Below are 114,896 nucleotides of genomic sequence, written 5' to 3'. Positions count from 1 at the left end.
TATAAAGGATGCCCGCGAACCAGCAGGCGATCAGGGCGGCGTAGGCTCCACCTTTGCCGACGGCAAAGTTCCAGCCCATATATTCACCCACCAGAACGATGCCGACGCCCAGGGCCCAGACGTGGGCTGGCCCCAGCACGCGCAAGAGCCCGACGTTGGTGCCGTGTGGCCCCATGCCGTCGATCTGTTTCGAGGTGATGTCAAACTCAGCCATGATGCCCTCCCTGCGCTTCGGTCATGGCCTCAAGTTCGCCCTCGCGGGACGAGGTCAGGACCTCTTCGGAATAGGTCGAGTCGGTCTTCAGCCAGTCGATCACCATGTAAAGCCCGAAGACCGCCGACAGCGCCCAGGCCGCATATTCCGCATAATTCCAGATGTTCATCGCGCCCTCACCCGTCGAACTTTTCCGCGATGACTTCGCGGTATTCGGTTTCAGAGAATTTCAGCATCAGGGCGTAGTAGGCGATGATGATGACGACCATGGTCATCAGGGCGACGATGGAAAAGCTGTAATCATACCGGGCGTTGATCACGTCCGAGATGCTGGCGGGGTCGGTGAAGCCAAGGGCGTTGTACTGCGCGATCTCGGTCGCGTTCTGGCCCATGCCGTCCCATGTTGTCTGGGCACCGGCCGGGACCGACTTGGAACCGCCGGCGAGGCCCATGAACAGGGGGATGTAAAGCGCGCCGAAGGTCAGGGCCATCAGCACGACAACGTCAAACAACTGGCTGAGTTTGCCTTGCTTGGGGGGAACGTAACGGGACATCCTCACCTCCGCGCGGCGCGGGCGGCATCAAGAAACTTGATGTCCAGCCCATACATGAAGTCACGATCCTCGCGGTAATGGCGCAGCATGGCCATGATGGCGGCGGTGTTGAACACCAGAATAACCGCCCCCGCGATCAGCAACAGAATGCGCGCCGTACTATTCGGCGCAAGGTTCCAGGTGGCAATGGCCACAAAGATGATGGCGAACCACAAGCCAAGCACAAACGCCCAGGCAACACGGGTGTCGCTGCGGTGCATGGCCTGAATTCTTTGATCCAGGTCTGACATTATCCCTCCCAAATGGCCTTGCGCCGGACGGGCTGGCCTGCTTGCCCGTTTCTCCTCCCGGCAATTTTGTTTTCTTTCAGGAAACGCCCGCCGTGACATTCTGTCAAGAAATCTATTCGGTGCCGCGAAAATAGGCGTTTTCGCTGGGGGCGATTGCACTCAGGTCAAAAAAGTTTCCTGACAGTTGAACAGTGCCCGCTTCAGTGCTAGCGTCAGGAAAACTTGGAAGGAGACTCACCATGTGTGGCATCGTTGGGCTGTTCCTGAAGGACCCCAGCCTGGAGCAGCACCTAGGCTCTATGCTGACCGATATGCTGATCACCATGACGGACCGCGGTCCAGACTCGGCCGGCATTGCGATCTACTCCGGCGCGGGCGAGGGCAGGGCGAAGATCACCGTGCAATCGTCCAACCCGGGCCGCGAATTTGCCAATCTGGACGCGGATTTGAAGGACGCCATCGGCACCCCGGTGCTGATGCTGGTCAAGGACACCCATGCGGTGCTGGAAGTGCCGTTGGATCAGCTTGACGCGGCCCGCTCGGCCCTGTCGCACCTTCGCCCGAATGTGAAGGTCATGAGCGCGGGCGAAAGCATCGAGATTTTCAAGGAAGTCGGTCTGCCGAAAGACGTGGCCGCCCGCTTTGGCGTATCGAAGATGCATGGCACGCATGGCATTGGCCACACCCGTATGGCCACCGAATCAGCCGTGACGACGATGGGTGCGCACCCGTTCTCGACCGGGTCGGACCAGTGCTTGGTCCACAACGGCAGCCTCTCCAACCACAATGGCGTGCGGCGCGAGCTGAAGCGTCTGGGCATGACGTTCGAGACCGAGAATGACACCGAAGTCGGCGCCGCCTTCATCAGCCACAAGCTGCAGAGCGGCGACACGCTGGGCCATGCGCTGGAAGCGACCCTGACCGACCTTGACGGCTTCTTCACCTTCGTCGTCGGCACCAAGAACGGCTTCGGCGTTGTGCGTGACCCGATTGCCTGCAAACCCGCCGTCATGGCGGAAACGGATCAATACGTCGCCTTCGGTTCGGAATACCGCGCCTTGGTCAACCTGCCCGGTATCGAGGATGCCCGCATCTGGGAACCCGAACCCGCCACTGTCTACTTCTGGGAGCGTTAAGGAATGCAGACCTTCGATCTGAGCAAGGAGGGCCTGCGTGCCTTGAACTCCTCCCTTCACGCGCTGAAGGGTCAGACCAACATGACCGCCTGGGACATCATCAATCCCAAGGGTGCCCATGCGATTGCCGCCGGCGTCGATGCACCGGTGGAGATCACCGTGCGCGGCTCGACCGGCTACTACTGCGCGGGCATGAACAAGCAGGCCAGCATCTACATCAAGGGCTCTGCCGGGCCGGGCGTGGCGGAAAACATGATGTCGGGCAAGGTCGTCATCGACGGTGACGCCAGCCAATACGCAGGGGCGACCGGGCGCGGCGGCTTGCTGGTCATCAAGGGCAACGCCTCGTCGCGCTGCGGGATTTCGATGAAAGGGATCGAGATCGTCGTGCATGGCAACATCGGTCACATGTCCTGCTTCATGGCGCAATCAGGCTCCATCGTGGTTCTGGGCGACGCCGGGGACGCCTTGGGCGACTCGCTCTACGAGGCCAAGCTCTTCGTGCGCGGCAAGGTGAAGTCCCTCGGTGCCGATTGCATCGAAAAGGAAATGCGCCCCGAGCACTTTGAGCATCTGGAAGACCTGCTGCGTCGGGGCGAAGCGGACCACAAGGCCAAGCCGGAACAGTTCCGCCGCTATGGTTCGGCCCGCAAGCTTTACAACTTCAATATCGATAACGCCGCGGCGTACTGAGGCAACATGAGCGATTTCCCCCACACCCCGCCGAAAATGTCGTGGACCTTTTCCAACGACGTGAACGCCGAAATCCGCCGCGCTGCCGCCACCGGGATCTATGACATCCGCGGCGGTGGGTCCAAGCGCCGCCTGCCGCACTTTGACGACTTGTTGTTCCTTGGGGCCTCCATCAGCCGCTATCCGCTGGAAGGCTACCGCGAGAAGTGCGCCACCGATGTCTGGCTGGGCACCCGTTTTGCCAAGAAGCCGATCCATCTGGACATTCCTGTCACCATCGCCGGCATGTCCTTCGGCGCCCTGTCCGGCCCCGCCAAGGAGGCCCTCGGCCGTGGCGCGTCGGCTGCTGGCACTTCGACCACCACGGGCGACGGTGGGATGACCGAAGAAGAGCGCGGCCATTCCAAGACCTTGGTCTATCAATACCTTCCCTCGCGCTACGGCATGAACCCCGATGACCTGCGCCGTGCGGATGCCATCGAGGTCGTCGTCGGCCAAGGCGCCAAGCCCGGTGGCGGTGGCATGCTGCTGGGTCAGAAGATTTCCGACCGCGTCGCAGCCATGCGGAACCTGCCCAAGGGCATCGACCAGCGCTCCGCTTGCCGGCACCCCGATTGGACCGGGCCGGACGATCTGGAAATCAAGATCCTTGAAATCCGCGAGATCACGGACTGGGAAAAGCCGATCTACGTGAAGGTCGGCGGCGCACGTCCCTACTATGACACCGCACTGGCCGTGAAAGCCGGGGCTGACGTTGTGGTTCTGGACGGCATGCAGGGCGGCACCGCTGCCACGCAGGACGTCTTCATCGAAAACGTCGGCATGCCGATCCTCGCCTGCATCCCGCAAGCGGTGAAGGCGCTGCAAGACCTTGGCATGCACCGCAAGGTCCAGCTGATCGTCTCGGGCGGTATCCGTACTGGCGCGGACGTGGCCAAGGCCATGGCCTTGGGCGCGGACGCAGTCGCCATCGGCACGGCGGCGCTGATCGCACTTGGCGACAACGACCCGGCGCTGGAGGCGGAATACAACAAGCTTGGCACAACCGCCGGCGCCTATGACGACTGGCACGAAGGCCGCGACCCGGCAGGCATCACCACGCAGAACCCGGATCTCGCCGCCCGCTTCGACCCGGTTCTGGGGGGGCGTCGCCTGAAGAACTACCTGAAAGTGATGACGCTGGAAGCGCAGACCATCGCCCGCGCCTGCGGCAAGAACAACCTGCACAACCTCGAACCCGAGGATCTGTGCGCACTGACGATCGAGGGCGCTGCCATGGCGGGCGTTCCCCTTGCAGGCACCAACTGGATTCCGGGCCGTAACGGCGGATTCTGACAAAAAGCGAACAGGGAGACTATAATGTCAAACGATCCGACCAAGGATCTGGCCGCCTGGGCCAAAGAACGCGGCGTCAAGTACTTCATGATCTCCTACACCGACCTGTTCGGTGGCCAGCGCGCCAAGCTGGTGCCGACACAGGCGATCAACGACATGGTGGTGGAGGGCGCGGGTTTTGCAGGCTTCGCCACCTGGCTTGACCTGACGCCCGCCCACCCCGACCTGATGGCCGTGCCCGATCCGTCCTCGGCCATCCAGCTGCCGTGGAAAAAGGATGTGGCCTGGGTCGCCGCCCGCGCCACGATGGAGGGCAAGCTGGTCGACCAAGCCCCCCGCAACGTGCTGGAGCGTCTGATCGGCGAAGCCGCCAAAGAGGGCCTGCGCGTCAAGACCGGGGTGGAGCCGGAGTTCTTCATCCTGAACGCCGAAGGCACCCAGATTTCCGACCCCTACGATACGGCGGAAAAGCCCTGCTACGACCAGCAAGCTGTCATGCGCCGCTATGACGTGATCGCGGAAGCCTGCGATTACATGCTGGAACTGGGCTGGGAAGCCTACCAGAACGACCACGAAGACGCGATCGGCCAGTTCGAGATGAACTGGAAGTACGACGACGCCCTGCAGACCGCCGACAAGCACAGCTTCTTCAAGTTCATGATGAAGTCGGTCGCCGAAAAGCATGGCTTCCGGGCGACGTTCATGCCCAAGCCCTTCAAAGGCCTGACCGGTTCGGGCTGCCACGCCCATATCTCGGTCTGGAGCCTTGACGGCAAGACCAACGCCTTCTCCGACCCGACCAAGGAACTGAGCCTGTCCGACCGCGGCCGCACCTTCCTCGGCGGCATCATGAAGCACGCCTCGGCTCTGGCCGCGATCTGCAACCCCACGGTCAACAGCTACAAGCGCATCAACGCGCCGCGCACCTCGTCGGGCGCCACCTGGGCTCCGAACACGGTGACTTGGACCGGCAACAACCGCACCCACATGGTGCGCGTCCCCGGCCCGGGCCGCTTCGAACTGCGCTTGCCCGATGGCGCGGCCAACCCCTATCTGCTGCAGGCCGTGATCATCGCCGCAGGTCTTGACGGTGTCCGCACCAACGCCGACCCCGGCAAGCGCTACGACATCGACATGTACCAGCAAGGCCACCTTGTGAAGGGTGCGCCGAAACTGCCGTTGAACCTGCTTGACGCCCTGCGCGAATACGACAAGGACAAGACCCTGAAAGCCATGATGGGCGAGGAATTCTCCACCGCCTTCATCAAGCTCAAGACCAAAGAGTGGAACAGCTACGCCTCCCACTTCTCGTCTTGGGAACACGAAAACACACTGGATATCTGACACTTGCGAGTTAAACTTAAGCCCCCGGATGAATTCCGGGGGCTTTTGCATTTGCTCCTTTGGAAATACTCCACGGAAGGGTCCGGGAGGGTGTGAAACCCTCCCGGCGCAGGGGGGCGGGGGGCGGCGGCGCCCCCCGCTTCCGGGTCCGCAGAGCGCTTTCACATGACAGCGCCCATCGCCCACGGCACGAATTCCGCGCCGCCGAAGCCCAGTTCCTCGGACTTGGTCTTTTCGCCAGAGGCCACGCGCAGGAACAACTCGAAGATCTCCTGCGCCTTCGCCTCCAAGCTCACGCCTTTCGTGATGATGTCGCCGCAGTTGATGTCCATATCCTCGGACATCCGGTCGTACATTTCCTGATTGGTCGCCAGCTTGATGCAGGGCGTCGGCTTGTAGCCCGAGACAGAGCCCCGCCCGGTGGTGAAGGCGATCAGGTTCGCGCCCGAAGCAATCTGTCCGGTCACCGAGGCCGGGTCATAGCCTGGGCTATCCATGTAGACAAAGCCGCGTTCGGTGATCGGTTCGGCGAATTTGTAGACCTGCGTCAGGGGCGCCGTGCCACCCTTGGCCACGGCCCCCAACGACTTTTCAAGGATGGTCGTCAGGCCGCCCTTCTTGTTGCCGGGCGAGGGGTTGTTGTCCATCTCTCCGCCGAGGCGTGCGGTATAATCTTCCCACCACTTGATCCGCTCGACGATCTTCTCGCCGACCTCCTGCGACACGGCCCGCCGCGTCAGCAGATGCTCCGCCCCGTAGATTTCGGGTGTCTCGGACAGGATCGTGGTGCCACCATGCGCCACCAGAAGGTCTGAGGCCGCGCCGAGTGCCGGGTTTGCCGTGATCCCCGAATAGCCATCCGAACCGCCGCACTGCATGCCGACCATCAGATGTTCCAGCCCGGCTGGTTCGCGGCGGTGTTCGTTGGCCTTGGCGGCCATCGCTTTCAAGGCCGCCACGCCCCGCTCGACCGAGCGCCTTGTGCCGCCCACATCCTGGATCGTCATGTGCCGCAGGTTGCCGTCGCTGCGCAGCCGCTCGGCGCCGACAAGGTTTGCCACCTGAAGCACTTCGCAGCCCAGACCCACCACCAGAATGGCGCCGAAGTTGGGGTTCTTGGCATAGCCTTGCAGGGTGCGCAACAGGGTGGCGTAGCCTTCATCCTTGCCCGACATGCCGCAGCCGGTGCCATGGGTGATCGCCACCACGCCGTCGATGTTGGGGTAATTCTTCAGCCAGCCTTCACGCTCGCAGGCCTCGACGATGAACTTGGCGACCGAGCCCGAGCAATTGACCGAGGTCAGGATGCCCAGATAGTTGCGCGTGCCATATTTGCCGTCAGCGCGGGGATAGCCCATGAACGTGCGCTTTTCCGTGACCACGGGCTGCGGATGCCGTTCTGATGCATAGGCATAGTCGGTCGAATGCGCCCCCATGCCAAGGTTGTGGCTGTGGATATGCTCTCCGGCGGCAATCGGCTGTGTGGCGTTGCCGATGATCTGGCCATAGCGGATCACCTGTGCGCCGGTCGCAATGGCCTGAGTTGCGATCTTGTGGCCGCGCGGAACGGCACGCACCAAGGGGGCCGCAAGGTCTTCCAGCACTGTTCCGGCACTCAGGTCTTTCAACGCGATGATCACGTTGTCGGCCGGGTGCAGGCGGATCACGGCAGTTGCAGTCGGGTTCGTCATGGACTTGCGGCCTTCTACCAAAGGGAACACGGGCATTTGCGCCAAGGCAGGTGAGGCGACAGTTGACAGCAACTTTGCCCCAGCTAACATGTTAGTATGCTACAAGGTGAGAGCCAACCCCCACAAGAGGCCGCGATCGAGGTGCAAATGCCCTCGCGTCGTCCTTTGCGTCCCCTGGACGGCTTCCAGGGCTCGCTCGCGCAGCGGGTGTACGCCAGCTTGCGCGAAGCGATCCTGTCGATGTCTTTCCGCCCTGGCGACATAATCCGCAAGCCCGAAATCTGCGAGGCGCTTGGCGTCTCGCGCAGTCCGGTGTCCGAGGCGGTGGCCCGGCTGGCGGTGGAACATCTGGTGCGGGTTGTCCCGCAGGCCGGCACTTATGTCGCCCGCTTTTCGCTGGATGAAATCCGCGAAGGTGCCTTTCTGCGAGAAGCGCTGGAATTGGCGGCGGTGGAGCGGGTCGCGCGCGAGATCACCGATGACCAGTTGGTGCATCTGCGCCGCAATCTGCGTCTGCAACAGGCCCTGATCGAGGATATGGATATCGGCGGTTTTTACCAGACCGATGCGGCCATGCATGAACTGATCCTGTCCTTCACCGGCTTCAAACGGGTTGCGGCGCTGGCTGACACGTCATGGGTGCATGTCAACCGGGCACGCCAACTGATCTTGCCCGCCCCGGGCCGGGTACAGGCCACCCTGACCGAACATCAGGCCATCCTCGCCGCCATCGAGGCCCGCGACCCGCAAGCGGCACGGGATGCCACGCGTCTGCACCTTGGCAAATTGATTGGCTTTCTGGAGCCCTTGGCGCTATCGCGTCCCGACCTGTTTGAACCCGACTAGGATACCATGATCCCGACCAAGCCCCGCCCCAATTCGCCCAGGTATGCCGCACGCCTGAATGCCTTCAAGCTGGGTCTGACCAAGCCCACTGTGGCCGATCTGATCGCAAGAATTGCCGAGGTGCCCGGGATCGACGCCGCCGATCTGAACTTTCCCGATCATGTCGACGGCTACACCCCGGCAGAGCTGTCGCGGATCATGTCCGACCACGGCATTGCGCTGAACGGGGTTGCGATGCGCTACTACACCGATCCGGGGTTCCGGCTGGGGGCCTTTTCGAACCCGGATGCCAAAGTTCGGCAGGCGGCGGTGGATATCACCAAGCGTGGTCTGGATGCGATGGCGGACATGGGCGGCAAGGTGATGACGCTGTGGATGGGGCAGGACGGCGTCGATTACGCCTTTCAGGGCAATTATGCGCGGATGTGGGAGGACAGTCTGGAGTGTCTTGCCCAGGTCTGCGACCACAACCCCGCCGTCGATATCTCTCTGGAATACAAACCGAACGAGCCGCGTGCCTTTTCCCTGATGCCCGACATCGCCACCAACCTTTTGGCGATCAAAGAGGTTGGCCGGGCCAACACGGGCATCACGCTGGACTTCTGCCACGTCTTGTTTGCCGGCGAAATTCCGGCGCAGTCCGCGCAGCTTGCGGGCCGCCACTCGCGCATCCTTGGGGTGCATCTGAACGATGGATACGGCAAGCGGGACGATGGCTTGATGGTGGGCTCGGTCCACCCGATGCAGACGCTGGAGCTGTTCGTGGAACTGGACCGGCAGGGCTATGACGGGGTGATCTACTTTGACACCTTCCCCGATCATTCCGGGCTGAACCCGGTGGCGGAAGCGGCGGCCAATGTCGAGATGACCGACCGTCTGCGTGCCACCGCCAAACGCCTGGCCGCCGATCCGACCCTGACCGCGGCCACCGAAGCGCAGGACGCGGCGGCGGCGTTCCGGGCGGTTTCGGCGCACCTGTACCGCTGACCCGCCCGATCTTTCCGCCCCGATCTTTCTGTGAAAAATTGAAGTGCCGTGTCGTCTTCGAAGAAACAACGACGTTTCGCCGAAACGTCGTTGTTTCAGGTTTTCGCCAAAAAGTCGCCCGGTTAAAGCTCGTAGAACTCTTCCGCCGTTCCGCCATAGATGCGCTTCTGATCAGCCAGTGACAGATGCGCGGTCAGGTGCCGTGCGGCGGACAGCCAGTCTTCATAGTCTGCCCGCAACCGGCAGACCGGCCAGTCCGAGCCCCACATGATCCGCTCAGGTCCGAAGACCTTCAGGATATGCTCGACATAAGGACGAAGGCGGTCGACCGACCACTCTGGCCTATCCTCGGTGATCAGGGCCGAGAATTTTACCAGCGCCCCGGTCTCTCCGGCCAGACGGGCCATGCCTTCGGCCCAGAAGGTGAAATTGGCCTCGGAATGATCGCGGATCTGCGGCTTCATGCAATGGTCGATCACCGTGCGCAGCTTGGGATAGCGTTTCAGGATGGTCAGGAAATTCGCCAGATGGCGGGGAAACCCCAAGGCGTCAAAGGTCAGATCCAGATCGGCCAGGGCGGCATAGCACCATTGCACGTCGCGGCGCAGCATCCAGTCGTCATCCGGGATGTCTTGGATCATCGGTCGCACACCCTTGAACTTCGGATGGCCCTTCAGCCGCTCCAGCACCTTTACATCCGAGGGGGTTTCGAAATCCACCCAGCCGACGACGCCCTTGATGAAGTCCGAGGCATCGGCAAGGCCCAGCATGTATTCGGTTTCCACGACCGTCGCCGCCGCCTGCACCAGAACCGTGCCGTCAATCTTGTGCCGCACGAGGGTGCCAACCAGATCGCCGGGGCGATACACCCGGTCCAGCACCGCATTGCCCTTGGGCATCCAGTCATAATCGCCCCGCGCCGGATTCCAGAAATGCTGATGGCTGTCGATTCTCACGCAAAATCTCCTGTCGGGGCATCCGCGCGCATCAGGCCGGCGGCTTTCAGGTCGACCCAAAGGGCCGGGGGAATGACTGCGGCTGCAGCGCGGCCATTCGCTTCGACCTCGGCCACGCCCTGTCCGCCGGGAATGACCGACAGGATGGCAGGGTGCAACAAGGGGAACTGGAACGCGGCATCGACCAGCCGCACCGCGTGCTGGGTGCAGATCGCCTCGATCTTCGCCACCTTCTCCAGCACCCAAAGCGGGGCCGGGTTGTAATTGTAAAACGCCCCCGGGCGTGCGCCCGTGGCCAGCACGCCCGAATTGTAGGGGCCGCCGATCACCACGCCCACGCCACGCTGCACGCAAAGCGGCAGGAAAGACGTCAGCGCCTCCTGCTCCAGCAGGGTGTAGCGGCCCGCCAGCAGGAAGATGTCGAAATCACCGCGTTCCAGCAGCCACTGCGCCGGTTCATTTTCGTTGATTCCAGCCCCAAAGCCGCGGATCACCCCCTGATCGCGCAGTGCCCGCAGCGCGTGGTAGCCGCCGCTCATGAACTCTTCCAGCCGCGCCTGCATGGCCTCGGCCGAGCCGTGGGTGAAGATGTCCAGATCATGGGCATAAAGAATGTCGATCCGGTCCAGCCCGGTCCGTTCCAGACTGAACTCGACCGAGCGCATGACGCCGTCGTAGGAATAGTCAAAAATCTCCTTCCGGTTCGGCACCTCAAACCATTTGCCGATGCCGTCGCGGGTTTCGCCCGTGCGGGTGGGGCGCAAAAGCCGCCCGACCTTCGACGAGACCACAAAGCCCGTCCGGCCAGCCAAGGCCCGGTTCAGCCGGGTTTCCGACTGGCCAAGGCCATAAAGCGGTGCGGTGTCGAAATAGCGCACGCCAAGGTCCCAGGCGCGGGTCATGGTGGCATGGGCCTCATCGCCCGACACGGGCTTGTAAAGCCCGCCGATCGGGGCGGTGCCGAAGCCCAGTTCGGTAAACTTCAGGGCACCCTTGCCCAAACGATCCCAGAGCCTTGTCTTCAATTGCATGTCCTCCCCGCAGATGGCTAACATGCTAGTATGAATCGTTTGGGATGTGCAGCCTTTTGCTGCAAGGGGGGAGAGAATGCGCAACTTCAAAAAGGTGTTTGCGGACGTCAAGCCAGTGATCGGCATGGTCCATCTGGGTGCCTTGCCGGGCAGCCCCCTCTATGACGCCAATGCCGGCATTGCCGGCCTTTTGCAGGCGGCCCGCAAGGACCTGCTTGCGCTGCAGGCGGCCGGGTTCGATGCGATCATGTTCGGCAATGAAAACGACAGGCCTTACGAATTTCAGGTCGATACCGCCTCTACCGCGACCATGGCCGCCGTGATCGGTGCGTTGAAGGCAGAGATTACGGTGCCTTTCGGCGTCAATGTCCTGTGGGACCCGATGGCGACCGTGGCTTTGGCGGCCGCGACGGGCGCGCAATTCGTGCGCGAGATTTTCACCGGCACCTATGCCAGCGACATGGGCCCCTGGACCCCGAACGCCGGGGCCGCGATGCGCTATCGCAATCGTCTGGGCCGTGCCGATCTGGCGATGCTGTATAACGTCAGCGCCGAATTTGCCGACAGCCTTGACCGCCGTCCTCTGGCCGACCGGGCGCGCTCGGCGGTGTTTTCGTCGATCCCCGATGCCGTGCTGGTCTCGGGCGCCATCACCGGCGAGGCGGCGGCGATGAGCGACCTTGAAGCGGTCAAGCGCGTGCTGCCCGATACGCCGGTTCTGGCCAATACCGGGGTGAAACATGCCACGATTGCCGATGTGCTGAAGGCGGCGGACGGCTGCGTGGTGGGCTCGGCACTGAAATACGATGGCCACACCTGGAACGCCATCGACCCTGACCGGGCGCAGGATTTCATGGCCAAGGCCCGCGCGGCGCGAGGCGGCAAATGAAGGCGCGGCTGCGCGAGGACCTTGGGGCCCTGATGCTGATCCCCGGCCTTTCGGGGCATGAGGCGCGGGTGGCAGCCTGGCTGCGCGCACGGCTTGCTGCATTGGGATTGGCGCACCGCACCGACCGTCTGGGCAACCTGATCGCCACGATCCCCGGCGATCCGGCCAAGCCCTCGGTCATGATCTTCACCCACATGGACCAGCTGGGCTTCTTCGTCCGCAAGATCGAGGCCGATGGCCTGATCCGCGTCGAACGCATGGGGGGCGTGTCCGAACGTGCGATGGCCGCACAAGAGGTGACGCTGTGCGGGGCCAAGGGCGATGTGGCCGGCATCATCATGAACAAGGCCCATCACGCCACGACGCCCGAAGAGAAATACAAGGTACTGACCACGCCTGAACTTCGCATCGACACCGGCCATGGCTCCAAAGCGGCGGTGGAGGCTGCGGGCATCCGCATCGGCACCCCGGTGGTCTATGCCGGTCGGGTTATTGAACTGGCAGGGGATCGCATTGCCGGCACTTCGGTGGATGACCGGGCGGGCTGTGCGGCCCTGCTGGAACTTGCCCGCAAACGGGCAGGCAAGCCGGGTCCGACGCTGCATCTTGTCTGGTCGGTGCAGGAAGAATTCAACCTGCGCGGCGCCGTGGTGGCTGCCCAGAACCTGCACCCCGACATCGCCATCCAGATCGACCTGATGCTGGCCACCGACACGCCCGACATGGCCGACCGGGGTGAGATGGTGATGGGCGGCGGGCCGGGCATCAGCCTGTACTCCTTCCACGGGCGCGGTACCCTGAACGGCGTCATCCCGCATCCCGCGCTGGTCTCACTGATGGAGGACACGGCCGAGGCCCATGGCATTGCGCTGCAGCGCTCCGCCCAGGTTGGAGTCCTGACCGATCTGTCTTACGTTCAGCTTCTGGGCGATGGCGTCGCCCCCATCGACGTGGGCTTCCCGATGCGCCATTCGCATTCGTCGGTGGAGTGCTGTGACCTTGGCGATCTGGTGGGCTTGGTCCACCTGCTGGACGGCGCGCTGGACCGCCTTCCGGCCCAGATGAAACTGGAGCGTGACTGATGGCCCTGACCCTTGGCATCGACATTGGCACCTTCGAATCCAAAGGCGTGCTGGTGGACGAAAGCGGCCGCATCGTGGCACAAGCCGCCCGCCCGCATGAAATGATCGTACCCCGCGCCGGCTGGGCCGAGCACCGCGCCGAGGAAGACTGGTGGGGTGATTTCGTCTTCATCACCAAGCGCTTGCTGGCCCAATCTCAGGTTGACCCTCAAGAGATCAAGGCCGTGGCCACCTCTGCGATCGGCCCCTGCATGCTGCCTCTGGATGCTGCCGGAACCCCCCTGATGAACGGTGTCCTCTACGGCGTCGACACCCGCGCGGTGGAGGAGATTGACCTTCTGAACCGCCAGATTGGCCCGGACACCATCTTGACCCGCTGCGGCAACGCACTGACCTCGCAATCGGTCGGGCCCAAGATCCTGTGGCTGCGCCGGCACTGTCCGCATATTTGGAAAAACACTGCCAAAATAGTCACTTCCACCACGTATCTCACGTGGAAGCTGACCGGGCGGCACGTGATCGACCACTACACCGCCGCCAACTTCTCGCCGCTCTATGACATCGCCCTGCAGGACTGGTGCTTCGACCTTGCCGACATTTGCCCGCCTGACATGCTGCCCGCTCTCATGTGGTCTGGCGAGATCGCAGGTCATGTCACGCCCGAAGCTGCCGCCCAAACCGGCCTTGCCGCCGGCACGCCCGTCACCTGTGGCACCATCGACGCCGCCGCCGAGGCGGTTTCGGTGGGCGTGGCTGATCCCGGCGACATGATGATGATGTACGGCTCTACCATCTTCATCATCGAAATCGCCAGCCAGCGCCTGACCGACCCGCGTCTTTGGCATGCGCCTTGGCTGCTGCCGGGACAGCACGCCGCGATGGCGGGTCTTGCCACATCCGGCACGCTGACCCACTGGTTCCGCGACCACTTCGCCCGTGATCTGCCGAAAGAGACCGCCTTCGCCACCCTGACGACCGAGGCAGAAGCCTCGCCTCCGGGGGCCAAAGGTCTGATATGTCTGCCCTATTTCTCGGGTGAGCGCACGCCCATCCATGACGCAAATGCCAAGGGGGCCTTCTTCGGCCTGAACCTGACCCATGACCGTGGCGATCTTTACCGCGCGGTGCTGGAAGGCATCGCCTCGGCCACCCGCCACATCACCGACACCTATGCGCAAGCCGGCAGCCCGCCCAAACGCGTTCTGGCGGTCGGCGGTGGCACAAAGAACGCGCCGTGGATGCAGGCCACCTCTGACCTTACCGGCCTTGATCAAATCGTTTGCCAGATCACCACCGGGGCCAGCTACGGCGACGCATATCTCGCGGCGCTGGCGGTTGGGTTGGCCAAGCCCGGCGACATCGCCCACTGGAACCCGGTCGAGCGCAGGGTGCCCGCCCGGGATCACCCGGCCTATGCCAAACATTACCGGATCTTCCGCGCGCTTTACGACCAAACCAAGGACCTGATGGAGGCGCTATGAGATACGAACTCCTCACCCCGCATGACCTGCGGCAGGCCATTGTGCGCAACACCCCCCTCGTCATGGCCATCGGCGTGCAGGAATACCACGGCGAACACCTGCCCCTGGGCGTCGACCTGCTGGCGGTGACGCGCTGCCTTGACCGGCTGGAGGCTGAAGCGCCCGAACGCCTGATCCTTCTGCCCCCCTTCGCCTACGGTGCCGCCAGCCATGCGGTGGCAGGACCCGCGGCCTTCAACCTGCATCTGGACCCGCACAGTTTTCTGCCCATGGCGCAGGCGCTGTTTGCAGCGCTGCTGAAGTCCGGCTTTCGCAACATCCACGGCATCATTCACCACCAGACCGAGAACTTCGCGCAAGGCATGCCCACCGACCTCGCCTTCCGCCTCGCAGCCCGCCAGGCGGTCTTCGCCCATTTGGAGGCAACCCGCGGCGAGGGGTGGTGGGGCGCCCCCGCGATGGACAGCTATTACGAAGGCCATGCAACGGGCGACAATCCCTTCAACTGGATATCCATCCACCCCCTGATGCCCGCTGACGTCAAACAGCATCTTCCCTTCGACCATGCGGGTGAGGGCGAAACCGCCCTGATGCTGGCCCTCGCGCCCGAAACCGTGCAGGCGGCACGGATGGCGGAAAACACGACCTGGTACACCAAGACCGCCCCCAAAGCGACCAGGGCCCAAGGTGAAGCTGCGGTAGAGGTCATCCTCAAGCACCTCAAAGGTCTTTTGACCCTTTGACCCTTGCTCCTTGCCAAATAATCCACGGGAGGTCCGGAGGGTGTGAAACCCTCCGGGGCCGGGCATCGATCAGATCGGGGGCAAGTCGATCACACCCTTCTTCAGGATGAAGCAGCCATAAGGACCGCTGTCGCTGGTACGGATGATGGCGAAGGCCTGCTTTGCCGTGGCGTAGAAGTCGAACCGTTCCAAGGGGTTCAGCGCGATCTCGCGCCCGTCGCAGCGCGAACAGGTGGCTTGCATGGCGTCAAAGAGGGGCAGCACGCGGTCCGGATCGTCCACAACCTGCATCCGCGCGACAGGGGCAGGGACGAAGGTGTCCAAGGGCATCAGGCTCAGGATTGCCTCGGCGGCGGTCAACAGGTTGCAGCCCGACATATCCACCAGTTTGCCGTAGGTGGTCGCCTTGGCAATGCTCACCGCCGGGTGGTTCACGTCGCAGATCACCAGATCGTCCCCATGCCCCATCAGCATCAGGACATGCACGATTTCCGCGCTCAACCGCTGGTCGATCCCTTTCAGCAAGGCCGCACCCGGTGAATTTTCTCCGAAAATTCATGTAGCTCGCGCATTTTCGCCGAAAATGCGTTGCGGTGATTTTTCGTAGAAAAATCGTGCCTCACTTCACCGCTCCCGCCGCCATGCCCTTGATGATGAACCGCTCCAGCCCGACGCCGATGATGATCAGCGGCAGGATGGCGGCGAAGGACAGCGCAGCCATCGACCACCATGAAATCCCCTGCGACCCGGTCTGGCTTGCCACCATGACGGGCAGGGTGTTGGCATAGGTCGAGGTCAGCAGGGCGGCGAAGAAATACTCGTTCCAGGTCAGCACAAGGCTCAGGATCAGCGCGGCCACCATGCCGGGCAGGGCGATGGGCAGGATGATGGTGATATAAGCGCCCCAGATCGTCTGGCCGTCGACCATGGCGGCCTCTTCCAGTTCGGTCGGGATGCCGGCGAACTGGTCGCGCATGATCCAGATGACGATGGGCAGGACGGACAGGGTGTAAAGCACGATCAGGCCGATCTGCGTGTCCAGAAGCGCCAATTCCTTGTAAAGGACAAGGAAGGGCAGGGCGAGGACCACGGGAGGCAGGATCAGCTGGCTGAGGAAGAAGAAACTGATGTCGGCGTTCTTCATCCACAGGAACTTATAGCTGAAGCGGGACAGGCCATAGGCGGCCAGACTGCCCAAAGCGACGGCCAGAACCGATGAACTGACCGAGATGATCGCCGAATTGTAGAACCGACGCAGGAATTCGCCCCGCACCGTTGAAGGCTCGCCGATGGTGTCGGGCGAAAGCCCAAGGCTTTTCCAGCCCAGCCATTTCGGCTGGAAATCCCACCACGGCACCAGGCTGCCTTTCATCACATCCGGCGCCATCTTGAACGAGGTCGACATCGTCCAATAGATCGGGAACAGCGCCACGATGGCCCAGAAGATCAACAGGCCATAGATCACCACCCGACCGGTCCACCATTTGGCGCGGAAGGTGTTGTCTGCGGCAGAGTCGCGGAAGATTTGCGTGGTCATATCAGTAGCTCGACTTCATGAAACGGTCCGCGGCTTTCATCAGAAGGGTCATCACCACGATGATGATCACCAGATAGAACATCGCCAGCATCGTGCCGTAGCCCACGTTCGAGCGGTCACGGTACTCGCGGAAGATGAAGCTGGTGACCGTATCCGTCGCCCCCCCCGGCCCGCCGGAGGTGACGTTGATCACGATATCGGCCAGCTTCAGCTTGAAGATCAGCCGGATCAGGACCGAGGTGATCGAAACGGGCAGCATCAGCGGGAAGGTCACCTCCCAGAAGGCGCGCCAGCCGGTGGCACCATCAACGCGCGCGGCCTCTTGCAGCTCTTTCGGGATGGCCTGCAGACCGGCGAGGATCATGATCATCATGAAGGGAATGAAGGTCCAGGCGTCCATCAGCATGATCGTCGACTTGGCCACCCAAGGGGAGGAGAAGAACGAGGGGTTCTCCCATCCCAGGTGCTTGGCCAGCGTGGCCAGCGGGCCAAAACGCGTCTCCATCATCGATTTGCCGATCATCCAAGACACGGCGACCGGCGACAGCATCAGCGGCATCAGGAAGGCCACGCGAAAGAATTTGCGGCCGCGGATGTCGGCGTTCAGCATCAGCGCCAGTCCGAACGCCACCACATACTCGGGCAGGATCGCCACCACGTACCAGATCATGTTGGTCAGGGCGTTCCAGTAGAACGGGTCGTTCCACATCTGCACCAGATTGTCCACGCCGTTGAACTGGCGGCCATCCGGGCTGGACAGGTTCCAGTTCGAAAAGGCGATCATCAGCCCGAAAAGCAGCGGAAATACCGTCAACGATACGACAAAAAGCGCTGCGGGCAGCACGAAAAGGATGCGTTTGCCCTGCTCTCCCTTGACCAGAACCTGACCCCAACACAGGCAAACGGCGTAAAACACATAGGCGTACAGGGTCGGGCGCCAGTTGGTGAACCCGAAATCAGAACCGCCCCAGGTTTGCAGGGCCTGCGCCACGGCCACCACGGCCAGCACCACCGGAGATCCCCAGATCATCGCCAGCCCGATGCCGCGCCGGGCCGGGCCTATATTGTCGGTCGCCACGACGTGAAGAAGATCGCCTTCGCTCATCCAAAATCCACCCAGCCCAGACCTGCCAAACATGTCATACTAGCATGTTAGCGAAACGATCCCTGTGAGGAAAGGGGGAACTGCGGCGGGGCAGGCTGTGGGCGGCCGGTGCCGGGGCTGCGCCAGCCTTGGCCTTGCGATGCGGTGCCACGGCAAAAGATGGCGGCGTCGGGGCGCTGGCCCGACTGGCGCGGACATCGTGCAAAGCGTCCCGGTGCAACCGCCAGTTCCCGCGGTGCGATGGATTTTACGACGGGGTGCCGCGCGGAATCAGCCGGACCCATGTCCAATCCGGGCCCCTGTGACAAATAGGGTCTTTTGCGGCATTTTGATGGGCAATTCCCCAGTATTGCAGCGCCACCCTTGGAGCTCTTGGCTTTGTAACTATATGAAAGAAATAACAATATGTTCTAATATGTAAAATCTCCGCAGTTTCAAGGGGTATTAGTGTAAATCAAAACTTACAGTTGCCAGTGTACATTTTTGGTGACAGACTGACATCGGGCAAAGCGAGACCGGGGAAATTATTCCAGAGGCCGCCGTGCCGGGCGGAAGGAAGGTCGTCATTCCGCCCCACACCACAATGACGACGAGGGCACGGAGGAACTTCAATGTCCAACGATCCTAACAAGGTCTGGCCGACCGGCCTGACCTTGAGCGAAGCTGAAGAAGTGCACAGCTACCTCATCGACGGCACCCGCGTGTTCGGGGTTATCGCCCTGATCGCGCATATTCTGGTTGCCGTTTCCACCCCTTGGCTCGGCTAGGAGGCAAATCATGAACAACGCGAAGATTTGGCTCGTGGTCAGCCCGACCGTCGGCATCCCGCTGTTTCTTTCGGCAGTGGCTGTCGGCTCTTTTGCCGTCCATGTGGCGGTGTTGAGCAAAACCCATTGGTATGAAGACTATCTGGTCGGCAAACCGCTGGGCACCACCGCAACCGCGCTTCTGGCGTCGCCGAGCACGGAGCCTGCGAATGCAAGCTACCTCGCTCAGGGTTCGCAAGACGTGCTGATCGTGATGCCGGATGGCACCACGGCGCATGCGGTCCTGCAGGCCCCCCGCAAGGCGGGGATTCTGAACTAGCCGTGTCGCCCCTTTGCAAAGGGGGGCGCGGTTTCAGGCGTGGGGCCCCGTGACTTCAGGCATGCGGGCCCCACCCATATATCCTTGCCTGCGGCGCTGGCCGCAGCCTTAGCAGGACTGGTCCCGACCGATGTTTGACATCAAGGGTTTTTCCGTTCGCAAGATCACCGCCTTCGGCTCTTATCTGCCTTTCGCGGATGCGGCGAGCGAGGCGGTGCCGCTGTCGCGCCTGCTGCGATTGTCGCTGTTTCAGGTGACGGTCGGCATGGCCCTGGTGTTGATGGTGGGTACACTGAACCGGGTGATGATTGTCGAGCTGGGGGTGCCGGCCACGCTGGTGGGGGCCATGCTGGCCTTGCCCCTCGTCTTTGCGCCATTTCGGGCGCTGATCGGCTTCAAGTCGGACAATTTCAAATCGGTGCTGGGCCTGCGTCGATTGCCCTTCATCTTCAAGGGCACGATCCTGCAATTCGGCGGCTTCGCCATCATGCCCTTCGCGCTTCTGGTGCTTTCGGGCTTTGGCAAGGCGGCGCAGGCGCCGCACTGGATCGGTCAGGTGGCGGCGGCCTTGGCCTTCCTGCTGGTGGGGGCGGGCATCCATATCGTCCAGACGGTCGGGCTGGCACTGGCGACAGACTTGGTTGAAGAGAAGGATCAGCCCAAGGTCGTAGGTCTGATGTATGTCAGCTTGCTTGCAGGCATGATCGTCAGCGCCTTGGCTTACGGGGCGCTTTTGGAACATTACACGCCCTTGCGGCTGATCCAGGTCATTCAGGGGTCTGCGGTCACGACGGTGCTGTTGAACTTTTACGCCATGTGGAAGCAAGAGGCGCGCGACCGCCAGCGTGGCAATGCGGTGCGCGGACCTGACCCCAAATTCGGCCAAGCCTGGGCCAAACTGTCCGAGCGGCCGGGGCTGATCCGGTTGCTGGCGGTGATTGCGCTTGGCACAGCCGGTTTCGGCATGGCGGATGTGTTGATGGAGCCGTTTGGCGGGCAGGTTCTCTCGATGACCGTGGCCCAGACCACACGGCTGACCATCTATCTGGCCTTTGGCAATCTGCTGGGCTTTGCGCTGGCCTCGCGCGTGCTCAGCCGGGGGGCGGTGCCTTTGAACGTGGCGATCTATGGCGCGCTGATCGGCGTGCCGGCCCTGGCTTTCTTCGTGGTCTCGGCTGAGATGACCTCAGTTCTGGTGCTGACCGGGGCCACGCTGGTGGCCGGGTTCGGGTCGGGTCTCTTTGGTCACGGCACGCTGACAGCCACCATGCGCTCTGCCCCACGAGAGCAGATCGGGCTGTCGCTTGGGGCTTGGGGCGCGGTGCAGGCGACGGCGGCGGGGGTCTCGTTTGCGCTTGGCGGGGTGATGCGGGACGTGGTTCTGGCGCGGACCTCGGTGGCCGGATCGTCGGCGCAGGCCTATATTCCGGTCTTCATGCTGGAGGTCGGGCTTTTGGTGCTGGCACTGATGCTGGCCTTCCCCCTGTTCGGACGGCGCAACCTTGGCCCGGGGCCGGAGACGGCCGAGAAGAGATTTGCCGAAAGCAATGCCAGTTGACGGACGACGCAGACCATTCATTATGAAAGAGCCTCTGGGCCAAAAGGAAACAGGTGCCACATGACGACGATCATCACGCGACTTTATGCAGACGATGCGACGGCGCAATCCGTCGTCGCGGCCCTTGTGCGCGGGGGCATTGATGCCGACAGCATCACGGTCTTCCACTCTGCCGATGCAGCCACGCTGAAGGCCGCCCGGGTTGATGCAACAGCCGCCGCTGCCTATGCCGCCGCCTTGATCGGTGGCCGGGCGCTGGTGCTGGCCGAGGTCGGGTTCAACCCGATCGGGGCTGCCCGCAAGGCGATCAAGATTGTCGGCCGCACGCCCTCGGTCGATCTGGGTCTGGCCGAAGAGGACACTTATGTCGAAGAGAGCATTGATGCGTCTTATGCCAATTCGACCCTTCCGGGCAATCCGCTGGTCTTGACCAACAGCTATGTGCGCTTGCCGCATGGCCATATTTTCGGCAGTAACCCAATCATCCGCAGCGGCCCGCGTACGTCGGCGATCCGGGGTGGGGCCTATATGGTGCCGATGACGCGGATCACCACGCCAAAGACCAAGACCTCGGCGATCCGGGGTGGCATGCTGATCTCTTCGTTGTTCGGACTTGGTACCCTGTACCATCGCTGAACGCCTCAGGGCAAAGTTCCACGATCGGCGCGCCGCACAGCCTGCGCGCCGTTTTCGTTTGCGGCAGGGCGGTTTGAGCGAGAGGGGTGGGCAGATTGCCGATCCTGCCTCTGGCCAAGCCCTGAATTCTGGCCCGGCGCTGTTTTCCGAAGATGAAGCTTTTTGCCAGGTCGCGGCATGGCTTGTGGGGCCCGGCGTCACAACTCTGTTGGCGCCCTTGGTCACCAATTCGCACGTGTTATGGCCGGAGACCGCAAGCCGCTTCTGGGCCAGACCCAGGACTGAAACGAGGACCCGGGCCCGTGCCGTTGCATCAACGCGGACACAAAGGGCCCAAAGCCCGCGGGGCAAGAATCGGTGGTGCGCCACTGCCTTGCATGATCATTGGGGCTACTGTTCAAAAAAGGCGCGCCGGTGGACCGGCGCGCCTCGTCTGAATGGGGGTGGATGGGCACTCTGCCCATCCTGTCGGGTCACATCCCCAGCGAAGCCTTGTAAAGCTTGATCTGGTTGTCGCGGCCGATCTGGTCGGTGATCTTCTCCCAAGCGGCGGCAATCGCGTCAGCCGTTTCCTGCGCCGACTTGTATTTGCCGGCGTAGCCCTTGGCCAGTTCGTCCTCGGCGACCGAATAGTACTGGAAGATGCCGGGGATACGCGGTTCGATGGCGGCGTTCGGGTGGTTGTAGCTGTCGCCCTGGCTGCCCAGATAGTCCGCGATATAGGCCTTGTCGTAACCCGCAGCGGCCCACTCGTCGTAGTTGAAGTGGCTGTTGCGGTAGGGCTGGAAGCCCGACGGATAGGCGGTGGTCCACAAGGACAGGTCCTTGCCGCCCAGGTGCGCCGCAGCCGACCATGCCGCCTTGCGCTTCACATCGTCTTTCGAGACGCGGTTGGTGACGTAGATGCCCCAGCCCAGATAGGCCATGTTCGGCGCGAAGTTCTCTTTTTCTTCCCAAGCGGCGGTGGTCGGGTTGTAGACCTTGTCCGCACCGGGGTTGATCGAGAAGCCCACGACGTCGCCCACAACGGACGAGTCCGAGGTCTTGGCGTTGGAGCCCACGTCGCCCCACCAGCAGATCGACGAGCCCGTGCCCGCAAGGAACTGCTGGAACGCGGTCGTGCCGGGGTCGGCGTTGATCTGGTCGGCGGGCAGGTTCGGGATGTTGTCCATCACGTCCTGGATCGCTTGCACCCAGCCGGGGTTGTTGACCATCGGCTTCATGGTTTCCGGCTCGAAGAGCCAGGCCGGGTTGCCGGGGTACTTGACGTAAGCCGTGGCGCGGTCTTCCAGGAAGTAGAAGCCGAAACCGCCCCAGCCCTTCAGCGGGTCCAGGAAGCCCACGGCGTCCTGGCCGGTCAGCGGGTCCTTCTTGCCCTTCACGGCCTTGGAATATTCCGCGATCTGCGCCCACTTGGTCGGCGCGTCCTTCAGGCCCGAAATGGAACCATCCCCGAAGTAGTCCTTGCGGTAGGCGAAGGTGTGGCTGTCGCCGTCGATGGTGATCCGGTAGGTCTTGCCAGCCCAGGTGCCGACCGGCGCCTTGAGGTAGTTCACATAGTCGTCCATCTCGATCTGGGTCTTGACCCAGTCGGGCATCTCGTCCAGCAGGCCTTTGCCGGCAGTGTCGCCTTCGAAGGGGGCGCCCATTTCGATGATGTCGAAGTCAACGGTGCCGGTGGCAATCGCTTGCTGCAGGCGCGGGTTGTAGTCGGCCTGCGCCAGGTCGATCCAGTTGATCTTGGCGCCGGTATAGGTTTCCCACGACTTCAGGAAGCCGCGGAACAGAAGGTTGTGCAGGTTCTGGTTGTTCAGACCCATGAAGGTCAGCTCAACGCCCTTGAACTCGCCTTCCTTGACATTGGCCTTGGTCGGCCCGAGGCAAAGCTCGCCAACCTTCTGCCAGTCGGCGTCGGTGGGCGATCCTTTGCCCACACCCGGGATCGCAAGGATCTGCTGGCGCAGGGCGTCGTCGGCCAAAGCCGGCGCAACAAAACCCGTAATGCTGCCCATCATGGACAGCGCCCCGACCGAGGCCGCGCCCTTGAGCACGCCACGACGGGACAGCCCGTGCTTCACGAGGTAGTCGTAGTGTCCTACTTTCATTCATTCCTCCGAATTGGTTCTGCCATCCGTGGCAGGTTCTTGTTTCGGAAAGCCTGCGCCGTCACGGGCGTTCTTGGTCTTTGTGCTTTCCGCGATACAGGCCCGGAGTCGTCCGGACTTGCGCTACCTTTCCGCGACATCGGCCTCAAGTCAAGCATCTAACATGTTAGTATGTCTAGATGATGGACAGCGCCCTTGGGCTGGGGTACGAATTTGCAAGCTCGGGGCTGAGACCTCGCAGAAAACCTGCTGTTCGGGAGGAAAAATGGCCGAGGTCAGGATCCGCGATCTGACGAAATCCTATGGCGCGCTGCAAGTCGTGCATGGGGTCAATGTCGATATTCAGGACGGGCAGTTCGTTGTGCTGGTCGGGCCTTCGGGCTGTGGCAAATCCACTTTGCTGCGCATGATTGCGGGCTTGGAGGGGATTTCCGGCGGCACGATCTCGATCGGTGACCGCGTGGTGAACAACCTGCCGCCAGCCGAGCGGGACATCGCCATGGTGTTCCAGAACTACGCTTTGTACCCGCACAAGACGGTAGGGGCCAACATGGGTTTCCCGCTGAAAATGGCCAAGATGGACAAGGCCGAGATTGACCGCCGGGTGAACCGCGCCGCCGAGATCCTGGGCCTGACACCCTATCTGGGCCGCTACCCCCGTGCCATGTCCGGCGGCCAGCGCCAGCGGGTCGCGATGGGCCGCGCCATCGTGCGCGATCCGCAGGTCTTTCTCTTTGATGAGCCCCTCTCGAACCTTGACGCCAAGCTGCGCGTCCAGATGCGCTCGGAAATCCGCGAGCTGCACCAGCGGCTGGGCACGACCACTGTCTACGTCACCCACGACCAGATCGAGGCGATGACCATGGCCGACCGCATCGTGGTGATGCGCGACGGCCGGATCAGCCAGGTCGGCGCACCCTTGGACCTGTATGATCGCCCGGCCAATACTTTCGTTGCAGGTTTCATCGGCTCGCCCTCGATGAACCTGATCGACGGCGTGGTGAAAGGCGGGCGCTTCACCGCCCCCGGTTTCGATCTGCCGCTGCCGCCTGCGTCGGGTGTCGTGGAAGGCCGCAAGATCACCTACGGCATCCGCCCGGAACACCTGACCCTGTCAGACAGCGGCTTGCCGGTGACGGTGGTGGTGGTCGAACCCACCGGCGCCGAAATCCACCTGGTTCTGCGCGCGGCAGAGATGGAACTGACCGTTGTCGTGCGCGAACGTCAGGCCTTCCAACCCGGTCAGACCCTGCATCTTGCGCCAATGCCGGAGATGATCCACCTCTTCGACGACAGCGGAGAGCGCATCGGATGACCCGGACCATCCTTTGCTTTGGTGATAGCAACACGCATGGCACCAAACCCATGCCTGACCTTGATGGCGCAGGTCGGTTTGGCCACGAGGCGCGCTGGCCCTCGGTCATGGCCAAGGCGCTTGGCGCTGAATACGAGGTAATTGCCGAGGGGCATCCGGGCCGCACCACGGTGCATGATGACCCGATGGAAGGCGACTACCGCAACGGCATCCGCGTGTTGCCGGCCTTGTTGGAAAGCCACAAGCCGCTGGATCTGGTGATCCTGAAGCTGGGCACGAATGATCTGAAGAACTGCTTCCACGTCAGCGCCGCCGACATCGCCTTTTGTCTGGACCGTCTGATCCGCCTGATCCGCTCTGCGGGTGCCGGCCCAGACGGGCGCGCACCCGAGATTCTGGTGATCGCCCCGCCGCCGATCCTTGAAGTGGGCTGTCTGGCCGAGATGTTTGCCGGTGGTGCCACCAAGTCCCACGGGCTGGCAGCCGCCATCGAAGCGATGGCCAGCCGCCTTGACGTCTGGTTTCTTGATGCCGGTCAGGTCATTGCGGTCAGTCCGGTCGATGGCATCCACTATGAGGCCGATGCCCAAGTGACTTTGGGTGTTGCTTTGGCCGCCGCCTTGACCGACATTTTCGCCTGAAGGAGACGCCTCATGCTCAAGAACCTCGACAACCGGCTCAATGCCGAAGTGCTCTACGCCCTGCGCGCCATGGGCCATGGCGACACGCTGGTGATTGCCGACACCAACTTCCCCTCGGATGCCATCGCCCGCCAGACCGTGCTGGGCGAATTGTTGCGGATGGACAACCTGACCTGCGCCGAGGCGGTGGAGGCCGTTCTGTCGGTCCTGCCGCTGGACACTTTCGTCGACGATTTTGCAGGCCGCATGGAAGTTGTCGGCGCGCCCGACAAGATCGAACCGGTGCAGGCCGAGGTGCAGGCCAAGATCAACGCCGCCGAGGGCCGCGTGCGCGAGATGATCTCGATCGAACGGTTTGACTTCTACGACCGCGCCCGCGAGGCCTACGCCGTGATCCAGACCGGCGAGCGGCGCTTCTACGGCTGCTTCATCTTCCGCAAGGGTGTGATCCCGCCGGATGCCGTGGGCTCGGTGCACTAAGGTGGGGCGCGCTGAAAAGCAGGGGGTCGTCATCCTCGGCGTCTTTGTCGCCGATACCGCCTATCGCGCGCCGCGCCAGCCGAAGATGGGCGAGACGATCCTTGGCAAAAGCTTCGTCCTCGGACCCGGTGGCAAAGGCTCCAATCAGGCCGTGGCGGCTGCGATGGCCGGGGCCGAGACGCATTTCGTCAGCCGTCTGGGCCGCGATCCCTTCGCCGATATGGCGCTGGCGACCTGGGCCAAGGCCGGGGTGCGGCCTGCCATCACCCAAGACCCCGAAAGCTACACGGGGGCGGCCTATATCTTCATTGAAGACAGCACCGGCAACAACGCCATCATCATCTCGCCCGGCGCGGCGGCAGATATCTCGACCGCCGACATCGATGCCAATGCCGATCTGATCCGGGGCGCCCGCGTCTTCATCACCCAGTTGGAACAGCCGATCCCGGTGGCGGTTCATGCGCTGACCCTGGCCCGCGTTGCAGGTGTGACCACGATCCTCAACCCGGCGCCGGCAGCTGCCTTGCCCGATGGCATGCTGTCCCTGTGCGATTACGTCACCCCCAACGAATCAGAGGCCGAGGCGCTGACCGGCCTGCCCGTCACCTCGGTCGCCGAGGCGGAGGCCGCCGCCCGCGCCTTGCGCGCCCTGGGGGCAGGGGCCGCGATCATCACCCTGGGTGACAAGGGGGCCTTGTTCCACGATGGCACCCGCACCGTCCATGTGCCGCCCTTCAAGGCGGGGCCAGTGGTGGAAACCACCGGCGCGGGTGATGCCTTCAACGGCGGCTTTGCCGCGGCCCTTGCCGAAGGGCAGGACCCGGTTCAGGCCGTCCGCTTCGGCTCTGCCACTGCGGGCATTTCCGTCACCCGCCCCGGCACAGCGCCCTCGATGCCGTCACGCGCGGAAATCGACGCCCTTCTGAAGGCCTGACCCCCGATAAATTGCAAAGGGCGCCGCGGTTTGCCCCGGCGCCCTTTTTCCATTTCGCCTTCTCCAAATATCCCACGGGGGGTCTGGGGGGTGTGAAACCCCCCAGCCGGGTCCGCCGAGCGCCTTACCGGGAGGACCCGGGGGCGCCACCCACGCCGATCAGCTCCACAGGAAGTCCAGCGCGCTCAGTTGCGACGCGTTGGTGAGCCCAGTCATGTTGATGGTGATATCCGCAGTGCCATCGCCATTCACGTCAATCAGGACCTGTCCGCCCACCACCCGCGCTTCTGAATTGTCCGAACCGCCGGTGAACAGCCCGCTGCCCAGATACGAGAAGGTGCCCACCAGCATGCCATGCAACTCCAGCCGGTCGCCCTGTCCAGCGCCGCCGACCAGGGCGTTGAAGTCGGTGATCGTGTCGGTGCCGTTGCCGGTCATCGTGTTGTAGATGAAGTGATCCGCCCCCGCACCGCCGGTCAGGATATCGGCGCCGGCGTTGCCGGTCAGCGAGTCATCGCCGGCCAGGCCGTACAGATGGTTGGCGCCACTGTTGCCGATCAGCACGTTGTTCAACTCGTTCCCGGTGGCGTTGTTGGCCAGCGTACCAGACAGGATCAGGTTCTCGATATTGGCCCCCAAGCTCAGCGACACGGCACTCGTTACCGTGTCGATGCCTTCGTTGGCGTTTTCAAACACCAGGTCGGTTGCGACGTTGACGACATAACTGTCATCGCCCGCCCCGCCCGCCATGCTGTCGTTGCCGACGCCGCCATCCAGCGTGTCATTGCCCAGACCGCCATAGATCGTGTCGTTGCCGCTGCCGCCGCTGAGTGTATTGGCGGCGAGGTTGCCGGTCAGGATGTTGTTGGACCCGTTCCCGGTGCCGTCGATTGCCAGAACCCCGGTCAGGGTCAGGTTTTCAACGTTGGCCGTCAGGACATAGGTGACCGAGGCCAGAACCGTGTCTGTGCCTTCGCCGATCGCTTCGGTGGCCTTGTCGGTCGTCGAGTCGACAATATAGGTATCGTCGCCCAATCCGCCCGACATCGCATCCACCCCCGCGCCGCCGTCCAGCAGGTCATTTCCGGCCCCGCCTGACAAAACATCCGCCCCGGCCCCGCCATACAGCGTGTCGTTGCCATCGTTGCCATTCAGCGTGTCGATGCCGCCAAGGCCAGACAGGATGTTGTCGCCGGCGTTGCCGTTCATCAGATTGGCCACACTGTTGCCGATGCCGGTCAGATTGGTCAGCCCGTCCAGTGTCAGGTTTTCGAAATTGGTCGCCAGCGTCCAGTTGACCGAAGTGATCACCAGATCGGTGCCGCTGCCCGTCGCCGCATCTTCGACCAGCACGTCGTTCAGGCTGTCGACATAATAGGTGTCGTTGCCAAGGCCGCCGATCATGCTGTCATCGCCGGTGCCGCCATTCAGCGTGTCGGTGCCGGCCCCGCCGTCCAGCGTGTCATTGCCGCCCATGCCGGACAGGTTGTTGGCGCTGGCGTTGCCGGTGATTGTGTTGGCAAAGTCAGAGCCGGTGCCATTCAGCGCGCCGGCGCCCAGGATCAGCGCCTCAAGATTGGCGGTCAGGGTGTAGTCGATGCCCGCGACGATCACCGTGTCATGGCCCTCGCCTGAGTTTTCGACGACCGTGTCGTTGGCGCTGTCGACATAATAGGTATCGTCTCCCACACCGCCGACCAGGCTGTCGTCGCCGTTGCCGCCGTCCAGACTGTCGTTGCCAGCCGCCCCGATCAGGGTGTCGTTCCCGATCCCGCCGAACAGGGTATTGTCCAGCGCGTTGCCGGTGATCGTGTTGTCGTCCAGGCTGCCGGTACCGCTGATGGCGGTTCCCGTCAGGATCAGGTTTTCGACATAGTTGCTGGTCGCCAGCGAGAAGCTGACGCTGGCGTAGACAGTGTCGATGCCGCCGCCCGACAGTTCGGTGACCCGGTCGGTGCCGCTGTCGACATAGTAGGTGTCATTGTCTGCGCCGCCCTCCATCGTGTCGGCCCCCGCACCGCCATCCAGCGTGTCGTTGCCCGCGCCACCCACCAGACTGTCATCGCCCAAGCCGCCATAGAGCGCGTTGTTGCCGATGTTGCCCGTCAGAACGTTGGCAACATCGGTGCCATTGCCCACCAGATCGGCCGAGCCGGTCATCAGCAGGTTTTCCACGTTGGCAAACAGCGAGATGTTGGAGGAGGTGACCATGGTGTCGGTCCCGCCGCCTGACAGTTCGACCACGACGTCGCCGGGCGAGTCGATGATGAAGGTGTCGTTGCCCGCTCCGCCGATCATGCTGTCGTTGCCTGCGCCGCCATCCAGCGTGTCATTGCCAAAGCCGCCGTTCAACGTGTCATCGCCCGCCATGCCGTAAAGCGCGTTGTTGCCAGAGTTGCCGGTGATCGCGTTGTTCAACTCGTTGCCGGTGCCGTTGTTGGATGTGGCCCCGGTCAGCAGCAGGTTCTCTATGTTGGCGCCCAGCGTCCAGGTGATGCCGGCGTTGACCTGATCGATACCGCCATTCACGGCCTCGATGGTCTGGTCGCCCAGGACGTTGACCACGAAAATGTCGTTCCCGTCCCCACCCGTCATCGAATCGATGCCGTTGCCGCCGTCCAGCGAGTCCGCGCCGGCGCCGCCGTACAGGCTGTCAGCCCCATCGCCCCCGGTCAGAACGTTGGCCGCCGCGTTGCCGGTGATCACGTTGTCGCCGGCGTTGCCGGTGCCGTTGATCGCGGTGGATCCGGTCAGGGTCAGGTTCTCGACGTTGATCCCAAGCGTCTGGGTGATCGAGGCGATCACGGTGTCGGTGCCAGCATCGACGCCTTCGGTGATCTTGTCGGTGGTGGAGTCGACATAATAGGTGTCGTCGCCCAAGCCCCCGATCATCGCGTCGCCGCCATTGCCGCCGTCAATCGTGTCATTGCCGCCGTTGCCGTAGATGGTGTCCGCCCCATCCATGCCCAGCAGTACGTTGGCCGCGTCGTTGCCGGACAGGCCGTTGGCCAGGGCGTTGCCGGTGCCATTGATCGTGTCTGTGCCGGTCAGGGTCAGGTTCTCGACGTTGACCAGCGTGGCCAGCGTGTAGGTCAGGTTGGTCTGGATCGTGTCGGTGCCCTCGTTGAGGTTTTCGACCACAACATCCGTCAGGCTGTCGACGACATAGGTGTCGTTGCCAATACCGCCGACCATGCTGTCATTGCCGGTGCCGCCGTCCAGCGTGTCATCGCCGGCCAGCCCGATCAGCGTGTCATTGCCGCCCAGACCTTGCAGAAGGTTGGCGCCTGCCGTTGGCAGAAAGGACCCCGCGCCGGTGTTGCCGGTGATGACGTTGGCCAGTTCGTTGCCGGTGCCGCCGACACCCAGAACCCCGGTGAGGGTCAGGTTTTCGAAATTGGCGCCCAGCGTCCAGTCCACGCTGCTTTGCACCAGATCGGTGCCTTGGCCGGCGCTTTCGAAGACAACGTCATTGGCCGCATCGACCACGAAAGTGTCATTGCCCAGACCACCGTAAAGCGTGTCGCCGCCGCCCAGCCCGCCGGTCAGCGAGTCATTGCCCGCGCCGCCATAGATCAGGTTGGCACTGTCATCACCCACCAGCGTGTCGCCATAGGACGAACCCGTCAGGTTCTCGATCCCGGTGACGTTGTCGCCCGCCGCATCGCCGCCGTAGCCGAAGCCGTTGACCTTGAGGTCCATGATGACCCCGGCCGACGAGTTGGCATAGGACAACATGTCGTTGCCGCCACCGCCGTCGATCGAGTCCGCCCCGGCGCCGCCGATGAAGATGTTGTCATTGGCATCGCCGACCAGACTGTCCCCAAAGGCAGAGCCTGTGATATTTTCGATCCCGGTGAAGACATCGCCCGTCGCGTCGCCGCCCGAGGCCGCCCCGGTGGCCAGATTGATCGTCACCCCTGCGCTGGAGGTGGTGTAATCCAGTGTATCGCTGCCACCGCCGCCATAGATCGTGTCGGCCCCGCCGCCAGCGCGGAAGATGTTGTCCCCGCTGGAGCCGGTCAGAAGATCGTTGTAGGCGCCGGTCGCGATATTCTCGACCGAGGTCACCGTATCCGTCCCTTCGGACGAGGAGGAGAAGGTCCCGGTCGCAAGGTTCGCCGTGATGGCAGAGGTTGCGGCACTCAGGTCATAGGTGTCATTGCCCGCGCCGCCGTCGATGACGTCGTTGCCGGTGCCGCCGGTCAGCCAGTCGTTGCCGGCACCGCCGTAAAGGCTGTCGGCCCCGGCACCGCCGACGAGTGTGTTGTCGTTGGCGTCGCCTGTGATGCTGTCGGCCCCGGTGGTGCCGATGATGTTCTCGACTTGGGTCAGCGTGTCGCCTGCCGCGTCGCCACCGGTGTTGACGCCGGTGGTCAGGTTCACCGTGATGGCCGACACCGACCCGGAATAATCCGCCGTGTCGCTGCCATCGCCGCCGTTGAGCACGTCATTGCCGGCGCCGCCGATCAGCGTGTCGTTTTCGGTGCCGCCATAGATGGTATCGTTGCCAAGACCGCCCGACAACAGGTCCGCCCCGCCATTGCCGCCCAGGATGTTGTTGGACGCGTCGCCGGTGATGGTGTCGTTGTAGGCGGTGCCGTAGACGCCCTCGATATTGGTCAGAACATCGCCCACGGCGTCGCCGCCGCTGCCAGAGCCGGTGCCGACCGTGATGCTGATCGCCGAGGTCGAGCCGGAATAGTCGACTGTGTCAGTGCCCGCGCCGCCGTCGATTGTATCGGCCCCCGCGCCGCCGTTCAGGTTGTCGTCGCCCGCGCCGCCATAAAGGACGTTGGCATTGGCATCGCCCGTCAGGTTGTCGTTGAAGGCCGAACCCGTGATGCCCTCGATATTGGTCAGAACATCGCCCACAGCGTCGCCGCCGGTGCCCGGACCGCCCCCGATGGTGACGCTGACGCCGGCCGACGACGTGGAATAGTCCACCGTATCGACACCTGCGCCGCCGTCGATCGTATCGGCCCCAGCGCCGCCGGCAAGGCTGTCATTGCCAGCGCCGCCGTAGATCGCGTTGTTGCCGGCATCGCCGAACAGGGTGTCGTTGAAGGCCGAACCGATCAGGATCTCGGCATTGCTGACAAGGTCACCGGCCGCATCGCCACCCGTGCCGGCCCCGCCGCCGATGGTGATGCTGACGCCCGCCGCCGAGGCCGAGTAGTCAACCGTGTCGATCCCCGCGCCGCCATCCAGCACGTCATTGCCCGCGCCGCCGATCAGCGTGTCATCGCCGGCCCCGCCGTACAGGCTGTCATTGCCGGCGCCGCCGTTCAGCAGGTCGTTGCCCGCCGCCCCATAAAGCTGGTTGTTGGACGCATCGCCGCCCAGCGTATCGGCAAAACCCGTGCCGATCACGACCTCGACGTTGCTGACCACATCGCCCGCCGCATCGCCGCCAAGGCCCGAGCCGGTCCCGACCGAGATATTCACCCCCGCCGTCGAAGCCGAATAATCCAGCGTGTCATTGCCCGCGCCACCGTCGATCGTGTCCGCCCCGGCCCCGCCACTCAGGCTGTCATCGCCCGACCCGCCGGACAGGGTGTTGGCCGTGGCATCGCCGATCAGTGTGTCGTTGAAGGCCGAACCCGTCACCCCCTCGACGTTGGTCACGGAATCGCCCGCCGCATCGCCGCCCAGATAGGCCCCGCCGATGGTGACGCTGACCGCCGAAGCCGAACCCGCGTAGTTCACCATATCCGTGCCGGTGCCGCCGTCGATCGTGTCCGCGCCCGCACCGCCGGTGAGGATATCGTTGCCGCTGCCGCCCAACAGAACGTTGGCCCCGCCGTCCCCGGCCAAGGTGTCGTTGAAGGCCGAACCCGTCAGGTTCTCGACCGTGGTCAAGATATCGCCTTGGGCGTCGCCGCCGGTGTTGGACGCCCCATTGACCGTGACGTTCACCCCGGCCGAGGACAGGGTGTAATCCACCGTATCCGTGCCAGTGCCGCCGTCGATCACGTCATTGCCCGCGCCGCCCTGCAGCGTGTCGTTTTCCGAGCCGCCATACAGGCTGTCGTTGCCGGTCCCGCCGCTGATCGTGTCGTTGAAGGCGCCGCCATAGAGCGCGTTGTTGCCTGTGTCGCCGGTCAGCGTGTCGTTATAGGCCGACCCCACCAGATTCTCGATGGTGGTCAGAACGTCGCCCGCCGCATCACCACCCGTGTTGGAGGCCCCGTTGACCGTGACGTTCACCGCCGCCGAGGAGGCGGAGTAATCCACCGTGTCATTGCCCGCGCCACCGTCGATCGTATCAGCCCCGGCCAGACCCTTCAGCGTGTCATCGCCCGCGCCGCCGGACAGGACGTTGTTGCCTGTGTCACCGGTCAGCGTGTCGTTGAAGGCCGACCCCACCAGATTCTCGATGGTGGTCAGAACGTCGCCCGCCGCATCGCCGCCGGTGTTGGAGGCCCCGTTGACCGTGACGTTCACCGCCGCCGAGGAGGCGGAATAATCCACCGTGTCAGTGCCCGAACCGCCGTCGATGACGTCGTTGCCGGTGCCGCCGATCAGGGTATCGTTGCCCGAACCGCCGCTGAGGCTGTCATTGCCCGCGCCACCCGACAGGACGTTGTTGCCTGAGTCCCCGGTCAGGGTGTCGTTGAAGGCCGACCCTGTCAGGTTCTCGACCGTGGTCAAGACGTCACCCTGCGCATCGCCACCGGTGTTGGACGACCCGTTCACGGTGACGTTCACCGCCGCCGACGAGGTGGCGTAGTCCACGGTGTCATTGCCCGCGCCGCCGTCGATAACATCATTGCCAGTGCCGCCTGTCAGCGTGTCGTCGCCTGCAGCCCCCGAAAGACTGTCATTGCCCGCAGCCCCTTTCAGCCAGTTCGCATTCGCATCGCCGGCCAGCGTGTCGTTCAGGGCTGTGCCGATCACACCCTCGACCGACAGGGCCACGATCACGTCGCCTGCCGCATCGCCGCCCGTGTTCGTGCCTGCCAGGTTGACCGATACCGCCGAGGCAGAGGCGGTATAATCCACCCAGTCAAAGCCGGTGCCGCCGTCGATGCTGTCATTGCCCGCGCCGCCGACCAGCGTGTCATTGCCTGCCCCACCGGTCAGGGCGTTGTCGAACCCATCGCCGGTCAGCGAGTCGTTGCCGGCCGAACCCAGGATCGCCTCGACCGTGCCCAGCGTGATGACATCGCCCTGCGCATCGCCGCCGGTGCCTGTGCCCGTCGCAAGGCTGACCGTGACCGCCGAGGCCGAGGCCGAGTAATCGACCCAGTCGAACCCCACGCCGCCGTCCATCGAGTCCGCGCCGGCGCCCCCTTGCAGCGTGTCGTCACCCGCCCCGCCGTACAGCGTGTCATTGCCTGCCAGACCCTGCAGAAGGTCGTTCGTCGCGGCCCCGGTCAGGGTGTCGTTGCCAGTGGTACCGGTATAAGTTGTCATGGCGGTTCTCCAATCTCACAGGTCCCGGCAGGCCCCGGGCACACAAACTCGGGGTCAGGATTACCCGTCGGGTGGGGCGGAAATTGGACGGCAGTCCCGGCGAAAGGGATCAAACTGCGACGACATTGTGGCGCTTTGCCGCAATTGCGCGCAGTTCCCCGACATTGCCGCTGTTTGACAGAGGCAAGGGGGAGGGCGGGGGCTGCACGCGCCCGGGGGCCGGACGACCTTGGCGAAGCTGCCCGACCGAAGAAATTTGCCACGATGTGACGTGCAGCGCGTTGATTCTCCGACGGCTTCCGTCTAGGTCTTGAACATGATTACGCAAAAGATGAAATACGCGCTCAAGGCCTTGCTGACCTTGGCAGACGAGGCGGCCAGGCCCGCGCCCGAGGCTTTGACGATTGAAGAAATCGCCAAACGCTCGGGTGCGCCAAAGCGTTTTCTGGAACATATTCTGCTGGAAATCCGCAACGCGGGCATCATCGCCTCGACCCGTGGCCGGTCCGGCGGCTACCAGCTGATCAAACCGGCCGAGACGGTGTCGATTTCTGAATTGCTGCGCATGATCGACGGGCCGATTGCCCCCCTGCCGTGTTTGTCGCGCCGTGCCTACCAGCGCTGCGAAGATTGCACCGACGAGGAAAGCTGCCGCATCCGCAAGGTTTTTGCCGAGGTGTTCTGGTCTTACCTTCTGCTGATCGAAAGCCTGACGCTGCGCGATGTGCAAAGGTCGGCCGAAGTGCAAACCTCGGTTCTTGGCGCCTGAGGCGCAAATTCCAGCCAACCCCGGTTGACGCCCAAAACGGACATGTCAGTGTCGCGCCGAAATCTGCCTTTGGGGAATCGCCATGAAACAAGCCCGCTTGAACCGCCTTTTCGCGCCCTCGGGCAATTGCTTTGATGTGGCGATCGACCACGGCATGTTCAACGAGACCTCGTTCCTGGGCGGGATCGAGAACATGACCAAGTCGATCCACACCGTTGCCGCGGCCGCCCCGGATGCGATCCAGCTGCCGCCCGGCACCGCGAAGATCCTGCAGGCCATTCCCGGCAAGGCCCGCCCCGCGCTGGTGCTGCGTACCGACATCGCCAATGTCTACGGCACGCCGCTGCCGTCTTCGCTTTTCTCGGAAGTCATCGACCGCCCAGTGGAACAAGGTCTGGTGCTGGATGCCGCTTGCGTCGTGGTCAACCTGCTGCTGCTGCCCGGCCAGCCCGAGGTGTACCGTGCCTGCATCCGCAACGTGAACGCGCTGAAGCGCGAATGCGAAATCTACGGCATGCCGCTGATGGTGGAACCCTTGGTCATGCAAGACAATTCCAAGGGCGGTTACATGGTCGATGGCAACATTGACCTGATCCTGCCGCTCGTCCGTCAGGCCGCCGAACTTGGGGCCGACATCATCAAGGCCGATCCTTGCACGAACGTGCAGGACTATCACCGCGTGATCGAGATTGCCCAAGGCCTGCCGGTTCTGGTGCGTGGTGGTGGCCGGGTATCGGACGCCGAAATCCTGTCGCGGACGGTGGAGTTGATGAAGCAAGGCGCACGCGGCATCGTCTATGGCCGCAACGTCGTGCAGCACGCCCGTCCGGCGGCGATCACCAAGGCGCTGATGGCCATCGTGCATGACGGTGCCGATGCGGATACCGCCATCGCCCTGATGGGGGCCTGACATGCAGGAGATCCGCTTCGCCATCATCGGCTGCGGCCTGATGGGCCGCGAATTCGCCTCTGCCGCCGCGCGCTGGATGCATCTGACCGGCATGAAGGCCCGCCCGAAGATCGTTGCAGTCTGTGACACCAATCCGGCCCTGATGGAGTGGTTCACCACCGCGCTCGGGCCTTTGCATTGCAGCACCGACTACCGCGAGACTTTGGCGCTGGCCGAGGTTGATGCCGTCTATTGCGCCGTTCCCCATGTGCTTCATGCCGAGATGTACCCGGCCATTCTGGCGTCCGGAAAGCATCTGTTCGGTGAAAAACCCTTCGGGATGGACCTTGCGCAGAACCGGGTGATCATGGACGCCATCGCCGCCAATCCCGGTGTCTTTGTCCGCTGCTCGTCTGAAATGCCCTTTTATCCCGGTGCGCAGAAGGTGATTGACTTCGTGCGGTCCGGTGCCGTGGGGCCGATCCTGGAGGTGGAGGGCCATTTTCTGCACTCCTCCGACATCAACCCCGACAAGCCGCTGAACTGGAAGCGGATGTCCAAGGTCAACGGCGAGTATGGCTGCCTTGGCGACCTTGGCATGCATGTCTGTCACGTGCCACTGCGGCTGGGCTGGAAGCCCTCGCGCGTGTCGGCCGATCTGGTCAAGCGTGTCAGCCAGCGCCCGGATGGCAAAGGCAACATGGTGGCCTGTGACACCTGGGACAATGCGACGATCCATGCCCATGTGCCGCACGCCTTGGGGGATTTCCCGATGACGCTGAAAACCTGGCGCATTGCCCCGGGTGAGGCGAACTCGTGGTCGATCAAGGTGCTGGGGATGCATGGCTCTGCCTCTTTCTCCACCAAGACCCCGCGCCAGTGGAGCTTCATGCGCTACTCCCCCGGCGGCGCGCAGGCGTGGAGCACGGAAGACCTTGGTTATACGCCCCTGTTCCCGGCCATCACCGGCGGCATCTTCGAATTCGGCTTCACCGATGCAATCCAGCAAATGTGGGCAGCATACGTTGATGAGTTGACCGGTGGCGACGCCAGGGGTTTTGCCTGTGCGACCCCGGCCGAGGCGGCCGATCACCATGCCATTCTGACCGCGGCATTGCAGGCCGGCATTGAAGGCCGCACGGTGGCGGTGGACTACGCATGAAGGGCGGCATCGTCTGCGCCGGCAACTGGATCGTGGACATTGTCCATGTCATCGACCGCTGGCCGGGCCAATCCGAACTGGTCACCATCCAGCGCGAGGTCGAGGGCATCGGCGGCGGGGCGGCCAATGTCCTGCTGGCGCTGGATGCCTTTGGCGTCGACGTGCCGCTTTACGCCATGGGTCTGGTCGGGCAGGACCTGCACGCCCAGACTTGCCGCGCGGCCCTTGCCGGATCCAAGGCCGATCTGCGCTGGCTGGCCTCCACCGACCGGGCGATGACGGCGCATACCCATGTGATGACAGTGCCCGGAGAAAGCCGGACCTTCTTCTATCACCCGGGCTGCAACGACCTGCTGTCCGAGGCTGACCTGCCGGTGGAAGACGCCGCAGGGCAGGGGGCGGGGCTGTTCTATCTGGGCTATCTGAACCTTCTGGGCGCTTTGGATGCCCTGCAGGGTGATACGACCGGAGCGTCCAAAGTGTTGGCCCGGGCCAAGGCGGCGGGGATGGTGACCTGCGTCGATCTCGTCTCGAAGGCCGGACCGGAGTTTGCCCGGGTGGTGGCGGCTTCCCTGCCGCAGATCGATTACCTGTTCCTCAACGAGGTGGAGGCGGCTCTGGCCACCGGCTTGCCGATTGCAGGGGCAGACGACCGCGACGGGATCACCGCCGCCGCCTTGGCGCTGCTTTCGGGCGGCGTGGCGCACGCGGTGATTATTCACACGCCGGCGATTGGGCTTTGGGCCGCGCGTCGCGCCGTGGTGGACCTGGTCCCGGCCCCGGTGACCAATGTCGTCAACCCCCTCGGGGCAGGGGATGCCTTCTGTGCCGGGGTGATCTGGGGCATCCATCAGGGCTGGACCCCGGAGAAGTCGCTCGATCTGGGGCATCGGGCAGCGGCGGAATGTCTGAAGGGCGAGACGGCGACGGGCACGATCCCGCCGCTGGACGTTCTTCTGACCTGACGCCCCGACTTTTCTGCGAAGACGCCGGGACTTTTCGCAGAAAAATTTTGCGCCTCAGTGCCGACCTGTCAGCCAGTTGCCGAACTTGGCGAATTTCGAGGGTCCGATCCCCAACCGGTCCTCTCGCCCATCGGCCACGCGCAAAAGGTTGTACATCAGGTGGATGCCCAGCCAGCGAAACGGTTCCGGCTCCCATTTGCGGACCTTGCGGTTGACCCAAGGCAGTTTGGTGATCGCCGTTTGCCGCCCCAGGGCAAGGTCGGCCAGCGTGCGCCCGGCGAGGTTGGCTGTCGACACGCCCACGCCCACATACCCCCCCGCCCATCCAAGACCAGTGTCCTTGTCCAACCCCACCGTGGCGCACCAATCGCGCGGCACACCGATCACACCGCACCAGGCGTGCTCCACGCCATAGGGGGCGGCTTGCGGGAAGTGGCGGTGCAGGGTTTCGGTCAGCCTGCGGATGGTTTCGGCGTCGGGTTCGCCGTTCTTGTCCATCTTGGAGCCGAACTTGTAGGGTACCCCGCGCGCGCCCACCGTGATGCGCCCCTCGCGGGTGCGCTGACAATAGCAATAGGCGTTGGCGGCGTCCTCGATCAACTCGCCATTCTCCCAACCGATCTTGGCCCAGAACTCTGGCGGCAAGACCGGCGTGGCAATCTGGGCAGAGTTCAGCGGAATCCAATCGCGCTCGTAGCCCGGAAAGCCCGGGGTGAAGCCTTCGGTGCAGCGCAGGATGATCGGCGCCGTGACACGGCCCTTTGCGGTGACGACCTCGCCCTTTGCATAAGACAGCACGGCCGTGTCCTCGTGGATCACCGCGCCCGCACGTTCAACCGCCTCGGCCAACCCGCGCACCAGCTTGGCAGGCTGGATGCGCGCCACGCCCGAAATCGCCATGCCGGCCAGCGCCCCCGGCAGGCTGATGCGCTGTGCGACCTGCTCTGGCGTCAGGCTGCGGTAGCGGTGCGCCTGTCCCCAGTCAGCCTGATGCGCCACTTCGGCATGCAACCGCTCCAGTTGGGCGTTGTTCTGGGCGAACATCAGCACTTCGGTGCGCAGGATATCGGCGTCGATGCCCTGCGCCGCGCAGACGCGCAGGATCTCATCCACGGTGCCTTCCAGATGCCTGGCCATCTCGATCACCGCAGGCCGCCCATGGGTCTTGGCATAGCGGTCATGGTCCCAGGCCAGCGTCCCCATGCACCAGCCGCCATTGCGACCCGATGCGCCGAAGCCGGCGAATTCCTTCTCCAGCACCAGTACGCGCAGCGCTGGATTGGCTTGCATCAGATACCACGCCGCCCAAAGCCCGGTGAAGCCAGCGCCTATGATCGCCACATCGGCTGTCGTATCGCCCGCCAACGCAGGACGCCGTATCGTGGGAAGGCCGATGTCGGCATACCAGAAGGACACATCCCCAATCTTCATCATCTCATCCGTTCTGTTTCAGGCAAAGGTCAAGGGCTGCCACGGCGGCCCGGGCGGTCAGCAAGGCGCCCTCGAACCAGCCCTGTTCGGCGCTGTAAAGGTCTGATCCCGCAAAGGCGAAGCGGCCAAGAGGGCCCCAATGCTCGGCCGCATAGTCGGGCCAGGTGGCAAGGCGGGGCGACACCCAGGTGCCGCGCGCAAATGGATCGGCCTTCCAGTCATGCCAGTCAAAATCCACGAGTTCCGCGGTTGGAAAGGCGGCGGCCAGAACGGCGGCGACGGTGGCGTGATCAGGCTCGCCCACCTCGGCCTGCAGGGCGAAAGCGACCAGAAGCGTGTTGCCATCCGGCAGGATATGGTCGGCATAGATCCAGCGAAATCCCAAAGTTTCCCCGGTGGCCAGATGCCCCGGCTTCGGCCCCTTGGCACGGATCAGCAGCTTCAGCGCTGCCCCATCGTGCCCTATGGCCCGCAGCCTGTGTTGGGCAGGTCGCAACGGTGGCGCAAAACGGATCTGACCCAAGGCAGCGAGCGGCAAGGCCACCAGCGCCGTCTGCGCCTCCACCGCGCGGCCCGAGCCGAGGGTGGCGCGGACGTGGTCGCCGCAATCCTCCAGCCGCTCTACCGCATCGCCAAGACAAACCTGTGCCCTGCTGGCGGTGGCTGCGGCCAGGGCAACACAGGACACCCCGCCTGTCACCGTGAACGCCAGCTCTTCAAGCTTGACGCCAAAGCCTTTTGCCAGCTTGGGCGTCAAAAGTTCGGTGACCCCGATCCGGTCCGGCGCCCCCGATCCGGTGATCGTCCATAGGGCCAGAACCGCACGCCGAACCGATGGCGGCAGGGCGCGGTGGTCCAGATATTGCTGCAACGTCATGCCCTGAATAAGCCGTGCCATGGCGCTGTCAGAGCCTGTTTCTGCCGCGTCGGTCAGAACCTGCGAAAGGCCAGCCGCATACTCGGCCATGTCCTCGGCCGGGTCCGCCTGCCAAACCCCGTCGCGGAAATGGCTGTGCCCGATGACCTTTGCCCTTGGTGTCAAGCCAATGCCCAGCCTATGGCAAAGCCCCTGCATCTCGACATGGTCGCTGCGCACCCAGCCGCCGCCGTATTCCACCGGACCGCCCGAATTGCCCCAGTCGCGCGAATGCGCCCGGCCGCCCAAGCGCGACCGCGCCTCGAGGATCGTAGAGGTGTGGCCCCGATCCGCCAGCCACAAGGCTGCCGCAGACCCCGCAAGGCCGCCGCCGATGATAAGCGTATCAATCATTCCGTGATAGTGCTGTGGCCTATGACGTTTGTCCATGCCCCCCAAGGCCTTCGCGCGCGCCCGATCCCGGCTGTGCCCCCAGCCAGTCGATGAACGAGGCCAACGGTGCCCTGCGGCTGCGCTCTTTCGCCCAGACCAAATAATAGCTGCCCAGAGCGCGGATCGGCGGACCATAGAGCGGCACCAGACGCCCCTCTGCCAGATCCCGTTCGATCAGGAATACCGGCAACAATGCCGCCCCCATGCCGTGCACGGCAGCCTGTTGCATGGTGGCGAATTGGTCAAACAGCATGGCTGGCGGCCGCAACCCCGGCGCGCCGTGATGCGCCAGCCAGCGGCCCCAATCGCCGCTGCGACTTTCCAGTTGCAAAAGCGGCAGGGTCAGCACGGCCTTCGCCTCGTCCAGCGGCGCAAGGGCCGAAGAGGCGACCGCCAGAATGTCTTCGTCCATCAGCTTCAGATAGGCCACACCCGGCCAGTCCTGCCGCCCGTAGTGGATGGCTGCGTCAAAGCTGCTGTCGGTGAAATCAAAGGGCTTCAGGCGGGTCGACAGGTTTACCGTCACCTCGGGATGCAGGCCCGCGAACTGCGCCAGACGCGGGGCCAGCCAGTGCATGCCGAAAGCGGGCAGGATCGCCAGGTTCAGCGTCCCGCCCATCGGATTGGCCCTCAGGGTCAATGAGGCGGCTGCCAGTCGGTGCAACGTGCGCCGCACCTCGGTCACGAAATCGCTGGCGGCCGGGGTCAAGCGCAGGCGCTGCTTGTCGCGGATCAGCAGGGCCACGCCCAACTGCCCCTCCAGCACCTGCAACTGGCGGCTGACGGCGCCTTGCGTCAGGTTCAACTCCTCGGCAGCGGCCGAGGCCGAGCCGAGGCGATCCACCGCTTCCAGGGCAAGAAGGGAGGGGATCGAAGGCAGATAGCGGCGCGCCAGCATATGAGCTTTCCTCATGGTTTGGTGAGGTCGTTTCGATGGCATTCTGACCGGCTTTGTGGCAGAAGTCAGGGAAAGAATGATGGAGAGCGCAATGACCGATCGCCCGAAACTGAAAGCCAAGGACGCCCCGGATCTGGGCCGCTTCGATTGGCAGGACCCCTTCCGGCTGGCCGACCAGCTGACCGAGGAAGAGCGGATGCTGGCGGACGCCGCCCGCACCTATGCCCAAGAAAAGCTGCAACCCCGCGTGATCGCCGCCTATCGCGACGAAAGCACGGATCCGGCGATCTTCCGCGAGATGGGCGAGATGGGCCTTCTTGGGGCTACGATCCCGGAAGAATACGGTGGTCTCGGCTCGTCCTACGTCGCCTACGGCCTGATCGCGCGCGAAGTGGAGCGGGTGGATTCCGGCTACCGCTCGATGATGTCGGTGCAATCCTCGCTGGTCATGTACCCGATCTACGCCTACGGGACGGAAGAGCAGCGCCGGAAGTATCTGCCGAAACTGGCGTCGGGTGAATGGATCGGCTGCTTTGGCCTGACCGAGCCGGATGCCGGCTCCGATCCGGCGGGCATGAAGACGAACGCCAAGAAGACCGCGAATGGCTATGTGCTGAACGGCTCGAAGATGTGGATCTCAAACGCGCCCATCGCGGATGTCTTCGTCGTCTGGGCCAAGTCCGAGTCGCACGGTGGCAAGATCCGCGGCTTCGTGCTGGACAAGGGGACCAAGGGCCTGACGGCGCCGAAGATCGGCGGCAAACTGTCCTTGCGCGCCTCGATCACCGGTGAGATCGTTCTGAAGGATGTGGAAGTGGGCGAGGACGCCCTGCTGCCCTTCGTCGAGGGTCTGAAGGGCCCCTTCGGTTGTCTGAACCGCGCCCGCTATGGCATTGCCTGGGGTGTGATGGGAGCGGCGGAGTTCTGCATGGGGGCGGCGCGGCAGTATGGCCTGGACCGCAAGCAGTTCGGCAAACCGCTGGCGCAGACGCAGCTGTTCCAGCTGAAACTCGCCAACATGATGACCGAGGTTTCGCTCGGTCTGCAGGCCTGCCTGCGCGTCGGGCGGCTTCTGGACGAGGCCAATGCCGCGCCCGAAATGATCTCGATCATCAAGCGCAACAACTGCGGCAAGGCGCTGGAAGCGGCCCGCTGGGCGCGGGACATGCACGGCGGCAACGGGATTTCCGAGGATTTCCAGATCATGCGCCACATGGTCAACCTTGAGACGGTGAACACCTATGAAGGCACCCATGACGTCCACGCCTTGATCCTGGGTCGGGCGATCACCGGACTGCAGGCCTTCTTCTGAAGCCATGAAAGGCGCGGGATTGCACGCGTGCAATCCCGCTTAACGCGTTGAAATACCATAACTCTGCGCTTTTTGTTAAGCTCTTGTTAAATCGCGCGCGTGCCGCGCATTGCCTTTATCTCGCCTCTGGCGCAAGCGCCAACCGGCTCGGGCGCAGAGCCTCCGGCGGGAGTATTTGGGCAAAGAGCAAATGCAGCAGACCGGTCTTGGGCTTGCTCCTTTGGAAATACTCTCGGGGGGTGAGCGCGGCAGCGCGAGGGGGGCAGACAGCCCCCCTTCCGCCGCGATTTATCGCGGCTTGCGCCGGCCGGAACAGGGCGCGTCAGCGACCTTAGACGGCAGGCCTTCTGCGCTCAGAGTTGCGAGAGACGGACGAGGTCGTCGTAGACTTCGGGCAGGCCGGCGATGATCGGGTTGCCTTTGGTCAGGCCGTCGTTGGCGAGGAAGTCGTTGACCTTCAGGCCCGCCGCTTCGATCACCGCAATCGCGCCGAGGCAGTCCCAGGAATTGATGTGGGGCTCATAATAGCCCAAGAGGCGACCCGCCGCGACGTAGCTAAGGTTCAGGGCGCCCGAACCGTCGCGGAAGAACATGCCACCTTCACGCAGCAGGGCTTCGAAGGGGCGCAGGAAGGCTTCAGGCTTGATGCGGGTGGAATAGCCCATGCCGGTGATGCCTTCGCGCAGGCTCTTGCCGGGGTGGCGTTTGACGGGTTGGCCGTTCAGGGTGGCGGGATAGCCCTTGCCGCCGGCGAAAAGCTCGTTCCGGACCGGGGCATAGACCATGCCGAATTGCAGCACGCCTTCACAGACGAAGGCGATGGAGATGCACCAGTTGCCCATGCCGGAAATGAAGGGTTGCGTGCCGTCGATCGGATCGACCACCCAGATGCCCTGGCCCGGCGCAAAGGCGGTGACGCCGGTTTCCTCGCCAAGGAAGGCATCGCCCGGAAAGGCCTCGAAGATGCGCTTCTTGATCAGCAGTTCGGTGTTCAGGTCCGCCTCGGACATCATGTCCTGCAGGCCTTTGGACTTGATCGTCAAAGCGGACAGGTTGTTGAAGTAGCCTTGTGCCAGCGCCCCCGCCTCTTGAATGAGGGCGTGGCAGAGGTCGTAGCGGGATGTCAGGTCCATCAGTCTTTCCATAGCCAGGCCGCGCCGCGCACGCCGCTGGCATCGCCATGGACATTGCGCAGGATCGGCGTGTGAAACACGGTCGAGAAGGTGCATTTGGCGAGTTCGCGGGGCAGGTCTTCGTAAAGTTCATCGATGTTGGACATGCCGCCACCCATCACGAAGACGTCGGGGTCCAGCGCATTCACCACGGTGGCAAGCCCGCGGGCGACGCGGTGGATGTAGCGGTCCCAGAGCATGCCCGCCAGCCGGTCGCCCGAGCGTTTCAGGTCCATGATCTGCCAGGCCTTCAGCTCTCGCCCGGTGTGCAGGGCATATTGGCCTTCGAAGGCGCGGCCCGAGACCCAGGTTTCCATGCAGCCGTGGCGGCCGCAGTAGCAGGGCGCGCCGGGGATTTCTGTGGTGTCGGGGAAGGGCAGCGGGTTGTGGCCCCATTCGCCGCCCGAGTTGTTGGGCCCATGGTGGGCGCGGCCGCCGACCGCGATACCTGCGCCTGCGCCAGAGCCGAGGATCACCGCAAAGACCACGTTGTAGCCTTTGCCAGCGCCATCTGTGGCCTCCGACGCGGCCAGGCAATCGGCATCGTTTTCGACGCGGATGGGCCGCTGGATGACCGCTTGCAAGTCGGCCTCGACCGGTTGGCCCAGAAGCCAGGTGGACGATGCGCCCTTGCCCCGTCGGCTGACCGGCTCCAACGAGCCCGGGATGCCGATGCCGATCGAGCCGGTCTGGCCGGTTTCAGCTTCCAGCCGGTCAATCATGGCTTTCACCGCCTTGAGGCAGCCGGGGTAGTCGTGGCGCGGGGTGTCCTGGCGCAGGCGCAGAAGTTCGTGCCCGTCGTGCTCCATGGCAACACCTTCGATCTTGGTGCCACCCCAGTCTATTCCAATCAGCATCAGCCGTTCCCGCCCGAGAAGTCGAACATCAGCGCCAGAATGTTGGCGAGGATATAAAGGCCGCCCAGCGTCCACATGGCGATCATGTCCATCTTGAGGCTGGCGTCCTCGCGCCCCTTGTAGCGCAGGCGGAGCGAGAAGATCGACAGGAACACCGCGATGAAGATCACCCCCACGGCGATCAGGTTGATCTGCTCGGCCAGGGTGACGGCGGTTGTGGGGGGCAGTTCGCCGGTAATCACGAAGGCGTTGGCGGAGGCCGCGAAGATTGAGCCGACCCCCATGCCGAAGCGGGCGTCGAGGTCATCGGATTTGATCAGGAAGGCCAGCAGGCCCAGCAGAACCGCCAAGGCCGAGATCCAGAAGCTTTTGAACAGCGGGCCATAGCTGGTGCGGTCCAGCGAGATCGCCAGCGTCAGGCGAGAGTAGTTGGAGGCATCGGCCCCGGCACTGCGCAATCCATAGTTGGTGGCGTAGATGTGGGGTGCCACCGTCGTGGGTTGCAGCGCCACCTTCCAGCCGGACACCCGCACCGCAGGGTCCAGGGCCATGCCCTCGTCCACGGTATAGGTCAATTGGGCGTTGTCGAGGTTTGCGTCTTCCAGTTCGATCGTGATGACATGGTTGTCGAGCGGGAAGCGGCGCACGTCGAAATCGTGGAAGATCGTGGCCTGCACGCGCACGGTGGAATAGTTGACGCCGCCGTCATCGACCACCGTTCCCTCGGTCTTGGAGGAGATCACGCCGTTGACGAGTTCGAACGATTGGTCGGGCCGCACATCAGAGCCTTTCCAGCGAAACCACATCCACATGTCGACGTCGAAGGACCCGTTCTGCGGGGAGACATTGGAAAGCCGCAGGATATAGGCGCCCACCGCCACATCGGTGTGACTGGTGATCTGTGCCGCAGCCCCCGCCACGATGCCCGTGGTGTCCGCGGTGGTGGCCGCGGGTGCCGGGGTTGCAGGCGTCGTCTGGGCAAACGCCGTCCAGCCGAGGAGCGAGAAGGTTGCGGCGAAAAGGGCCGAGACAAGGAAAAGCAATCGCGCGCGCATGACAAGGCTTTCTGAAGAGGTTCGGGGTAAGGTTCGCTGTGGCGAAGTCTTGCGAGTGAAGCGGACCGATTTCAATGTTTATTCACCGTCGCCTCACGATTTGCTGATCGTCTGCCGCGCCGCCGGGCAGGGCCGGGGTCAGCCCTTCAGGCCGGCGGCGGTGTTGATGGCGGCAATCGTGCCGGGGCCGAATTTTCCATCGGTCTTGCCATCAAAAAACTGGTGATCTTTCAACAGCTTCTGCAACTCGATCCGGGTCTTCTTGGTAAAGCTGTCCGAGTTGGTGGTGACCTGGTCGATCACCGGCTGGGCGCCGATCCGGATGGATTGGTAGATATAGCGGGCCGCGTCCGCGGGGCCTTTGTCGGGGATCTGGCCAAGGTCGATCATGCGGGCGTAGTTGAACATGGCTTCGGGGTGGCGCAGGTCGGCGGCTTGGCGGAAGTAGTCGATGCCCTTGGCCGCGTCCTTGGGCAACCCAAGCTCACCCTGGAAATACAGGAACCCCATGTCGTTCAGCGCATCGGGGAAGCCCTGCTTGGCCGATTCTTCGTACCAATGCAGGGCCTGCACCGGGTCGGCGGCAACGCCCACGCCCTTTTCATAGGACTTGGCCAATTCGAACTGGCCTTCGGCCGACCCAGCCTCGGCGGCGCGTTTGAAATAGGTGAAGGCCAGAACCGGATCGAAGCGCTTGTCGGCGGCGTCTTGATGCAGATAGGCCACGCCCATCATGGATCGCGTGTCGCCCTGATCGGCGGCGGTGCGCAGGGCGGCCTCGGCATCGGGCTTGGCGAAGGCGGCGGACCATTGTGCGACACGGTCGCTGGGATTCGCCTGTGCCGTCGTGGTGTCTGCGCCGCCCGCGAGGAAGAAGGGTTCGCCCGACAAGGAACCGTAGGTGTAGGGTTCCTGCAGGTTCTGGGTGGCCTTCAGCACCTCGTCCCGCACCTTGCGGAACATCAGGCTGATTTCCAGATCGGGCTTGTCCAGCACATCCATCAGGGCGGTGGCATAGGGGCTGTCGCCGCCAACCCCGTCCAGCGCCACTTCCCCTTCTTTGGCGGCGAAGGCCACCATGGTGCCCTGATCGGGGTTGACCGGCGCAAGACCCGCCACGCCGGTCGAACGGCTGCTGTCCGAGGCGCCGGTGGTGGTGGTGTCGGTCTTGACCGTGGTGTCGATCAGGTCACCGAAGGGGTTGTTGCGGCAGGCGTCCAGAATGACCACCCGCATCTTGCGCGCCGACTCCACGGCTTTCAGCATCTGTGCAAGCGAGACGCCGACCCGCTGCACGTCTTTGTTGGACTTCACCAGGGCGTCGATCGGGATCAGGTAATTCTCGCCGCTCGCCTCGACCCCATGGCCGGCGTAGTAGATCAGCGCGATGTCGGCGGTCTCGGCATCGAAGGAGAAGGTCTGCATCGTGTCCAGAAGCTGGTTCTGGGTGGCGTCGATGGCGTAGGTGACCTTGAAGCCGACCTTCTCCAGCGTGGCGCCGACGTTGCGGGCGTCGTTGACCGTGTTTTTCAGCTGGATCACGTGCTGGTAGGCGCCCATGCCGATGACCAGCGCCACCTTCTCGGCCAGGGCCGGGAAGGGGGCGAGGATCAGCAGCAGCAGGGCAAGAACGGCATTCCGAACCATGGCATCCTCAAAGACAAGCGAAGGCTATTGCAGAACCTTGAATTCGATCCGGCGGTTGCGGGCGCGGTCCGCCTCGGTGTCATTGGGCACCAGCGGCACCGCCTTGCCATAGCCCTTGGGCACCAGACGGGCGGCATCCACCCCCTTGGCCACCAGATAGGCCGCAACCGAGGCCGCGCGGCGTTCGGACAGCGTCTGGTTGGCGTCATCGGGGCCTATGTCATCGGTATGGCCGCCAATCTCGACCCGCAGCGCCGGGCAGCGGTTGACCACGTCGAAAAGCGTGTCGAGCACCGCAGAGCCCGCAACATCCAGCCGGGCCGAGCCCGAGCCGAAGGTGATGTTGCCGGCATGACTGAGGGTATCGAAGCGGTCCTTGCACATGGCGGGGTCAAAATCGCCCTGCGTCTCCTTGGCGGTTGCGGCACCGATGGCCGGGGCGGCCGGCACCGCTTCGGTCGTCGATCCGGTCCGCACGAAGACCCAGTCGAACGAGACCGATCCGACCGGCACGAGTTTGACATTGGCGGCATCCTGCAGCTTGCCGATGCCATCCGACAGCCCGAAATCCGCCGCCGCCACCGGGATCACACCGACGCTGGACACCGTGACCATGTCGTTGGACACCAGTGTTACCGCGACATCCGCCGTCATCTGCTTGGTGACGCCATGCAGGGCGAGGGTGAAGGGGATGTTCACGATGATCCGGCGCTTGGTGGGCAGGTCGGCCAGCAGGGCGGGGTCGATATGGGCGGTCACCACCACCTCGGGGAACTTGAAGGTTTCAAAGAACAGAAACCGCATCCGCACGTTGCGCAGGTCGATATGGGTGTCGATGGAATCCAGCGCCACATGCACCTCGGCATCGCCCGTTTCGGAAATGGTGCCCGAGAAGGTGGCGATCGAATTCATCTCGACCTTGGTGTCGTTCTTGACCGACTGAAAGCCCAGCACCGAGCCCTCTGGTTGCAGCACCCAGCCTTTGGCAAAGACGTTGTCCTGCGCAAGGGCAGGACAGGCCAAAGCCAGCAGCAGGGCCATCATGGCAACCTTCAGGGCCTGGAACAGACGCATAAAGACTTCTCCCAAATCAATGCGCCCCAACAAGCATCAAGGGGCCGGGGCGATAATGCGCTTTCGCAGGAAGAAAGCAACTGAGTCAGGCAATTGTGATCGGGTCCGGGCTTGCCGCAACAGCGCCATTGTAAGGCCGCACGGAATGGGTAAGGGTCGGGCTTCGCATTCCTGACGGAGGGATTTTCCTTGATGCGTCTTTGGCTTTGGCTGCTGTGCGTCTGTGGTATCGGTCTGATGGCCAGTCTGGCTGAAGCGGAGCCGCGCATCGCTTTGGTGATCGGCAATGGCGGCTATCGGTCGGTGAATGCGCTGCCCAACCCGCCGCATGACGCTGCCCTGATGGCCGAGGCGCTGAAGACGGCCGGTTTCACCGTGACGCTGGTGCAGGATGGCGATCTTGCGACGATGGGCGCGGCGGTGACCAAGTTCGGCAAGGACCTGCGCGACGCCGGGGCCGAGGCGACGGGGCTGTTCTATTATGCGGGCCACGGCGTGCAAAGCTTCGGGCAGAATTTTCTGGTGCCAGTCGATGCCAAGCTGACCAACGCGGCCGACATCTCGCTGGTGGCGCTGGATGCGCAATCGGTGCTGCGCCAGATGGCCTCGGCGCACAACCGCACCAACATCGTCATTCTGGACGCTTGCCGGAACAACCCCTTCAGCAAGGTGCGCGATCTGACCGACAATGGACTGGCCGAAATGTCGGCCCCGACCGGCACTTTTCTGGGCTATGCGACCGCGCCGGGATCGGTGGCGCTGGATGGTGCGGATGGCAACAGCCCTTTCACCAAGGCGCTGGCCGCCCGGATCGTCACGCCGGGTCTGGCCATCGAACAGGCCTTCAAGGATGTCCGGGTCGAGGTGCTGGACAAGACCGGCGGCAAGCAGACGCCGTGGGACACCTCTAGCCTGACCGGGGATTTCATCTTCACCGCCGACGCGGCGGGCAGTGATGAAGAGAACCTTTGGGCCAATGTCTCGAAATCCTCGGACCCCGTGCAGATCATGCTGTTCCTGCGCGCCTATCCACAATCGGCGCATGAGAAAGAGGCGCGCAGCCTTCTGGCTTCGGTCATGCAGGCCGAGGTTACGGGGCAGGGCAAGGCCACCCCCGCGCCCGTCACGGGCACCCCGGCCGCAGGTGTGGACCCGGCGGAGGTGGCCGCCTTTGAGGCCGCCCAGAAGGACGGCAGCCATGATGCGCTGGCAGCCTTCCTGACCCAATACCCGAAGTCCAGCTTCGCCGCCGCCGTTCAGGCCGAGGTGTCCGCACTGGAACAGCCCATTGCCGCCTCCGCCGTCCCGACCGCCCCCGTCGCCGGTGAAATCCCCGCCGATCAGGCTGCCGCCATCGCCGCCGAGGCTGTCACCTTCGCGGGCCCGCTCAGCCTTGGGGACGCCGCCATCAAGGGCCAGTCCATCGCGCATCTGATAGCCACGCAGCCGCTGTTCGCCCCGATTGACGGTCTGCCGAAAGAGGCCTGGTCGGGTCAGCCCTGCGCCACCTGCCACAAATGGACCAAACCGGCGCTGTGCGATCAGGCCAAGTTCTATGTGAAAGAGGCCGCCCCTTCGGCCAAGATCACCCAGCACCCCTTGGGTGGCGCCTTCAAGCTGACCCTGAAGGCCTGGGCCGCGCAGGGGTGCCAATAGGCTTGGTGCGCTGACACATTCCTTCGGGATCACGTCTCCCATAGGGTGAGGGGCGGGCGGAAATCCGTTTGTTGCGGATTTCCACGAAGGACACCCAGACTTGGGCCGGGGCGGAGGGCGGGCTTGTGCGGCCGCAGGCCTACTGCGCCTTGGTCGAGACCATGAAATAAACCCATTCGCCCTTGAACGCCGGATCCTTGGCCCGGGCCGCAGCCACCTTGGTCTTCAGCCAGTCCAGATAGGGTCCCGCCGGCTCTGACATCGGTCGCAGCCCGTCATAAAGCGGGGCAGAGGCGGCGAACGCGGCGGCGATTTCCTGACCATAGGGCGGGCCGATCGTGATGGACAGTGCGGGCTGGTTGCCCTGTTTCTTGCCGACAAAGAAGGTGGACTTGGCAGGCCGCGATATCAGCGGCACCTGATCGTTGGGGATCAGGTGGATCACATTGCCATCGGCATCGAAGAAATCGACATAGACGAAGGCGTCATAATCCGGCGCGGCCAGTTGCAGCTCCATCCGCTGGCCCTTGACGTAAGCGAAGGTGCGGGCCTGCGCGTCGGGGCCGATCAGCCGGGGATTGGTCAACTGGTCCTGACTTTGCGGCAGGCCGACATCGGCAATCCCGGTCAAAGCGCCGCATTGCGGGCGGGGCAGGATCATCAGGGCATCATCCACCGTGATGCCGCTGCCCAGTTGAGCCTGCAGCGCGGCGAGGATCGGGGCCTTCATGGCCGGATCGGGCACATGGCCGCGCAGCTTCAGACTGCCGGTCGCGGGGTCGAACTCGGCCTGCAGACGCGAGCAGGGGGCGGCGTTCAGGATGGCCGAAAGGCCGTCATGCACCGCATCGGCCTGGGCCGCGGTGTCACCGGGCCGCATGAACGAGGCGATGGCTTTCAAGGATACCGGGTCCAGCGCGCCGCCGGCCCCACTCCACGCCAGCGTGGCGGTCATGTGCTGGCCGGTGGCCGGGGCGGCGGCGACGGTTTGCGCCTTGGGGGCCACAGCCGCGGCGCTTTCGCCGGCGTTTTGGGCTGCGGCGAGGGGGGTGGCGGAGGGTGTCGCGGGCGCGGTGGGCGCGAGTGTCGGGGTGAAGGCGGCTATGGGCGTGGCGGTTGCCGTCAGGGCCTGAACGGGCGGAGGTGGGGCCAGGGCGGCCAAGGCTGTTGCGGGCGGCGCGGCAGCCGTGATCGGCTGCGGGGCGGGCGCGCTGGCGGCGACGGTTTGTCCGGGCGGCGCTTCGGCTTTGACCGGTGCAGGGGCAGCGCCCTGGACCGCAGCAGGGGCCTGTGGCGCGGCTGGCTTGATCGGGGCCGGAGGGGCGGCTTGGGGTGCGGCAGGGGCAGCGGCCGTGTCCGCCTTGGCCACGGCAAGCGGCAGGGCGGCGGGCTGGGCCTTGCTTTCTTTGACCGTGCCTTGGGCTGCGGCAGCGCCCGAAGCCGAGGCGGCAGCGGCCCTTTCGCCCTTGGCGGCCTGCGGCTTGACTTCCGATTGCTGGACGGCTTGGGTTTCGATGTGAATTTCGGATCTTGGCTGTGGCTGATCCTGCACCGGCCCGGGCTGCAGCAGTGTCACGATCAGAACTGCCACGCCAAGATGCGCCGCCACCGACAGCACTAGGCCCGCGCCGTAGCCTGACCAAGCGGTACCGGGCGCTTCGCTGAGGCTCATTTCACCCCCGGTGAGACGATGATGGCGACATCCTTGGCCCCGGCATCTTCCAGCCGGTTCACAAGGCCGAGGATGATCCGCAAGGGGGTACTGCGATCGGAATTGATGCGGATCAGGGCGTTGGGGGTGATGGCCAGGCGCTGCCGGATCGTGGCGGGCAAGGCTTCGGGCGTCAGGGGCGCGCCGTCGAGGGCCAGGGCACCGTCGGGGCTGACCGACAGGGTCAATCCGCCGCCGGGCAGGTCCTTGCCGGTTTCGCCATGCGGCGGCAGGACCGCGAAGGGGGCGGTGGCGTCAAGGCGGCCGACCATCATGAAGAAGATCAGCAGAAAGAAGGTGACGTCGATCAGCGCCACCACGGACTCGCGTTCGGTCTTGGGCGGCGGGCGGCGCAGTTTCATGGTTGGTGCCCGATCATGGCTGGGCCTCGATCCGGATCACCTTGACGCGGGTGGCGCCGGCGGCGGTGACGCAGTCCATCAGGGTGATCAGGCTTTGCAGATCGGCAGCCCCCGAAGGGAAGAGGACGACCGGGGTCAGCGGATCGGCGGTGATGCGGGTGTGGATCAGGCTGGACAGGTCCGCCAGGGTCAGGACCTTGCCCGCGATCTGCACCTGACCTTGGGCATTGATGCGGATCATCAGGGTGGTGGAGGCGCCCGTGCCGGTCGCCGCCGCCGGGGCGTTCTGCGACTTTTGCAGGGCGGGGACCATGTCAAGGTTGAGGTAGCTGGAGGTGATCATGAAGAAGAACAGCAGGATCATCATCACGTCGATCATCGAGACGACCGACATCGCACTGCGTCGCGGTGGGGGGCGGCGAAGCGTCAGCGCCATGTCATGACCTGTGGCTGAGCGCGAGCAGCCGGCCCACTGCACTTTCGATCCGCAGGGCGGCGGTCTCCACCCGGCCCGCCAGCAGATTGGCTGCGACGGCGGCGGGGATGGCCACGATCAGGCCGCCGGCGGTGGTGATCAGCGCCTCCCAGATGCCGCCCGCCAGAACCGAGGCGTTGGCTGAGCCTTGCGCGGCCGACAGGTCCTGAAAGCTTTTGATCATCCCCAGAACCGTGCCCAGCAGGCCCAGCAAGGGCGAGATCATCGAAATCAGGTCCAGCAGGCGCAGCCAAGAGGACATGGTGGCGACCTCCTCATTGCCGCGGCGGGTGGTTTCGGCTTCGACCGCGGGCAGCGGCAGGCCGGCGGCAAGGCCCTGCATGGCGATCACCAGCACGCGGTCGGCAGGGGCGCGGCCGGTGGCGGCGGCGCTGATGGCGGCATCGCGGTTGCCGGCAAGGAAGCTGTCAATGGCAGCATCGCGCGCAGTGCTGCCGCCGGTGGCAGGCAAAAGCTGCAGGACCTTGGCCACGATCAGCATCAGGCTGCCCACCGACAGGCACAGCAGGATCATGATCACCGGCCAGCTGGCGGCGGGGATCTGCGCCAGAACGCCGCCCATCATTCCACCAAGGGGGCGGAGGTGCGGCTTTTCAACTCGATCAGCGGGAAACAGTCGGTCTGCGCGCCATTCTGCGGCTTGCAGACCGGGATGTCATGCAGCAGCACCTGACTGATATCGGTGCAGGCGATCTGCGGAATCTCGAACAGCTTCAGGGTGGTGCGGGCGACGGGCAGGGGGGCCGCGTCGATCGACAGCAGGCGGTCGATCACGCTGTCCTTGTTGAAGATCGCCAGAGACATCTGGAAGCCTTCAAAACTGGTTCCGGTATCATTCTTGAACAGGAAATACGCCCTGCAACCGCCGCCGGAGATGTCTTCGAATTTGTTCAACTCTACCGCCAGCTTGCCGCCCGTCACCGGCGTTTCCGCAGCGACCGGCAGCGTCACCGTCAGGGCAAGACCCGCCGCCACGATGCCACGGACCATGGCGGACGCCGCCCGCGCGAAACGCCTTGAACGCATCCCCTCACCCTCCCAGGTTGTGGTGCCCTTGCGTCACCATGCCGCGAAGTGAACGCCTGCGTCCTGATTCCGTCAACTAAAGATTGGCTCTGAACCCTTCGGTGTGGGCGCGCGCGCACCCGCACGGCCGCGGGCGGCAAAAGCAACGGATATTTGACGGAACTTTCACGGCGCATTGACGCAAACCCCGGCTAAACCTGCGTCTTGCAAGGAAAATGGTGAGATTTCTACGAGACGATTGACAGAAGGGGACGTCCTGTCGTCATAGTGTCGAAAGTGTTCTCTCCTCTGCTTTGGGGGAGGTTGAAGCGATTTCGTGCCAGTCAACCGGCGATGGACCCAGCGCCAGACCCCGGGCGTCTTTTGCGGCGCTGGACAATGAATTGAGAGCGCGGCGCGAACCGGCTCGGGAGGCCTGAATGGATTTGGACGCGCTTCTGGCCGCCCGCGACAGCGACGGCGCAAGCGGGGAAGATCTGGAATACGATTTCGACTTCATGGAGCTGCAGCGTGTTGCAGCCCCGGGGGAAGAGCGTCAGGCCGGCAATGAAATCATCGCGGGCGAAGAGCCGGATTTTCGCGATGTCGAAAGCCGTGCGCTGGCCGTGCTGGAGCGCAGCCACGACATCCGGGCGGCGGTCATTCTGGCCGATGCGCGGTTGAACACCCGGGGCTTGACCGGCTTTGCCGAGGCCGTGACCTACATCCGCCGCTGTCTGGAAGAGTGGTGGGCGACCTGCCATCCGATCCTGGACGCCGATGACGACGATGACCCCACGATGCGGGTCAATGCAGTACGCGGGCTGGCGGGTGCGCGCACGACGTTGCGCTATCTGCGCCGCACGCCTTTGACCCAAAGCCGCACCTTTGGCCGTCTGAACCTGCTCAATATCCAGCAAGGCTATGGCGAAGTGCCCTTGGCCGAGGGGCAATCGGCGGAATACGACCGTTCGGCCGTCAACGCGGCCTTTGCCGACACCGCGCCAGAGGTTCTGGCGGCCACGCTGGCGGCGGCGCGCCAGGTGTTGTCCGATCTGAAGACGATTGACAGGATCATCGGGGCCAAAGCCTCGGGCGTCGACTTCTCGATTGATGAGACGATCAAGCTGGCGCAGGTGATGGTGCGCCACGTCGGGGACCATGTGGCCGGCGAACCGCCTGCTGCAGAGGCCCCGGCAGAGGCTGGGCCTGATACAGAGGGTGGCGCCGGCAGCCCTGCCGTGGCGGCGCCGCGTCGCGCCGGTGGCGGTGGCGCCGTGTCCGGCGCGGTCGAGACGGCCAATGATGCCCGCGCGGCCCTGGACCGCGTCATCGAGTATTTCAAGCGCTTCGAACCCTCCAGTCCGGTGCCGATCATTCTGGAACGGGCCAAGCGGCTGGTCGGCGCCGACTTCATGGCGATCATGAAGGACATGGCACCACAGGGCCTCGACAATGTCAGAATGATCGGTGGGTTGCCGGACGACGATTAAGCTACCCGCCTTTGATCGACCAAGACTCCGCCACGTTACCGTCTTTACCCCGATAAACTCAGAACCCAGAACCCCACATCAAGGAGCGTTTCATGAGCACCAGTTCGCAGAAATTCATCGCGCGGAACCGGGCGCCCCGGGTCCAGATCGAATATGATGTCGAGCTTTACGGCGCCGAAAAGAAGGTGCAACTGCCCTTCGTGATGGGCGTCATGTCCGACCTGTCCGGCAAGTCCGAAGAGCCGCTGCCGGCCGTGGCCGACCGCAAGTTCCTTGAAATCGACGTCGACAACTTTGACGACCGGATGAAGTCGATGAAGCCGCGCGCCGCCTTCTCGGTGCCCAACACCTTGACGGGCAAGGGCAATCTGGCCGTCGACATCACCTTTGAATCGATGGACGATTTCAGCCCCGCTGCCATCGCCAAAAAGGTGGAACCACTGCGCAAGCTGCTGGAGGCGCGGACCCAGTTGTCGAACCTGATGACCTACATGGATGGCAAGACTGGCGCCGAGGAGCTGATCAGTCAGGTGATGAAGGACCCAAGCTTGCTGAAATCGCTGGCAGCCGCCCCCAAAGGCGAAGCGGAGGAGTGACCCATGGCTGAAGCTTCCCAAACCGGCGCACAGGCCGGGGTACAGACGACCGAACTGTCGGACTTCTCCTCGCTTTTGAACAAGGAGTTCCGGCCGAAGTCGGATGCGGCGAAATCGGCCGTGGAAAGCGCCGTCAAGACGCTGGCCGAACAGGCCCTGGCGAACACTGCGCTGATTTCCGATGACGCTTTGAAGTCGATCCAGGGCATGATCGCCGAGATCGACAAGAAGCTGACCGAGCAGATCAATCAGGTCCTGCACCACCCGGATTTTCAGGCGCTGGAAAGTGCCTGGCGCGGGTTGCACTATCTGGTGAACAACACCGAAACGGACGAGAACCTGAAGATCCGGGTCATGAACATCTCCAAGAAGGACATGTCCAAGACGCTGCGCAAGTTCAAGGGAACGGCGTGGGACCAGTCGCCGATCTTCAAGAAGCTCTATGAAGAAGAATTCGGCCAACTGGGCGGCCAGCCTTACGGCACGCTCGTGGCGGATTACTACTTTGACCATTCGCCGCCGGATGTGGAACTGCTGGGCGAAATGGCCAAGATTGCCGCCGCAGCCCATGCGCCGCTGATCACCGGGGCACAGCCGACGCTGTTCCAGATGGACAGCTGGACGGAACTGGCCAACCCGCGCGACCTGACCAAGATCTTCCAGACGCCGGAATATGCGGCCTGGACGTCTTTGCGCGAAAGCGAGGATTCCAAGTATATCGGTCTGGCGATGCCGCGCTTCCTGGGCCGCCTGCCCTATGGCTCCAAGACCGACCCTGTCGAGGCTTTTGCCTTCGAGGAAGAGGTCGACGGCACCGATCACAACGCCTATGGCTGGGTGAATGCGGCTTACGGGATGGCGGTGAACATCAACCGCAGCTTCAAGGAGTACGGTTGGTGCAGCCGGATCCGGGGCGTGGAATCCGGTGGTGCGGTGCAGAACCTGCCCTCGCACACCTTCCCGTCCGACGATGGTGGCATCGACCAGAAATGCCCGACCGAAATCGCGATTTCCGACCGTCGCGAGGCTGAACTGGCCAAGAACGGCATGATGCCGCTGATCCACCGCAAGAACACCGACGTGGCGGCCTTCATCGGCGCGCAATCGTTGCACAAACCGGCCGAATACGACGACCCGGATGCAACGGCCAACGCCAACCTTGCCGCCCGTCTGCCCTATCTTTTCGCCACCTGCCGCTTCGCCCACTATCTGAAGTGCATGGTCCGCGACAAGGTTGGCTCGTTCAAGAGCCGCACTGCCATGCAGTCCTGGCTGCAGGATTGGATCAACAACTACGTTGATTTCAATGCCGAAATCTCCAGTGAAGGCGAAAAGGCCCGCAAGCCTTTGGCCGCTGCCGAAGTTGTCGTCGAAGAGGTTGAAGGCAACCCCGGCTACTATTCGTCCAAATTCTTCCTGCGCCCGCACTACCAGCTGGAAGGCCTGTCGATATCGCTTCGCCTTGTCTCCAAGCTGCCGTCCGAGAAGGGCGGCTGATCCCCCGCGTCTCAAGCGTGCGAGAAATTAACCCTGCCTCTAGGCAACAAACTAGGAAGGACCTGAAAAATGCCCGCAACATTATTCGTCAAGATCGACCCGCTCAAGGAATTCACCGGCGACGCAGTTGAAAAGAACCACATTGACTGGATCGTGGTGGATTCGGTCGAATTCGGTCTGGAACGCCATCAATCCGACGCGGAAGGCGGCACCGTGACGCGCGGTTTCGGCAAGGCCGTGTTCAACGACGTGACCTTCTCTTCGGAACTGGGGCGTCATTCGATCAAGCTGATGTTCCAGGTCGCCGGCGGCAAGCGTCTGAAAGAAATCACGATTCACCAGTGCAAGGCCAACGAGGACGACAATACCGCGCTGGAGCCCTATGTGATCTGGACCCTCAAGGACAGCCAAGTCGGCACCTACAACATCACCTCCGGTTCGGAAGAAATTCCCAAGGAAAGCTGGAGCGTCCGGGCCTCGGAAATCCAGATCGACTACCTTTATCCGGAAGGTGGCAAGGGCAAGCTGAAGAAATACGCCGAGTTCAAGTGGAACATCGGCGTCGGGTCCATGTCCTGATCCTGAAGATCTTCGTTTCGGCGCCGGGGCCTGTCCCGGTGCCGAAACGGCCCATTTTTGCTGGAGCGCTTGCATGATGACGCCCGAAGACCATTTGAAAGCCGGCAATCCGGCGGGTGCCCTGGAAGCGCTGTCGGCTTTGGTCAAGGCCAAGCCCGGCGATGCCAAGTTGCGGATCTTCCTGTTTCAGCTTCTGTGTGTGCTGGGCCAATGGGATCGCGCGATCCGCCAGTTGAAGGTCTGTGGCGAGGTGTCGCCTGCCGCCCTGCAGATGGCGCAGGCCTACCGCGAGGCAATCATCTGCGAGGTGTACCGGGAAAAAGTCTTCGCGGGCACCAAGGCCCCTTTGGTGTTTGGCGAGCCGCAGGAATGGCTGGCCCTGCTGATGGAGGCGCAGAAGCTTCTGGCCAGCGGCCAGCCGGAAGCCGCCGCAGAACTGCGCGCCAAGGCGTTTGACGCAGCCCCTGCGACCTCGGGCGAGCTGGATGGCCAGCGCTTTGCCTGGATCGCCGATGCCGACATGCGTCTTGGCCCGGTGCTGGAGGCGATTGTGAACGGCCGGTATTTCTGGCTGCCGTTCAACCAGATCCGCCAGATCACCTTCGATCCGCCGACCGACCTGCGCGACGCGGTCTGGACGGCGGCGAACCTGACCTTGGCGAACGAGGGGCAGGTCGTGGCCTTCATTCCGACGCGTTATCCCTATTCGGGCCAGACGGGCGATCCGGCGGAAAAGCTGTCCCGCGCTACCCGCTGGACCGACGCCGGGGCCGAGACTTTCACCGGACTTGGCCAAAGGCTTTTGTCGACCGATCAGGGGGATGTGGCGCTGCTGGATGCGCGGCTGATCCGGTTCGACACTCTCCCGTCCGGCGCGGCGGCATAGGTGCGTCATGGCGGACAAGATGATGTCCGAGCGGCTGCAACCCTCGCTTCTGGATCGGCTGACCGATGATGATCCTACCATTGGCACCGAAAGCCGCGATGCGCGGGTGATCGACATCCGCCGCCTGCGCGACATTGTGCAGCGCGATCTGTCGTGGCTTTTGAACACCAACAACGGCGAGACCTGGCTGGATGCCGCCCGCTATCCGCTGGCCGCGAAATCGGTGATCAACTACGGCGTGCGCGAGGTGGCGGGGGACTTTTCCTCGAAAGAGCGGGTGCAGCTGATCCGCAAATCCATCGCCGCGGCGATTGAAAACTACGAGTCGCGCATCCGCAAGGGCTCGGCCCATGTCGAGATCCGCACAGACAATGTCTCCCGTCAGACGGTGATCAACTTCGACATCCGGGCCGACATGTGGGCCGAGCCTATTCCGATCCAGTTGTACCTGCGCACTTCGGTCGATGTGACGACCGGTGAAGTTTCGCTGGAAAGGACCGCCTGATGGATACCCGGCTTCTGGCGCATTACGAAAGCGAACTGGCCTTCCTGCGCGACATGGGGGCGGAATTCGCCTCGGCCTATCCCAAGATTGCGGCGCGGTTGGGGATGGAAGGCATGGAGGTGCTGGACCCCTATGTCGAGCGCCTGCTGGAGGGCACGGCCTTCCTGTCGGCCCGCGTGCAACTGGCGCTGGAGATGCAGTTTCCCGCCTTCACCTCGAACCTGCTGGAAATCGTCTATCCCCATTTTCTGGCCCCGACGCCCTCGATGATGATCGTCGGGCTGGAGCCGGATCTGGGCAATGCCGGGGTCAAGGAAGGCTACCTTCTGAAACGCGGCGCAAGGTTGCGCTCACGTCAGATTGACGGCGAACAGACGGCCTGCATCTTCCGCACCGCCGCCGATGTGACCCTGTGGCCGGTGGAGGTGGCGGAGGTTGAGTATATCGACAGCCGTGGCGGTCTGGTCGCCGCCGGTGTCAGCCGCGACACGCCAGCCCGCGCCGGCATTCGACTGCGATTGCGCAGGAAGGACGGCGGCAAGATCAGCGCCTTGCCGATGAACGCGCTGACCCTGCATCTGACCGGACAAGCCGCCGAGCCCTGGACCCTGCACGAGGCGCTTTGCACCCGTGTCACCGGCATGGTGGGACGGTCCACCGACCGCCGGGCCGATTGGACGCAAGCCTTGCCGGGGGCCAAAAGCCTGCCCAAAGGGTTTGCGCGAGAGGAGGCCCTGTTGCCGACCCCGCGTCGGTCCTTTGACGGCTACCGCCTGCTGCAGGAATATTTCGCCATGCCGGAACGGTTCCACTTTGTGGAACTGTCTGGCATGCGCCCGGCCTTGGCCCGGGCCGAGGGGGCGGATGTCGACCTGTACCTTCTGTTGGCCGAGGCTTTGCCGGACAACGGCGCCTGTGTGCGCAAGGAAGCCTTCGTGATCAACGCCGTGCCCGCCATCAACCTGTTCGAGCGCGCCTTTGACCGCATCCACCTGACCACCTCTGACACCGAGCAATATGTGACGCCGAACCGCACCGCGCCCCTCGATTACGAGATCTTCTCGATCTCACGCGTGACCGGCAATTCGTCGAAGACCAATGAAGAGACCGAGTTCCGGCCGTTCTATTCGGCCTCTGACATCACCTCGGCGGGGGAAAGCCATCCGGCCTATTACACGATCCACCGCCGGATGCGGCAGCGCAACGAAAAGGAACGGCTGCGCGGGGTGCGGACCTCTTACCTTGGGTCAGAGGTTTATCTGAGCCTGGTGGACAGCAAACAGGCCCCCTATGCTGCGGATCTGACACAGCTTTCGGTCACGGGCCTGTGCACCAACCGCGATCTGCCGCTGCTGCTGTCCACCGCAGGCCGCGACGCGTTTCACCTGCCGGATGGCGGCCCGGTCCTGTCGGTGACCTGCATCGTCTCACCCACCCGCCCGCGCCCGACCATTGCGCAGGGCGAAACCGCGTGGCGGCTGATCAGCCATTTGTCGCTGAATTACCTGTCGATCACCGACCGTGAGGGCAGCCAAAGCGGCGCCGAGGCCTTGCGCGAATTGGTCGGGCTTTACGCCCCCTCGGGGGACCGGGTGATTGCCAAGCAGATGGAGGGCATGCGTGGCGTGGCAACACGGCCCATCGTGCGGCGCATGACGGATGAGGTTTTGTCTACCGCCGTCAGAGGGTTGGAGATCAAGATCGACTTTGACGAAAGCTTTTTCGACGGCTCTGGCGTCTATGTGCTGGCTTCCGTGCTGGAGCGGTTCTTCCGCAAATATGTGACGATCAACTCGTTTACCGAGACGGTGCTTACAACCCAACAACGCGGAGAGATCACAAGGTGGCGACCGGAAGCGGGCTTGGGCCGGATGATCTGACGCATTACGCGCAGCTTCAGGCCGATCCGACGAAATACCATCTGTTTCAAGCGCTTCGGGTGATCGAGGCGCAGCATGGTGACATGCCGCGTCTGGGCACCTCGCGCCGGGCGTCGCAGGACCCGGTGCGCTTGGGGCAGGAAGCGGAACTGGCCTTTCCCACCTCGACCATCGCCGATTTCAAGGTGGAGGGCGGGCGCGGCGTGCTGACCAATCGCGCCTTTGGCCTGTTCGGTCCGATGGGTCCCTTGCCCCTGCACCTGACCGAATACGCCCGCGAACGGCGGCGCAATTTCCGGGATACCACCTTCATCGCCTTCGCCAATACCTTCACCCACCGTCTGATGAGCCTGTTTTACCGGGCCTGGGCGGCGGGCCAGCCCGCGCCCAGCTTCGATCGCCCCGAACAGGACCCGTTTGAACGCAAGGTGGCGGCGATCTCGGGCTATTACGGCAAGGGTTTGGCCCGGCGCGACCTGATGCCCGACATGGCCAAGCGTTATTTCGCGGGCCATCTGGCATCGGGCACCAAGACGGCCGAGGGGTTGGTGTCGCTGTTGCAAAGCTTCTTTGATGCCGAGGTGCATCTGCAGCAATTTGTGGGAAGCTGGCTTGACCTTGAACCTGATGACCGTTGGCAGTTGGGCAAGCCCGCGGGTCTGGGGCAAGGCACTTCGATCGGCACCCGCGTCTGGTCGCGGGCGGCGAAGTTCCGCATTCTGGTGGGTCCGTTGAGCCTTGCCGAATACCGCCGCTTCCTGCCCGGACAAGGCGCTTTGGAGCGGCTGGAGGCCATTGTGCGCAACTTTGTCGGCGATGCGCTGGACTGGGATGTGAACGTGATCCTGCGTGCCGCCGAAGTGCCCCGGATGGCGCTTGGCGGGGCCAATGCCGCCCTTGGCCAGACGACCTGGGTCGGCATCCGCCGCGCCTCGGGGCGCGATGCCAATGATCTGTATCTGTCGCCGCCCCACGCGCTGCGCCGTCAGCGCCCCCTTGCCCCCCTCAAGACTGGAGCCCACAAATGAGCGAAATCAGCCGCGTCGCCCTGTTCGGCAAGTTGAACCGTCTGGCCTATCAGGCCGTGGAAGGGGCCACCGTCTTCTGCAAGCTGCGGGGCAACCCTTATGTCGAACTGGTGCATTGGCTGCATCAAATCCTGCAGAACCCAAACAGCGACCTGCACCGCCTGGCCGAATACTACAAGCTGGACCCGGCCAAGTTGGTGGCCGATATGCAGCGCGCGTTGGACGCCTTGCCGCGTGGTGCCTCGTCCATTCAGGACCTGTCGGAACATCTGGAGGATGCCACGGAACGTGGCTGGGTCTGGGGGTCTTTGCTGTTTTCGGCGAGCCAGGTGCGAACGGGGTATCTGATCCTTGGCATCGTCAAGACGCCTGCCCTGCGCAATATCCTGTTCGCGATCTCGCCCGAGTTCAAGAAGATCAAGCCGGATGATCTGGCCGAGAATTTCGCCGCCGCCGTGAACGGCAGCCCGGAAGAGGGGCAGGGCGCGACGGATGGGTCGCATGTGGGCTCGGGTGCGCCCGGCGAGGACTCCGGGGCGATGGCGCCTGCCGCGATGGGCAAAGAGGAGGCGCTGAAGAAATTCACCACCGACCTGACGCAGCAGGCGCGGGATGGGAAGATGGACCCGATCGTCGGGCGGGATGAGGAAATTCGCCAGGTTGTCGATATTCTGATGCGGCGTCGGCAGAACAACCCGATCCTGACGGGCGAGGCTGGCGTCGGTAAAACGGCGGTCGTGGAAGGCTTTGCGCTGCGGATTGCACGGGGCGACGTGCCCCCGGCGTTGAAGGATGCGCGGATTCTGGCGCTGGATGTGGGGCTGTTGCAAGCCGGCGCCTCGATGAAGGGGGAATTCGAGAACCGCCTGAAGTCGGTGATTGAGGAGGTTCAGGCTTCGACCACGCCGATCATCATGTTCATTGACGAGACGCATACCTTGGTCGGGGCAGGGGGCGCGGCTGGCACGGGCGATGCGGCGAACCTGCTGAAACCGGCTTTGGCGCGTGGCACCTTGCGGACCATTGGGGCCACGACCTGGGCCGAGTACAAGAAGCATATCGAGAAAGACCCGGCCCTGACCCGGCGTTTCCAGACGGTCGTGGTGGAAGAACCATCGCCCACCAAAGCCATCCTGATGATGCGCGGGATCGCCTCGATGCTGGAAAAACACCACCGCGTGCAGGTGCTGGACGAGGCGATTGCGGCGGCGGTGAACCTGTCAGCCCGCTATATCCCGGCCCGCCAGTTGCCGGATAAATCCGTGTCCGTGCTGGACACCGCCTGTGCCCGCGTGGCCGTGTCGCAACACGCGGTGCCGGCGGAAGTGGACGACAGCCGCCGCCGGATCGAGGCCTTGGACACCGAACTTGGCATCATCTCACGCGATGAAACCGCAGGCTATGATGTCACCGAACGCCGCGCAGCCATCACGGGCATCAAGGCCGAAGAAGAAAAGCGGTTGGAGGGGCTGACCGCCCGCTGGGACGCGGAAAAGGTGATCGTGGAGGCGATCCTTGACCTGCGCGCCAAGCTGCGTGAGGGCGGGGCACCGGTCGACACTAAACCAGCGGCTGCGACCGGGTCGGAGGCTGCGGCGCCGGAGGGGAACTCACCGCTGACGGACGAGCAGCGGGCGGAGTTGACCACGCAACTGCGGGCGAAGAATGCGGAACTGACAGCGCTGCAAGGCGAACACCCGCTGATCCTGCCGATTGTCGATGCCTTGGCCGTGGGCACTGTGGTCGGCGACTGGACGGGCATTCCGGTGGGACGGATGCTGAAGGATGAACTGCAAACCGTGATCGACCTGGCCGAGCACCTTGGAAAGCGGGTCATCGGGCAGGATCATGCGATGAAGATGATCGCCAAGCGCATCCAGACCTCTCGTGCGGGGTTGGATAACCCATCAAAGCCGATTGGCGTGTTCATGCTGGCGGGCACCTCGGGTGTCGGGAAGACGGAAACGGCCTTGGCGCTGGCCGAGGTGATGTATGGCGGCGAGCAGAACGTCATCACCATCAACATGAGCGAATATCAAGAGGCGCATACCGTAAGCTCGCTGAAAGGCGCCCCTCCGGGCTATGTGGGCTACGGGGAGGGCGGCGTCTTGACCGAGGCGGTGCGGCGCAAGCCTTACTCGGTCGTCTTGCTGGACGAGGTTGAAAAAGCCCACCCCGACGTGCATGAAATCTTCTTCCAGGTCTTCGACAAGGGCGTGATGGAGGATGGCGAGGGCCGCTCGATCGACTTTCGCAACTGCATGATCCTGCTGACCACCAACGCGGGCACCGAAAAGATCATGGACCTCTGCGCCGATCCGGACCTGATGCCGGAACCCGAAGCCATCGCCAAGGAACTGCGCGAGCCGTTGCTGAAGATCTTCCCGCCCGCGCTGCTGGGCCGTCTGGTGGTGATCCCCTATTATCCGCTGTCACCCGAGATGATCGGCAAGATCACCCGCCTGCAGTTGAACCGCATCAAGAAGCGCGTCATGGCAGCACACGGCGTGCCCTTCGACTACACCGATGCGGTGGTGGACCAGATCGTCAGCCGCTGTGCTGAAGTGGAGTCCGGCGGCCGGATGATCGACGCCATCGTGACCAACACCATGCTGCCCGACATCTCGGGCGAGTTCCTGCGCCGGATGATTGCGGGCGGAGCGGTGAATCGCGTGGCGATTGACGTGAAGGACGGCGCCTTCACCTACAGTTTTGATTGAGACGGGACAGACAACGGGGACAATTTTCAACATGGCGAAGAAGAAGACAACGACACGCAAATTCTACATCGTCGATCTGGTGCGCTACAAACCGAAGACGAAATACCTGACCATTGATCCGACCCGCGTCGATATCGAAATCGACGTCACAACGACGGGGATCTTCACGGCCGACGAGGTGCCTTCGGCGGCGATGGACCGGCTGGAAAAAGCGGCCCGTGATGCGCTGGACGTCTATGAGACCACCATCGCCTCGGAGGTGGAGCGGCTTGAGAAGAAGATCTCTGATCTGGTCGACAGCGGTGATCCTACCTTGGTGAAGGATGCCGAGGCCTTGGCCCAAGGCGTCAACGTCTCGATCAAGAATGCCCTGGCCTCGGCCGAGGGTGCGGCCAAGAAGGCAGTGGAAGACCGTCTTGCCAAGGAAAAGCAGGGCGACAAGAACCTGAAAGAGGCGCAGTTCAAGCTGGGCTTCAAGATCGGTGTCGGCGTGGTGCGCATTGTGGGCAACATCGGCACGCTGGTCGCATCCTCGGGCGGTGACCTGCATGCCTATTATGCCATCGCCAAGTCCTGCTACACGATCGGCAAGGAAATCTACGAATACAACAAGGGCGAGGTGAAGCTGCGCAAAGAGTTGGAAAGTGCCATTCAGGCCTTCCTGGACCTGCGTGGCACAGTGATCCAGCAGGCGGCGCAGCGCCAGAAACTCGACACGTCGGGCCTGTCCTTGTCAAAGCCTGTTGATGCGATGAAAGAGATTCTGACCCGCGTGCAGACGGCGGGAGAAGAGGTGCTGAATGGCCGCAACGCCAAGCAGGTTTTCCTTGAGGTGATGGATTTCACCGTCAAGGGCATCAAATCGCAGTTGAACGACGTGGACACCGCCCGCAAAGCCTATCGTGAGCATGTGACCAAGACGCGCAAGAAGGTGGACGATCTGTCCGTTGCAGCTGACAAGCTGGTCAAGGGCATGAAGGCCGCGGCGAGCCTGAAGGATGGCGTCAAGATCGGGGCCAAGGCCATGGCGGCCAAGCGCGGCGTGTCGGAAATGGCCAAGAAGCTGGACGAGCGCGAAAAGCACCTTGACGATGTGAACGAGCTTTTGAAGGGCAACGGTCTGACGATTGATGACCGCACCGCCCTGCAAAAGATCAGGGCGCTCGATATCTCGACCATTCTGTCGGAGGGCAAGGAGCTCTCCGACGCGCTGAGCGAGGTCAAGGACATGCTCGAAGTCTTCATCTGAAGGTTGCATCGGGTGGGCGGGCGACCGCTCACCCTCGACACGGCAAGGAGTGAACATGGCTGGCACATCTTTTTCTCTGAACTTCGGCGCAATGGGCGCATCCCCCTTGGATGCCGCCAAACCGGCGCGTTTTCGCATGGCCATCATGGGTGACTTTTCCGGCCGGGCGGCGCGCGGCGAGGTGGAGATTGGCGCGGATCTGGCAGCGCGTCGGCCGATCAAGCTGGATGTCGACACGTTGGACAAAGTGATCAAGGGCTTTGCCACCGAACTGGTCCTGCCGATCGGCAAGGATGGCGCGGGGATCGAGGTGTCGCTGGCGTCGGTCGACGATCTGCACCCGGATGAGCTGTTCGGCAATGTCGAGATGTTTGCTGAACTGGTGGCGCTGAAACGGCGGCTGGCCACCGGTGCCACTGCCAAAGGTGCGGCGAACGATCTGAAGGCCTGGGGGGAAGAGTTTGGCCGCAAGGTTGCCCCTCCGGCACGGAAATCGGCGGGCAATGCGGTGCCGTCCGATCGCAAGCTGACCGATTTCGCCAAGCTGGTCGGGGGCACGGCGGCGCGCAAGGCCGAGGCGTCCTCGGCCGATGATCTGTTGCAGCGCATCGTGGGGCCCTATGTGCAGGCGTTGCCCGATCCCAACGCGGCGGCCTTGAAAGAGGCGGCCGAACAGGGTTTGGCGGGTGCCATGCGGCTGGTGTTGCACCATCCGGAGTTCCAGTCGGTTGAAGCGCAGTGGCGCATGCTGGACTTGATCACCCGCAATGTGGAAACCGATCAGAAGCTTGATCTGGTGGTTTACGATATCTCAGCTGAAGAACTGGCGGCGGATCTTGCGGCGCAGGAAGATCTGGCGGAGTCGGGCTTTTGTCAGCTGTTGACCGAAGGCACGCCGGACGGGCGCGGGCCGTTTTCGGCTGTCTGCGGGCTGTATACGTTCGAGGAAACCCCGACCCATGCCGAACTGGTGGGCCGCATCGCGCAGGTGGCGGCCCATGTCCGCACCGCCTTCTTCGCCGCCATCACGCCCAGTTTTCTGGACACCGACCTCAAGGATCGCCATCTCTTGGTGGCCGAAGCTTGGGACGCGCTGCGGGCGATGCCCGAGGCGGGGTATGTCGGCCTTGTTTCGCCGCGTTTCCTGCTGCGCAGTCCCTACGGCGCGAAATCTGACCCGATCTATGAATTTGATTTCGAGGAGTTCACCGAAAGCGAAGGTCTTTCAGGCATGCTGTGGGCCAATCCGGTCGCCCTTGTTGCCATCCTGCTGGCGCGCAGTTTCCGCAAGAACGGACCCTCGATGGGGTTGGGGTCGGTCATGTCGCTGGGCGGCATGCCCTACCATTTCGTCAAGGACCGCCACGGCGATCAGGTGGCCTTGCCCTGCACCGAGCGCAACCTGAGCCAAGCCAAGACGCAAGCCACCCTTGCGCGCGGCTATATGCCGGTGATCTCGGTCAAGGGGCGCGACGAGGTGCGGCTGGGCTCGTTTCAGGCGCTGAGCGGTGAGACGATCCTGGGCTTCTGGTCCGACGTGCCGCCGCCCAAACCCAAGGCCGTGGCTGAACGAGGACCCTTGGCCGCGGCCTCTGAGGAGACCGAACCCCCCGCGGCCGACAGCACCGATGCCGATCTTGACGCCCTGTTGGCCAGCTTTGGCGACGATTTCGGCTCCAGCGAAACGCCGGACGAAGCAGCCCCGGCCGAGGCCGCCGATGAGATGGACGCCGATCTGGCCGCCCTTCTGGCAAGCCTTTGATCATGCGCGCCGGCAAGCAACCAGATCGCGTCACGACGGGGTGGAATTTGGCCGATTTCGACAAAAGACATACGTCGCGGCCAATATCGGTGTATTACCGTGGCAAGAGTTCGACGCCATTTTGTCGAGGGGCAGGGGCACGCCGGTCCGAGCGGAGGTTGAACGACAATGCCTGTCATTCTTAATGAAATCGTCATATCCGACCCCTTCATCCAGTTGACGGGCGAGGGCGGCAACGACCTGTTGTGCCTTGGCGCAAGGGTGCGCGAAAAGCTGTCGACCAACACCGAAACCCGGCTGGAGGTGGTGGCAACCGTCACCGACTTTGACCCCAAGTCGATCCTTGGCAAAAGGATCAACCTCAAGACGCTGCAGGGCTTCAAATGCTCGGGTCTGGTGATCTCGGTCGAGGATGTCGGCCTGCGCAATGGCATCGACGTCTATGCCATCGAACTGCGGCCTTGGCTTTGGCTGTCGACGCTGGCCGAGGACAATCGGGTCTTCCAGAACATGACGGCGCTGGAGGTGATCGGCAAGGTCTTCGACAAGATGGGCATCACCGCCTTTGAAAGCAAAGTCAAAGGCACCCCCGATCAGCGCGAATATTGCGTGCAATACAACGAGACCAACTTTGCCTTTCTCAGCCGCCTGATGGAGGAAGAGGGGATCTATTATTATTTCGACTACTCCGGCCCGACCGAAAAGCTGATCCTTGCCAATGACGGCAGCGCCCATGAGGACGAGGGGGAAATTCCCTTCACCCAAGCTAACATCCTTGAAAAGGTTCGCGCCGATGCCGACACCATTTTCGAATGGTCCGAAGTGGGCAAGGTGGTGACGGGCAAGGTGTCGATCTGGGATTATGATTTCAAGCTGCCCAATGCCAGCCTTCTGGCCACCAAGGCTTCAACCAAGGTGGGCAGTCACAGCTACAATTCCATCGAGCGCTACCAGTCGGGCGCGCATTACAAGACCGCAGAGAAGGGCGAGAATTTCCACGCGGCCAATGTGGCCGAGGCACATGCCACGGGCTTTGCCCGCTCGCGCGGGTTGTGCAACACCGAAAAGGTGCGGACTGGGGTCACTTTCACCCTGAAATACCCCGACCGGCCCGAGTTCGAGGGGCGCTATCTGGTGCTGTCCTCGACCCACTACATGCGCTTTGACGACAAGCCCGAAGGCACCGAGATGCAGCGCCTGAACCGCGCGGCAGAGCGGATCGAGTTCCCCGAACTGATGGCGCTTTATGACGCCGAGTTCGAGGTGCAGCCTGCGCCCACTCCTTTCCGCCCCCACCGGGAAACCGATTGGCCCGAGGTGCCCAGCCTCTTGACCGCCATCGTCACAGGGCCCGCGGGGGACGAGATCCACACCGACGAATTCGGCCGCATCAAGGTGCAGTTCTACTGGGACCGCCTTGGCAAGGGCGATGACACCTCGTCGTGCTGGGTGCGCACGGTCATGCCGTGGACGGGCAAGGAATGGGGCTTCATGGCGGTTCCGCGCATCGGGATGGAAGTGATCATCCAGTTCGAACGTGGCAACATCGACCGGCCGATCTGCACCGGCATGGTCTATAATGGCGTCAACAAGCCGCCTTATCCCCTGCCGGACCAGATGAACAAGATGGGCTGGCGCACCAACTCCACCAAGGGGGGCGGCGGCTTTCATGAACTGACGATGGATGACACCAAGGGAAGCGAGAACATCTTCTTCCAGTCCGAAGGCGAGTTGAAGCAGATCGTCAAGAACAATGCCGAGATCACCATCGGGATGGAGAAGAAGAAAGACGGCAACCTGACCCAGACGATCTACAACAACTTCACCGAGACGGTCAAAATGGGGGACGTCACCCAGATCGTCGAGAAAGGCAACCGGATCACCAAGGTCAAGACCGACGACACCACGACCGTCGAAGGCAAGTCGGCCACCACGATCACCGGTGACACCTCGACCGAGATCAAGCAGGGCAACCTGTCCGAGAAGGTCGCCATGGGCAACATGGCCACGGAAGTGTCGATGGGCAATCACGACACTCAGGTCAAGATGGGCAACATCACCGTCAAGGCCGCCCTTGGCATGATCCAGATGGAGGCGATGCAGTCGATTGAACTGAAGGTTGGCCAAAGCTCGATCAAGATTGATCAGATGGGTGTCACGATCAATGGCGCCATGATGGTTTCAATCGAGGCCAAGTTGATGGCCGAACTTAAATCCCTGATGACCACGGTCAAGGCCGACGCCATCTTGATGGTGAACGGCAAACTTACGATGATCAATTGAGGGAGGGGATAAAATGAGCGACCGTTTCTCCGACCTCGTGAAAATCCCGCGGCAGCCGGCGGCGCGGCTTCTGGCCAATGCCAATGCCGAGTTGGAAACGGCGTTGGCCGCCCCCGCCTCGGCCTCGGTGGAAGTGGTGCTGCGCGAATTGGACCAGAAGGGCGCGCTGGTTGACATCCTGCGGCTGTTTTCGGTTGCCTTGCCGGCGCGCGAAAGGGTCTGGTGGGCCTGTTTGGCCGCGCGCGATCTTTTGCCCAGTGGCGCCAAAGTGCCGCCGCCTTTGGCCGCCTCGGAGGCTTGGGTCTTCAAGCCGACCGAAGAAAACCGCGCCACGGCGCATCACGCGCTGCAACATGCCAGCATGAAGGATGAAACCAAGCATTGCGCGATGGCCGTGCAGTTTCACGATGGAACCCTTGGTCCCGGTGATCTGGCGCAGCATGCCGCCCCGCCCGGCGGCGCCGAAGTGTCGGCCTTCGCGATGATCATCGTGGCGATTGCCAAGTCCGGCAAGTCGCTGGAGGTGGCGGCTGGCGTGATGATCGAGCGGGCGCTGGACATTGCCCGCGGCGGGTCGGGCCGGGTCGAGCCGCATCTGTCCAGGGAAGGAGCCTGATCATGCCGCCCGCCGCCCGCATCGGTGACATGCATGTCTGCCCGCTGGTCACGGTTCTGGTGCCCCATGTCGGCGGCCCCATTGCGTTGGGCTGTTTCACGGTGCTGACCGGGATGATCCCGCAGGCGCAGATCGGCAGCATGTGCGTCTGCATCGGCCCGCCGGATGCCATCGCCATGGGGTCGACCTCGGTCCTGGTGGGCGGGATGCCTGCCGCGCGGCTGGGCGATCCGACCGCGCATGGCGGTGCCGTGGTGCTGGGCCTGCCAACGGTGCTGATCGGGGGATGAGGAGGTAAGATGGCGGTGACGTTGCGGTTTCAGTCTTCGGGTGCGGTGCCGGGTGATGGCCATCCCATCGTCATGCGCGGCCCCAGCCTGACCATCGGGCGCGGGCCTGAGAACGACGTGGTCCTGCCCGATCCCGATCGCATGATCTCCAAGACGCATTGCGTGGTGGAAAATCACAACGGCAGCGTCGTGGTGGTGGATTTTTCGACCAATGGCACCTTTCTGAACTATGGCAAGATCGCCCTTGGCCGCACGGCGACACCGCTCAACGATGGCGATGTGCTGATCATGGGCGGCTATGAACTGGTGGTGCAGATCACCTCTGCCGCCAGCTATGCCGAGCCTTTGGCGCCCTTGGCCGATGACCGCGCCTCGTTCGGCAATGCGCGGGCGGCGCCGGATCCCTACAAGCTTCTGGACGATGCAGCCCCCGGGGGGGATTTTCTGGACAGTCTGCTGGGGGCGGCCAAGCCCACCGGGCCCAAGCAATTCCGCAAGCAAGAGGAGTTTGTCGAGCTGCTGCCCCCCTTGGGCGACGATGGCCCCTTGCTGGGACCTGCCCCTGAAATGCCTTCGCAGCCGGCGATGCGCAACCATTCGGCGTCTGTCACCGACAGCTTTGTGCCCGCACAGGCCAAGGTCTCCACCTCGCTGATCCCGGATGACTGGGATGATCTTCTGGCGCCCACGCCGCCCGGCCGGCCTGCGGCCGCGCAGGCCTTGCCGCAGGGGGCTGACCTTTACAGCCACGCGCCTTCGGCCAAGGCGCCTGTCCTGCCCGAGGATGATATCTTCGGCGGCCCGGTCGCTGCCCCAAGATCCGAGGCGAAATCCGCCGCGATCCCGGAAGATGATTTTCTTGCCCCGCCACCGGTGCCACCTGTGGTGCAAGCCGCGCCGGTCGAGGTGACGCCGCCACCTCCTGCGCTGCCCACCCTGCCAGACGCCGATCCTTTCGCGGAGCCTGCGGCCAAGCCCATGGCAGCGTCTGAACCCCTTGCCCCCCCGTTTGACCCGTTCTCGACCGACCCAAACCGCCCGACGCGCAGTGCGGCCGTTCCCGCGCAATCGGCGGTGGTGGAACCGGTCGAGGCGTCACCGCTCCCGCCACCCCCTTTGGTTGGCCCTGTGTCGGGTGCCGACGCCGCCCGCGCCTTTCTGCTTGCGGTCGGGGCCGAGGAGGTGCGCATCACCGACGCCGAATTGCCCGACACCATGGCCCGCCTGGGCCGGACGCTGAAGGCGATGATCACCGGCCTGCGCGAGATTCTGATGACCCGCACCTCGATCAAGTCGGAGTTCCGGATCGAGCAGACCATGGTCAACGTCGGCGGCAACAACCCGTTGAAATTTTCGGTCACCCCCGAACAGGCGATCGAGGCGATGGTGAAACCCACCGCACGCGGTTACCTGCCTGCCGAAGCCGCCGCCGCGCAGGCGCTGGAGGATATCAAGGCGCATGAGATCGCCATGATGACCGGGATGGAAGCGGCGCTGAAAGGGGTTCTGGCCAAGCTGAACCCGGCGACCCTGACCACCAGGATCGAAGCCAAGGGCGGCTTCGGCGGCTTCCTGAAAAACCGCAAGGCGCAGTACTGGGAAACCTACGAGACGATGTATGCCGAAATCAGCGATCAGGCCGAGAACGATTTCCACGAGCTGTTTGCCAAGGAATTCGCTCAAGCCTACCGGGCGCAACTTGCCCGTTTGAAAGAAGCCAAGACCCGAGGCTGAGGCCGAGGGAGCAAGGGAGACGACATTGTCCTGGGACAGCAAGGTATTGTGGACGGAGGGGCTGTTTCTGCAGCCGCACCACTTTCAGCAGGCCGACCGGTATCATGAGGCGCTGATCGCGGGCCTTGCGCGGCGGGTGTCGGCCTATGCCTGGGGGGTTTCGACGCTGGAACTGGACGACGCGGCGCTGAAGGTCGGGCAGATCGCGCTGAAGACGGTGTCGGGGCTGACGCAGGACGGCGCGGTCTTCCGGGTGCCGCAGGCCGACGAGCATCCTCCGGCGCTGGAGGTGCCGCCCAACATCAAGGACTGCGTGGTGATGCTGACCGTGCCGCAACGGCGGCAGGGCGCGCAGGAGGTGGATCTGACCGGGGCGGAACTGTCCGCCAGCCGCCTGCGGCCCGCCGAGGTCGAGGTGACAGACACCATGAGCCTTGACCGCAAGGCCGTGACCCTGGGTGTGGGAAAGATGCGCCTGCAGTTTGCGCTGGCGGTCGATGACATGGCTGACAAGCTGGCCATCCCTATCGCCCGCATCATCGAGGTGCGGCCGGACCGCGAGGTGGTCTTGGACACCGGCTTCATCCCCTCTTGCATGGATGTGCGGGCGGCCTTCCCCTTGGCCTCGTTCCTGCGGGAGCTGGAGGGGTTGCTCAGCCACCGCGTCACCGCGCTGGCTGGCCGCCTGTCGGATGGCGGGGCAACGCGGGGTGTGGCCGAGATTCAGGATTTCCTTTTGCTGATGGTCTGCAACCGCGTCCTGCCGATGATCAAGCACATGGGCACCATCGAAAACGTCCACCCGGTCGATTTCTTTGCCGAAGGCGTGAAGCTGGCCGGCGAACTCGCGACCTTCATGGCGACCGACAAGCGCGCGCCGGAGATTCCGGCCTATCGCCATGATGACCTGAAAGGCACCTTTGCCCCGCTGATCCGGGTGCTGCGGCAATACCTGTCCTCGGTGCTGGAAACCACGGCAGTCTCGATCCCGCTGGAGCCGCGCAAATACGGCATCTCGGTCGGTCTGATCGCCGACCGCAAGCTTTTGACGACGGCGGGCTTCGTGTTGGCGGTCAAGGCCGACATCCCCGACGAGACGGTGCGGCGGCATTTTGCGGGCCAGGTCAAGATCGGCCCGGTTGAAGAAATCAGGCCCCTGGTCAACTCGGCCCTGCCGGGGATTGGTCTGCGCCCCCTGCCGGTGGCGCCACGCCAGATCCCCTACCATGCCGGGGTGGTCTATTTCCAACTGGAAGAAGCCAGCCCCTATTGGGCGAAGATGACCACCTCGGGTGGAATTGCCGTGCATGTGTCGGGCGATTACCCCGGTCTGTCGATGGAACTTTGGGCCATACGCCAAGGCTAAAGCGTTCGGGAGGATGTGATGTCGAACAACGATCCCTTTGCCGAGCCCGATGACAACGAGCGCACGGTGATCCGCCCCAACCCGGGCGGCAAGCGGCCCGTGGCACCCGGTCCTGCGCCGCAGCCGAGCTTTGGCGGGGCAGGGCAGGGCTATGGGTCGCAAGCCTATGGCACGGCAACACCGGCCCCGGCGGCAGAGCCGAGTGGGGCCATGGGGGTGCCTGCTGGTGCGGGGCCGCGCGGCGGACCCGAAGGCACGGCGATTGCGATCACCGGGGTCAACCAGCTGGTGGCGATTGCCACGCCGCTGTTTTCGCTGGTCAGCCGGATCCGCAACCGCGCGCAACACATGGACCCCGAAAAGCTGCGCCAATCCGTGATGGCCGAGGTGCGCGCCTTTGAAAACGCCGCGCTGAAGGCGGGCGAGGATGCGCAAAAGGTCAAGGTTGCACGCTATGCCTTGTGTGCCACACTGGATGACGTGGTCCTGAACACGCCTTGGGGTGAGCAATCCTCGTGGGCGATGCAGTCCATGGTCGGCACCTTCCACCGCGAAACAGTGGGGGGCGACCGGTTCTTTGACCTGCTGGCCCGGCTGGAGCAGGAGCCTGCCACCAACATCGACCTGCTGGAATTCCTGTACATGTGCCTGTCGCTGGGCTTTGAGGGCCGGTTGCGGGTGGAAAACGGCGGGCAGGACCGCCATCTGCAAATCCGCAATTCCCTTGCCCGCATCATCCGCGGCCAGCGCGGAGAGTTTGAGCGGGATCTCTCGCCGCGCTGGAAAGGGGTTGTCCGCCCCTACAGGGTTTTGTCGGTCTGGAAACCGGTCTGGATCGCCGTTGGTGCCACCGCCGCGCTTCTGGCCCTGACCTTCGCGGGGTTCAGCTATCTTCTGGATCAGCGCAGCGGAGCGGTTCTGGCCGAGATTTCGGCGCTCGACACCGGTGTTGCCCCGACGCTGCTGCGCCGCGCGCCGCCACCGCCCCCCCCGCCGCCGCCGCCCAAGCAAGAGGTGGACAAGGTGGCGCAAATCTCCTCGTTCCTCGCCCCGGAAATCAAGGATGGCGTCGTGACGGTTCTGAACAAGGACAACACGATTGTAATCCGGCTGGCGGGCGTCGGCATGTTCGATTCCGGGTCTGACAAGCTGAAGGACAGCTTCCTGCCGATCATCAACCGCGTGGCGCAGGCCCTGAAGGATGAAAAAGGTCATATCGTCGTGGCTGGCCATTCCGACAGCTCTCCGGTCGGCGCGGGCCGCTTCAAGAGCAATGAGGAACTGTCGCAGGCCCGCGCCGATGCCGTGATGAAGATCATCATGCCCGTGGTCGGTGATCCCTCGCGCATCATTGCCGAGGGGCATGGCGACAAAGAACCGATTGCCGACAATGCGACCAAGGATGGCCGCGCCCAAAATCGCCGCATCGAAATTCTGGTGGTGAAGGGCGAGGGAGCATAATCATGAGATTTTTCCGGGCCCTTGGCCGTTTCCTGCTTTCGATCTGGTTCATTCTGCCGATGGTGACGCTGATCCTGTCGGTCTGCGTCTGGTACTTCTCGCCCTACATCGGCACCGACGCATTCCGGCCCTTCGATGACCCCTTCGGCCGCTGGATCTTCATTCTGGTGCTGTGGGTGATTTGCGCCATCACCCTGCTGATCGTCTGGCTGGTGCGGCGGCATGATGTGAAGGCGGTGGAAGAGGACATCGTCAAAGGGGTGGACGAAAAGACCCCCGAAAACGAAGTGGTTTCCGAAGAAATCACCGAGCTGCGCGACAAGATGCGCCGGGCGATAGCCAAGCTGAAGAAGTCCAAGGGCGGGAGGCGCAGCCTGTATGAACTGCCTTGGTATGTGATGATCGGGCCACCGGGCGCGGGAAAAACCACGGCCATCGTGAACTCTGGTCTGCAATTTCCCCTGGCGGACGAGTTTGGCAAAGAGGCCATTGGCGGCGTCGGCGGCACGCGCAACTGCGACTGGTGGTTCACTGACAGCGCGGTGCTGATCGACACCGCAGGCCGCTACACCACGCAGGAATCGGACGCCGAAGCTGACAACGCCGCCTGGCTTGGCTTTCTCAACCTGTTGAAAAAGCACAGGGTGCGCCAGCCGATCAATGGCGCCATGATTGCCATCAGCCTGTCTGACTTGTCGATGCAGGATGAAACCACGCAAAAGGCCCATGCCCGCGCCGTCAAGCGCCGCTTGGCGGAACTGCGCGAAAAGCTGGGCGTGCGGTTTCCGGTCTATGTCCTTTTCACCAAGGCCGACATGATCGCGGGCTTCACCGAATACTTCGACAACCTCGGCAAAGAAGAGCGCGAGCAGGTCTGGGGCTTCACGCTGCCCCTGCCCAAGGGCAAGTCCGAGGCCGCGCCGATGGCGGCGTTTGATCCTGAGTTTTCGGCCCTGATCACCCAGTTGAACGCGCAACTGATCGACCGGATGCAGTCCGAAACCGACCACCAGCGCCGCAGCCTGATTGCCGGTTTCCCCGCACAGGTCGCCTCGGTGCGCGGCGTCGCGCAGGCCTTTCTGGCGGAAGTGTTCACCGAAAACCGCTATGATGACCGCCAGATGCTGCGCGGGGTCTATTTCACCTCTGGCACGCAGGAAGGCACACCCATCGACCGTCTGATGATGGGCATGGCGCGCACCTTCGGCATTGGCCGCCAGGCCCTTGGCACGGGCCGGGGCACCGGGCGCAGCTTCTTCCTGACGCGCCTTTTCAACGAGGTGCTGTTTCCCGAAGCCGGGCTCGTCTCGGCCGATGACAAGGTGGAACGCCGCTACCGCTGGATGAAACGCGGGGCGATTGCCTTGACGGCGGTGGTGGCGCTGACGATGGGCGCGCTTTGGGGCCGCAGCTACATGGGCAATCTGGACCTGATGGCAGGGGCGGAAAAGTCTGTCACTGATTATCAGGCCGCCGCCGCCCAGGTGCCCGGCAACCCGATTGCCGACGCCGATGTCTCTATCACCGTGCCTGCGCTGAATATCTTGCGGGCGATGCCGGTCAACCCGATCCCGCCCTCGATTGATCCGGCCTCGGCCAGCCCCTACTCGCCCGAGTACAAGCTGACTTGGGGGCTTTACACCGGCGCCAGCCTCGCCAACCAGACGGGGATGAGCTACCGGGCGGCGCTCAACACGATCTTCTTGCCGCGTTTGCTGTTGCGGCTGGAACAGTCGATGCAAAGCAACATCAACAATCCAGAGATCCTGTATGACACGCTGAAGGTCTATCTGATGCTGGGTCTGCAAGGCCCGATGAACGCGGACGAGGTGCGCACCTTCGAGGCCGCCGACTGGCAACTGAGCTATGCCGGTGACGAGAACAAGGCCCTGCGCGATGACCTGATGTTCCACCTCAACGCACTGATCAGCCAGCCGATGCAAGAGGTTCCGCTGAACGGCCCGCTGGTGGCGCAGGTGCAGGATGTGCTGGCGCAACTGCCCATCGCGCAGCGCGTCTACAACGGCATCATCCACTCGGCCGAGGCGGATGCGCTGCCGGCTTTCCGCCTGTCGGAAATTGGCGGGCCGAACCTGGACAAGGCCTTCGTGCGCACCTCGGGCAAGAAGATGTCGGATGGGATCGAGGGCATCTTCACCTATGACGGCTTCAACAAGGTCTTCAAGGCACAAGCCCTTGGCGTTGCAGAGAATATCCAGAAAGACAGCTGGGTTCTGGGGCCCAAGGTCAAGACCGACCAGTCGCCGACGGCCTTGGTCGCCATCACCCGTGACGTGCTGGATTTGTACTACAACGACTATATCGCACGCTATGATGGGCTTTTGGGCGACATTGACGTGGTGCCATTGTCCAGCCTGAAGCAGGCGGTGGAGGTGACCAATATCCTGTCCGGCCCGACTTCTCCCATCGTCAACATCCTGAACGCGGTCGACAAGGAAACCCAGTTGACCGCGACCGCCCTGCCGATCGACACCAAGGTTCTGGCAACCCAGTCGAAAGATACGGTGGGCAAGGATGTGGTGGAGGACGCCTTCTCGGTCCGGACCCGGATGCTGCTGGAAGCCTTGCAAAGTGCCGCCAAGGCGGCAGGGCAGCCGCCGCCCAAACCGCCGGGCGCTTATGTCGAGGAACGCTTCGCCTGGCTGCACACGCTGGTCTTGCGGCCTGAAGGTGCGACCTCGCCGCTGGATGATCTGATGGCCACGCTGACGCAGGTCTATCAGGACATGAACAAGATCGCCTTCCGGGGCACCTCTGCCGATCCCAATGCCGGGGCGGCGTCGCTGCAGGCCTTGCAGGCCGCGGCAGCGCAGGTGCAGGGGCCCTTGGCGCGTTGGGCCAGCCAGATCACCACCGGCGGCGCCGGCATCACGGCCGAGGGAACGCGTGCCTCGCTCAACCAGACGTGGACGGCGGATGTGCTGCCCTTCTGCCAGCAGGCCACGGCCAAGTCCTATCCCTTCGCCAAGGGGGCGGCTGCGGATATGGGGATGGCGGATTTCACCAAGCTGTTTGGCCCGGGCGGGTTGATCGACAGCTTCATGACCACCAACCTCAAGGACATGATCGACACCTCCAAGAAGCCGTGGACCTGGAAGCAGGTCAATGGCGCGGATGTGGGCATCTCGCCGGCGGTGCTGGCCCAGTTGCAGGCCGCGACCGAGATCAAGGAGGCCTTCTTTGCGACCGGCACCGCGCCATCGGTGCCGTTCCAGATCACCCCGGTGGCGCTGGACCCCAATGCCAAGCAGGTGACGCTGACCATCGACGGGCAGAACGTGGTCTTTGCCCAGAACGCGGGCCAACCCTTGCCCACGGCGATCACCTGGCCGGGCTCGGTCGGGGTGGCGCAGATCGTCTTTGATCCGCCGGTCAACGGCGCGGAAAGCGGTGTGCGCAAGGATGGACCCTGGGGCTGGTTCCGCCTGCTGGACGGGGCCGAGGTGCGCTCGACCAACGCCCCGGACCGGCGGCGGATCATCTTCAACGTCGGAGGCCGATTGGCGATTTTCGAGATGCAGACCGGATCGGTGATCAACGCCTTTGCGCTGCCGGCGATGAAGACCTTCTCTTGCCCGCCGTCCTTCTGATGGAAGACACCGGAATGAGGGAAGGGCCGGGCTGATGGGTACATTCGGGGCCTTTGGCAAGATGCCCGCGCTAGGCGATTTCTTTCGCCTTGGGCTGGGGTCAGACATGGTGACGCCGTGGGACGGCTGGGTGCAACAGATGCTGCTGGCCGCCCGCTCCAGCTTGGGCGCGCAGTTCGAGGGCTGCTACATGTCCGCCCCGGTCTGGCGCTTTGCGCTGGCGCCGGGTGCGGCGGGCGGGCAGGGCGTGCTGGGCGTGTTGATGCCCTCGGTCGACCGTGTGGGGCGGCAGTTTCCCCTGACGCTGGCCGTGCAGACCGGCGCGCAGGAACAGGCCCCCCTGCGCAACCTGATCTGGCAGGCCGAGGTGCTGGAGGCCTTGGAGGGTCTGGCGCTGGATTGTCTGGACGACACCATGACCCGGGACGCCCTGCAGGCGCGTCTGGCCGGGCTGAGCCTGCGTCCGATGGTCGGACCCAGCAGCATCGGCACCTTCGGCTCGGCCCTCGTCCTGTCCAACACCAGCCCCGAGGCGTTTTGCGCGGATCTGGCGCTGGATTTGGCCGGGGGCGAGATGCACCGCGCCTGCGCCTGGCAGGCGGTGGTCGATGGCGCGGCGCGACTAATCCTGACCTCTGGCCTGCCGCAGGCCGATGTGGCGCATTTTCTGTTTGACCTGAACGACCCCTCCCAGCCCGGAGCCGGACGATGACCACAGACCTCATCCGTTTCAATGCCCGCACCCATGTCGGCCGCGTCCGGAAGCACAACGAAGATTCGATCCTGGTGCTGCCGGATCAGAACATCTGGGTCGTCTCGGACGGTATGGGCGGGCATGAGGGGGGCGATTTTGCCAGCCGGGTGGTGGTGGATGCGGTGGCGACGCTGCCCACCCTGCCTGCAACCGAAAAGCTGGGGGCGATCCGCAAGGCCTTGCAGCAGGCCCATGCCACGATCGTGGCCGAAGCCGAGCGGCGCCATGCCGTCATGGGTGCCACGGTGGTGGCCCTGGTGCTGGCCGATGGCCACTTTGGCGCGCTTTGGGCGGGTGACAGCCGGTTGTACAGGCTGCGCGAGGGCAAGATCGACCTTCTGACCACCGACCACTCGCTGGTCGCGGCGTTTGTGGAATCCGGCCAGATGACCTGGGACGAGGCGGGCAAGCATCCGCAGGCCAATGCCATCACCCGCGCGGTCGGTGTGGGCGAAGAACTGGAGCTGGACAAGGTGCGCGGCGACGCGGTGCCGGGGGACAGGTTCCTGCTCTGCTCGGACGGGCTGAACAAATATGCCGGCATCGCGGAACTCGGGGCGGCCTTGCAGGGCGTGCCGTTGGAGGTGGTGACCGACAATCTTGTCCAGATGGCGCTGGACCGGGGCGGGGCCGACAATGTTTCGGTCATCGTGGTGGACGTGGTCTGACGGCCCCGATCTTTCTGCAAAATCGGTACAGCAACTCTTCCGCTAAAAGTCCGGGTTTGGTCCGCGACAGACCGGCCTTGTGATCTTTCGCAGAATTATCGTGGCGCGGTGTTACTTGGCGATGCTGGTCAGGATGCGGCTGTCGATCGACAGGATGTTCAGCGTGCCGGCATCAACCTCCTTTTTCAAGGCGTCGGCAAAGCCGCCGACCGATTCCGTCGTCGGCCGCAACTCGGCGAACAAGGGCTTTTCGGAATGGATCACCACCACCTTGGACTTGCCCAAGGTTGTCGCATCCACGGTAAAGGCGATGTGCGAGGGGTCCTTGTTGTCCGACAGCGGATAGGCGATCCGCACCTTGACCGGCCCGGCTGCCCCCTTGCGCAGGGCCGCCACGGAATCTTCCTTGCGATTGAGGTTGGGCAGCAGGTGATAGACATTGCCGGACACGTCGATGATGGCAACCGAGACATAGCCGTCGGTCACCTCTGCCGGGATCACCAGATCAATGACCGGGTTCTCGCCGACGAAATAGCGGCCCGAGGGGTTGTCATCGGTGCTGTCGCCATAGCCAAAGGTGAAGGTGAAGTTGCCGGCATGGGCGGCGGGCAGGGTAGTCTCGATCTGGCAGAGCGCGGGGTTCAAAAGCTCGACCTTGATGTCCACCTTCTGGTTCGGGGCCACGGCCTTCAACGCGTCGAACAGGGCAACCTGTTGTTCGGGCTTGGCCAATCGTCCTGATACGGTGATCGTCTGGCCATTGCCGTAGCCGACCGAGGGCGGATCAACCAGCGTCAGCGGGCCGCAATCGGCCTCGGCGGTCAGGATCGGGGCCAGGGCCCCGGCGGTCAGGAATTGGGGCACCTGGGCTGCAACGTCGATCTTGGCGCTGCCTTTCAAGGTGCCGGGCAGGGTGCCGATTGCGGCCATCACCGCCGCCTGTACGGCGGGATCCTTGGTGGCGCCGGTCACTGCCGCGTCGTTGCCGGTCACCGCCACCCGCCACGAGTCCACTTTGTCGAGCGACGAGACGACCGCCAGCACGTCCGCTCCCCAGGTCGCACCGATGGCACCACTGGCCACCGTCAGATCGGTGGTACCGCCGATCTTGGCCATGGCTTGCGTCAACGCGGCAGACACCTCGGCCGAGGGCACATCGCCCACCGCCCGTGGCGCACCCGTGGCCGGACGTTCGATGATCAGGGCGAAGGGGTCGGCAACGGGCAGGCTGGTTGCCGGCAGATCGGTTGCGGGTCTGGTGGCGTTGGTCTGGTTCGACGCGGTTTGGCTGGTGCTTGTCGCCGCGGGCGAGGTCCGCCCGCCCAGAAGGCCCGCGTACCACGCGCCTGCTCCGCCGCCGATGGCCAGCAAAACGACCAGCCCGATCACCAGCCCGCGCGAAGATGACTTGGCTGGTGCCGCAGCAGGTGGTGGTGTTGCAGGCTTCGCCGCCGTCACATAGGGATTGACCGGGGCCTTTGCCCCGGCCGCACTGCCCCCCACCTGCACCCGGGGCGCCAGAACGGTGCGGTCGTCGAGGGCGGGGGCCGCTGCGGGTATGCCGTGGTCAATCGCCCGCAGCACCTCGTCCGCCGATTGGAACCGCTTGGCCGGGTCGGGGTCAGACAGCTTGTCGATCAGGCTTTTGAGCGGTTCCGGCACGCCAGAGGTGTCGAGCGGCTCCTGCTTCTTGCGCAGAACCTCCATCGGATTGGCACCCGGATCGGGCCGCTTGCCGCGAAAGGTCGATAACAGCAAGGCGCCCAAGGCATATAGATCGGACCGCGTGTCGGTATGGCCCGCCAGCTGCTCGGGGGCGGCATAGGCGTATTTTCCGGCGAATTCATTGCCGACGATGGTCTGCGCGCCCGGATTGGCATCCTTGGCGATGCCGAAATCGATGATCACCGCCTGATCGGGCAGACCCGCCTTCAGGATGATGTTGTCTGGTGACAGGTCGCGGTGGATTATCTTGCGGTCATGCGCGACCTTCAGCCCATCGGCCACCCTCCGGCAAATCCGCACCAGATCCGGCGCGGGCAAACCGCCGGCCTTCAAGAGCGAATCCAGCCCCGGCCCATCGACGTAGTCCATCACCAGATAGACCAACCCCTCGGGCGTGCGATGGTTTTCGGAATAGCGCACCACAGCGTCGTGGCGGATTTCGCGGATTTCCTCTTCCCGGCGCATCAGGGTCAGGAAGGCCTCATCCCCGGCGAATTCGGACTTCAGCACCTTGATGGCAACAAAGCGGCCCGAGATGTCGTTGCGCGCCTTGTAGACCTCGGACGTGCCGCCCCGCCCGAGGACCTTGTCGATCCGGTAAGTGTTGTTCAGAAGGTCGCCCGGCTGGAAGATATCGCCCGCTTTTGACTCCGCCATGCCGCCCTCTGCCTTGCCGCATTGTCACGACCCGGATGGGCCTAGCTGCCCACCTGGAACTCGACCCGACGGTTCACGTCGGCCTTGGGATCGGCCCCGTTGACTGGAAAGCCTTCGCCCACGCCGATGGCGACCAGCTTTTCAGCCGGAACCCCACAGTCATCGACCAGATGGCGTTTCACCTCTTCGGCGCGCAGGGTGGACAGGTTCTGGTTGTACCCTGCGCTGCCCGAACTGTCGGTGTGGCCGATGATCTTGAAGCTTGGGATGTCCGAGGCTTTGATCACGTCGCACAGGGTCGACAACTTGCTCATCTCGCCCGCACCGATCGCGGCGCTGTCAAAGTCGAACTTGATCTGAATGTTGACCTGCGCCGAAGGGTCCATCGCGACATAGGTCGTATCGGCGGGCGGTTTGGCGTTGGGGTCCGTCGCTGCGGCTGTCCCGTCCGTGGGGGCAATCACCAGACCGCGCGTCATCTGCGCCTGAAACTTGGCGGCGAGTTGTTCAGCGGTCAGTGTGCTGTCATCCTGAGCAAAGCCTGCGCCAGCACTCAGACCCCAGAGCATCAGCGCGGCCGCGCCCGCAAGGCTTAGACCGTGTTTCATGGCATCCCTTTCGCAATTCGAAATGATTGCAATCTGGCAACTTTAGTGCAGCTTGCCGCAAGTCACAACGTCTTTGGCGGGGTGCCGGCCAACCTTTGCGGGCCGTGATCGCGCCATTGTGAATGTGGTGCGCGAAGGTGGCTTGCCAGCCGCCCCTCTTGCGGGATTAACTGGATTGCCCGGCAAGGTCCGGGGGACGTCCCGCGAACCTCAGGTGATCCTTGCGTCTCTTGCCCGCCATCCTCTTGTCCGTTTCGGTTTTGATCGCGGCCCTGATCGTGGTGTCGATTCCCCTGTTCTTCCCGGCGGGCGGCCACAGCGGCAACGGCTCGGTCGACAATCAGGCCCGCATCGACATCGAGCTTTTGCACGGCGATCTGGACAGCCTGAAAGAGGTGGTCAACCAGTTGCGCGATCAGGTTGATTCGCTGGAAGACCGCGTCAACAAGATCGAGGTCGGCACGGCCCCGGTGGATGCCTCGGGCAATGCGTTGCAGATCGTGACGCCGGACGGCCAGAACTCGATCTCGGGCAATTATGCGCAAGTGGTGCTGGTGGCCGACCGACGCAACCTGAACAAGGGCCTGACGGTGCCGACCCCGTCGTTCATGATCGGCAAATTCGGCCCGCCGCGCGACGATCTGTCTGCCGATTGCCAGCCGATGACCAACCCGCGCCTGTCTGCGTTGCTGGAGGATCAGACCGTGGGCCCGGTGCAGGTCAAGATGCTCAAACCCGCCATCGAGTCGCTGCAGACCGTGTTTGACAACATCAAGCGCGCTGACCCTGACCTTTACGCCCGCATCAACACCTCGGGCTCGCTGTGTGTGCGCTATATCCGGGGCTCGACAACCGATGTGTCCAACCATTCCTTCGGCACGGCGGTCGATCTCAACATCGACGGCGTGCTGGACACGCTGGGCGATGGCCGCACCCAGCTGGGGCTGACGATCATGTCCGATTTCTTCAACGCCGAGGGTTGGGTCTGGGGCGCCGCTTACGGCCGCGAGGATTCCATGCACTTCGAGGTCAGCGAAGAAAAGATCAACGAGTGGATTGCCGCCGGCAAGATCTGACGGCAGAACGGCAGTCTCGCAGGGCAGCCCAGAGGTTTCGGCATGGATGACATCAGATTTCGCCGGATGGACGGCAACACGGATCTGCCCTTGCCGGCCTATGCCACTCCAGGTGCGGCCGGCATGGACCTGCGCGCCTTTCTGCCTGACGGTCCGGTGACCTTCGCCCAAGGCCAGATGCGGCTGATCTCAACCGGATTTTCCGTCGAACTGCCCAAGGGCACCGAAATGCAGATCCGTCCCCGCTCGGGTCTGGCGCTGAAACACGGGCTGATCATCCCCAACAGCCCGGGCACGGTGGACGAGGATTACCGCGGCGTGATCATGATCGGACTGTATCTGCTGGGCGCCAACCCCGTCACCCTCACCCATGGCGACCGCATCGCCCAAGCCGTGATCGCCGACGTCCGCCGTGTCCGTCCGGTCGAGGTCGATACCCTGTCAGACACCGCCCGCGGCGCAGGCGGCTTCGGCTCCACCGGACTGGCGTGACCTGCCACTAAACCATAACCCTGCGCACCCGAAATTATCTGGGTCCGTAACTGCAAAAAGCCCGCCGCAGCGGGCGTTTCAGCAGGGATATGAAAAGCAGTCACGGAAGGTTAGTTTGCTGAACTGCTGCCAGCACGCCTGGCCGGTGAATTCGATTGTCCGCAACGCGAGCCCACCGATCATGACCGTTGGTTGGACAAGCGTCTTGAAACTGAAGAGGATTCTACCTGGCTGGCACATCATGGCCTCTATGCCGCAACGGCCTTTTGGAGGCTTCTTGGCATGAAGTTGATCCGCCTTCAGCGGGCTCAAGCACACGATGAGGTTTCGACCATGCGCTCAGCGCAGCAAGCTGGATTTGCCGTGGCAAGCCAGGGAGAAGCGGCAATCTCTGCGGCGTTTCAAGCGCTCGCCGACGCTGCTGATGGTCCGTGGCTGGAACCGCAAGCGGCTTTCGGGGGCCTATTCACAAAATTGCGGCAGGATTACCGCAATGATCCGGCATTCGAACCGTTCCGCAGCCTGCTTCGTGTTTGCCTTCTCTCTGTCTGGCCCGTGGCGGCTGGCAAGACCGTGCTGGGTGAAGTCCAGCAGCATCGCCGGCTGCATTCCCTTTACAGCGCAGCGGCAGAGATCGGGACGACCGAGGAACGGCTGGAACCTTTCCTGATTGAAGCCGGCGCGTTGGTCTCGGGTGATACGCGTTTTTCCAACCGGCGCGTCGTCAGTGCCGTGGACCATGCCGCACTCCTTGCTGAAGTGCCGACGCTTGTCAGTCAGAAAACCTTGATGCGGGAAATTGGGGCCAGCCGGACCGAACTGGCGACCCTGGTTGCAGAGGGCATGCTGATCCCGAGGTACCCGTCCGAAACCGTCAGGCTGCGGTGGAGTATTGTGGAAGCAAGGAGTCTTCTGGATCGGCTGACAGTCGGTGCGACCCGGTTGGCTGGCGAAGACCCCGATTTGGTAAGCCTGCTAATAGCTCGGGCCATGACAGGCCGCTCGCTTCGGCTGTTGATTGATGGTGCGGGGAAGGGGGTTCTGACGCTCGCCGTCTTGCCTGAAGGCCGGTTCAGGGGCCTGCGGGTTCGGCTGGAAGATTTGGAACCGCTGGCACCCATACCTGACCCGCAAAAAGTGAGTCTGATCCTCGCAACAGCCTTTGGCCTGTCCGTCGAAATCCGGGACAAGGGCCGCTTCCGGGCTCTGATCCTTGCGGGGCATACACCAGCAACTTGGGTCAGACCGGGAAAGACCCGGGTCGAAACAGCCTATATGTCTCCTGATGATGTCACAGCATTCCACCGACGATTTGTGACAATCAGGACGTTGGCCGAGGAAACGGGCCGAACGATTCCCGACCTGACGGCAGTTCAGGCCCGGGCAAAGGTAGCTGTGCTCTCCCCCAAAGGCGCGGATTTTGGGAGGCTCTACCTGCGTGATGCGGTCAAAACGTTGATTTCCCGCAAAACCAGATCCGGAGTTTGCACTGTCTGACGGAGAAGGGAACCGTGTGGCATGTCTATATTTAACCTTTGAATAACAAATGCTTGAAAGATAAATGCGACCCCGCACTGAAAAGACGTGACAGGGGTGAGCACGAAAACCGTCAAACCGAGCACGGTTATGGTTTATCCACAACAAATAGAACAATTTGGTAGGCCCGGAGGGCTTGATAATCCGCTAGGAAATCAAGCTGTTACGATGACGAACTCCCAAAAAGGCCCTTTTGAAATCATTAAACAAAATGGGCGCTTGGCGAACCATTCAGACTCCGCAAATGAAAACCCCGGCGCGCTGGCGGGCGCAACCGGGGCTGATCTGCATACGACGAACATCGATCCAACAAACTACCGCAAGCGGGCGGAATCCGCAACAACCTTGTGTCTGGCAATCGCAAACTGCGACCCGCAAGACGCCTGCGAAATCATGGAAGCAGCGCTGATTGACCTCGGCACAGGTCAACCGCGTGTCCCGCTTTTCAGCCTCATGGAAGCGGCAACCGACTGGGCCGACTTCGCGGTCAAGGCCGAGATCAAGGCCTATGCGCTGGCCTGCTTCAACCGCATGTCACCCGCCGAACGCACGGCCTTCCTGGCCTATGTCGGGAGGTGTGCATGATGGCGGATGGCGCATTTGACTACCTCGGCAAGGCTGACCCGATGACCTCGGCCAATGAAGATTGGCCGGTGGGCAAGGAATTTGAAGTCGAAAGCAACGTTTTCCGGGTGGGTGACAAGGTTTGGCACCACAACCGCAAGGAACTGTTGGAAGTGCTGCGCGGCCTGCAACCCGCAAAGTGGGATAAGCACAAAGAGAAATATGTGGCCTGCTCTGCGCAACAGGCAGACTTGGGTGTCGATATGGTGAAGGCTGGCTGATGGCAAACCGCCGCGCCACATTCACACAGTCAGACGTGACCAAGCTGCTGAAGGCTTGGCGCGATGCAGGGTTTTCCGCCCCGACTATCGTGATTGAGCCGGAGCGTATCACCGCCCGACCGACCGAGGCAAAAGCTGATCTCGACGCGAATCCGTGGGACGCGAAATGAAGTACAAGCGCCAATTTCCCGGAGCATCGCCCTACACCGACCGCCACGGCGTTCGCCGCTTTCGCTACCGCAAGGGCCAGGGTTTCAGCCGGGAACTCGGCACCGACTACGGCAGCGAGGACTTCACGCGGCGCTATGAGGCTGCGGTGGCAGAGTATCGCACCGGCGTCAAAGCCGGGGCAGGGGTCGCTAAGACCATTCCGGGATCGGTGAATGATCTTGTCGCGGCTTGGTATCTGTTGCCTGAATGGAAATCATTGGCCGAATTGACAAAGAAGACCTATCGCGGCGTGATCGAACCGTTTCGCGTAAAGCACGGTGACAAGCCGGTGAACCGGCTTGAGCGGCGTCACGTCATGGGCTTTCTGGCCGAGAAGTCGGAAACCCCGTCTGCGGCGAACAACTTGCGCAAGCGCCTGGCGCAGCTTCTGGACCATGCTATCGCGCTGGACTGGATCAAGTCGAACCCGGCGCGCTTGACCAAGGCTTACAAGGTGGCCGAGAGCGGGTTCCATGCTTGGGATGAAGGCGAGATTGCCAGATTCTTTGACATGTACGAACCCGGCACGATGGCGCACCGGGCCGTAACGCTGATGCTCTACACCGGGGCCGCAAGAGTAGATGCGGTGAGCCTCGGTCCGATGAGCCTGAAAGGCGACCGGCTGGAATATCGCCGCAAGAAGACTATGCGCACGAATGGCATTCTAGTGAGCATCCCGATTCACCCTGACCTTGCGGCCGTCTTGGCAGAACTGCCGAACGACCGCCCGTTTCTGGCGACCGCCTACGGCAAGGGCCGTTCTCCAGATGGGCTTGGCAATCTGATGCGCGAGTGGTGCGACAAAGTCGGATTGCCGGAGTGTTCGGCGCATGGCCTACGCAAGGCTTGTGCCCGCCGCTTGGCTGAGGCCGGGGCAACGGCGCATGAGATCATGGCAGTCACTGGCCATAAAACTTTGGCTGAGGTCGAACGCTACACCGCGACTGCATTGCGCGAAGGGATGGCGGATTCCGCCTTTTCCAAGCTGCTTTCCCGCCCGAATCAGGAACAAACCGTGGTGAACATTCCCTATAGGTTCGCCAAAAATTCCCCTAACATCTTGAAAAATAAGGAGAAATAGATGGCGTTTGGTAGGCCCGGAGGGACTCGAACCCCCAACCAAGGCGTTATGAGCGCCCTGCTCTAACCATTGAGCTACAGGCCCACCGATCCGAAAACCTGAAACCCGGCCCCCGTGCGGCCTGATTAGGCCAAGCGGGCCCCGGCGGTCAAGGCGGGATGGTCAAGCGCGGTTGCGGGGGGGGCGGGCTTCGGATAAAGGGGCGGCAAATCCGAATTTGCGGGGGCTGCCATGACGGTGAAGACGACGGCTGGACACAATGGTCTGACCTATGCGGACGCGGGTGTCGACATCGACGCGGGCAATGCGCTGGTCGAGCGGATCAAGCCTGCCGCCAAGCGAACCAACCGCGCGGGCACCATGGGCGGCCTCGGCGGTTTTGGCGCGCTGTTTGACCTGAAAGCCGCCGGCTACAAGGATCCGATTCTGGTCGCCGCCACGGACGGCGTCGGCACCAAGCTGCGGATTGCGATCGACACCGGTAACGTCTCGACTATCGGCATCGACCTTGTCGCCATGTGCGTCAACGATCTGGTCTGCCAGGGGGCTGAACCGCTGTTGTTCCTCGACTACTTCGCCACGGGCAAACTGGATGTGACCCAAGCCACCTCGATCATCGAAGGCATCGCTTTGGGGTGTGAGAAATCCGGCTGCGCTTTGGTCGGCGGGGAAACCGCCGAGATGCCCGGCATGTATCACGGCGGCGACTTCGACCTCGCCGGTTTCGCCGTTGGCGCCATGGAGCGTGACACCGACCTGCCGCGCGGCGTGGCGGAAGGCGATATCCTGATCGGCCTCGCTTCGGATGGCGTCCATTCCAACGGTTATTCCTTCGTGCGCAAGGTCGTGGAACTGTCCGGCCTCGGCTGGGACGCGCCGTCGCCCTTCAGCGCGGGCACTCTGGGCGCGGCCCTGCTGACCCCAACCCGGCTTTACGTCAAGCAGGCGCTGGCCGCGATCCGCGCGGGCGGCGTGCACGGTTTGGCCCATATCACCGGCGGTGGCCTGACCGAAAACCCGCCCCGCGTCCTGCCCGAAGGGCTCGCCTGCGAGATCGACCTGACCGCCTGGACGTTGCCCCCGGTGTTCCGCTGGCTCGCCACGACGGCGAACATGGCGCAATCCGAACTGCTCAAGACCTTCAATTGCGGCATCGGACTGATCCTTGTCGTGGACCCCAGCCGGGCCGCGGCCGTCAGCCAGCTTCTGGCCGACCACGGCGAGACTGTCGTCCAGCTTGGCAAGATCGTCCCGGGCGAAGGCGTGATCTACCAAGGCAAGCTGCTGTGACCCAAGCCGAAGGCGGCTTCGCCTTCAAACGCGTCGCCATCCTCATCTCCGGGGGTGGCTCCAACATGCGGGCACTGGTCGCGTCGATGACGGGCGACCACCCGGCCCGGCCCGTCCTGATCGCCTCCAACGACCCGGCAGCATCGGGGCTTGCTTGGGCGGCAGGGCAGGGCCTGCCCGCCGCTGCCATCGATCATCGCCCCTTCGGCAAGGACCGCGCAGCATTTGAGGCCGCGCTCCTCGCTCCGATCCTTGATGCCAATCCCGACATCCTCTGCCTTGCCGGCTTCATGCGCATCCTGACTCCCGGCTTCATCAAGCGCTTTGAAGGCCGGATGCTCAACATCCACCCCTCGCTCCTGCCGAAATACCCCGGCCTGCACACCCACCAGCGCGCCCTTGACGCGGGCGACACCGAAGCCGGCTGCACGGTCCACGAGGTGACCGCCGACCTCGATGCCGGCCCGATCCTCGGCCAGTCCCGCGTCCCCGTCCTGCCTGGCGATACCGATGCCACCCTCGCCGCCCGCGTCCTGATCCAGGAACACCGCCTTTTCCCGGCCGTGCTGCGCCGATTTGCCTTGGGCGATCGCAGCCGCCTCAACCTGCACTAACGCCCCCGCCCCCCCCCATTTGCTCCTTTGGAAATGACGCGTTTCAGAAGGTTTGATAGTGGCGCGAAATAAACTCGAACGAAATCAATGACTTGCATGACCTCAGTTTCATTGGGTTTGATAGTATTTGCGCGAAAAGTGGCTGATTTGCGCGTGTGCAGGTTTTGCTGTCAAGAAACTATGTAATGAAATCAATGGGCGGTCGTGCCGAGAATACAAAAGTTGTGCGCGATTTTGCGCACGACGCACGACGCACGAGCCAAAGTCACAGTTTCAGACCGGGATATCCGGCGATATCGTCGGCCAGGTGCTTGGCCAACCGCCCGCCGCTCGCATCGCTCCGAAGCCGCAGACGCCATCTGTGCGTAGCTCGGCCTGCCGATGGGATCACTGAGCAACTGAAGATCACGCGGGGGCGCTTCGAGCCCGCTCCGGCATGACGGACGTGCCGGGTTGGGACCTGGTGTGAAGAGGCTTCCGGCTGCATTCCTCTCCTGGTTGGCAGTCGGGGGCTTCCCCCGAACTTGAAAGGACGCTGCACCGTGACGGAAACCAGCAAGACCGAAGTTGCCCGCCCCATGCCTGGCCCAACCGCCCAGGTCGCACCTTACGTGGAGGTTCTCGGCGCAGAGCTGGCCGTCATCTTCCTGATGACCTATGGTGGTGCAGAACTTTCCCTTGCCGCCGATCCGAAGGGCCGCGCCAGCCACGAGGCGCTTCTGGGCTATGACAAGGCCAAAGCCCTTGCAGGGTATCCGCGCCTGCAACGCCGCATACCTCTGGCGAAGCGCTGGCTGACGGCCATGCTGCATTGGCAGGGCAACTCTTCCGCCGCCATCGCCCGCCAGATCCGCGTCACGGAGGTATCCGAGCGCCCCTGGCTGAAGAAGGGGAAGGAATGATCGAAGTCACGCTCAATACTGACGAGATAACGCGGGTCTTGGCTCAAGCGATGCAGACCCTTTCCGATGGGGGAATGCGCGACATCATGTCAGATATTGGCGAGCAACTTTTGCCCTCCACTCAAGACAGGATTTATCGTGGCGGACCGGCGCCCGATGCCACGCCTTGGGCACCGAAGAAGGAGTCGACCTATCAGCGCTATGGTGCCTCCGGCGAGGGGGTGGATCGCCGCCCGCTGATCCATTTGGGCGCGCTGGTCGGGCAGGGTCCGCACTTTTCCTTTGGGGCCAATTTTGCCGAATTGGGCGTGAGTCCATTCTACGCGATCTTCATGCAGACCGACGTGAAGAAGGGCGCTTTTGGGGCCTATTCGGGGACCGACAAGAACGGTCGGAAATACTCTGGCGTTGCCCCTTGGGGCGACATTTCGGCAAGGCCCTTCGTCGGTATCTCGCAACAGGATGAGACAGACATTCTCGACATTATCTCCGGTGCTCTGCGCGGGGCGTTCCAGTGAAGACGGCGCGGGCGCCTAGCAGAATGACGGAGGGCCGGGCGTCCCCTCATGCGTGGCACCTTTCGGTGACGTCACGGACCCCGAATTGCCGTGGTCGTCATTTCTGGCAGGCGGCGGGGCCCCCCAACCCAGTTGCCCGGAAACCCCGCATGGCGCTCCGGTCGAGGGACCGTGCCACGGCCGGGAGAATGTTACCGTGTCACGCCTGCCAGAAGGGACAATAACCAGTGACAACCGATTCCCGCAATGCGGATCTGACTGCCCGCGCCATCGCCGCCAGTGATCACCTGGGCGAGGCCCTGGCAGAGCTGACCGCCATCGCGGCCGCCATCCACGACAGCCTTTCAACGCCTGTTAAAGCCCCGTTCGAACCGCCTTCAAACCCGCTTCAAACGCGTGTGGAAATCTTCGCCGCACACCGTCGCGCCCATCGCAGCGGACGGCTCGGCAAGATCGAAGGCAACCCGGAACTTGAGGCTTTCATCCTGAAGCGAATAGGCCTGCATACCTATGCCGAGATCATCGGCGAGGTGAAAACGCACTTCTCGCCCGACCGCCAAACCAGTGCCTCCGCCGTGCAACGATGGTGGCGCAATCGGCACGACGGCGCCAAGGCCCAGTGACGCTTTCAGCAAATCCTACGTGCTACCGGCAAATCCTAGATATCGGTGGCTACTGTCAGACTTAAGGAAACTGTACGTCAGATGTTTTGAATACAGACAGGAAATACTCCGGGGTCCGGGGCTGGCCCCTGGGGCCGCCATAGGGGCATTCCTTTGACGCCTTGCCTGATTCCGACGCTTTCAACGCCGATTTCGCCAGCCGAGCGGCCCGCTGCCGCATCACATGCTCGTTTTCTGCACTGCAGCGCGAAATTTTGCTCAATTAAGGGGCAAAAGCCCGCTTCCCCTCGCGTCAATGGCCCTCCGACTTTCGTGCGCATTGCGCGGATCGGCGGGATATCGCCACCTGTCCTAGCTCGGGGAGACCTTCGAGAGGGAATTGTGCGGTGGCGACACGTGTTGGAAGCCGATCACCACCGCACGGGTGCAACCAAAAGCTGCCAGCTCAGTATGAGCGGTTCGTTCCCGTTTGGGAAGGGCTCAAGGCAGCGCTGACAGGGGACTTGAACCATGAAACTGACACGTCGCTCGCTGCTTGCCGGGGGTGTCGCCGCCTTCGCCGCTCCGCTGATGACCACCCGCGTCTTTGCCGCCGATGACACGATCAAGATCGGCATCCTGCACTCGCTGTCAGGCACGATGGCGATTTCGGAAACCACGCTGAAGGACACCATGCTGATGCTGATCGACGCGCAAAACGCCAAGGGCGGCGTGTTGGGCAAGAAGCTGGAAGCTGTCGTGGTCGACCCCGCCTCCGACTGGCCGCTCTTTGCCGAAAAGGCGCGTGAGCTGCTGACGGTTGACAAGGTCGCGGCGATCTTCGGCTGCTGGACTTCGGTGTCGCGCAAATCCGTGCTGCCGGTTCTGGAAGAGCTGAACGGCCTGATGTTCTACCCCGTCCAGTATGAGGGCGAGGAATCCTCCAAGAACGTCATCTACACCGGTGCCGCCCCGAACCAGCAGGCAATTCCTGCGACCGACTATTACCTGAAGGAACTGGGCATCCAGAAATTCGCGCTTCTGGGCACCGACTATGTCTACCCGCGCACCACCAACAAGATCCTTGAGGCCTACCTGATCTCCAAGGGCATCCCGAAAGAAGACATCTTCGTCAACTACACGCCCTTCGGCCAGTCCGACTGGGCCAAGATCGTGTCCGACGTCGTGGCGCTTGGCGCCGATGGCAAGAAGGTCGGCGTGCTGTCCACCATCAATGGCGACGCCAACATCGGCTTCTACAAGGAACTCGCTGCTGCCGGCATCAAGGCTGACAAGCTGCCCGTCTGCGCCTTCTCGGTCGGCGAAGAGGAACTGTCGGGTCTGGACACCACCAACCTTGTCGGCCATCTCGCCGCTTGGAACTATTTCGAAAGTGCGGACACCCCGGCCAACGCGGCCTGGATCAAAGAATGGCACGCCTACACCAAGAACGACAAGCGCACCACCAATGACCCGATGGAAGCCCATTACATCGGCTTCAACATGTGGGTGAATGCGGTCACCCAAGCCGGTACCGTCGACGTCGATCCGGTGCTTGACGCCTTGATCGGCCAGAAGTTCCCCAACCTGACCGGCGGCACGGCTGAACTCTTGCCAAACCACCACCTGACCAAGCCGGTTCTGATCGGCGAGATCAAGGCCGACGGCCAGTTCGACATCATCAGCCAGACCGACCCGGTCCCCGGCGACGCCTGGACCGACTACCTGCCGGAATCGGCCGTGCTGGAATCGGATTGGAAGACCTTGAAGTGCGGCATGTACAACAAGAACACCAAGACCTGTGTGCAACTGAAGTCCAACTACTAAGCGGATCGGAGGGGCCAACCCGGCCCCTCCACCCCCCAGAACCCGGTTCCCCCCATGCGCGCTTTCCTTCTGGGTCTTGCTATGGCCTGCCTGTGCTTGCCTGCCGCTGCTGATACGGTGGCGCAGATCGTCACGGCCCATGCCGCCGATATCGAGAAACCATCGCGCACCACCATCGGTCCGGTGATCGCCGAATTGGCCGCCTCGGGTGACCCGATGGCCGCCAAGCTGCTGGAGGCCTGGGGCAACAAGGCCTTGGGCGAACGCAAGTCCGACAAGGCCTTCTTCTTCCTTTCCCCCGATCCCGCAGGCTACGCCTTGACGGATCTGACCGGCGCCGCCGCCGGCACCGCCGCCAAGGAAGACGTCACCGAGCTGAAACCCAACGCCGGTGTGCGTGGCCTGATCTCCTCGGCGCTGGTGCAGTTCACCCTCTCCGACCCCGACCCCGCCAAGCGCACAGCCGCCCTGACGTCGATCGCACAAGACCCCAACGCTGAAAGCCTGGCCCCCCTGCGCGCCGCAATCGACAGCGAAACCGACCCGACGCTCAAGGCGCAAAAGGAACGGCTCGAACGCCTGCTGACCCTGCGCTTCGATGCCGACACCGCCGCCCGCGTCAAGGCGATGGAAAGCTTCGGCGCCGACACCGGCCTTGATCTGCGCGCCGCGCTGACGCCGCTGCTGGCCACCACCCGGCTTGCCGCCTCTGGCGCTGTCGAGGGCAAGAACATCGCCCGCGAAATCAAACCCGGCCGCGATCTGACCGCCGTCGAAGCCTATGACCTTCTGGTCGCAGACGGCTCTGCCCCCGCCCGCATCACCCATGACGATCAGGAAAAGGCCCTCGCGGCCCATATCGAGAACGGCACGGTCGCTGGCATCCCCGTTGCCCAGCTCTCTGACCAGACGATGCGCGACCGCGCCTACACTGTGCTGGAAACCGCCGGAAAAGTTCCCCCCGCTGCGACCGACGATGAAGTGGCCGCCGCCATCACCGCCCACCGCTTCTACGATGTCTATACCGAGGCTGATCCCGCGATCACCAGCGCGGCCCAAGCCGCCCTCGACAGGATTTCCCTGAAAGTGGGAGCCATGCAGGTCGCCGACCTCGGGCTCGACGGCCTGTCGCTCGCCGCCATCTACTTCCTCGCCGCCATTGGCCTTGCCATCACCTTCGGCGTGATGGGCGTGATCAACATGGCCCATGGCGAGTTCATCACGATGGGCGCCTATACCGGTTATGTCGTCCAGCAAATCGTCCCCGGCTACACGGCTTCGCTGGTCGTGGCCTTCCCCCTCGCCTTTGCCGTGACCTTCGCGGCCGGTGTCGCGATGGAACGGCTGGTGATCCGCCACCTCTACAAACGCCCACTGGAAACCCTGCTCGCCACCTTCGGGATATCCATCGCCCTGCAGCAGCTTTTCAAGAACATCTTCGGCACCCAAGCCCGCCCGCTGACCTCGCCCGATTGGCTTGGCGGGGCGCTGACCTTCAACGACGTGGTCTCGATCAGCTACATTCGGCTTGCCATCATCGCGCTGGCCGCGCTGTTCCTCGCCTTCTTCCTCTACATGATGAAGCGCACGCGGCTTGGCTTGGAAGTCCGCGCCGTCACGCAGAACCCGGCGATGGCCGCTTCCATGGGCATCAACCCCGACCGGATCAACATGCTGACCTTCGGCTTGGGCTCCGGCATCGCTGGTATCGCCGGGGTTGCCATCGGCCTCTTTGCCAAGGTCACCTCCGAACTCGGCACCGACTACATCGTGCAGTCGTTCATGACGGTCGTCGTCGGCGGCGTCGGCAACATCTGGGGCGCCTTGGCCGGGGCCACCATGATCGGCGGCCTGCAAAAAGCGATCGAGTGGCTGAACCCCTCCAACACGCTGGCCGCCCAAACCTATATGATCCTCTTCATCATCCTTTTCATCCAATTCCGCCCGCGCGGCATCATCGCCCTCAAGGGCCGGGCAGCAGGGGACTGACATGACCGAAACCACGCCCTCTGTTTCCCATTCATCCAGGTCCAAATATCCCGGGGGTGCGGGGGCTGGCCCCCGCGCGTCGGCCACCTTCACGCCGAGGGGCTTTCTGGCCCGCAACCCGTCCGTGCTGTGGTTCCTTCTCGCCCTCATCGTCCTGAGCGTCGCCGTCACCGCCCTCAGCCCCGCTTTCGGCATGGGCGCGATGTCGACCTCCTTCGTGAAAACGCTTGGCAAAACCCTCTGCCTCTGCCTTGCGGCCCTCGCGATGGACATCGTCTGGGGCTACACCGGCATCCTGTCGCTTGGCCACATGGCGTTCTTCGCCTTGGGGGGCTACATGATCGGCCAGTGGCTCATGTATGCCCGGACCGAGGACATCGTCGTCCAGTCTCTTGCCTCCGGCCCGATCCCCGCCACGGCGGAAGAGATTGCCAAGGGCGTCGGCACCCAGATTTTCGGCGTGGTCGGCGGGTCGGATATTCCGGTGATCTGGAGTTTTGCGCATTCGCTCCCCGCGCAACTGGCCCTCGTTGTGCTGGTCCCCGGCGTCCTCGCCTATGTGTTCGGTTGGCTGGCCTTCCGCAGCCGCGTCACGGGCGTCTACCTCTCGATCCTGACCCAAGCCATGACCCTCGCCCTGTCGCTGTACCTGTTCCAGAACGACAGCGGCCTGCGCGGCAACAATGGCCTCTCTGGCCTGCAAAACCTGCCGGGCCTTGCCGCGACCTCGCAAGACCTGCTGTCGATCTGGTTCTTCTGGGCTTCCGCCGTCGCGTTGGCCCTCGCCTACATCCTCCTAAGCTGGGTCGTCTCCGGTAAATTCGGGTCCGTCATCCGCGCCATCCGCGATGACGAGGCGCGGGTTCGCTTCCTTGGCTACCCGGTCGAGGGTTACAAGCTGTTCGTCTTCACCATCACCGCCGTGATCTGCGGCCTCGCCGGAGCGCTGTATTACCCGCAAGCCGGCATCATCAACCCCGCCGAACTGGCCCCAATCGCGTCGATCTACCTTGCCGTCTGGGTCGCCATCGGGGGCAGGGGGCGACTTTACGGCTCGGTTATCGGTGCCGCTTTCGTATCCCTGCTCTCAAGCTGGTTCACCGGGGGCCGCGCGCCTTCCATCCCATTGGGCTTTTACACCATCGACTGGGTTGATTGGTGGCAGGTGCTTCTGGGTCTGTCTTTCGTCGGCGTAACCCTCTGGGCCCCCAAGGGCATTGGCGGCCTGTTTGACCGCGTTCAGGGTCTGCACACACCCGACCGCAAGGGAGCGCCCCTTGGCCCCGATGACGGCAGCCTGCAGGAACAGGAGGCCGTGGAATGAGCGCGCTTCTCGAAGTCTCCGGCGTTTCGGTCAGCTTTGACGGCTTCAAGGCGATCAACAACCTGTCGTTCAGTATCGGCCCGGCCGAGTTGCGTGCCATCATCGGCCCGAATGGCGCGGGCAAGACCACCTTCATGGACATCGTCACCGGCAAGACCAAACCCAACGCCGGCACCGTCACCTTCGGTGAAAAGGGGCAATCGCTCTTGAAACTGTCCGAGGCCGCTATCGCCCGCGCCGGCGTCGGCCGCAAGTTCCAGCGCCCGACGGTGTTTGAAGACCAGTCGGTTGCCGAAAACCTCGTCCTCGCGCTGAAATCCCCGCGCAGCCCCTTCGCCGCCCTGCGGTTCGCCCTGACCGGCGAAGGCCGCAAACGGGTGGAGGCTTTGGCCGCACAGGTCGGCCTGACGGATGCCTTGCCGCGCAAGGCGGGCGAACTGTCTCATGGTCAGAAACAATGGCTGGAAATCGCCATGCTGCTGGCGCAGGAACCCCGCCTGCTGCTGGTGGATGAACCCGCCGCCGGCATGACGCTGGCCGAGCGCGAACTGACCACGGCCATGCTGGTCGAGATCGCGAAGTCCCGAGCTGTCGTGGTTGTCGAACACGACATGGACTTTGTCCGCCGCCTCGACTGCCGGGTGACGGTTCTGCACGAAGGTTCGGTTCTGGCCGAAGGCACGCTGGACCATGTGACCAAGAATCCTGCCGTCATCGAAGTTTATCTGGGCCGCGGCTGAAGGATTGCGCCAATGATCGAAACCAAAGCTCTGACCCTGCATTACGGCGGAAGCCAGATCCTGCATGGCATTGATTTTACCGCCAAAGTCGGAGAGGTGACCTGCATCATGGGCACCAACGGGGTGGGCAAGACCTCGTTCCTCAAGGCGCTGGCGGGCACGCACATGCGCTCGGGTGGCGAGGTCATCCTGAACGGCGAGACCCTTGGCCGCCTGCGCCCGCAGGACATGGCCAGCCGAGGGGTTTCGGTCGTCCCGCAGGGCCGGATGATCTTCCCGCTGCTGACGGTGAGGGAAAATCTGGAGACCGCCTACGCCGTCCTGCCCAAGGCAGATCACAAGGTGCCGGACGAAATCTACGACCTGTTCCCGGTCCTGAAAGACATGACCCGCCGTCGCGGCGGCGACCTTTCGGGCGGTCAGCAACAGCAGCTTGCCATTGCCCGCGCCATGATCATGCGGCCACGCGTCCTGTTGCTGGATGAGCCGACCGAGGGCATCCAGCCCAACATCATCCAGCAGATCGGCCGCGTCATCACTTACCTGAAATCCAAGGGCGACATCGCCATCATCCTGGTCGAGCAGTATTTCGACTTCGCCTATGGCCTTGCCGATCAGTTCTACGTTCTGCGCCGGGGCGCGGTGGCCCTGCAGGGCAGCCGTGCCCAGATCACGCAAGACGTGCTCAGGGCCGAGGTTTCGGTCTGATCGTTTTGGATGGCATGCGGACTGGCTCTGTGATCTAGTTCGGCCATGCTGGTTTGCATTGGAGCGGCGGAATGCCTTCGCCCTATGACAATTTGCCCGACTCCGCCTTCTGGCGCAGCGCCGTGGGCGAAAGGTCGCCCCTTGATCCGGGCGCGCTTTACAAGGCGAAATTCCAGATCCGCAAACGGGCTGTGATCGTGACGGCGGGTTCCTGCTTTGCCCAGCACATCGGGCGCAGCCTGCGCGCGGCAGGGTGCAACGTGCTGGATGCAGAACCCGGACCCGCAGGCGTCCCAGACGATCTTTTGACGCGCTTTGGCTATGGCCTCTATTCCGCCCGCTACGGCAACATCTACACCGCCCGCCAACTTGTGCAGCTTTGGGATGAAGCGACCGGCGAGGTGGTGCCCGCTGCGCCGATCTGGCAGAAGGATGGGCGCTTTCATGATGCATTCCGCCCCAATGTCGAACCGGATGGCCTGCCCTCGGCCGATCTGGTGCGCCAGCACCGGGACCAGCATCTTGACGCCGTGCGCCGGGCCTTTGGCGCTGCAGATGTCTTTGTCTTCACCTTCGGCCTGACCGAGGCTTGGGTTCACAAGGCCACCGGTACCGTCTATCCCACCGCCCCCGGCACGCTGGCAGGCGATTACGATCCACAGGTCTTTCAGTTCAGGAACTATACGTTCAACGAGATCCTGAATGACTTCAAAGCCTTTCGCCGCAAGATGATGGCGCTGAAACCCTCGGGCATGCGCTTTGTCGTGACCGTCTCGCCGGTTCCGCTGACGGCCACCGCCTCTGGCAAACATGTCGAGGTGGCAACGGCGCAGTCCAAGGCCGTTCTGCGGGCCGTCTGCGGGGAATTGGCCGATACCTTCCCGAACGTGGATTACTTCCCGTCCTACGAAATCATCACCTCAGCCAACAACCGCGGCGTGTATTTCGAGACGAACAAACGGTCGGTCACAAAACAGGGTGTCGCCGCCGCCATGTCGATGTTCCTGCATGCCCATGGGTTTGACACAGCCTTGCAAACGCCAGCCCCGCCCGGCGCGGCAGACGCCGAAGCCGCACTCGCCTGCGAAGAGGCCTTGCTTGAGGGGCTGCAAAGATGAGGCGGCTGCTGATCACCGGCAACTCGCATGCTGGGGCGATGCGGGTGGCGTGGAATGGCATGACGGACCGGCCCTTGGGACTTGAGGTCGATTTCCTGAACATCGCCGCCGACTACTTCCCACATTTCCTGACCGCCTCTGACGGGCGTTTTGGCCTGTTGGACGAAAGCCTAGTGCCGGCCAAGATGATCCCGATGACGCGTGAGATCAACGGTGCCACCGTGCGCAACCTGTCCGATTACAGCCATGTGCTGATTGCAGGTTGCCTGCGGACCCATGACATCCTGCGTCTTTTGGCAGCACACAGGATCGACGATATCCGCGAGGCGCCGCTGGATCGTCCCCGCATGTCCCAGGCCGCCTATCTGGCGTTTTCGCACGCCATCGGCCTAAGCCATCTGCCCACCGGGCGGATCAAGGACCTGTCGCCCTGGTGCAAGGTTGGGCTCTGTCTCGCCCCTCGGTTGAGCGAAACTGCCGTCGTGACGCGGACGAAAGACCCGTTCTTCAAGGCTTTGGGCGAAGATACCACCGGCCTGCGTGCCGCCCTGGCCCTGACCGACGCAGCCCTTGGTTGCAGCGTCGCCGGACTGGGTGGCACCTTGTTGGGCGTGCCGGATGCCAGCCTCGCGGCATCCGGCCTGACCAAGGACGCCTATTCGCAGGCCCCGATCCTGATCACCGAAGGGGTGAAGCCGCAAAACGGCCATATGAATGCCGATTACGGCGCCCTGTGTCTGGCGCAGATCTTCGATTGGTTGGCCGCCTAATACCGCGCATCCGGCAGCCCGCAGAAGGCATCGACCGGGCTGTTGGGGTTCCACGCGGCACGGCCCAGCAGACATTCCACCACCGCCTGCTGCATCGACGGCATCGTGGCATAGGCGTTCACATAAGCCGGCGCGCGCGGCGCATCGTAGAGGTAATAGGGATAGCCGAACGACACCATCAGCGTCGGAATCTCGTGCCAATGCCGCGCCATCGCCGCGCCGAAATGGCCGGTGATCTTCAGCCAGTCCAGGAAGATGCGGCCGCGCGTCAGCAGGGTTTCCTCGCCGAACAGATACAGCATCAGGTCATAGTCCTCGGCCTTCGGGACCATCCCGGGCGTGTGCAGCGTCACCTCAAAGCCTTCCGCCTTCAGCATGTCGGGCAAATCAAAGGGGATCGGCTGCGGAAAGAACGGCACCACGATGCCCGAGGTGACCACCAGCACCCGCTTGTGCCGGGCAGGCGACAGCGGCAGCAGTCCCTGCACATCCTTGACCAGCGTCGGCGCGCGCTGCGTCACCGCCAGCGCGGCCTGCCGGTTCTCCGCCCGCGCCAAAGCGGCCCGGTTGACCTTGCCGGCCCCCTTGTGCAGCCCCGCCCAAGCCTTCAGCCCCAGAACCCGCGTCAGGGCTTCATCCAGCCGCGCCGCGCTGATCCGTCCATCCGCCACCGCCGCCGTGATCAGCGCCACATCCGCCTCGGCATCGCGAGAGAACAGGATGATGTCACAGCCGTTCTCAATCACCTCGGGCAGCATTTCGCTGCGCGGGGCCCAGGCGCCGAAGCCCGCCATCGGCGTGGCATCCGACACGATCAGGCCGTTGAAACCCAGTTCGCCGCGCAACAGGTCAAGGTTCAGCGCCTTGGACACGGCAGCGGGCCGATAGGCCTCGACCCCGGCCTCGGGGTTTTGCGCCAGAATATACGAGGGCAGGGCGATATGCGCCGACATCACCGACATCACACCCTTGGCAATCGCCGCCCGGTACAGGCGGCCAAAGCTCGCCTCCCATGCGTCTTTCGACAGCGGGTTGATCGTGGTCACCAGATGCTGGTCGCGGTCGTCGTAGCCCTCGCCGGGCCAGTGCTTGACCGTCGCCGCCACCCCCGCCGCCTGAAATGCCGCAATCTGCACCAAGGCCTGCTGCTCGATCACCTCAACCGAGGAGCCAAAGCCGCGGGTTGCCACGATGGCGCTGCGGAAGGCTTGGTTGATGTCGATGACCGGGGTGAAAGACCAGTTGATGCCGATCGCCCGCGCCTCTTCGGCCATGATGGTGGAGATGGTGGTCGAAGCCGCCAGATCATTCACCGCCGCCAAGGCCAGCGGGTTGGGCACCTCTGTCCCCACCGCAAGCGACATCCGGCTGCCCTCCAGATCGGCCGAGACGAACAGCGGCACAGACGCCGCCGCCTGTGCCGCGTCGATGAACCCGGCCTCATACTCCAGATCGGACGAGAAGTTCCGCGTGATCCCGGCAGGCTTCAACCGGGCCAAAGCCGCCAACTCCCCTGGATCCTGGCCCATCGAGTGGAACACGAACAACTGCCCGACCTTTTCCGCATCGGTCAACGCGGCCTTGGTGGCCGTGACCCAGTCAATCGCCGCCTGATCCAGCGAAAACGGGGCGTGGCGTAGCAGTTCGGTGGAATCCATGGCGTCCTCGGGAATCGCTGCGATGAAGGCCCAGTAGACCCGCATCCCGGGCATTTGCAAAGGGCAGGGCTTGCCCCCGGCAGACCGCAGTCCCATGGTGCGCGCGCAAATCCGGGGGGACCATGGCGATCCACGAAGCAATTCTGCTGTTTTTCGGCGGCCTTCTGGCCGGTGTGATCAATGTCATCGCCGGAGGCGCCGGGTTCATGACCTTCCCCCTGCTGTTGGCGGCGGGGATGACAGAGGTCGAGGCCAACGCCTCCAACTTCGTAGCCGTGCTGCCCGCCAACATCGTCGGCACCTGGGTTTACCGCAAGGAACTCGCCACGATGAAGAAAAACCTCGGCCTCAGGCTGGCCTTGTCGGCCTTTGGCGGGCTGATCGGGTCCGAGATCCTGACCCACACCGGGCAGGCGTCGTTTCAGTCGGCGATACCTTGGCTTCTCTTGTTCGCCACCACCTCTTTCGCCATCGGCCCCCGGATCAAGGCCGCCGTCGAATCCCATCCCACCTTCAACCGCGACCACTGGACCTGGCTACAACTGACGCTTGAATTCTGCGTCTATGTCTACGCCGGCTATTTCGGCCTTGGCATGGGGATCATCCTGTTCGCCATTTACGGCGTCTTTTCCACCATGACGATCCATCAGGGCAATTCGGTGCGCAACATCACCACCGCCGTGTCCAGCCTTGTGGCCATCGCGATCTTCATCGGGTCCGGCATCATCCGCTGGGGACCCTCGCTGATCATGATGTGCGGCGCGATTGCCGGCGGCTATATCGCCGTCCGTGTCGCCAAACGCCTGCCCGCCACCTGGGTGCGGGGGGTCATCCTGACCTGGGCTGTCTGCCTGACCGCCTTGGCGTTTCACAAATATCTCTAGGGGATGGGTGGAGGCGAGTACCGGAATCGAACCGGTCTACACGGATTTGCAATCCGGTACGTAACCTCTCCGCCAACTCGCCGCCGTCAAGGTTCGGGTGTCATAGCGCCCCTTTCGGGCCAAGGCAAGACCTCAGCCTCACGCCTTGGCGAACTCTGTCCACGGCGCGTTCAGTCCACCGCGAACTCTGGCCCGGCGATATGCACTGCCAAAAGGCAGCCATGCGGGGTGTAGGAATTGTGTTCGGACCCGTCCCGGTAGAACACCAGATCGCCCGCCTTCAGGATCGTGCCATCGGGCTCGTGCAGCTCGCCCTCCAGAATCAGGAACTGTTCGTGGCCGTTGTGGCGGTGGCCGCGCGTCGTCATGCCGGCAGGCATGCGGTAGACGTGAAAGCCGGTGCCCAAGGCTTCGTCAGGGTTCAATTGCAGAACAGCATCGCCCAAGGCCTCGCCGTCGGGATAGACGAAGGGCACGAAGGGGGCCGTGTGGATATTGGCGACCTTGCGGTCCTCGGCAGTGATGTCGCGCATCGGGGTTCCTTCAGGCTTGATGGACGGTTTGGCCCATGAACAGCATTTCACAGACCTGGGTTTCAGCAATCGCATAAGGATCGCAGGAGAAGATGTCGCGGTCCAGCACGATCAGATCGGCAGAGAAGCCGGACGACAGCTGGCCGGTAAAATGCCCGCGCCAGCAGGCCGCGGCGGCGTTGCGCGTATAGCCCAGCACGGCCTCGGCCACGCGCATCCGCTGTTCGGGGTAGAACGGCGCGGCCCTGCCCCGGGCGCGGGGCGGTTCACGGGTGACGGCGGTGCCGATGATGGCGAAGGGGTTCAGCGTCGTCACCGCCCAGTCCGAGGTGATGCAGAACGGGGCCCCCGCGTCGATCAGGCTGCGGAACGGGTAGGTGAAGGGGCCTCTGCCCTCGCCGATCATCGCCATCGTGTCATCGGGGATCACCGGGTCATGGCTTGCCCAATAGGGCTGCAGGTTGGCCATCACCCCCAAGGCGGCAAACCGCGGCAGATCGGCAGGGTCCACCACCTCGACATGGGCGATCTGGTGCAGGCTGGGCCAGACGCCATTGGCCTGACGCGCCGCCTCAAACCCGTCGAGTGCGGCGCGGGTGGCGGCGTCGCCGATGCAGTGCACATGGATTTGAAAGCGCAGCGCATCCAGCGCGGTGAACAGCGCCGCGATCTGCTCTGGCGCGAACATCAGGGGCGCGTTGCCGCCTTTGGCATCGGCGTAGGGGGCCAGCATCGCCGCCGTGCGATTCTCCAGCCCGCCATCCAGAAAGAACTTGGCCGCGTTGAGGTGGAACAGCGGCCCCGGATGCGCGCCCCGCAGCGCCACAAGGCGTGAGGTGGCGGTGGCAACGCTATCCGCCTTGGTCACCAGCATGGCACCGGCCACCCGCAGCGTCAGCTCCCCCGCCGTCGCGGCCGCCGCATAGATGCGGGCGTGGTGCGACAGGATCCACGGGTCGATCACGCCGGTGATGCCATGCCGGTTGGCCAGCGCCTGACCGGCGCGCAGGCCCGCCCGCAAGGTGTCATCGCTGCTGCGCGGCAGGCGCCGGGTAGCCCAGTTGATCGCCTCTTCGTGCAGCATGCCCGTGGCCCTGCCATCTCGCCGCACGATATGGCCGTTGGGCGGGTCCGGCGTGTCATCACCGACACCCACGCGCGCCAAAGCCACGGAATTCAGGCAGGCGTTGTGGAAGTTGCCATCGTAGATCAGGCAGGGCCGGTCAGGCACCACCGCGTCCAGCACCGCCGCCGTCAGGGAGGTGTCGCCAAAAAAGCCACATTGCCAGCCTGCGCCCCAGACCATCTCACCGGTCCAAGCCGCCGCATGTTTGCCCAAGGCGGCCTGCAAGTCCGGGATCGTTGTGGCGTCGTACAGCTGTGCGGTCTCGACCTGATCGGTGCCGCCGTTCAGCAGGTGGATATGCGCGTCCTGAAACCCCGGCAGCACCAGCCGCCCGCCCAGATCCTCGCCCCGAAGACCCGAGGCTTTCGCATCCTCTCCCAGCGCGGCCACCTTGCCCGCGCGCAGCAAGATCGCATCCGTTCGGGGCAGGGCGGGGTCCATCGTGCGGATATCGCCGTTGATCAACAGCCGGTCAGCGGTCATTCTGGCCCCACCCCATGGGAGAAAGACAATGTGGCCTGATGGCATGACCTGGCTGAACCCGCCGCCCTTCGTGACCCGCGATGCAAGCACGCTGAACCTTGTGACCGGCGATCAGGGCGATTTCTGGCGCGACACCTACTATGGCTTTCGCCATGACAATGGCCACGCCTATCTTGCCCCGACCCCGCCGGACTTTTCGGTCGAGGTCTGTTTTGCCGCCGAGTATCAGGCGCAATATGATCAGGCTGGCCTGATGCTCCGCGCCGATGCGGCACATTGGATCAAGGCCGGCATCGAATATGTCGGCGGCAGGCCCTATCTCGCGACCGTGGTCACCAACGAAAAATCCGATTGGTCGCAGATGCCCCTGCCGGGCTTCTCGGGCTATCTGGGCCTGCGTCTGACGCGGGTCGGAGATGCGATCTGGGTGCAATACCGCTTGCGCGAGGATTGGATGATGTTCCGCCTTGCGTATTTCCCGCCGGATCTGACCGTCACCGCCGGCCCCGCCGCCTGTTCGCCCAGCCGCGCCGGGCTGGCGGTGGAGTTTCGCGAGTTCTCGCTCGGCCCGCCCCGCTCGCGCCAAGCCTATTGACCTAGCCAAGGCGCAAAGCTTCCAATTCCGCCCAATCGTCGGCGGGGATCACAATGGCGATTTCCCGCACATCCGCCGTCCAGCCAAACAGGGCGAGGAAAGGCACCGGGCCGACCTTGGTCATGTGGACCCGAAAGGGGTCGTTCCAGACCGGGACATGGGCTTGCTTCACCGTCAGCGCGGTACCGGGGCCGAAACGCCAGCCATGGGGGCCGGTGAGGGGGGCGTAAAGCTCTGGCGCGGCGTGGTGGTGGTCGCGGTATAGAAGGTGGGGCGCGATCAGGAAGATGCCAAGGTCGTACTCCTTGGCCGGAATGGTGGCGTCTTCCCCGATCAGCGAGGCATAGGCTTGGCCGTTCGCAAAAGCCTCGCCAATCATCTCCACCGGGTAGGAGTCATAGGGGTGCCATGTCAGGTAGGGTGCCGCCGCCGCAATGGCCTGCGCCAAGGCCAGATGGGTCTTGGCAACCTCGGCCAAGGCGTCGCCCAGATGGGCGGCAATCACCGGATGCGGCGTGGGGCGCAGAATGACCAGACCGCCGCGCCAGCGGTTGAGGCCAGCCCGCACCTCGGCCACGCCGGGGCCGGGCAGGCTCGCCAGATAGCGGTCGGCTTCCTCGATCAGACGGCGGAAGATTTCCTCGGGCGAGGCCGCAGCCTCCACCGCCGCAAGCCCCAGTTCGGCCAGCATCGGCTCGGGGTCCTGCCCATCCAAAGCCGAGGCTATGCGATAGATTTCAAGCACCTGCGGGCTGATCTTGCCACTTTGGTACAACTCCATCGCCGCCGCATAGCGGGCACGACCGGACCCCTTGGCACCAAGGGGAAGGGATATATCGCTCATTCGTTCGCCCTGTAAGCCAGCCGCCGGTCCCGTTCGCGCTTGATCTCGGCCCGGTTCATCAAGACCCCTGCCGTCAACACGCAAAGCCCGACGGCCAGCACGATCAGCGTGGCCAGCGCATTGATATCGGGGGTGACGCCCAACTTGACCTTGGACCAGATCATGATCGGCAGCGTCGTTGTCCCCGGCCCGGTGGTGAAGTTGGTGATCACCACATCGTCCATCGAAATCGTGAAGGCCAAGAGCCAACCTGACAGGATCGCCGGGGAAATCACCGGCAAGGTCACGTCCTTCATCACCTGCCATGGGCGACTGCCCAGATCCATCGCCGCCTCTTCGATCGCGCGGTCGGCTGACAGCATGCGGGACTGCACGATGGTGGTCACGAACACCATCGAGAAGGTGATATGCGCCAGCGTCACCGTGGTGAACCCGCGCGAGGCTGGCCAGCCGATATACTGGGCCATCAGGATGAAGAAGATCAGGGATGAAATCCCGGTGATCACCTCTGGCATGATCAAGGGCGCCGTCACCAGCCCGGAAAACAGCGTCCGGCCCCGGAACTTGGAAAACCGCGCCAAGGCAATTCCGGCCATGGTTCCCAGGATCGTCGCACAGGTCGAGGAAATGATGGCGATTTCCAGCGACAGCCGCAGCGCCTGCCCGACCTGCGCGTTCGACAGCAGGGTGCCGTACCACTTGGTCGAGAAGCCTCCCCACACTGTCGCAAGGCGCGAGGCGTTGAAGGAATAGACGATCATCGACAGGATCGGGATGTAGAAGAAGGCAAAGCCGAAGCCCAGCATGGTGAACAGGAACGGGCTGCGGCGCTTCATTCGGATTTCTCCTTGGTCTGCGCGCGGGCCTCGAAATGGCTGTAGATCATCATGGGGCCAACCATCAGGATCAACAAAGCCACCGCCACCGAAGAGGCCATCGGCCAATCGCGGGCCGAGGAGAATTCATCCGAAATCACCCGCCCGATCATCGGCGAAGAGGCATCGCCCACCAGCGTCGGGATCACCAGCTCGCCCGCCGCCGGGATGAACACCAGCATGCCGCCCGCGATGATCCCGGGAATCGATTGCGGCAGGGTCACATCACGGAACACCGCGAAGGGGCGACTGCCCAAGTCCATCGCCGCCTCGTCCAGCGTCGGGTCCAGCCGTTCCAGATTGGCGTACAAGGGCAGGATCATGAAGGGCAGATAGGTGTAGACCATGACCAGCACGACCGCGAAATTGGTGTGCATCAGGGGAACCGAAGTCACCGCCCAATCCAGCGGCACCAGCCAGTTCCAGCCTTCGGTCAAGAGCCGGTTGAACCAGGAATTGGCCCCCATAAGCCCCATCCACGCATAGACCCTGAGCAGGAACGAGGTCCAGAACGGCAAGATCACCAGCATCAGCAGGATGTTCCGCCACCCCTTCTCGACCCGCGTCAGGCCAAGCGCCATCGGATAGCCCACCGCCAGACACAGCACCATCGCCACCGCCGCATTGACCAGCGAGGTCACGAAGGCGCGCACATAAAGATCGTCGGTGAACAGCCGCGCGTAGCCCGTCAGGTTGAAGATCGGGTTGTCCCCGCCAAAGCCAAAGGGAGGTGCTGTCGAGGTGCGGGTGGCAAAGCTCATCGCGACGACGATCAGGAACGGGATCAGGAAGAAGATCAAAAGCCAGACATATGGCAGCCCGATCACCATATCCGACCAGCCGCGACGGTTGAACCAGCGGGACAACATCGCCTACTCCACCAGAAGGATGGCAGAGGCGGGGGCAAAGGTCAGCCAGACCTTGTCATACCAATCCGCCAGCCGCTCCTCCTCGCCGCCGCGATTGGCGTTGACGGCGTGCACCGACACCAGCTGCCCCGAAGGCAGGGCGATGCGGTACAGGCTGTCCTTGCCAAAATAGGCCAGATCCTTGACCTCGCCGGCGATCACGTTCAGCCCCTCGACCGGGCTGCGGTGGATGGTGATCTTCTCGGGCCGCAGCGCCAGCGACAGGGTCTGTCCCACCGCCAGCCCCGGAACCGCCCGCGCCTGCACCTGATGCCCGAGGGCGGGCACATCGACGGTGATCACATCACCAATTGCTAAGACCTCGGCCGTCCAGGCGTTGATCGACCCAAGGAAATTCGCCACGAATTTCGAATTGGGGAATTCATAGACAAGTCCCGGCTTGCCCACCTGTTTGACCACGCCATGATCCATCACGGCGATGCGGTCCGACAGGGTCATCGCCTCTTCCTGATCATGGGTGACCACGATGAAGGTAACGCCGGTGCGTTCTTGAATCGACATCAGCTCGAACTGCGTATGTTCACGCAGTTTCTTATCAAGTGCTGCCAAAGGTTCGTCCAGCAACAACAATTTCGGTTGCCGGGCCAGGGCCCGCGCCAAGGCCACCCGCTGCCGCTGCCCGCCAGAGATCTGGTGCGGCTTGCGTGTTGCGAACTGGGTCAGCTGCACCAGATCCAGCATCTCGCGCACCCGGGCCTGCCGTTCGGCCGCCGTCATGTTTTCATGCTTCAGCCCGTAGCCCACGTTCTTTTCCACCGACATGTGGGGAAACAGGGCGTAGTTTTGGAACATCATGTGCACCGGGCGTTCCCATGGCGGCACGGCCCCCATATCGACCCCGTCGATGAAGATCTTGCCAGAGGTTGGCGCTTCAAACCCCGCCAGCATCCGCAACAACGTGGTCTTGCCGCAGCCCGAGCCGCCCAGCAGCGAGAAGATCTCGCCCTTGGCCACCTCCAGCGAGACATTCTTCACCGCCTGGAACGTGCCGAATGACTTCGACACGCCCTCGATCCGCACCAGAGTTTCGGCCACCTCAACCTGCCTTGATCTCTGCCCAAGCCCGGGTCAGGTCGCGTTCCTGCTCTTCGGTCTGGGGTTTGGGCGTGTACATCCGCTTGAGGGTCTCGGCATCGGGATAGATCGCCGGGTCAGAGGTGATTGCCTTGTCGACCAGTGCCGTTGCCGCCTTGTTGGCATTGGCATAGCCGGTGAAATCGGTGCATTTGGCGATCACCTCGGGCCGCATCATGTAGTCCAGGAAGGTATAGGCGTTGTCGACGTTCTTGGCGTCTGTCGGCAGGCACCACAGGTCGATCCAGGCCGGCACCCCGGATTTGGGCACGAAATACTGCAGGTCCAGCGTCACGCCGGCATCCTTGGCCCGTGATTTGGCCACCGAATAATCGCCCGACCAGGTGTTGGCCACACAGAGTTCCTTGTTGGGCAACGAGGTCAGGTAGTTGGAATTGTCGAAGGTCGAGATGTATTTGCGGATCGGTTTGAACGCCGCCACCATCTTGGCATAGTCATCCGGCCCGGCATTGGACGGATCGATCCCCAGCCAAGACAGCACCATGAAACCGATGTCGGTGGGGCTATCCAGCAGCGAAATGCCGCAATCGGCCAGCTTTGCGGCATTCTCGGGTTTGAAGATCACCGACATGTCGGACAGATCCACCCCGGGCAGACGCTGCTTGACCATGTCCATGTTGAAGGTGAACCCGACCGAGCCCCACATATAGGGCACGCCATATTGGTTGCCGGGGTCAAAGCCATTGACGATCGACATGATCGCCGGGTCCATGTTGCCGAAATTCTTCAGTTTGGTCTTGTCGAGCTTCTGGTAGATGTTGGCCTTGATGAACTGCGGCAGCGCCATGCCGGAATGGATCACCACGTCGTATCCGGTCGATCCGGCCAGCATCTTGGCCTGCATCTCTTCGGCCGAGGCGTACAGGTCATAGACCACGTTGATCCCGGTTTCGGACTGGAAGTCATTGATTGTCGTCTCGCCGATGTAATCGGACCAGTTGTAGATGTTCAGGCTGCCCGATCCGGCAAAGGATGGGCGCACCCAAGGGGCGGCCAAGCCGGCCCCTGCTCCCGCCAGCAGGCGGCGACGCGTTAGTTTCATGACACTCTCCCGGTTGTCGTGGCCTTTGGCCTGTTTTGTCTAAGCCTGCGTCATGGCAGCACGTCTGCCAAGCATTTCCTGATTGATCACGGCGATTTGCTTCTCCTCCGGGGCTTCGGGCAGGGTCATGACCGGCAGAAGGCTGCGCAGGCCGTCGTGATGGCGGCGCACGCCGTATTCCAGGTCAGACAGATGGAAGCCTTCGAAGGCGGACGATTTCATCGACTCGTTGGACCAGATCGACAGTTGCTGATCTTCCTCCGATGTCGCGCGGTCGATGCGGTAGGCCAGATAGCGCGCCAGCTTTTGGGCGCGCGTCTCGTTCGGGCGACGGTACAGCCGCCCGGTGACACGGGTCAGACCGGGGCTGATCGGGATTTCCTGATAGAACTGAACGGACTCCGGGGTGAAGGAAAACACCGCATTCGGCCACAGACCGTAATAGCTCCACGCCTTTTGCAGATGCTTGGGCAGCGCAGGCGCCTCGGGTGCCAGCTTCACGTAATGGCGCACCGACCACAGCCGCCCGGGCACATCGCCGAAATAGCCCAAGGAGACCGAAAGCCCGCCGTCCAGCGTGTGGTCGCGGTAGGTGCGGCCATAAAGGTCCTGCAAGCCGGGGTGCGCCATGGCGACGTGATAGCCCTCGTTGTCCACATCGCGCACCGATTTCCAGTTCACCGGCAGGTCGGTGGCCCAATCCGGCGTTGGCACCGGCAGCACGTTTTCCAGATCATAGGCGGCGAAATCGGCGTCGTAGGGCGCCAACAGTTCGGCCACCGCGGGCTGCGGGCCGGGGTGGAAGCGCAGGAAGATGAAGCCGTGGAAGATCTCGACCTCCATCGGTTTCAGGCCGAACTTGGTTCGATCAAAGGCCCCGAAGCTGGTGGGCACCGCAGCGCCCCGCAGCGTGCCGTCGGTGTTGTAGACCCAACCGTGGAAGGGGCAGACCATCGCACCCTTGCAATGGCCCTGCGCCCCATCAACCACCCGCGCGCCGCGATGGCGACACAGGTTGTGGAAGGCGCGCACGATGCCGTCCTGCCCCCGCATCACCAGCCCACGCTCGCCCAACATATCAAACGACAGCCAGTCGCCCGGTGCCGGAATGTCTGAAGTATGGCCCACAACCTGCCATGTTTTCAGGAAAATCTCTTCCCGTTCCAAGGCTAACATCGCGTCGGAGTGGTAGGTCCAGGCCGGCAACCCGCCCCTGTCCCATTCATTGGGCACCGGAATGGTGCGAAACGGCAGATCGTTCATTTGTCCTCCATCTGGGCCAGAACCCATTGGTGAAAACGGTGGATTTCATATTCCTGCGGCATCAGCCGACCAGCCTGGAACGCCGGAGAGGCAAAGCCGCGCTGGTTCATCTCGGCCGCATCGCCGTCTTGATCCAGCACCAGTTGGGCAAAGCTGGCCACGGCGGCAGGGTCAAAGCCGGGTTGGGCAAGGGTTTGCGGGCTGAAATGCCATTCAGCCACCAGCCGGGTTTGCGCCGGGCTGACCGGCTCCAGCCGCACCGAACGGACATAGTCGACATGGGCCACGATATATCCGGTCGGCCAAAGGGTGACGAAATTCGCACCAACCAGCTTTTGCCGCTCGGTCAGGTTGGGGAACACTGGCCCGCAGGGCGCGCCCGAGGCTGTCCAGGTCGTGGCACCGTCCCGCAGCCGCGTGCCGCTTTCCGTTGGTGCAGGAACTTCCTCCAACGCCATGATTCCATTGGCATAAACCGGAACCATCTCACGTAGTTCCGGATGGATGCCGGGGCAGTGCAGACATTCGGAGTAATTTTCCCAGAAGACCTTCCAGTTACAGTTGAGCAGCCTTTCGCTGCGGTGGCCCGTGACAAGCTGGTCCATCGGCCAGCTGTCCAGCGCCTGCAGGCCCACATCGGGCTGCAAAGGGCCATCACCGGCCAGGCCAACAAACACAAACCCGTTCCAGATCAGATGAGGAACCGGAAGCAAGCCATTCTGTTCCTTTGCAAAATCTGCCGTCGGTGTGGCATGGGCGACAGAGACCAGCCGTCCGTCCGTGGCATAGGCCCAGGCGTGATAGGGGCAGGTGATCAGCCGCGCCATGTCGCGCTCGCCTTTGCACAGTTCTGCCCCGCGATGGCGGCAGACGTTGTGGAACGCCGTCACCGCGCCCGCGCCATCGCGGCAGATCAGCACCGGCGCGCCCGCCACCGTCACCGCGCGCATCCGCCCCTTGGGCAGATCCGCGATGCGCCCGACCAGCACCCAGTTGCCTGCCCAGACCGTCGCCAGTTCCCGTGCATACCAATCGGGTGACAGATAAGCCTCGCGCGGCAGGCTTTCGGGGCAATGGTCCATGAGGGGCGACGTCAGCATCAGAACCTCTCCGGGGGTGTGGCGCGCTTGCGGGCCGGGTTGAAGAAGGGCCGTTCGACCACGGTCACCGGCAGCATCAGTTTGGCATACTGCAATTCCCGCTCCGCATAGATTTCCACCCAGACATCATGGCCCCGCGCATGGCTCGCCTCAACCTCCGCCAAAGCGATCGAGCGTTTGGTGATCGGCGACCACGCCGCCGAGGTGACATGGCCCACCTCATGCTTCTGCCGATGGTACAACAGCGCCCCTTCTGCCGCCACATTGCCCGGAATGTCCAAGCCCACGCGCGCCCACCGCGAGCCGGTTTCGCGTTCCGTCACCAGCGCCCGCCGCCCGGTAAACGGCCCCTTGTCGAAATCCACCATCCAGCCGAAGCCCAGTTCAAACGGCGACCGCGCCCGATCTTCGCGCAGCGCATGATGCGCCGGAATGAAATCCATCGTGGCGATCAGAAACCCCGCCTCGATGCGGGCGATGTTCAACGCATCGCTGCCGGCCGGGCGCAGGCCATAGGGCGCACCCGCCTCCATCAGCCGGTCCCACAGGGTCATCGCCAGATCGGGCGTCACCCACAGTTCATAGCCCAGATCGCCGGTGAACCCGGTGCGCGAGATCATCACCTGACCGGTGCCCATTGGCAGTTGGATCAGCCGGAAGGGCTTCAGGCTGGCGACCGCAAGCCCCGCCTTGGCCAAAATGGTCGCAGATAATGGCCCCTGCAGCGAAAGGCCGGCCAGTTCGGGGGTCTGATCCTGCACCCGGACAGCAAAGCCTTGCGCCGAATCCAGCAGCCAGGGCAGATGGCGTTCCTGACAGAACAGCAGGAACTCCTGCGGCCCAAGCCGGAACAGGGTGCCATCGTCCAGCACCTTGCCCGCATCATCGCACCAAATCGAGTATTGCACCCCGCCAACCGAATGTTTCCTGACATTCCGCAGCATAAGACGCTGAAGATAATCCTCCGCCTCAACTCCACTGATCCGGTATTTCGTCATCGG

General features: G+C 63.3%; 103 protein-coding genes and 2 tRNA genes (1 of these 105 running past the window's edge). 65 read left to right on the top strand and 40 right to left on the bottom strand.

The genetic code is table 11. From position 1 onward, the window contains the following. The 4 genes in view from AC1Y2B_RS05930 to AC1Y2B_RS05915 are tightly spaced (at most 7 nt apart) and all read right to left on the bottom strand, a layout consistent with a single transcriptional unit that may run on beyond the window. Positions 1-214, bottom strand: partial view of an APC family permease gene (locus tag AC1Y2B_RS05930; protein ID WP_482252143.1) — the 5' end (the start) only. The gene continues 1,226 nt to the left of window position 1, outside the view; the window shows 214 of its 1,440 coding nt (coding positions 1-214); its start codon is at positions 212-214; the stop codon falls past the left edge of the window. Further along, positions 207-383: a hypothetical protein gene (locus AC1Y2B_RS05925; protein WP_482252142.1), complete on the bottom strand. Its 177-nt coding sequence runs from the start codon at positions 381-383 to the stop codon at positions 207-209. Before AC1Y2B_RS05925 ends, AC1Y2B_RS05930 begins: the two co-directional genes overlap by 8 nt. Before the next feature lie 7 nt (positions 384-390). After that, positions 391-768: a hypothetical protein gene (locus AC1Y2B_RS05920; protein ID WP_482252141.1), complete on the bottom strand. Its 378-nt coding sequence runs from the start codon at positions 766-768 to the stop codon at positions 391-393. 2 nt (positions 769-770) lie between these two features. Continuing rightward, the gene (locus AC1Y2B_RS05915) at positions 771-1,058 is read right to left on the bottom strand and encodes a hypothetical protein (RefSeq protein ID WP_482252140.1); all 288 of its coding nucleotides are present in this window, start codon (positions 1,056-1,058) and stop codon (positions 771-773) included. Positions 1,059-1,297: 239 nt separating this feature from the next. Between AC1Y2B_RS05915 and AC1Y2B_RS05910 the strand changes: the two genes are divergently transcribed. Genes AC1Y2B_RS05910 through glnT form a run of 4 tightly spaced genes read left to right on the top strand, consistent with a single transcriptional unit; the run spans position 1,298 to position 5,566 of the window. Next, on the top strand, positions 1,298-2,194 hold the full coding sequence (locus tag AC1Y2B_RS05910; RefSeq protein WP_482252139.1) for a class II glutamine amidotransferase: 897 nt from the start codon (positions 1,298-1,300) through the stop codon (positions 2,192-2,194). Between the two features lie 3 nt (positions 2,195-2,197). After that, positions 2,198-2,887, top strand: a complete 690-nt coding sequence (locus AC1Y2B_RS05905) for a GltB/FmdC/FwdC-like GXGXG domain-containing protein (protein ID WP_482252138.1) — start codon at positions 2,198-2,200, stop codon at positions 2,885-2,887. A gap of 6 nt (positions 2,888-2,893) precedes the next feature. Beyond that, positions 2,894-4,222, top strand: a complete 1,329-nt coding sequence (locus AC1Y2B_RS05900) for an FMN-binding glutamate synthase family protein (RefSeq protein ID WP_482252137.1) — start codon at positions 2,894-2,896, stop codon at positions 4,220-4,222. A 24-nt stretch (positions 4,223-4,246) separates the two neighbouring features. Next, entirely contained in the window at positions 4,247-5,566 is a 1,320-nt protein-coding gene (gene glnT, locus AC1Y2B_RS05895) for a type III glutamate--ammonia ligase (protein ID WP_482252136.1), read from the top strand. 161 nt (positions 5,567-5,727) lie between these two features. Here the strand turns inward: glnT and AC1Y2B_RS05890 are convergent, their stop codons facing one another. Then, positions 5,728-7,257, bottom strand: coding sequence for a UxaA family hydrolase (locus AC1Y2B_RS05890; RefSeq protein WP_482252135.1), 1,530 nt, complete (start codon positions 7,255-7,257; stop codon positions 5,728-5,730). A gap of 147 nt (positions 7,258-7,404) precedes the next feature. Here AC1Y2B_RS05890 and AC1Y2B_RS05885 point away from each other — a divergent pair, with 147 nt between their 5' ends. Together AC1Y2B_RS05885 and AC1Y2B_RS05880 are read left to right on the top strand one after the other, a co-directional pair. Then, positions 7,405-8,103: a GntR family transcriptional regulator gene (locus tag AC1Y2B_RS05885; protein ID WP_482252134.1), complete on the top strand. Its 699-nt coding sequence runs from the start codon at positions 7,405-7,407 to the stop codon at positions 8,101-8,103. Positions 8,104-8,109: 6 nt separating this feature from the next. Then, the gene (locus AC1Y2B_RS05880; RefSeq protein ID WP_482252133.1) at positions 8,110-9,090 is read left to right on the top strand and encodes a sugar phosphate isomerase/epimerase family protein; all 981 of its coding nucleotides are present in this window, start codon (positions 8,110-8,112) and stop codon (positions 9,088-9,090) included. A 122-nt stretch (positions 9,091-9,212) separates the two neighbouring features. On the opposite strand, the gene AC1Y2B_RS05875 is transcribed toward AC1Y2B_RS05880, so the two are convergent. Continuing rightward, positions 9,213-10,046 carry an amidohydrolase family protein gene (locus tag AC1Y2B_RS05875; RefSeq protein ID WP_482252132.1) on the bottom strand — a complete coding sequence of 278 codons (834 nt, stop codon included), beginning with the start codon at positions 10,044-10,046 and terminating at the stop codon, positions 9,213-9,215. Next, entirely contained in the window at positions 10,043-11,077 is a 1,035-nt protein-coding gene (locus AC1Y2B_RS05870) for an aldo/keto reductase (protein WP_482252131.1), read from the bottom strand. The genes AC1Y2B_RS05875 and AC1Y2B_RS05870 overlap by 4 nt, the downstream gene beginning before the upstream one ends. A 76-nt stretch (positions 11,078-11,153) precedes the next feature. Here AC1Y2B_RS05870 and AC1Y2B_RS05865 point away from each other — a divergent pair, with 76 nt between their 5' ends. From AC1Y2B_RS05865 to AC1Y2B_RS05850, 4 genes are read left to right on the top strand one after another with little or no spacing between them, the layout of a single operon-like run. Continuing rightward, positions 11,154-11,966, top strand: coding sequence for a BtpA family protein (locus AC1Y2B_RS05865; protein WP_482252130.1), 813 nt, complete (start codon positions 11,154-11,156; stop codon positions 11,964-11,966). Further along, entirely contained in the window at positions 11,963-13,048 is a 1,086-nt protein-coding gene (locus AC1Y2B_RS05860; protein WP_482252129.1) for a M20/M25/M40 family metallo-hydrolase, read from the top strand. The genes AC1Y2B_RS05865 and AC1Y2B_RS05860 overlap by 4 nt, the downstream gene beginning before the upstream one ends. Next, positions 13,048-14,529: an FGGY-family carbohydrate kinase gene (locus AC1Y2B_RS05855; protein ID WP_482252128.1), complete on the top strand. Its 1,482-nt coding sequence runs from the start codon at positions 13,048-13,050 to the stop codon at positions 14,527-14,529. Before AC1Y2B_RS05860 ends, AC1Y2B_RS05855 begins: the two co-directional genes overlap by 1 nt. Continuing rightward, positions 14,526-15,272: a creatininase family protein gene (locus AC1Y2B_RS05850; protein WP_482252127.1), complete on the top strand. Its 747-nt coding sequence runs from the start codon at positions 14,526-14,528 to the stop codon at positions 15,270-15,272. Before AC1Y2B_RS05855 ends, AC1Y2B_RS05850 begins: the two co-directional genes overlap by 4 nt. 69 nt (positions 15,273-15,341) lie before the next feature. Here AC1Y2B_RS05850 and AC1Y2B_RS05845 read toward each other — a convergent pair whose 3' ends face one another. From AC1Y2B_RS05845 to AC1Y2B_RS05835, 3 genes are all read right to left on the bottom strand, one after another. Further along, positions 15,342-15,797: an RbsD/FucU family protein gene (locus tag AC1Y2B_RS05845; RefSeq protein ID WP_482252126.1), complete on the bottom strand. Its 456-nt coding sequence runs from the start codon at positions 15,795-15,797 to the stop codon at positions 15,342-15,344. Between the two features lie 94 nt (positions 15,798-15,891). Continuing rightward, positions 15,892-16,809 (bottom strand): carbohydrate ABC transporter permease, encoded by a 918-nt coding sequence (locus AC1Y2B_RS05840; protein ID WP_482252125.1) that lies wholly within the window; start codon positions 16,807-16,809, stop codon positions 15,892-15,894. Between the two features lies 1 nt (position 16,810). Further along, positions 16,811-17,914, bottom strand: coding sequence for a carbohydrate ABC transporter permease (locus AC1Y2B_RS05835; protein ID WP_482252124.1), 1,104 nt, complete (start codon positions 17,912-17,914; stop codon positions 16,811-16,813). Positions 17,915-18,525: 611 nt separating this feature from the next. On the opposite strand from AC1Y2B_RS05835, the gene pufB reads away from it, so the two are divergent. The 4 genes from pufB (at position 18,526) to AC1Y2B_RS05815 (ending at position 21,194) form a co-directional block, all read left to right on the top strand. Beyond that, positions 18,526-18,681 (top strand): light-harvesting antenna LH1, beta subunit, encoded by a 156-nt coding sequence (pufB, locus tag AC1Y2B_RS05830; protein ID WP_482252123.1) that lies wholly within the window; start codon positions 18,526-18,528, stop codon positions 18,679-18,681. 10 nt (positions 18,682-18,691) lie between these two features. Then, positions 18,692-19,000 carry a light-harvesting protein gene (locus AC1Y2B_RS05825; protein ID WP_482252122.1) on the top strand — a complete coding sequence of 103 codons (309 nt, stop codon included), beginning with the start codon at positions 18,692-18,694 and terminating at the stop codon, positions 18,998-19,000. A gap of 130 nt (positions 19,001-19,130) precedes the next feature. Continuing rightward, positions 19,131-20,558 carry a PucC family protein gene (locus tag AC1Y2B_RS05820; protein WP_482252121.1) on the top strand — a complete coding sequence of 476 codons (1,428 nt, stop codon included), beginning with the start codon at positions 19,131-19,133 and terminating at the stop codon, positions 20,556-20,558. A gap of 60 nt (positions 20,559-20,618) precedes the next feature. After that, the gene (locus AC1Y2B_RS05815; RefSeq protein ID WP_482252120.1) at positions 20,619-21,194 is read left to right on the top strand and encodes a hypothetical protein; all 576 of its coding nucleotides are present in this window, start codon (positions 20,619-20,621) and stop codon (positions 21,192-21,194) included. Between the two features lie 473 nt (positions 21,195-21,667). Here the strand turns inward: AC1Y2B_RS05815 and AC1Y2B_RS05810 are convergent, their stop codons facing one another. Further along, positions 21,668-23,299, bottom strand: a complete 1,632-nt coding sequence (locus AC1Y2B_RS05810; protein WP_482252119.1) for an extracellular solute-binding protein — start codon at positions 23,297-23,299, stop codon at positions 21,668-21,670. A gap of 265 nt (positions 23,300-23,564) precedes the next feature. Between AC1Y2B_RS05810 and AC1Y2B_RS05805 the strand changes: the two genes are divergently transcribed. Genes AC1Y2B_RS05805 through rbsK form a run of 4 tightly spaced genes read left to right on the top strand, consistent with a single transcriptional unit; the run spans position 23,565 to position 26,669 of the window. Next, entirely contained in the window at positions 23,565-24,614 is a 1,050-nt protein-coding gene (locus AC1Y2B_RS05805) for an ABC transporter ATP-binding protein (RefSeq protein ID WP_482252118.1), read from the top strand. Then, the gene (locus AC1Y2B_RS05800; protein WP_482252117.1) at positions 24,611-25,255 is read left to right on the top strand and encodes an SGNH/GDSL hydrolase family protein; all 645 of its coding nucleotides are present in this window, start codon (positions 24,611-24,613) and stop codon (positions 25,253-25,255) included. Before AC1Y2B_RS05805 ends, AC1Y2B_RS05800 begins: the two co-directional genes overlap by 4 nt. A gap of 12 nt (positions 25,256-25,267) precedes the next feature. Further along, the gene (locus AC1Y2B_RS05795) at positions 25,268-25,735 is read left to right on the top strand and encodes an RbsD/FucU family protein (RefSeq protein WP_482252116.1); all 468 of its coding nucleotides are present in this window, start codon (positions 25,268-25,270) and stop codon (positions 25,733-25,735) included. Position 25,736: 1 nt separating this feature from the next. Beyond that, positions 25,737-26,669, top strand: a complete 933-nt coding sequence (rbsK, locus tag AC1Y2B_RS05790) for a ribokinase (protein WP_482252115.1) — start codon at positions 25,737-25,739, stop codon at positions 26,667-26,669. Between the two features lie 159 nt (positions 26,670-26,828). Here the strand turns inward: rbsK and AC1Y2B_RS05785 are convergent, their stop codons facing one another. Next, positions 26,829-34,088, bottom strand: coding sequence for a hypothetical protein (locus tag AC1Y2B_RS05785; RefSeq protein ID WP_482252114.1), 7,260 nt, complete (start codon positions 34,086-34,088; stop codon positions 26,829-26,831). Positions 34,089-34,404: 316 nt separating this feature from the next. On the opposite strand from AC1Y2B_RS05785, the gene AC1Y2B_RS05780 reads away from it, so the two are divergent. From AC1Y2B_RS05780 to AC1Y2B_RS05765, 4 genes are all read left to right on the top strand, one after another. Further along, complete coding sequence (locus AC1Y2B_RS05780; RefSeq protein ID WP_482252113.1) at positions 34,405-34,857, top strand: RrF2 family transcriptional regulator; 453 nt, start codon at positions 34,405-34,407, stop codon at positions 34,855-34,857. 82 nt (positions 34,858-34,939) lie between these two features. Continuing rightward, positions 34,940-35,767, top strand: a complete 828-nt coding sequence (locus tag AC1Y2B_RS05775; RefSeq protein WP_482252112.1) for a class I fructose-bisphosphate aldolase — start codon at positions 34,940-34,942, stop codon at positions 35,765-35,767. Position 35,768: 1 nt separating this feature from the next. Continuing rightward, a complete protein-coding gene (locus AC1Y2B_RS05770) occupies positions 35,769-36,908 on the top strand; it encodes a Gfo/Idh/MocA family protein (RefSeq protein WP_482252111.1) in 1,140 nt (379 codons plus the stop codon). After that, the gene (locus tag AC1Y2B_RS05765; protein ID WP_482252110.1) at positions 36,905-37,873 is read left to right on the top strand and encodes a carbohydrate kinase family protein; all 969 of its coding nucleotides are present in this window, start codon (positions 36,905-36,907) and stop codon (positions 37,871-37,873) included. The genes AC1Y2B_RS05770 and AC1Y2B_RS05765 overlap by 4 nt, the downstream gene beginning before the upstream one ends. 54 nt (positions 37,874-37,927) lie before the next feature. Here AC1Y2B_RS05765 and AC1Y2B_RS05760 read toward each other — a convergent pair whose 3' ends face one another. Genes AC1Y2B_RS05760 through AC1Y2B_RS05750 form a run of 3 tightly spaced genes read right to left on the bottom strand, consistent with a single transcriptional unit; the run spans position 37,928 to position 41,511 of the window. Continuing rightward, positions 37,928-39,304, bottom strand: coding sequence for an NAD(P)/FAD-dependent oxidoreductase (locus AC1Y2B_RS05760; RefSeq protein WP_482252109.1), 1,377 nt, complete (start codon positions 39,302-39,304; stop codon positions 37,928-37,930). A gap of 4 nt (positions 39,305-39,308) precedes the next feature. Continuing rightward, on the bottom strand, positions 39,309-40,574 hold the full coding sequence (locus tag AC1Y2B_RS05755) for a flavin monoamine oxidase family protein (RefSeq protein ID WP_482252108.1): 1,266 nt from the start codon (positions 40,572-40,574) through the stop codon (positions 39,309-39,311). A gap of 19 nt (positions 40,575-40,593) precedes the next feature. Continuing rightward, positions 40,594-41,511 (bottom strand): LysR family transcriptional regulator, encoded by a 918-nt coding sequence (locus AC1Y2B_RS05750; RefSeq protein ID WP_482252107.1) that lies wholly within the window; start codon positions 41,509-41,511, stop codon positions 40,594-40,596. Positions 41,512-41,602: 91 nt separating this feature from the next. Here AC1Y2B_RS05750 and AC1Y2B_RS05745 point away from each other — a divergent pair, with 91 nt between their 5' ends. Beyond that, the gene (locus AC1Y2B_RS05745) at positions 41,603-42,823 is read left to right on the top strand and encodes an acyl-CoA dehydrogenase (RefSeq protein WP_482252106.1); all 1,221 of its coding nucleotides are present in this window, start codon (positions 41,603-41,605) and stop codon (positions 42,821-42,823) included. 353 nt (positions 42,824-43,176) lie between these two features. Here the strand turns inward: AC1Y2B_RS05745 and AC1Y2B_RS05740 are convergent, their stop codons facing one another. The 5 genes from AC1Y2B_RS05740 to AC1Y2B_RS05720 all read right to left on the bottom strand — a co-directional run bounded on the left by AC1Y2B_RS05740 (position 43,177) and on the right by AC1Y2B_RS05720 (position 48,628). Continuing rightward, complete coding sequence (locus AC1Y2B_RS05740) at positions 43,177-43,956, bottom strand: inositol monophosphatase family protein (protein ID WP_482252105.1); 780 nt, start codon at positions 43,954-43,956, stop codon at positions 43,177-43,179. Further along, the gene (locus AC1Y2B_RS05735; protein ID WP_482252104.1) at positions 43,956-44,852 is read right to left on the bottom strand and encodes an ROK family protein; all 897 of its coding nucleotides are present in this window, start codon (positions 44,850-44,852) and stop codon (positions 43,956-43,958) included. Before AC1Y2B_RS05735 ends, AC1Y2B_RS05740 begins: the two co-directional genes overlap by 1 nt. After that, positions 44,852-45,907, bottom strand: a complete 1,056-nt coding sequence (locus tag AC1Y2B_RS05730; protein WP_482252103.1) for a ligand-gated ion channel — start codon at positions 45,905-45,907, stop codon at positions 44,852-44,854. Before AC1Y2B_RS05730 ends, AC1Y2B_RS05735 begins: the two co-directional genes overlap by 1 nt. 138 nt (positions 45,908-46,045) lie before the next feature. Next, positions 46,046-47,554, bottom strand: coding sequence for a caspase family protein (locus tag AC1Y2B_RS05725; RefSeq protein ID WP_482252102.1), 1,509 nt, complete (start codon positions 47,552-47,554; stop codon positions 46,046-46,048). Between the two features lie 24 nt (positions 47,555-47,578). Further along, entirely contained in the window at positions 47,579-48,628 is a 1,050-nt protein-coding gene (locus AC1Y2B_RS05720; protein WP_482252101.1) for an OmpA family protein, read from the bottom strand. A gap of 192 nt (positions 48,629-48,820) precedes the next feature. Between AC1Y2B_RS05720 and AC1Y2B_RS05715 the strand changes: the two genes are divergently transcribed. Further along, on the top strand, positions 48,821-50,284 hold the full coding sequence (locus AC1Y2B_RS05715) for a caspase family protein (RefSeq protein WP_482252100.1): 1,464 nt from the start codon (positions 48,821-48,823) through the stop codon (positions 50,282-50,284). A gap of 139 nt (positions 50,285-50,423) precedes the next feature. Here the strand turns inward: AC1Y2B_RS05715 and AC1Y2B_RS05710 are convergent, their stop codons facing one another. From AC1Y2B_RS05710 to AC1Y2B_RS05690, 5 genes are read right to left on the bottom strand one after another with little or no spacing between them, the layout of a single operon-like run. Then, positions 50,424-51,956 carry a hypothetical protein gene (locus AC1Y2B_RS05710; protein WP_482252099.1) on the bottom strand — a complete coding sequence of 511 codons (1,533 nt, stop codon included), beginning with the start codon at positions 51,954-51,956 and terminating at the stop codon, positions 50,424-50,426. Next, the gene (locus AC1Y2B_RS05705; protein WP_482252098.1) at positions 51,953-52,357 is read right to left on the bottom strand and encodes an ExbD/TolR family protein; all 405 of its coding nucleotides are present in this window, start codon (positions 52,355-52,357) and stop codon (positions 51,953-51,955) included. Before AC1Y2B_RS05705 ends, AC1Y2B_RS05710 begins: the two co-directional genes overlap by 4 nt. Positions 52,358-52,370: 13 nt before the next feature. Then, entirely contained in the window at positions 52,371-52,793 is a 423-nt protein-coding gene (locus tag AC1Y2B_RS05700) for an ExbD/TolR family protein (RefSeq protein WP_482252097.1), read from the bottom strand. Between the two features lies 1 nt (position 52,794). Beyond that, a complete protein-coding gene (locus tag AC1Y2B_RS05695) occupies positions 52,795-53,415 on the bottom strand; it encodes a MotA/TolQ/ExbB proton channel family protein (protein WP_482252096.1) in 621 nt (206 codons plus the stop codon). Continuing rightward, positions 53,415-53,879 carry a hypothetical protein gene (locus AC1Y2B_RS05690; RefSeq protein WP_482252095.1) on the bottom strand — a complete coding sequence of 155 codons (465 nt, stop codon included), beginning with the start codon at positions 53,877-53,879 and terminating at the stop codon, positions 53,415-53,417. Before AC1Y2B_RS05690 ends, AC1Y2B_RS05695 begins: the two co-directional genes overlap by 1 nt. Before the next feature lie 419 nt (positions 53,880-54,298). On the opposite strand from AC1Y2B_RS05690, the gene tssA reads away from it, so the two are divergent. The 20 genes from tssA (at position 54,299) to AC1Y2B_RS05590 (ending at position 80,836) form a co-directional block, all read left to right on the top strand. After that, positions 54,299-55,351, top strand: coding sequence for a type VI secretion system protein TssA (gene tssA, locus AC1Y2B_RS05685; protein WP_482252094.1), 1,053 nt, complete (start codon positions 54,299-54,301; stop codon positions 55,349-55,351). A gap of 92 nt (positions 55,352-55,443) precedes the next feature. Further along, on the top strand, positions 55,444-55,947 hold the full coding sequence (gene tssB, locus AC1Y2B_RS05680) for a type VI secretion system contractile sheath small subunit (RefSeq protein ID WP_482252093.1): 504 nt from the start codon (positions 55,444-55,446) through the stop codon (positions 55,945-55,947). Between the two features lie 3 nt (positions 55,948-55,950). Then, entirely contained in the window at positions 55,951-57,444 is a 1,494-nt protein-coding gene (tssC, locus tag AC1Y2B_RS05675; protein ID WP_482252092.1) for a type VI secretion system contractile sheath large subunit, read from the top strand. A gap of 69 nt (positions 57,445-57,513) precedes the next feature. After that, positions 57,514-58,023: an Hcp family type VI secretion system effector gene (locus AC1Y2B_RS05670; RefSeq protein WP_482252091.1), complete on the top strand. Its 510-nt coding sequence runs from the start codon at positions 57,514-57,516 to the stop codon at positions 58,021-58,023. A gap of 76 nt (positions 58,024-58,099) precedes the next feature. Next, positions 58,100-58,909 (top strand): type VI secretion system accessory protein TagJ, encoded by an 810-nt coding sequence (locus AC1Y2B_RS05665; RefSeq protein ID WP_482252182.1) that lies wholly within the window; start codon positions 58,100-58,102, stop codon positions 58,907-58,909. A 7-nt stretch (positions 58,910-58,916) separates the two neighbouring features. Then, a complete protein-coding gene (gene tssE, locus AC1Y2B_RS05660; protein ID WP_482252090.1) occupies positions 58,917-59,414 on the top strand; it encodes a type VI secretion system baseplate subunit TssE in 498 nt (165 codons plus the stop codon). Further along, entirely contained in the window at positions 59,414-61,294 is a 1,881-nt protein-coding gene (gene tssF / locus AC1Y2B_RS05655) for a type VI secretion system baseplate subunit TssF (protein ID WP_482252089.1), read from the top strand. Before tssE ends, tssF begins: the two co-directional genes overlap by 1 nt. Further along, positions 61,258-62,322, top strand: a complete 1,065-nt coding sequence (gene tssG, locus AC1Y2B_RS05650) for a type VI secretion system baseplate subunit TssG (RefSeq protein WP_482252088.1) — start codon at positions 61,258-61,260, stop codon at positions 62,320-62,322. The genes tssF and tssG overlap by 37 nt, the downstream gene beginning before the upstream one ends. Continuing rightward, positions 62,319-65,042 carry a type VI secretion system ATPase TssH gene (tssH, locus tag AC1Y2B_RS05645; protein ID WP_482252087.1) on the top strand — a complete coding sequence of 908 codons (2,724 nt, stop codon included), beginning with the start codon at positions 62,319-62,321 and terminating at the stop codon, positions 65,040-65,042. The genes tssG and tssH overlap by 4 nt, the downstream gene beginning before the upstream one ends. A 31-nt stretch (positions 65,043-65,073) precedes the next feature. Continuing rightward, positions 65,074-66,291 carry a hypothetical protein gene (locus AC1Y2B_RS05640; protein ID WP_482252086.1) on the top strand — a complete coding sequence of 406 codons (1,218 nt, stop codon included), beginning with the start codon at positions 65,074-65,076 and terminating at the stop codon, positions 66,289-66,291. Between the two features lie 55 nt (positions 66,292-66,346). Further along, positions 66,347-68,053, top strand: a complete 1,707-nt coding sequence (locus AC1Y2B_RS05635) for a type VI secretion system contractile sheath domain-containing protein (protein ID WP_482252085.1) — start codon at positions 66,347-66,349, stop codon at positions 68,051-68,053. A gap of 168 nt (positions 68,054-68,221) precedes the next feature. Further along, the gene (locus tag AC1Y2B_RS05630; RefSeq protein WP_482252084.1) at positions 68,222-70,336 is read left to right on the top strand and encodes a type VI secretion system Vgr family protein; all 2,115 of its coding nucleotides are present in this window, start codon (positions 68,222-68,224) and stop codon (positions 70,334-70,336) included. A 13-nt stretch (positions 70,337-70,349) separates the two neighbouring features. Next, on the top strand, positions 70,350-70,952 hold the full coding sequence (locus AC1Y2B_RS05625) for a DUF6931 family protein (protein WP_482252083.1): 603 nt from the start codon (positions 70,350-70,352) through the stop codon (positions 70,950-70,952). Between the two features lie 2 nt (positions 70,953-70,954). Further along, positions 70,955-71,242 carry a PAAR domain-containing protein gene (locus tag AC1Y2B_RS05620; protein WP_482252082.1) on the top strand — a complete coding sequence of 96 codons (288 nt, stop codon included), beginning with the start codon at positions 70,955-70,957 and terminating at the stop codon, positions 71,240-71,242. 9 nt (positions 71,243-71,251) lie between these two features. Continuing rightward, complete coding sequence (gene tagH / locus AC1Y2B_RS05615) at positions 71,252-72,976, top strand: type VI secretion system-associated FHA domain protein TagH (RefSeq protein WP_482252081.1); 1,725 nt, start codon at positions 71,252-71,254, stop codon at positions 72,974-72,976. A 25-nt stretch (positions 72,977-73,001) separates the two neighbouring features. Continuing rightward, positions 73,002-74,342, top strand: coding sequence for a type VI secretion system baseplate subunit TssK (tssK, locus tag AC1Y2B_RS05610; protein WP_482252080.1), 1,341 nt, complete (start codon positions 73,002-73,004; stop codon positions 74,340-74,342). A gap of 18 nt (positions 74,343-74,360) precedes the next feature. Next, positions 74,361-75,803 carry a type IVB secretion system protein IcmH/DotU gene (gene icmH, locus AC1Y2B_RS05605; RefSeq protein WP_482252079.1) on the top strand — a complete coding sequence of 481 codons (1,443 nt, stop codon included), beginning with the start codon at positions 74,361-74,363 and terminating at the stop codon, positions 75,801-75,803. Positions 75,804-75,805: 2 nt separating this feature from the next. Continuing rightward, positions 75,806-79,414, top strand: a complete 3,609-nt coding sequence (tssM, locus tag AC1Y2B_RS05600) for a type VI secretion system membrane subunit TssM (protein WP_482252078.1) — start codon at positions 75,806-75,808, stop codon at positions 79,412-79,414. Between the two features lie 34 nt (positions 79,415-79,448). Next, positions 79,449-80,126 carry a type VI secretion system-associated protein TagF gene (tagF, locus tag AC1Y2B_RS05595; protein WP_482252077.1) on the top strand — a complete coding sequence of 226 codons (678 nt, stop codon included), beginning with the start codon at positions 79,449-79,451 and terminating at the stop codon, positions 80,124-80,126. Beyond that, positions 80,123-80,836, top strand: a complete 714-nt coding sequence (locus AC1Y2B_RS05590; protein ID WP_482252076.1) for a PP2C family protein-serine/threonine phosphatase — start codon at positions 80,123-80,125, stop codon at positions 80,834-80,836. The genes tagF and AC1Y2B_RS05590 overlap by 4 nt, the downstream gene beginning before the upstream one ends. Positions 80,837-80,947: 111 nt before the next feature. Here AC1Y2B_RS05590 and AC1Y2B_RS05585 read toward each other — a convergent pair whose 3' ends face one another. Together AC1Y2B_RS05585 and AC1Y2B_RS05580 are read right to left on the bottom strand one after the other, a co-directional pair. Beyond that, positions 80,948-83,218, bottom strand: a complete 2,271-nt coding sequence (locus AC1Y2B_RS05585; RefSeq protein WP_482252075.1) for a serine/threonine protein kinase — start codon at positions 83,216-83,218, stop codon at positions 80,948-80,950. Between the two features lie 41 nt (positions 83,219-83,259). Beyond that, entirely contained in the window at positions 83,260-83,826 is a 567-nt protein-coding gene (locus tag AC1Y2B_RS05580; protein WP_482252074.1) for an OmpA family protein, read from the bottom strand. Between the two features lie 221 nt (positions 83,827-84,047). On the opposite strand from AC1Y2B_RS05580, the gene AC1Y2B_RS05575 reads away from it, so the two are divergent. The 7 genes from AC1Y2B_RS05575 (at position 84,048) to AC1Y2B_RS05545 (ending at position 89,066) form a co-directional block, all read left to right on the top strand. Further along, the gene (locus tag AC1Y2B_RS05575; RefSeq protein ID WP_482252073.1) at positions 84,048-84,902 is read left to right on the top strand and encodes a M15 family metallopeptidase; all 855 of its coding nucleotides are present in this window, start codon (positions 84,048-84,050) and stop codon (positions 84,900-84,902) included. 42 nt (positions 84,903-84,944) lie between these two features. After that, positions 84,945-85,394, top strand: a complete 450-nt coding sequence (dut, locus tag AC1Y2B_RS05570) for a dUTP diphosphatase (protein ID WP_482252072.1) — start codon at positions 84,945-84,947, stop codon at positions 85,392-85,394. Positions 85,395-85,586: 192 nt separating this feature from the next. Next, positions 85,587-86,891: a hypothetical protein gene (locus tag AC1Y2B_RS05565; RefSeq protein WP_482252071.1), complete on the top strand. Its 1,305-nt coding sequence runs from the start codon at positions 85,587-85,589 to the stop codon at positions 86,889-86,891. 96 nt (positions 86,892-86,987) lie between these two features. Next, the gene (locus AC1Y2B_RS05560; RefSeq protein ID WP_482252070.1) at positions 86,988-87,515 is read left to right on the top strand and encodes a hypothetical protein; all 528 of its coding nucleotides are present in this window, start codon (positions 86,988-86,990) and stop codon (positions 87,513-87,515) included. Beyond that, positions 87,512-87,775, top strand: a complete 264-nt coding sequence (locus AC1Y2B_RS05555) for a hypothetical protein (protein WP_482252069.1) — start codon at positions 87,512-87,514, stop codon at positions 87,773-87,775. The genes AC1Y2B_RS05560 and AC1Y2B_RS05555 overlap by 4 nt, the downstream gene beginning before the upstream one ends. Further along, complete coding sequence (locus AC1Y2B_RS05550) at positions 87,775-87,945, top strand: hypothetical protein (RefSeq protein WP_482252068.1); 171 nt, start codon at positions 87,775-87,777, stop codon at positions 87,943-87,945. Before AC1Y2B_RS05555 ends, AC1Y2B_RS05550 begins: the two co-directional genes overlap by 1 nt. After that, positions 87,942-89,066, top strand: coding sequence for a site-specific integrase (locus AC1Y2B_RS05545; protein WP_482252067.1), 1,125 nt, complete (start codon positions 87,942-87,944; stop codon positions 89,064-89,066). The genes AC1Y2B_RS05550 and AC1Y2B_RS05545 overlap by 4 nt, the downstream gene beginning before the upstream one ends. A gap of 8 nt (positions 89,067-89,074) precedes the next feature. On the opposite strand, the gene AC1Y2B_RS05540 is transcribed toward AC1Y2B_RS05545, so the two are convergent. Continuing rightward, a tRNA-Ile gene (locus AC1Y2B_RS05540) sits at positions 89,075-89,150 on the bottom strand. Between the two features lie 147 nt (positions 89,151-89,297). Here AC1Y2B_RS05540 and purM point away from each other — a divergent pair. The 12 genes from purM to AC1Y2B_RS05480 all read left to right on the top strand — a co-directional run bounded on the left by purM (position 89,298) and on the right by AC1Y2B_RS05480 (position 101,468). Beyond that, positions 89,298-90,356 (top strand): phosphoribosylformylglycinamidine cyclo-ligase, encoded by a 1,059-nt coding sequence (gene purM / locus AC1Y2B_RS05535; RefSeq protein WP_482252066.1) that lies wholly within the window; start codon positions 89,298-89,300, stop codon positions 90,354-90,356. Then, the gene (gene purN / locus AC1Y2B_RS05530; RefSeq protein ID WP_482252065.1) at positions 90,353-90,970 is read left to right on the top strand and encodes a phosphoribosylglycinamide formyltransferase; all 618 of its coding nucleotides are present in this window, start codon (positions 90,353-90,355) and stop codon (positions 90,968-90,970) included. Before purM ends, purN begins: the two co-directional genes overlap by 4 nt. 542 nt (positions 90,971-91,512) lie before the next feature. Beyond that, positions 91,513-91,872, top strand: a complete 360-nt coding sequence (locus tag AC1Y2B_RS05525) for a helix-turn-helix domain-containing protein (protein WP_482252064.1) — start codon at positions 91,513-91,515, stop codon at positions 91,870-91,872. After that, positions 91,869-92,390, top strand: a complete 522-nt coding sequence (locus AC1Y2B_RS05520) for a phage virion morphogenesis protein (protein WP_482252063.1) — start codon at positions 91,869-91,871, stop codon at positions 92,388-92,390. The genes AC1Y2B_RS05525 and AC1Y2B_RS05520 overlap by 4 nt, the downstream gene beginning before the upstream one ends. 227 nt (positions 92,391-92,617) lie before the next feature. Then, on the top strand, positions 92,618-93,013 hold the full coding sequence (locus AC1Y2B_RS05515; protein WP_482252062.1) for a hypothetical protein: 396 nt from the start codon (positions 92,618-92,620) through the stop codon (positions 93,011-93,013). A 570-nt stretch (positions 93,014-93,583) separates the two neighbouring features. Continuing rightward, entirely contained in the window at positions 93,584-94,819 is a 1,236-nt protein-coding gene (gene urtA / locus AC1Y2B_RS05510; RefSeq protein WP_482252181.1) for an urea ABC transporter substrate-binding protein, read from the top strand. A 54-nt stretch (positions 94,820-94,873) separates the two neighbouring features. Further along, positions 94,874-96,808, top strand: coding sequence for an urea ABC transporter permease subunit UrtB (gene urtB / locus AC1Y2B_RS05505; protein ID WP_482252061.1), 1,935 nt, complete (start codon positions 94,874-94,876; stop codon positions 96,806-96,808). A gap of 1 nt (position 96,809) precedes the next feature. Next, entirely contained in the window at positions 96,810-98,132 is a 1,323-nt protein-coding gene (gene urtC / locus AC1Y2B_RS05500) for an urea ABC transporter permease subunit UrtC (protein ID WP_482252060.1), read from the top strand. Further along, a complete protein-coding gene (gene urtD / locus AC1Y2B_RS05495) occupies positions 98,129-98,872 on the top strand; it encodes an urea ABC transporter ATP-binding protein UrtD (protein WP_482252059.1) in 744 nt (247 codons plus the stop codon). The genes urtC and urtD overlap by 4 nt, the downstream gene beginning before the upstream one ends. 12 nt (positions 98,873-98,884) lie before the next feature. Then, positions 98,885-99,580 (top strand): urea ABC transporter ATP-binding subunit UrtE, encoded by a 696-nt coding sequence (gene urtE / locus AC1Y2B_RS05490; RefSeq protein ID WP_482252058.1) that lies wholly within the window; start codon positions 98,885-98,887, stop codon positions 99,578-99,580. Between the two features lie 71 nt (positions 99,581-99,651). Then, entirely contained in the window at positions 99,652-100,698 is a 1,047-nt protein-coding gene (locus AC1Y2B_RS05485) for a GSCFA domain-containing protein (RefSeq protein ID WP_482252057.1), read from the top strand. Further along, positions 100,695-101,468, top strand: a complete 774-nt coding sequence (locus AC1Y2B_RS05480) for a hypothetical protein (RefSeq protein WP_482252056.1) — start codon at positions 100,695-100,697, stop codon at positions 101,466-101,468. The genes AC1Y2B_RS05485 and AC1Y2B_RS05480 overlap by 4 nt, the downstream gene beginning before the upstream one ends. Here AC1Y2B_RS05480 and AC1Y2B_RS05475 read toward each other — a convergent pair. Continuing rightward, the gene (locus AC1Y2B_RS05475; RefSeq protein ID WP_482252055.1) at positions 101,465-103,171 is read right to left on the bottom strand and encodes a glycoside hydrolase family 3 protein; all 1,707 of its coding nucleotides are present in this window, start codon (positions 103,169-103,171) and stop codon (positions 101,465-101,467) included. The genes AC1Y2B_RS05480 and AC1Y2B_RS05475 overlap by 4 nt on opposite strands. A 77-nt stretch (positions 103,172-103,248) precedes the next feature. Here AC1Y2B_RS05475 and AC1Y2B_RS05470 point away from each other — a divergent pair, with 77 nt between their 5' ends. Continuing rightward, complete coding sequence (locus AC1Y2B_RS05470; protein ID WP_482252054.1) at positions 103,249-104,010, top strand: sulfite exporter TauE/SafE family protein; 762 nt, start codon at positions 103,249-103,251, stop codon at positions 104,008-104,010. An 8-nt stretch (positions 104,011-104,018) separates the two neighbouring features. Here the strand turns inward: AC1Y2B_RS05470 and AC1Y2B_RS05465 are convergent. From AC1Y2B_RS05465 to AC1Y2B_RS05455, 3 genes are all read right to left on the bottom strand, one after another. After that, positions 104,019-104,092: transfer RNA gene (locus tag AC1Y2B_RS05465), tRNA-Cys, on the bottom strand. 88 nt (positions 104,093-104,180) lie between these two features. Beyond that, a complete protein-coding gene (locus AC1Y2B_RS05460) occupies positions 104,181-104,543 on the bottom strand; it encodes a cupin domain-containing protein (protein ID WP_482252053.1) in 363 nt (120 codons plus the stop codon). Between the two features lie 10 nt (positions 104,544-104,553). Further along, a complete protein-coding gene (locus AC1Y2B_RS05455) occupies positions 104,554-106,152 on the bottom strand; it encodes an amidohydrolase (RefSeq protein ID WP_482252052.1) in 1,599 nt (532 codons plus the stop codon). Between the two features lie 28 nt (positions 106,153-106,180). Between AC1Y2B_RS05455 and AC1Y2B_RS05450 the strand changes: the two genes are divergently transcribed. After that, positions 106,181-106,747: a DUF1349 domain-containing protein gene (locus AC1Y2B_RS05450; protein WP_482252051.1), complete on the top strand. Its 567-nt coding sequence runs from the start codon at positions 106,181-106,183 to the stop codon at positions 106,745-106,747. Position 106,748: 1 nt separating this feature from the next. Here AC1Y2B_RS05450 and AC1Y2B_RS05445 read toward each other — a convergent pair whose 3' ends face one another. The 8 genes from AC1Y2B_RS05445 to AC1Y2B_RS05410 form a co-directional block, all read right to left on the bottom strand. Then, positions 106,749-107,591, bottom strand: coding sequence for a dimethylsulfonioproprionate lyase family protein (locus AC1Y2B_RS05445; RefSeq protein ID WP_482252050.1), 843 nt, complete (start codon positions 107,589-107,591; stop codon positions 106,749-106,751). Beyond that, positions 107,588-108,427 carry an ABC transporter permease subunit gene (locus AC1Y2B_RS05440; protein ID WP_482252049.1) on the bottom strand — a complete coding sequence of 280 codons (840 nt, stop codon included), beginning with the start codon at positions 108,425-108,427 and terminating at the stop codon, positions 107,588-107,590. The genes AC1Y2B_RS05445 and AC1Y2B_RS05440 overlap by 4 nt, the downstream gene beginning before the upstream one ends. Next, complete coding sequence (locus AC1Y2B_RS05435) at positions 108,424-109,335, bottom strand: ABC transporter permease (RefSeq protein ID WP_482252048.1); 912 nt, start codon at positions 109,333-109,335, stop codon at positions 108,424-108,426. The genes AC1Y2B_RS05440 and AC1Y2B_RS05435 overlap by 4 nt, the downstream gene beginning before the upstream one ends. A 3-nt stretch (positions 109,336-109,338) precedes the next feature. Beyond that, positions 109,339-110,430: an ABC transporter ATP-binding protein gene (locus AC1Y2B_RS05430; RefSeq protein ID WP_482252047.1), complete on the bottom strand. Its 1,092-nt coding sequence runs from the start codon at positions 110,428-110,430 to the stop codon at positions 109,339-109,341. Position 110,431: 1 nt separating this feature from the next. Further along, positions 110,432-111,532 carry a polyamine ABC transporter substrate-binding protein gene (locus AC1Y2B_RS05425; RefSeq protein WP_482252046.1) on the bottom strand — a complete coding sequence of 367 codons (1,101 nt, stop codon included), beginning with the start codon at positions 111,530-111,532 and terminating at the stop codon, positions 110,432-110,434. A gap of 39 nt (positions 111,533-111,571) precedes the next feature. Further along, positions 111,572-112,795, bottom strand: a complete 1,224-nt coding sequence (locus AC1Y2B_RS05420; protein ID WP_482252045.1) for an aromatic ring-hydroxylating oxygenase subunit alpha — start codon at positions 112,793-112,795, stop codon at positions 111,572-111,574. After that, positions 112,792-113,895, bottom strand: a complete 1,104-nt coding sequence (locus AC1Y2B_RS05415) for an aromatic ring-hydroxylating oxygenase subunit alpha (protein WP_482252044.1) — start codon at positions 113,893-113,895, stop codon at positions 112,792-112,794. The genes AC1Y2B_RS05420 and AC1Y2B_RS05415 overlap by 4 nt, the downstream gene beginning before the upstream one ends. Beyond that, positions 113,895-114,896: aminomethyl transferase family protein (locus AC1Y2B_RS05410; RefSeq protein ID WP_482252043.1), on the bottom strand; the 1,002-nt coding region annotated here is incomplete at its 5' end. The genes AC1Y2B_RS05415 and AC1Y2B_RS05410, both read right to left, overlap by 1 nt.

The organism is Stagnihabitans sp., assembly GCF_964946895.1.
The sequence above is the reverse complement of the archived record's forward strand: the minus strand, read 5'-3'. Positions and strand labels throughout refer to the sequence as shown.

Coding starts and splice junctions, on each gene's coding strand:
- AC1Y2B_RS05925 (WP_482252142.1), bottom strand. CDS start 383: ATGAACATCTGGAATTATGCGGAATATGCGGCCTGGGCGCTGTCGGCG.
- AC1Y2B_RS05920 (WP_482252141.1), bottom strand. CDS start 768: ATGTCCCGTTACGTTCCCCCCAAGCAAGGCAAACTCAGCCAGTTGTTT.
- AC1Y2B_RS05915 (WP_482252140.1), bottom strand. CDS start 1,058: ATGTCAGACCTGGATCAAAGAATTCAGGCCATGCACCGCAGCGACACC.
- AC1Y2B_RS05910 (WP_482252139.1), top strand. CDS start 1,298: ATGTGTGGCATCGTTGGGCTGTTCCTGAAGGACCCCAGCCTGGAGCAG.
- AC1Y2B_RS05905 (WP_482252138.1), top strand. CDS start 2,198: ATGCAGACCTTCGATCTGAGCAAGGAGGGCCTGCGTGCCTTGAACTCC.
- AC1Y2B_RS05900 (WP_482252137.1), top strand. CDS start 2,894: ATGAGCGATTTCCCCCACACCCCGCCGAAAATGTCGTGGACCTTTTCC.
- glnT (WP_482252136.1), top strand. CDS start 4,247: ATGTCAAACGATCCGACCAAGGATCTGGCCGCCTGGGCCAAAGAACGC.
- AC1Y2B_RS05890 (WP_482252135.1), bottom strand. CDS start 7,257: ATGACGAACCCGACTGCAACTGCCGTGATCCGCCTGCACCCGGCCGAC.
- AC1Y2B_RS05885 (WP_482252134.1), top strand. CDS start 7,405: ATGCCCTCGCGTCGTCCTTTGCGTCCCCTGGACGGCTTCCAGGGCTCG.
- AC1Y2B_RS05880 (WP_482252133.1), top strand. CDS start 8,110: ATGATCCCGACCAAGCCCCGCCCCAATTCGCCCAGGTATGCCGCACGC.
- AC1Y2B_RS05870 (WP_482252131.1), bottom strand. CDS start 11,077: ATGCAATTGAAGACAAGGCTCTGGGATCGTTTGGGCAAGGGTGCCCTG.
- AC1Y2B_RS05865 (WP_482252130.1), top strand. CDS start 11,154: ATGCGCAACTTCAAAAAGGTGTTTGCGGACGTCAAGCCAGTGATCGGC.
- AC1Y2B_RS05860 (WP_482252129.1), top strand. CDS start 11,963: ATGAAGGCGCGGCTGCGCGAGGACCTTGGGGCCCTGATGCTGATCCCC.
- AC1Y2B_RS05855 (WP_482252128.1), top strand. CDS start 13,048: ATGGCCCTGACCCTTGGCATCGACATTGGCACCTTCGAATCCAAAGGC.
- AC1Y2B_RS05850 (WP_482252127.1), top strand. CDS start 14,526: ATGAGATACGAACTCCTCACCCCGCATGACCTGCGGCAGGCCATTGTG.
- AC1Y2B_RS05840 (WP_482252125.1), bottom strand. CDS start 16,809: ATGACCACGCAAATCTTCCGCGACTCTGCCGCAGACAACACCTTCCGC.
- AC1Y2B_RS05835 (WP_482252124.1), bottom strand. CDS start 17,914: ATGAGCGAAGGCGATCTTCTTCACGTCGTGGCGACCGACAATATAGGC.
- pufB (WP_482252123.1), top strand. CDS start 18,526: ATGTCCAACGATCCTAACAAGGTCTGGCCGACCGGCCTGACCTTGAGC.
- AC1Y2B_RS05825 (WP_482252122.1), top strand. CDS start 18,692: ATGAACAACGCGAAGATTTGGCTCGTGGTCAGCCCGACCGTCGGCATC.
- AC1Y2B_RS05820 (WP_482252121.1), top strand. CDS start 19,131: ATGTTTGACATCAAGGGTTTTTCCGTTCGCAAGATCACCGCCTTCGGC.
- AC1Y2B_RS05815 (WP_482252120.1), top strand. CDS start 20,619: ATGACGACGATCATCACGCGACTTTATGCAGACGATGCGACGGCGCAA.
- AC1Y2B_RS05810 (WP_482252119.1), bottom strand. CDS start 23,299: ATGAAAGTAGGACACTACGACTACCTCGTGAAGCACGGGCTGTCCCGT.
- AC1Y2B_RS05805 (WP_482252118.1), top strand. CDS start 23,565: ATGGCCGAGGTCAGGATCCGCGATCTGACGAAATCCTATGGCGCGCTG.
- AC1Y2B_RS05800 (WP_482252117.1), top strand. CDS start 24,611: ATGACCCGGACCATCCTTTGCTTTGGTGATAGCAACACGCATGGCACC.
- AC1Y2B_RS05795 (WP_482252116.1), top strand. CDS start 25,268: ATGCTCAAGAACCTCGACAACCGGCTCAATGCCGAAGTGCTCTACGCC.
- AC1Y2B_RS05785 (WP_482252114.1), bottom strand. CDS start 34,088: ATGACAACTTATACCGGTACCACTGGCAACGACACCCTGACCGGGGCC.
- AC1Y2B_RS05780 (WP_482252113.1), top strand. CDS start 34,405: ATGATTACGCAAAAGATGAAATACGCGCTCAAGGCCTTGCTGACCTTG.
- AC1Y2B_RS05775 (WP_482252112.1), top strand. CDS start 34,940: ATGAAACAAGCCCGCTTGAACCGCCTTTTCGCGCCCTCGGGCAATTGC.
- AC1Y2B_RS05770 (WP_482252111.1), top strand. CDS start 35,769: ATGCAGGAGATCCGCTTCGCCATCATCGGCTGCGGCCTGATGGGCCGC.
- AC1Y2B_RS05765 (WP_482252110.1), top strand. CDS start 36,905: ATGAAGGGCGGCATCGTCTGCGCCGGCAACTGGATCGTGGACATTGTC.
- AC1Y2B_RS05760 (WP_482252109.1), bottom strand. CDS start 39,304: ATGAAGATTGGGGATGTGTCCTTCTGGTATGCCGACATCGGCCTTCCC.
- AC1Y2B_RS05755 (WP_482252108.1), bottom strand. CDS start 40,574: ATGATTGATACGCTTATCATCGGCGGCGGCCTTGCGGGGTCTGCGGCA.
- AC1Y2B_RS05750 (WP_482252107.1), bottom strand. CDS start 41,511: ATGCTGGCGCGCCGCTATCTGCCTTCGATCCCCTCCCTTCTTGCCCTG.
- AC1Y2B_RS05745 (WP_482252106.1), top strand. CDS start 41,603: ATGACCGATCGCCCGAAACTGAAAGCCAAGGACGCCCCGGATCTGGGC.
- AC1Y2B_RS05740 (WP_482252105.1), bottom strand. CDS start 43,956: ATGGACCTGACATCCCGCTACGACCTCTGCCACGCCCTCATTCAAGAG.
- AC1Y2B_RS05735 (WP_482252104.1), bottom strand. CDS start 44,852: ATGCTGATTGGAATAGACTGGGGTGGCACCAAGATCGAAGGTGTTGCC.
- AC1Y2B_RS05730 (WP_482252103.1), bottom strand. CDS start 45,907: ATGCGCGCGCGATTGCTTTTCCTTGTCTCGGCCCTTTTCGCCGCAACC.
- AC1Y2B_RS05725 (WP_482252102.1), bottom strand. CDS start 47,554: ATGGTTCGGAATGCCGTTCTTGCCCTGCTGCTGCTGATCCTCGCCCCC.
- AC1Y2B_RS05720 (WP_482252101.1), bottom strand. CDS start 48,628: ATGCGTCTGTTCCAGGCCCTGAAGGTTGCCATGATGGCCCTGCTGCTG.
- AC1Y2B_RS05715 (WP_482252100.1), top strand. CDS start 48,821: ATGCGTCTTTGGCTTTGGCTGCTGTGCGTCTGTGGTATCGGTCTGATG.
- AC1Y2B_RS05710 (WP_482252099.1), bottom strand. CDS start 51,956: ATGAGCCTCAGCGAAGCGCCCGGTACCGCTTGGTCAGGCTACGGCGCG.
- AC1Y2B_RS05705 (WP_482252098.1), bottom strand. CDS start 52,357: ATGAAACTGCGCCGCCCGCCGCCCAAGACCGAACGCGAGTCCGTGGTG.
- AC1Y2B_RS05700 (WP_482252097.1), bottom strand. CDS start 52,793: ATGGCGCTGACGCTTCGCCGCCCCCCACCGCGACGCAGTGCGATGTCG.
- AC1Y2B_RS05695 (WP_482252096.1), bottom strand. CDS start 53,415: ATGGGCGGCGTTCTGGCGCAGATCCCCGCCGCCAGCTGGCCGGTGATC.
- AC1Y2B_RS05690 (WP_482252095.1), bottom strand. CDS start 53,879: ATGCGTTCAAGGCGTTTCGCGCGGGCGGCGTCCGCCATGGTCCGTGGC.
- tssA (WP_482252094.1), top strand. CDS start 54,299: ATGGATTTGGACGCGCTTCTGGCCGCCCGCGACAGCGACGGCGCAAGC.
- tssB (WP_482252093.1), top strand. CDS start 55,444: ATGAGCACCAGTTCGCAGAAATTCATCGCGCGGAACCGGGCGCCCCGG.
- tssC (WP_482252092.1), top strand. CDS start 55,951: ATGGCTGAAGCTTCCCAAACCGGCGCACAGGCCGGGGTACAGACGACC.
- AC1Y2B_RS05670 (WP_482252091.1), top strand. CDS start 57,514: ATGCCCGCAACATTATTCGTCAAGATCGACCCGCTCAAGGAATTCACC.
- AC1Y2B_RS05665 (WP_482252182.1), top strand. CDS start 58,100: ATGACGCCCGAAGACCATTTGAAAGCCGGCAATCCGGCGGGTGCCCTG.
- tssE (WP_482252090.1), top strand. CDS start 58,917: ATGGCGGACAAGATGATGTCCGAGCGGCTGCAACCCTCGCTTCTGGAT.
- tssF (WP_482252089.1), top strand. CDS start 59,414: ATGGATACCCGGCTTCTGGCGCATTACGAAAGCGAACTGGCCTTCCTG.
- tssH (WP_482252087.1), top strand. CDS start 62,319: ATGAGCGAAATCAGCCGCGTCGCCCTGTTCGGCAAGTTGAACCGTCTG.
- AC1Y2B_RS05640 (WP_482252086.1), top strand. CDS start 65,074: ATGGCGAAGAAGAAGACAACGACACGCAAATTCTACATCGTCGATCTG.
- AC1Y2B_RS05635 (WP_482252085.1), top strand. CDS start 66,347: ATGGCTGGCACATCTTTTTCTCTGAACTTCGGCGCAATGGGCGCATCC.
- AC1Y2B_RS05630 (WP_482252084.1), top strand. CDS start 68,222: ATGCCTGTCATTCTTAATGAAATCGTCATATCCGACCCCTTCATCCAG.
- AC1Y2B_RS05625 (WP_482252083.1), top strand. CDS start 70,350: ATGAGCGACCGTTTCTCCGACCTCGTGAAAATCCCGCGGCAGCCGGCG.
- AC1Y2B_RS05620 (WP_482252082.1), top strand. CDS start 70,955: ATGCCGCCCGCCGCCCGCATCGGTGACATGCATGTCTGCCCGCTGGTC.
- tagH (WP_482252081.1), top strand. CDS start 71,252: ATGGCGGTGACGTTGCGGTTTCAGTCTTCGGGTGCGGTGCCGGGTGAT.
- icmH (WP_482252079.1), top strand. CDS start 74,361: ATGTCGAACAACGATCCCTTTGCCGAGCCCGATGACAACGAGCGCACG.
- tssM (WP_482252078.1), top strand. CDS start 75,806: ATGAGATTTTTCCGGGCCCTTGGCCGTTTCCTGCTTTCGATCTGGTTC.
- tagF (WP_482252077.1), top strand. CDS start 79,449: ATGGGTACATTCGGGGCCTTTGGCAAGATGCCCGCGCTAGGCGATTTC.
- AC1Y2B_RS05590 (WP_482252076.1), top strand. CDS start 80,123: ATGACCACAGACCTCATCCGTTTCAATGCCCGCACCCATGTCGGCCGC.
- AC1Y2B_RS05585 (WP_482252075.1), bottom strand. CDS start 83,218: ATGGCGGAGTCAAAAGCGGGCGATATCTTCCAGCCGGGCGACCTTCTG.
- AC1Y2B_RS05580 (WP_482252074.1), bottom strand. CDS start 83,826: ATGAAACACGGTCTAAGCCTTGCGGGCGCGGCCGCGCTGATGCTCTGG.
- dut (WP_482252072.1), top strand. CDS start 84,945: ATGGATGACATCAGATTTCGCCGGATGGACGGCAACACGGATCTGCCC.
- AC1Y2B_RS05555 (WP_482252069.1), top strand. CDS start 87,512: ATGATGGCGGATGGCGCATTTGACTACCTCGGCAAGGCTGACCCGATG.
- AC1Y2B_RS05550 (WP_482252068.1), top strand. CDS start 87,775: ATGGCAAACCGCCGCGCCACATTCACACAGTCAGACGTGACCAAGCTG.
- AC1Y2B_RS05545 (WP_482252067.1), top strand. CDS start 87,942: ATGAAGTACAAGCGCCAATTTCCCGGAGCATCGCCCTACACCGACCGC.
- purM (WP_482252066.1), top strand. CDS start 89,298: ATGACGGTGAAGACGACGGCTGGACACAATGGTCTGACCTATGCGGAC.
- AC1Y2B_RS05520 (WP_482252063.1), top strand. CDS start 91,869: ATGATCGAAGTCACGCTCAATACTGACGAGATAACGCGGGTCTTGGCT.
- urtA (WP_482252181.1), top strand. CDS start 93,584: ATGACCACCCGCGTCTTTGCCGCCGATGACACGATCAAGATCGGCATC.
- urtB (WP_482252061.1), top strand. CDS start 94,874: ATGCGCGCTTTCCTTCTGGGTCTTGCTATGGCCTGCCTGTGCTTGCCT.
- urtC (WP_482252060.1), top strand. CDS start 96,810: ATGACCGAAACCACGCCCTCTGTTTCCCATTCATCCAGGTCCAAATAT.
- urtD (WP_482252059.1), top strand. CDS start 98,129: ATGAGCGCGCTTCTCGAAGTCTCCGGCGTTTCGGTCAGCTTTGACGGC.
- urtE (WP_482252058.1), top strand. CDS start 98,885: ATGATCGAAACCAAAGCTCTGACCCTGCATTACGGCGGAAGCCAGATC.
- AC1Y2B_RS05485 (WP_482252057.1), top strand. CDS start 99,652: ATGCCTTCGCCCTATGACAATTTGCCCGACTCCGCCTTCTGGCGCAGC.
- AC1Y2B_RS05480 (WP_482252056.1), top strand. CDS start 100,695: ATGAGGCGGCTGCTGATCACCGGCAACTCGCATGCTGGGGCGATGCGG.
- AC1Y2B_RS05475 (WP_482252055.1), bottom strand. CDS start 103,171: ATGCGGGTCTACTGGGCCTTCATCGCAGCGATTCCCGAGGACGCCATG.
- AC1Y2B_RS05470 (WP_482252054.1), top strand. CDS start 103,249: ATGGCGATCCACGAAGCAATTCTGCTGTTTTTCGGCGGCCTTCTGGCC.
- AC1Y2B_RS05460 (WP_482252053.1), bottom strand. CDS start 104,543: ATGCGCGACATCACTGCCGAGGACCGCAAGGTCGCCAATATCCACACG.
- AC1Y2B_RS05455 (WP_482252052.1), bottom strand. CDS start 106,152: ATGACCGCTGACCGGCTGTTGATCAACGGCGATATCCGCACGATGGAC.
- AC1Y2B_RS05450 (WP_482252051.1), top strand. CDS start 106,181: ATGTGGCCTGATGGCATGACCTGGCTGAACCCGCCGCCCTTCGTGACC.
- AC1Y2B_RS05445 (WP_482252050.1), bottom strand. CDS start 107,591: ATGAGCGATATATCCCTTCCCCTTGGTGCCAAGGGGTCCGGTCGTGCC.
- AC1Y2B_RS05440 (WP_482252049.1), bottom strand. CDS start 108,427: ATGAAGCGCCGCAGCCCGTTCCTGTTCACCATGCTGGGCTTCGGCTTT.
- AC1Y2B_RS05435 (WP_482252048.1), bottom strand. CDS start 109,335: ATGTTGTCCCGCTGGTTCAACCGTCGCGGCTGGTCGGATATGGTGATC.
- AC1Y2B_RS05425 (WP_482252046.1), bottom strand. CDS start 111,532: ATGAAACTAACGCGTCGCCGCCTGCTGGCGGGAGCAGGGGCCGGCTTG.
- AC1Y2B_RS05420 (WP_482252045.1), bottom strand. CDS start 112,795: ATGAACGATCTGCCGTTTCGCACCATTCCGGTGCCCAATGAATGGGAC.
- AC1Y2B_RS05415 (WP_482252044.1), bottom strand. CDS start 113,895: ATGCTGACGTCGCCCCTCATGGACCATTGCCCCGAAAGCCTGCCGCGC.